This is a genomic window from Halomonas cupida (assembly GCF_900142755.1).
Taxonomy (GTDB): Bacteria; Pseudomonadota; Gammaproteobacteria; order Pseudomonadales; family Halomonadaceae; genus Halomonas; species Halomonas cupida.
Genome location: NZ_FRCA01000010.1, coordinates 111,207 through 224,061 on the forward strand (window position 1 = coordinate 111,207; position 112,855 = coordinate 224,061).

A 112,855-nucleotide genomic window follows, 5' to 3' on the forward strand; every position below is an offset into this window, starting at 1 on the left:
TTCAACTGGTGCTTCGAGGGGCCGCCCGGTGTGAAGTTGCGCTCCAGCATGCGCTGGCCGTGTTGCTCAAGAATGCAGGAGGCCGCGAAGCCACCAAGCATGGCCTCGCGAACCCGAGCCGGATCGGCACCACCGACTTCGGCCAGGGTCATGGCTTCAGACACGGCAGCGATGGTTGTCGCCACGGTCAACTGGTTGACTAGCTTGGCCAGGGCGCCAGTACCGGCCGGGCCGATATGCACCGGGCGCCCCATGGCCGCGAGAATCGGAGTGGCGCGCTCAAAGGCATCCTCTGTGCCGCCTGCCATGATCGACAGGCTCCCTTCGATGGCCCCTTTCTCGCCGCCGGAGACCGGAGCATCGAGCCATTGCAGTCCCCTGGCCTGACTGCGTGCGGCCAGGTCGATGGCTTCGTTGCGACCGATTGACGACATGACGATCAGCAGTGCACCGGGCTTCATGGCGTGTACAGCACCCTGGCAGCCCTGAGCGGGTTGATGGAAATCGCCGAACAGGATCTCCTCGCAGACTGGCCCGCTGCTCAACATCACCACGACGGCATCTCTGTCGCGGACCGCATCGGCAGGGGAGGACATGACCTGAACCCCGGCCTTGGTCAGTGCCTGATAACGGGTTTCGCTGCGATTCCATGCCGCCGTGTCGAAGCCAGCGGCGGCCAGGTTACAGGCCATGGGCTGGCCCATGATGCCGGTGCCGAGCACCGCGATTCGTGGCTTGTTGGACATGATATTCCCGTGACGTTATGGAGCGGACCGCCGTTACCAGGCCCTGTCCGCTCGATGCTGATGTCCTGTTGGTTGAGTTCGGGACCTCAGGTAGCTGCGGGCCCGATGATGTGCTTGACCTCAAGATAGCCGGACAGGCCCCAGGGGCCCAGCTCACGTCCGATGCCACTGATGCCGAAGCCGCCCCAACTGGCCTCGGGCATGACGACCTGCTCGCTGTTGTACCAGATACTGCCGGCGCGTAGCTGGCGTGCCACACGACGGGCACGTTCCGGGTCGCCGGAGATGACCGTGGCGGCAAGGCCGAAGTCGCTGTCGTTGGCCAGTTGGATGGCGTCCTGCTCCGAGCCGACAGAGCGCGCGCAGAGCACCGGACCGAAGATTTCCTCACGCCACAGGCTGCTATCAGTGGGCACGTCACGGAACAGGGTCGGAGCGACGAATTCGCCCTGCTCGGGGAGCTGACGATGGCTCGCGTCACGCACGGCTGAGAGCCCTTCCTGTCGGGCGATCTGCAGATAGCGTTCGACACTCTGGCGCTGGCGGGCGCTGGTCATTGGTCCCATGTCGGTATCCTCGGCCAGCGGATCTCCGAGATGCAGGGCATCAATGCGCTGAGCCAGAGCGTTGTAGAGAGCCTCGGCCAACGACTGGTCGACAATCAGGCGTGAAGTTGCCGAGCAGATCTGCCCGGAATTGAAGTAGATACCGGCCATGACCCAATCGGCGGCCTGCTCGACATCGGCATCGTCGAGTACGAGGATCGGCGACTTGCCGCCCAGCTCCAGGGACACGCCTCGCACACCATCGGCTGCGGCATGCATGACACGCTCGCCAACCGCATTGCTGCCGGTGAAGGATAACTTATCCACACCCGGATGCGCCGACAGTGGGGCGCCGATACCTTCGCCATCGCCGTGGACCAGGTTCAACACACCGGCGGGAAGCTGGATGGCTTCGGCAATTTCGGCCACGGCGTTTTCCGGAAGCGGGGTGACTTCGGAGGGCTTGAACACGATGGTGCAACCTGCCGCCAGTGCTGGAGCGATCTTCCAGGCGCTGGTGACCAGAGGGAAATTCCAGGGGGTGATCAGACCGACCACGCCTGCCGGGTCCTCGTAGCAGCGGGCTTCGATACCGTCCATGGAATGCTCCACCAGGCGCCCCTGGCGCTGCTCCAGGGCACGCGCCTGTTCCGCGTAGTAGCGGTAGCAGGCGATGGCATCGTCAAGGTCAATGGCGGTCTCGGCCAGGGCCTTGCCGTTATTGGTGGCCGATAGCGTCATCAACTCCTCGCGACGTTCGGCAAGGGTATCGGCGAAAGCATCGAGCCAGGCGGCACGGCGCGCTCCGCCGAGTGCCTGCCACTCGGGCAGGGCCTGGCGGGCGGCGGTGACGGCGGCATCAACGTCAGCAGGGTGACCGGCGGTGAGCTCGGCAAGCTGTTGCTGACGGTAGGGGTCCATTACCGCAAGGCGACGCTGGCCACGGCTTTCGATCCACTGGTTGTTGATGAACTGATGGGTCAGTTGGCGCACGAAACAGGCTCCAGTCATGAAGGCAAGATAGGGGATTGGCGAAGCGTTTCCGCAAGCGGGCGCAAATCCTTCAGGTAGTCCTGATGCACCCGGCTTTCGTCAATGCGGTCGAGGTCGATATCGACGATCAGTGTTGCCGGGTCGACACCCAGCAGGCCCAGTACTTCGCCATCCGGACCGACCACCAGGCTGTTGCCGCAGTAATGCAACTGGTCCTCGACACCGGCACGATTGATGCAGGCGACAAAACACTGGTTGTCCAGCGCGCGGGCACGAATCTGAAGTTGCTGGCGCTCTGCATTGGGCACCATGTTGGCGGTGGGGGACAGGATCACCTCGGCACCGCGTTGGGCCAGGGCTCGGGCGACCTCGGGAAACTCATTGTCATAGCAGATCATCAGGCCGAGACGACCGAGCCGGGTATCGACGACGCACAACTGATCGCCCGGAGTGAAGTACTGATGCTCACGATCCCAGAGCTGGCGCTTGTGGTAGGTGGCGATGCGCTGTCCCTGATCGTTGAACAGTACGGCACTGTTGGTCAGGCGGCCATCGTTGTGGCGCTCGGCCAGCCCGACCAGCAGATGCAGGCCGAATCTTTCTGAAAGCTGGCCGAGCTGCCCCGACAGGGGACCCTCGACGGGGTCGCTGAGCGTTTCGAGCTGGTCGAAGATGTTGTAGCCGGTCAGGGCCATTTCCGGCAGTGCGACCAGATCGACACCTGCTGCAGCGGCCTGCTGACAGAGCTTCTCCAGAGCCGCGAGGTTAGTGTCGGGTTCGCCGCGGACAGGGTCGGTCTGGGCAACAAGTAAACGCATGATGGATTCCTCAGACCCGGGAGACCGGGTGACGAGCCTGTGGGACAAGACGGGTGCCCAACCAGTAGACGCCACCGGTGATCAGGAACACCGGCAGGGAGGCACCGAAGGGCAATGGTGCCACCAGTGTCCACCAGGCGGCCAGGGCGGCGCCCAGCACATAGGCGCCGAGAGCAATGGCCGCAGTGGGACGACCCAACTGGTGGCGGGAGGTCAGCAGTTCGGCACTGTAGCCTTCACGGCCGACCAGATAGTAGTCGACGATCATCACCGAAAAGGCCGGGATGAACAATGCCCCGATCAGCAGCAGGAAGTTCTGGAACTGGTCGAGAATGCCCGGAATCAGCGCGCCGAATACCGTGACCACACCGATCACCAATGCCGGCTTCCAGAACGCCATACCGGGTGACACGTTCATGCATGACAGGGTGGCGCTGTAGACTGCCATGACGTTGGTGGTCATTACCGAGAAGAAGATCACCAGAGCCGCCGGGAGGCCGAAGCCGAACCCGGATAACAGTCGGGTCGGATCATAGGTCTGCTGCATGCCGTTGAGCACTGACAGGCCCGATACGGCGGCCCCCAATCCCATGGCGATCATTGCTGCGAGTACATAACCGCTGTAGGTGCCCCAGATGGCAATGGCGCCGCTACGGCAATTGCGGTTGTAGTCAGCGGAAGAGGATATCCATGAGAAGGCGGTGGCGATGACAATATCGAAGGCGATACCCAGGGTAATGCCATGGCGCGACTCCGTCGGCATGTCCAGCAGAGCGGAGACGTCATAGTGCCGGTTGAGCTGATACAGCACCAGGGCGGCGAGCCCGACCATGGCCAGTGCCGCCCAGCGTTCGACACGCTCGATGCCGAGGTGGCCGCGCAGCACGATCAGTACCACCACGGTCTCGCAGAGAATGGTCATCAACGGCAGATTGGAGTAGCCCGTCGTCGCCTCGATGGCGTAGTCCAGACTCATTCCCGCCAGCAGTGCCTGAATCCAGCTCCAGGCGATCAGCACCGCCATGTTGACCAGCGAGATCAGTCGGCTGCCCAGTGGCCCATAGGCACGACGGGTCAGTGCCATGGAAGGCAGACCTGTACGCTGGCCCATCAGGCCCACCAGCAGCAGCGGAATGGCGCCGATCAGTGAGCCTGTCAGCACGGCGCCCATGGCGGTGGTGAAGGCCAGATCGGGTACCAGCAGCATGCCGGTGAGGATGGTGGTGACTACCACATTGGCGCCGAGCCACAAGGTCACGGTGCCGAAGGCACCGAGACTCCGATGCTGGTGCTCATCGAGGGTATCCTGTCCGAGCAGGCGCTTGAGAAGATTCATGATGAGTGTCCGTTGGCTTGTTGTTGGTATTGGAGCTCGTGGTGGAGCTTGAGGCCGCGACAGGGAACTGCAAGCACACCGGCCCCGGGAGGAGGGGCCGGTGGTGGACGCCGTCAGGCCACGGCAGCTTGCCAGGCGGCGGCATCGACTTCGATCAACATCGGGCCGTTGCTGGGCCGGTTATCCAGCGCACGCTGCAGGCCCGCGGGGTCGCCGACACGGGTGGCGCTGCAGCCGAAGCCGGCGGCCAGCATCTGGAAGTCCGGCGCCTGGATGTCAACGCCAAGTCGGGTAACACCGGCGTTGTCCATGAAGCGGCGGATTTCCTCATAGCCCTGGTTGTGCCACAGCAGAATCACCAGCGGCAGACGCTCTTCCACCGCGCAGGCCAGTTCGGTCAGGGTGAACATCACGCCACCATCACCGACCAGGGCCACCACCGGCAGGTCGGGGCGGCCCAGACAGGCGCCCATGGCGGCAGGCAAGCCGTAGCCCAGGGTGCCGTAGCCGGAGGCAGAGTTGAAGTAGCGGCGAGTCTCGGAGCGGCTGACCAGATGATTGCCAGCGTAGACCGTGGCGCAGGAATCACCGACCAGTACAGCCTCGGGCAGGGCATTGTCCAGGGTCTCGAACAGCGGCACATAGGGGGCGAGGGCCGGGTCATTGACCAGGTCCAGTGCCTCCAGAGCGGCACGGGTGCGCTCGGCGCCATGGCGTTTACTCGCCTGTTTGCCCAGCCGCTCGGCCAGTGCAGACAGGGTCAGCCCCGCATCGGCGACCATGGCCAGGTCGGCAGAATGGTTGCGCGCCAGTTGCTCGGCATCAAGGTCGACACGAATCAGGCGGCCACCGATCTCGAAGCCGTCATCAAACACCACGTCATAGTCGGTTTCGCCGATCTCGGTGCCGATCGCCAGTACCACGTCAGCGTCGAGGGCCATCTCGCGAACCGGCGGGAAGGAAGCATTGGGGCCGAGATCCAGCGGGTGGTTACGGCCCAGTACGCCCTTGGCGTTGACCGTCACGACTGTCGGCGCGTCCAGCGCTTCAACCAATTGGCGCGCGGCTTCGGGTGCATCGGCACAGCCTCCGCCAAGCAGCACCAGGGGACGTTCGGCTTCCTTCAGCCAGCGGCAGGCCTGATCGAGACTGGCGCTATCCGGTGCCGGTCGGGCGATTCGAGTGCGTTGCCAATGGCGTGGCGTCTCGACCGGGGCATTGAAAAGATCAATCGGGATTTCGATATGCACCGGCCCCGGACGTGCACCTTCGAAGATGGCGAAAGCGCGCGCCATGACTTCAGGCAGGCGATCGGCATCCAGCAGGGTATGGCTGAAGCGACTGACACCGGCCATCAGCTGCTGCTGGCTTGGCAATTCGTGTAGACGCCCCTGGCCAAGGCCAAGGGTATCCCGGCGATTGACGCTGGAGATCACCAGCATCGGTACCGAATCGGCCAGCGCCTGCCCCATGGCAGTGGCGATATTGGTCATGCCGGGGCCAGTGATGATGAAGCACACACCGGGCTTACCGGTGGTGCGAGCGTAGCCATCGGCCATGAAACCGGCACCCTGTTCGTGGCGCGGCGTCACATGGCGCATGTTGGCATCGCCACCTTCGAGGCCACGATACAGCTCGACGGTGTGTACGCCGGGAATCCCGAACACGGTGTCCACGCCGTAGGTGTCACGAAGCAGGCGAATCAACAGTTCAGCGCAGGTCATGAGGGGGTTCCTTGTTTCAGAGACGAATGCTTCAGAGACGAATGCTCCAGAGAAGAGTGTTCCAGGAGCGAGTGTTCCAGGCGAGAGTGTTTCAAGGGCGAATGCTGCGGAGGTGAGTCGTGGGCCAATGCAGGGTCCGCCACCAGACTCCAGGGATTGTGGCCGGAGCTCGCCACGCCAGAGAAGGGAGAGGTGCCGCTCATGTAGGGAATTCCTCTGTCACAAGAGCTCAGCAGCTGAGCGTTGCGTTATCCGATAAGGATGCGACTGGGAGGCCAGCCGCATCCGTTGCATCAGCCCACCAGCCAGTGGGCCATCACCACAATGATCGGCAGAGTGATCGCAGTCCGTAGCAGGAAGATGACCACCAGTTCCCAAAGCTTGAGCGGAATCTTCGATTTCAACAGCAGCGCACCGATTTCCGACATGTAGATCAACTGGGTCAGCGACAGGCAGGAAATCACGAAGCGCGTCAGCTCGCTATCGATATCCTTGGCCAGCACCGCAGGCAGGAACATATCGGCGAATCCGACCAGCGTGGCGGGGGCAGCCTTGGCGGCTTCCGGAATGCCCATCCACTCCAGGACTGGCACCATCGGCATCGACAGCCAGTCGAAGATCGGCGTGTGCTCGACCAGTACCAGTGCCACGGTACCGATGGCAATCACGATCGGCAGCAGGCCGAAGAAGATGTCGGCAACGTTGAACAGTGCCGAACGGACCAGCTTGGCGGGCCCCGGAGCTGTCCTGGCACGCGCCACGGCCATGCCGAGGCTGTAGCGCAGCAGGTTCTGCCCGCTGGTGTTTTCTTCGTGGATCTGGCAGCCCACCGGCTCGTAATAGGTGTTGGCCTTGCGTGACAGAGGAGGCAGGCGCGGCACGATAACGGCAGCGATCAGGCCAGCCACGACTACGGTCAGATAGAAGGGTACGAACAGATGATTGATCTGGGTGAAGCTGGTGACCAGCAGCGCAAAGGCGATCGATACGATGGAGAAGTTGGTGGCGATGGCAGCGGCTTCACGACCATTGTAGAAGCCCTGCTCGTATTGCTGTGTCGTGATCAGCACGCCCACGGTGCCGGAGCCCATCCATGATGCGGTAGCGTCGATGGCGCTGCGCCCCGGTAGGCCGAAGATCAGGCGAAAGGGCGTACGCACGAGGCTGCCGATGAACTCCATGAAACCGAAGTCGACGAGAAACGGCAGCAGAATGGCGGCGAAGAAGAAGAAGGTCAGCAATACCGGGGCGAGGTCATTGAGCATGACGCCGCCGGTGTAGGCCGAGTTGATCATCTCCGGCCCCATCTGGAAAAAGGTCAGCATGCCGAACAGCGCGCCCAGCACACGGGTCACCAGCCACAACGGCGAGACCTTGAAGAGTTCCTGCATGGCCTTGTGCTGGGCCCAGCCAGGATTGGTCAACGAGACCAGCAGACTGATGATGGCGGATAGACAGAGAACGGCCACGGCAATGGCCGGAAGTGCTTCACCCAGGGTGGCCTTGAGCCAGTCGGCGGCCATGCCCATGCCGATGTTGACCGATTCCCCGGTGGAAAATGGCACCAGAAACAGCAGGATACCGATCACCGACGGGATGGCGAACTTGAGTATCCCAGGCAAATTGACCGGCGCCGGATCATTGGCGAGTCTGTCAGCAGAGTGCAGTTGTGAAGACATAAGTGTCACTCGTTGGTCTTGTAATATCAGTGCGCCGCCAGGGTCCTGTACAAGAAGCTCTGTACGAAGCTGGACTGGGCGGCGCCCGTTTGACGCAGTGTCGAGCGATCAGCTGCGGTGTTTGACGCCCGGCAGGACACACAGCATCTCGTACAGCAGTGTGGCGCCCATCAGAGCGGTATTGCCGCTGGGGTCATAGGGAGGAGCGACCTCGACGAGATCACCGCCGACAATATTCAGGCCCTGAGCACCACGGACGATCTCCAGGCCCTGCTGAGCGGTGAGACCACCCATCTCGACGGTGCCGGTGCCAGGCGCGACTGACGGATCCAGGCCGTCGATATCGAAGGAGATGTATACCGGACCATCGCCCATTTGCTCACGCACCTCTGCCATCAGCGGTGCGAGGGACTTGTGCCAGCATTCCTCGGCCTGAACCACACGGAAGCCTTGATCACGGCACCAGTCGAAGTCTTCCGCCGCATAGCCGGTGCCCCGCAAACCGATCTGTACCACACGCTTGCTGTCGAGCAGACCCTCTTCCTGGGCGCGGCGGAACGGACAGCCGTGGGCAACTTCCTCACCGAACATGTGCTCGTTGACGTCGGCATGGGCGTCGATATGGATCAGGCCGACGGGGCCGTGCTTTCTGGCGATAGCGCGCAGGATCGGCCAGGTCAGAGTGTGGTCGCCGCCAAGTGTCAGCGGCACACAGTTATGGGAAAGAACCTCATCATAGAAGTTGCTGATGATGTCGAGATTCTTCGGCAGGTTGAAGGTATTGATCGGCACGTCACCGATATCTGCCACCTGCAGGCTGTCGAAGGGCGCCGCGCGGGTGGCCATGTTGTAGGGGCGCAGCATGCGGGACTCATCGCGAATCTGACGCGGGCCGAGGCGAGTGCCGGGACGGTTGGAGGTACCGATATCCATGGGAATGCCGATGAAGGCGGCATCGAGGCCCTGGGCCGTTTCCTGAGTCGGCAGACGCATCATGGTCGCCGGACCACCGGAACGCGGCATGGTGTTGCCACCGAGGGGCTGATTGAATTCGCTCATGAGGGCTTCCTTATCTTGTCTGCGGAGGCGGTTTGCGTCACAGAGGTTCTTGAATAGCCAGGGCTTGAATAACCTGGGCTTGAATAACAAGTCGAATAGCAACGATGACCAGTACCAAGCAGCTGGCGTGCCAATGCTCTACATCATGCGACCAAGGTCTATAGCGTCAACATAAGAAAGGGGGCTGAAGCTCAGCCAGGAGCAGAATTTACAACGAGGAGACTAACGAAAAACCACTCCGTGATTCATTTATTGATCGTTATCGCTCCAGCAGTGATACAATTATGGATCAATGATCCACATTTGAATCACAGCCCTGAGCGGGGTTTGTGGAAACCGCCTTGAGCGGGGTTTGTGGAAATAGCCCTGAGCGGGGTTTGTGGAAACCGCCTTGAGCGATTCTCGCGGAAACCGCCCTGAGCGGCGGGGAAACAGACTGAGCGGTATATACAGCATGAGCGACTTCGACAGCCAGATTCTGCGCACCATCATCGAAACGGCCCATGATCACTTCTTTATCGTGGAGTCCGACGGCCGCATCCGCGATGTCAGCCCCGGCTCGGCGGCGGTCTACGGCATATCCTGCGAAGAACTGTGTTCGTCCACGGTCCAGCAGCTCGAGGCGTCGGGGGTGCTGAAGCCCTCGGTCAGCCTTGAGGTATTGCGTACCGGTCAGCCGGCGCAACTCGAACAGCAGACCAGCACGGGGCGACGTGTCGTGGCTCAGGCCTACCCGGTATTCGAGGGAGGCGAGTTGGTGGCGGTGGTCAGTCGCTCCATGGACATGACGGATCTGCAGCTGCTGCAACAGGAATATGCGCTGCTGCAGCAGCGCTTCAGCGATCACCTCCAGCGCCGTTTGGGCCTGGAGGATGAGGTGGCCATGATCGAGGCCGAGGTCGGTGAGCTGGAGGTCAAGAGCCGGGTCATGCGCGAGATTGCCTTGCTGTTGAAACGTGTGGCGCCAACCGACGCCACGGTGTTGATGCAGGGAGAATCCGGTGTCGGCAAGACCGCTTTTGCTCATCTGGTGCATCGCTGGAGTTCGCGACGCAGCGGCCCCTTCCTCGACGTCAATTGTGCGGCCATTCCCGAAGGTCTGTTCGAATCCGAGATGTTCGGCTATTGCCAGGGAGCCTTCTCCGGTGCGGCGCCCGGGGGACGGGTTGGACTGATCGAGCAGGCCGCGGGAGGCACCCTGTTCCTCGATGAGATCGGCGAGTTGCCGTTGGGAGTGCAGACCAAACTGCTCAAGGCCATTCAGGATGGCAGTATCACTCGGCTCGGCGACTCACGGTCAAGGCGCGTGGATTTCCGGTTGGTGGTCGCGACCAATCAGGATCTGGCCGAGCGGGTAGAACAGGGGCTGTTTCGCCTCGACCTCTATTACCGCCTTAATGTCATTCCCGTTACTCTGCCGCCGCTGCGTGAACGCCGCGAGGACATTCCTGCTCTGGTCGAGCGTCAGTTGGCCAGACTCAATGAACGTTATGGGCGTGACAAGATCCTGTCCCGAGATGTCTGGCAATTGCTGATGGGCTGGGATTGGCCGGGTAATGTGCGAGAACTCGAGAATGTTCTCGAGCGGGCCTGGCTGGCCAGTGAGGATGTCATCGATGCTCAAGTCCTTGCACCTTCCGGCAGTGATGTCCAGAGCCACGCTTTCATCCCGGGAGCCGGGGCATCCGAGCCTTCGGCGCCCGTGGCTCAAAGTCTGGAGGAAGGCGAAGGGCTCAAGGCGGTGCTGGCCCGAGTGGAGAGAGACATTCTCGCCCGGCTGTGTAGTGAGCTGTCTTCGACCTATGCCATCGCCGAACGCCTGTCCATCAGCCAACCCAGCGTGGTGCGCAAACTCAAGCAGCATGGGTTGAGGGTGGGGGACTCGCTGTGAGCAACGAGCAACGAGCAACGAGCTACGAGCTACGAGCACGCTACGCTCGAGCTGAACCCCCGAACCCCCGAACCCTGAAGAAATGGACGGAATTTCCGGTTTGGCACTGATCTGCTCGAAGCTCGTGTCTCGGAGCTGGAATGGCACTGATCTGCTCGAAGCTCGAAGCCCGTGTCTCGGAGCTGGAATGGCACTGATCTGCTCGTAGCTCGAAATTCGTGTCTCGGAGCTGGGTTTGTCTGCGATCCATGGGGCGACACTGGACTGCTCGTGGCTCGTGGCTCGTGGCTCGTGGCTCGTGGCTCGTGGCTCGTGGCTCGTAGCGGCCTGCTTCATGCGTGCCAATTGCGTCTTCCCATCTTGCGCATCGACCAGAGGGAGTGATAGCTTTGAAAGACAATTTATCATGATAAATTGTCTTTCATGATTCACTGGTCGTGAAGGTTTTGGCGATGCCCCGGATGGTCGGGGTGTCTGTTCCATTTCGGTGTCCGGTACCGCAAGCCGCAGGCAAGTCGCGATACGGGACCCTTGCGTTATCAACAAGGACAATCACATGAATACGCGAGACCAGGCGCTGACGCAGCGCAAGAAGTGGTACCGCACAGTACCCGACCCCATGGTGCTGATCTTTCTGATTCTGCTGGCAACCTATGCGTTGACCTTCCTGATTCCTGCGGGGGAATACGAGCGGGTGGTGGAGGATGGCCGCACCCGTGTGGTGGCGGATTCCTTTCATTACCTTTCCGACGTTGCGCCGATATCGCCCTTCGATATCTTCGTGGCGATTCCCCGGGGGCTGAATGAGGCCTCGCTCTATCTGTTCATCGTATTCATTGCCGGTGGGCTGTTTCATATCCTGCAGAAGACCGGCGCGCTGGAGAATGCCATCGGCGTTGCCGTGCATCGTGCGGGAGTCGAGCGTCGCAACGTCATCATTACGGTGGGTACCTTCATCTATGGTTTCTTCGGGGTTGCCGTTGGCTTCGAAAACAATATTGCACTGGTGCCGATTGCCGTACTGATTGCCAGTGCCATTGGTTGTTCGAGTCTGGTGGGGACCACCATGGCCGTGGGTGGCATCGGAGTAGGCTTTGCGCTGTCTCCGATCAATCCCTATACCGTTGGTGTCGCTCAGGGGATTGCCGAGCTGCCGACCTTCTCGGGCGCCTGGTTGCGCACTCTGCTGGTGCTGGCTGCGCTGGGTCTGCTGTCGTTCTATATCTGTCGTTTCGTGACGCGCATGGATTTCGATGAGCCGGATGATGCCAGGGCGATGAGCAAGTCGTTGGCGGAATACCGTATGTCGAAGCGTGACAAGTGGACGCTGGGCGTATTTGTTGGTGGCCTGGCGCTCATGCTGGTCGGTGTTTTCACCCAGGGCTGGTACATCAACGAAATTGCCGGGATGTTCCTGTTGATTGCCATTGTCATCGGTATCGTCAATGGCCTTTCCGCCAACGAGATCGTCAAGCAGATGATGGAAGGTGCCTCGAGTGTAACGGCCGGTGCGCTGGTCATTGGTCTGGCCGCTTCCATCCAGGTGATTCTCAAGGACGCCCAGATCATCGACACCATCGTCCATGGTCTCAGCGGACTGATTCAGGGGATTCCCGCTTCGCTGTCGGCGATCATGGCCAGTGTCGTGCAGGGTGTGATCAACCTGTTCGTACCCTCTGGCTCCGGGCAGGCACTGGTCACCATGCCGATTCTGATTCCGGTGGCGGATCTGGTGGGCATGAGCCGCCAACTGATGATCACTGCCTTCCAGGTCGGTGACGGTCTGACCAACCTGATCGTACCGACTTCCGGGGGAACCCTCGCCATGCTGGCGCTGGGGCGTGTTTCCTACGAGAAGTGGCTGAAGGCGATCCTGCCATTCATGGTGCTGGTATACGTCCTGTGCTGGGCGGCTCTGATACTCGGGCACATGGTGGGGTACTGAGTCCATGACACTGTCGTTGCTGCATGTCGATGCTCGTACCGGGACAGTGGCTGCGCTGACGGCCACCGGTGGAGTGGCGGTCGGTGGCTATGTGCATCATGCCTGGCGGGGGATCGGCGGCTGTGCGACTCAGGGGTTGTCGACCAACCCCTGGTACCCCAGCGAGCTGCGCTCACTGCTCAAGCAGGGCAGTGAGGCGACGGCAGCGCTGCATGAAGTGATCTCTCGGGATGCAGGAGCCCCGCGTCGTCAGTGTCTGGTCATGGACTCACATGGCCGAGCAGCCGTGCATAGTGGCGCGGACAATCTTCCCTGTGTGGCCTCTCGGCTGGCGACTGGCATCGCGGTGGCCGGCAATCTGCTGGCGGGGGAACAGGTGGTGGATGCGCTGTTCGAGTGTTTTGTCCGCGATAACTGTGAGAACTCATCGGCCGTATTGGCCGGGACTGCTGAGCCAGCCTGGCGGCCGGGCCATGAATCCCATCTGCTGGAAAGCCTGGTGAACTGCCTGGCAGAGGCACTGGGGGCTGGTGGCGATGTGCGTGGCACGAGGTCGGCGGCGCTGCGCATCGAGTCGTTCTCGGCGGCACCGCTTGACCTGCGTGTGGACTGGTCCGACGGCGATCTGCTGGATCAACTGCGGTCGCTGGTCAATCAGGTGCGCGCGCCGGGTTTCGCGGAATTTCTGGCTTCCCTGCCCAATCAATAGCAGCCGTGCTGTAGGCACGGCTGGCCCGACCCGCTCCTGTCGATGCATGGGGCGGGTGATGGGCAATACCCTCTCATCTGGAGACCATCATCATGACATCAACCTCATCTGATCTGGGCCACACGCTTCTGCAACGCCTCGATGAGGCGGCCCGCTGTTCCGAACCGGGGCCGGGGGTCACAAGATTGTTCTGCTCGCCACAACACCGCGAGGTGTTGGAGGTGATTGCCGACTGGATGCGCATTGCCGGATTGACTCCGGAACTGGATGCTGCCGGCAATCTGGTGGGGCGCAGTGACCGGGCTCTCGCCGGTGAGCCGACCTTGATCATGGGGTCGCATCAGGACACGGTCGTGGAAGGCGGCAAATATGATGGCATGCTGGGTGTGGCATTGCCGATCCTGGCCCTGGAGCAGTTGCGCCGCGAAGGGCATGAGTTGCCTTATGGAGTGGAAGTGGTGGCCTTCGGTGATGAGGAAGGTACGCGCTTCCAGTCGACGCTGATCGGTAGTCGTGCGCTGGCTGGAAACTTTGATCATGACTGCCTGGCAGCTACTGATGCCCAGGGAGTGACCGTGAAGGAGGCCATCGAGGCTTTCGGCGGTGACCCTTCTGCCATTGCGTCATTGGCGCGTTCGAGAGACCGTGTACTGGGCTATGTCGAGGTGCATATCGAGCAGGGCCCCGTGCTCGAGAAACGCAACCATGCGCTGGGCGTGGTGACCGCACTGACCGGCATTGAACGCCATCGTGTTCAGGTTTCCGGCAAGGCCGGGCATGCCGGAACCACTCCGATGGAAGGCCGCAGGGATGCGCTGGTCGGCGCAGCGGAGATGATTCTCGAGGCCAATCGCGTGCTGCATGCCACCGAAGACTTCGTGGGAGTGGTGGGCAAGCTCGATGTGCGGCCCAATGCCGTCAATGTGATTCCTTCCGAGGTCAATTTCACTCTCGAGCTACGCTCGCCCAGCGCGGAGGTGCGGGCCCGTGGCCGGGAGACGATACTCGAAGCCCTTGCTGCCATTGCCGGTCGCTACGAACTCGAACTGCACACCGAGCAGACCTATTCAGCGGAGGCGGTGGATTGCGCGCCCTGGCTGATCAATGCCCTGCAGCAAGCCTGTGAACGGACCGGCGAAGCCGCGGAACCGCTGTTCAGCGGTGCTGGCCATGATGGCCTGGCCATGTGTGAGCTGACCGATATCGGCATGTTGTTCGTGCGCTGCCGCGATGGGCTCAGCCATCATCCCGATGAAGCCATCACCGCCGCTGATGGTGATGCCGCCACTCGGGTATTGATGCAGTTTCTGTCGGATCTTGAGGTCCCAGGCTTTCGATAGCGGTAACTGGCCCTGATATCAGCGATCGCTACTCTCATGGAGGAAGCCGCGCTTCATCTGGGCCTCGTTGTCGTTCATGATGGCCTGGGCATCGATAAGGTGCTCGCGCATCAGTTCGCGGGCACGTTCGGCATCCCCATCCTCGATGGCATCGAGTAGCCAGCCGTGGTACCGGCAACCGCTGGGGCCGATGTGGTGGTCGCCTGGCTCGTAGAGCCGCCGGTAGACGGTAAGGTCCGACAGCACCTGAGCGGTGAAACGGATGATGAAGGCCAGCAGAGCATTACCGCCGGAGAGTGCTGCCAGCTCCTCGTGAAAATTCAGCGAATCGATATGTTGCTGGCGTTCGGTCTCCAGATCCAGAGCCGACTCCGCGTAGCTGTGTAGACTCTCGCGCAGGCGGGCGAGGTCTTCTGTCGCCACATTGCCCGCCAATGACGCGACCAGCTCCGGCTCCAGTGCCAGTCGAATCTGGTAGATATCGCGTATCGAGATGTCCTTGAAGTACAGGTAGTGGCTCAACAGTGCTATGGCACGTGATTCGCTCATCTCCCGCACGAACACGCCTCCGCCCGGGCCGGTACGCGTTTCCACCAGCCCCTGGGCTTCGAGCACACGAGTGCTCTCCCTCACCGTACCCTTGGACACGCCCAGGGTCGCCATCAACTCACTCTCGCTGGGTAGTCGGTCACCGGGCGTCAGTTGGCGGTCCACGATCCAGCCCTTGATGGTCTCTGCTACCTGATAGGGACGTCTGCGCGACGATGTTCCTGCCATATCCTCAACGCTCAATGAAGTCTGAAGGCACAGGGTACCAGATCGCCTTTGTGTGGTTGCTGAATACATGATCATGCTGCTTCGAGCACAAATGTAACTTCAGGTAACAATGTGTAATATATTCGCTAATTTTCTTGTAAGATATATGCCACATAAAGAGTAGGTTAGTCGCCAGGGAACTTGGCGCAGTATGCGTCGGCAATGGATTGTTGGTCTGCTGACGTTCTGGAGTGACGTTGATGTCCTTTCGTACCCGCTTGATGCTGGTCATGTTGCTGTTGACTACGAGTGTGCAGTTGGTAGTGGGCTGGGAAGTGCTGAGCACACTCAGGGCCAGTACCCTGCATACCGCGGAACAGGAGCTGAGTGTCAGCCTGACGGTGGCCAGGCATTTACTGGACAGTCGCGCTGACCAGAGACGTGATCGGGTGGAACGTATCGCGAGCTCGCTTGACATTCCTGGCACCCTGACCCCGGAAGACGCCGACCGTCTGCTGGATCAAGCGATGGAGCGCAGTGGGGCAGATATTGCCGCGTTGCGGAATGCAGATGGCCGAATTCTGGCCAGCCGACATCTACCACTGTCCATGATCGGCGAGGTGTCGTCGTTGGGACGCGATCATGATGAATCACTGGGTGGTGTTAAGCTCGTTGCCAGTGGTGGTCGCTTCCATCAGTTGGCTGTTGGCAGACTCAACAGCAACGAGCCAGCTCATTCTCTGGTTCTCGGTTTTCTGCTGAGTCCCGCGCTGTTCGATGAGATTTCACGACTGACGGGGAAACAGGCCAGCATCCGGTCGTCGTTGGGTAGTCTGGACGAGTTACAGCCAACCGCGGCCGATGAGCCCTGGCTGGAGAAAAGTAACATCGTTGAAGAGGGGACCAATGGGACCATTGAGGTGGTGGCCCGGCAGTCCTTCGAGGAGCTGTTTGCCCCTTTTCGTGCCTTGCGCCGCCACTTGCTGGAGACTTTCGCTGCCACCTTTCTCGTTACGGTTGTGGTTGCCATATTGATTGCGCGCAGTGCCAGTCTGCCGGTGTGGAGCCTGGTGGGGGCCGCAAGGAGTGTCGGGCGAGGACAACGTCTGGACGCCGAGAGCCTACCGAAGAAAGGCGAAGCAGGCTTGCTGTCGCGCACCCTGATTCAACTGCAGGATGATATTGCCCAACGGGAGATCGAGCTGCATCGGCAGTCCCGTCTGGATCAATTGACCGGACTCGGTAACCGGGGCCAGGCCAATGAAGACGTTGAAGCGGCCATTGCCACCGGGACTCCCTTTACGCTGGTGCGTCTGACCGTCAACCATATGCGGCGCATAAACGATACCTTCGGCCATGAGCTGGGGGACCAGGTATTGCGGACACTTGCAGAACGGTTGCTGGCACTGCCCACTGCCAAGCGTGGTGCCTATCGCCTGAGTGGTGATGAATTCCTGTTACTGCTGGATGTGCCACGTGTCGCTCCATTATGGATTGCCGACACCTATCGTCGACTGACGCGGCCTATTCTATTGGCAGGGTCACCACTGAGCATCCAGTGTGCGCTGGGCGAAGTTCGCTTTCCCGAGCATGGCCGTGAGGCAAATCTGCTGCTGAGACGCGCCGAGATCGCACTCGAACATGCGCGCGCCGAACGCTCCATTCATCGCTGTTATCTGCACGGCCAGGACGAGCATCACCTGCGGCGTCTGACGTTGGTGCGAGACCTGCAGCACGCCACCGGGCGGGCCGAGTTGCAGCTCTGCTTTCAACCTCAGGTAGATGCTGTTTCAGGGCGAGTGACCGGCGTAGAGGCACTGATGCGCTGGGGGCACCCTGCGCTGGGTAACATCTCTCCGGATGAGTTCATTGGTCTGGCCGAGGGATCCGGCAATGTGCAGGGTCTTACCAACTGGCTGATCAACAGTGCCTGTCAGCAACTGTCTCAATGGCTGGAGCAGGGGCTGGATCTGCGCATGGGGATCAATGTGTCAGCCATGGATCTGGAGGAGCCCGGCCTGGTGGCACGGGTTCGCGCGGTGATGACACGTTACGGTATCGAAGGGCGACGTCTGTGTGTCGAGGTTACCGAAAGTGCCATCATGCAGTCTCCGGAACGCTCGGTTCGCACCCTCCAGGCACTGCAGAACATGGGGGTGGAGCTGGCCATTGACGACTTCGGCACCGGCTATTCGTCGCTGGCACAACTCAAGCGACTGCCGGTACATGAACTGAAGATCGACAAGTCCTTCATGCACGACCTCACGCCACAGTCGGAAGCCGCAGTCATCGTATCCTCGACCATTGAACTGGCACGTAGCCTCGAATTACGGGTGGTGGCCGAAGGGGTTGAAAGTGTAGGGGTAGCGAGGTTTCTGCAGGAGGCTGGGTGCACGACGCTGCAGGGGTACATCTACAGCAAGCCGCTGGTTGCCGAAGCGATGGGCGAGTGGCTGCATGAACATGCCGCCCGCCATCAACATGGAGCTGAGCCCGGCGAAGACCCTGCCGGGCACACCCCCGATGCCTGTTAGGCAATACCGCCATTGGCACGCAGGATCTGACCATTGATCCATTCGGATTCCGGGCACACCAGAAAGGCGATGATTCCGGCGATATCCCGTGGTTCTCCTAGTCGCTCCAGGGGCGCCATCATCGCGAAGCTCTCGATCTGCTCGGCGGTCTTGCCACTGCGGAACAGCTCGGTATCCACTGGGCCCGGCGCCACGGCATTGACGGTGATGCGGCGGCCCCGCAGCTCTTTGGCGAAGACTCGAGTGAAGGACTCCACGGCTGCCTTGGTGGCATTGTAGATAGCGTAGCCGGGGAGATTGAGGGCCAGTGCCGAGCTGGAAACATTGATGATGCGTCCACCATCCTCGAGACGTGATGCTGCTTCGCGCAGGGTATTGAAGGTGCCCTGGGTGTTGGTGTCGAAGTGCTGGCGGTAGAGTTCGTCACTGACTTCGGCCAATGGCATGGTGGTCAGGACACCGGCATTGTTGATCAGTACATCAACACGACCAAACTGTTCCATGGCGACATCAAACAGGCGGGCCACGTCAGTGCTGCTGGCCACATCCGCCTGTTGTGCGATGGCCTGCCCGCCCTGAGCTTCGATTTCCTCGGCCAGTGATTCGGCCCGCTCGGCACTGCTGGCGTAGTTGATGATGACGGCGAAGCCATCATTGGCAAGGCGTCGACAGATATCGGCGCCGATTCCACGGGAACCGCCGGTAACGATAGCGACACGCGGCTGTTCGGGGGTCGGGGATGACATGAGGCGCTCCTCGAGAGGGTAAGGGTATTTACCCTCGTCGGTTCGCCTGGGTTATGCAAGAACGAATATGCAAGAACGAATATGCGGGAACGACCATGAAGGAGCGGAGTTGGGAGAACGACCGACGTATCGCGACAGCCGGTCGTTCATGGCCGGAGGCATGCCGCTAGCGAATATGCAGTGGCTCGTCTGCCTGACCGCGCACGCCGGGCAGGATATCCTTCAGCTCGAGGACAAAGGTGGCGCCATGCAGACGTCCGTCGTCGAGGTTATCGAGCCCTTCGGTCGCAGTGGTGATCAGCAGCACGTCAAGGTTCGGCCCGCCGAAAGCCGGGCATGAAGGCTGGCTGGCATTGACCTTGATATGGCCAACCTCCTTGCCCTCCGGCGACAGCCGCGCTACGCGTCCTGCTCCCCAGAGTGCCAGCCACATATAGCCCTCTGCGTCGATCACGGCGCCATCCGGACTGCCGATGTCGTCGCTGAAATCTGCCCAGACTTCGGGGAGAGACAGCTGCTCTGGCTGCGTATCGGCATCGAATGGCTGACCGTCTTCGCGGAGTGGAAAGCCCTGGTCATCAAGTGTCCAGCGCATTACCTGCTGGGTGGACGTATCGGCAAACCAGGCATGACGCCCATCCGCCGAGAAACAGATCGCGTTGGGAATGCTGATCTGACGACGCAGAATGAAGACCTTGCCTTCATGGAAGCGATAGAGCGTGCCCGCCTGTGGCTGCGCTGCCTTGCCCATGGTCGAGAACCACAGGCCACCATGGCGGTCGAGCCGTGCATCGTTACTGCGGGTCAGGTCGTTGCTGGCCTCGACCTCGCGCCATGGCGAGACACCGCCATGGGCATGCTCCATCACCATCAGGCCGAACTCAGTGACCAGCAGGTCGTCGCCATCGGACAGTGGGGCGGCGAAGGAGGTCAATTGCGCCAGGTCGATCACCTGGTGCTCGTGGTCGTCCAGGCGGTGGCGATGCAACTGGCGGCCGAGGATATCCAGCCAGCGAAACTCGCCACGAGCGGCGTCCCAACTGGGGCCTTCGCCCAGCTCGCAGCGCGTGTCATGGAGCACCCGAGCCTCGCCCAGGCAAGGTGAGGGTGGCTGATGATTGGTCATATAGAGTCCTCTTTTGAGCTACGAGCTACGAGCTACGAGCTACGAGCTACGAGTCGTTCAGTGGTTTTCCATGTTCACCGCCTGACACCTGATTCGTAAGATGCTGGTAACTCCGAATCGGTTATGGCCCGTGTACCATCAGTTCTGCGTTGAACAGCTCGCTGCTCGCCGCTCGAAACTCGTGGCTTCTTTACCATTCCGCTACGGAGCCATCTTCATGCTGCCACACCGGGTTGCGCCAGCGGTGACCGACCTTGGCACGCTCCTCGACGAACTCCTCGTTGATCTCGACACCAAGGCCCGGGCCTTCGGGGATCGCGCAGAAGCCATCTTCAATGGCCAGTGCCGACTTGTCGACCAGATAGTCGAGTACGTCGTTGTCCTTGTTGTAGTGGATACCCATGCTCTGTTCCTGAATGAAGGCGTTGTGACACACCGCGTCCAGTTGCAGTGAAGCGGCCAGCGTCAGCGGGCCCAGCGGGCAGTGTGGTGCCAGGGCTACATCATAGGCTGAGGCAAGGGTGGCGATCTTGAGCCCTTCGCTGATACCACCGCAGTGGGACAGATCCGGCTGAACGATGTCGACCATGTTATCGGCCAGCAGGTCACGGAAGGCGAAGCGTGTATGCAGGCGCTCGCCAGTGGCGATGGGAGTGGCGAGATCCTGAGCGATGCTCTTGAGCATTGGCAGGTGCTCGGGTGCCACGGGCTCCTCGATGAACATCAGATGGAAGGGCTCGAGCTCACGCATCAGAGTCTTGGCCATGGGGCGATGTACGCGGCCATGAAAGTCCACGGCAATGCCGACGTCGGGACCGACGGCATCACGAGCCTCGGCGATACGGGCCACGGCTTCGTCGACCTTGCGATGGGTATCGACGATCTGCATCTCGGGGGTGCCATTCATCTTGAAGGCGGTGAAGCCCTGGTCGACCAGCGCTCTGGCGCCAGTACCAACATCGGAGGGGCGGTCGCCACCGGTCCAGGCGTACATACGCATGCGATCACGTACCTTGCCGCCGAGCAACTGGTGCACGGGGACACCCAACTCACGCCCCTTGAGATCCCATAGCGCCTGGTCGATACCGGCGATGGCTGACATCAGAATCGGGCCGCCGCGATAGAACCCGGCGCGATACATCACATTCCACAGGTGCTCAATATTGCGCGGGTCTTCGCCGACCAGGTAATCGGACAACTCGTGCACCGCGGCCTCGACGGTGGCTGCACGGCCTTCAATGACGGGCTCGCCCCAGCCGTAGACGCCCTCGTCGGTCTCGATCTTGAGAAACAGCCAGCGCGGGGGAACCTGCCATGTCTTGAGCTTGGTGATCTTCATCGGTGATCCTCGGTATCGGCAGCGCTGGTGGCATTCAGCGCCTGGGTTGAATGATGCTGGAGGGAAGAGCGGTAGTGGTGACCTGATCCATGGCGAGGTCCTGAGCGGTGCGCTGAAGCAGTTGCTGAGTGGCCTCGCGTGCGTCGTCGGGCTGGCGCAGGCGGATGGCATCGAGCAGACGTTGGTGACAGTCGAGGCTCTCGTCGAGATCCAGCGCCTGGTCATGGGATCGCTGGATCAACGCCATGATGGCCGGGCGCAGGAGCATGCCCATTTGACTCCAGACCAGGTTGTGGCTGGAGCGATAGATGGCCTCATGAAAGGCCACATCATATTCACTGTGGGCGAGGCGTTCACCGCGCCGTCCAGCGCTGCTCTGCATGCCACGAAAAGCTGCCTCGATACGTGCCAGGTCAGCGCCTGTGGCCTGGGTCGCGGCGAGTTCGCTGATATAGGGCTCGGCGGCCAGGCGGAAGGCGAAGACTTCATGAATCAGACGAGGGTGAGGCTCGCTTAGCCTTGCCATCCAGCGACTCATCGGTGGCGCCAGCAGATGCCAGTCACCGATGTCACGAATCACGCTACCCCGCCCCGCAGTACGTTCGATCAGTCCAGCAGAGCTGAGTTCGCTCAGCGCGTTGCGGACGCGGTTGCGGCTGATCGAGAAGTGCTGACACAGATCCAGCTCACGGGGGAAGACCTCGCCTGCCTGCCAGTGACCGGAAAGGATTGCCTGAGCCAGGCAATCTGCCAATTCACCGGCACTATCGCCCACCTGTTGCTGGGGTAGGCGGGATAGTGGGCCTGTCGTGGATGCTGATGCCATGTAACTGGGTGCTCAACGTCTGCTGAATAATTGTCGGATAATAGTTTATAAATGTCTGACATTTGTCGCAACTAGACGAAGGTAATGTTGCGAGCCACGAGCCACGAGCCACGAGCCACGAGCCACGAGCCACGAGCCACGAGCCACGAGCCACGAGCTGGCCCATGTGGGTCGGCTATTCGTGTTCCCGACACGAACACGCACTTCCCACGTCCATGTGGGTCGGCTATTCGTGTTCCCGACACGAACACGCACTTCCCACGTCCATGTGGGTCGTAAGTAGGTCCTGATCCCGATGCTTGTCTGTGATCCGTGGGGCGGCACTGGACAGCTCGCGACTCGGCGCTCGTTGCTTGGGCACCTAACCGATCTCATTGGATGGCGCTGGGTAGCTCGTGGCCTGAAGCTCGAAGCTCGTGGCTGTCCATTTCGCCCAACCAATTTCGAGCTCGGGGTGACGGCTGCACAGGCTCAGTGTTGCCTCTGGGGTCTGGCTCGACCAGCAGTGGATTTCCCCCAGGGGAGCGAGGCTGGTCAGGCGCATCGCCAATACCTGACTGGGTTGCTGGCCTTCCAGCCAGGCCAGCTTGAACAGCGATTCGTACAGGGTCCAGGCACGGTAGAAAGCGGCCTGGGGATCCGGCGCCTCAAGAATGGTGGAGCGTATATCGGTATCCGGCAGCATCTCGACCAGTGCGGTCAGGCGCTGTCGATGACGGGGAAGTGGGACTTCGAGGTCCAGTCCGACAGGGCCGTTGGCCAGGCCTGCGACCACCAGGCCACGACGGTGGCTCATGATCGGGTAATGACCCGCCGGCAACGCCGGGTGAGATACCGGCCCGTTGCCGCGAGCTGACCAGGCGCTGACCGGACAGTCGAGTCCCTGGTCCGCAGCCAGTTGGCTGAGTAGTTCGCGGCCGCGCTGCGACGCACACTGCCCATCCTGGCAACTGCTTTCCCCCGCCAGTGAGAGACGGGGGGGCATGACCATCAACGCTGCCTCAGGGCAGGGTGACGACCTGGCCACGCAGGGCGACACCGGCCATCAGGGCACCGGCGTGACATTCGTACTCGGTGCTGGATTCGAATGGCTGTTGCTCGTAGAAGCTCTCGATGTTGATGACAGCATTGGCGCCTTCTTCTCTGGCACGATCCTGGAGGGCAATCAACGCTGACAGCATCACCCAGCGGCAGGCTTCTTCATCGGTCTTGTTGAAGGCATTGGTCTTGCGGTTGGTGACCACGGGGCCGTGGTCCTCGATCACTTCGCCGGCGTCGGTGGGACTGAACACGAAGCGGATATTCGAGTTGAGCCGTTCCTGACCCTCGGGTGAGTCGATGACATCCTGAATCGGCAGGTAATACGGTGTGTCACGAGCCAACACCTGGGAGGAGGCCATGGCAATACTGCCGATGACCAGGGCGGTGGATAACCATCTTGCTGCTTTCATGGTGGCATTCCCTTGGGTGAAAGATGCTGGTGTCCGGGTGATGGAGGCGGGAGCGTCATCTCTTGCTGCCGATCTCCATCGGTCGATACATGGTTTTCCCTGTGGCTGCCGGTCTCAGGACCAGCGCCGGAAGATCAGCGACGTATTGATGCCGCCGAAGGCGAAATTGTTGCTCATTACATGGTCGCAATCGATGGGTTGCATCTCATGGCGAAGATAGTCGAGTTCAGCACATTTCGGGTCAGGTGTATCGAGATTGATGGTCGGATGAAACCAGCCTTCACGCATCATCTCGATGGCCACCCAGGCCTCCAGAGCGCCACAGGCACCAAGGGTGTGTCCAGTATAACTCTTCAGCGAACTGATCGGCTTGCGATTGCCGAAAACCGCCGCCGTGGCATGGGATTCGGCGATATCGCCGCGATCGGTGGCGGTACCATGGGCGCTGATATAACCGACCTGCTCGGCGGACAGGTTGGCGTCGGCAAGGGCATCGCGGATGGCGCGTTCCATCATGGTGGCATCCGGCTGGGTTACGTGGCGGCCATCGCTGTTGGTGCCGTAACCGACGACCTCGGCATGGATGTGCGCACCACGGGCCAGAGCGTGTTCCAGATCTTCCAGGATCAGTGTCGCCGCGCCTTCGCCAATCACCAGACCGTCGCGCTGACTGTCGAAGGGCCGGGGGGTGGTGTCGGGGGCGTCATTGCGGGTGCTGGTGGCGAACAGGGTGTCGAATACCGCCGCTTCCGATGCCGAAAGCTCTTCGCAGCCACCGGCGATCATGGCGGTCTGACGGCCGAAGCGAATGGCTTCGTAGGCATAGCCGATTCCCTGGCTGCCCGAGGTGCAGGCGCTGGAGGTCGTGTGGATACGACCACGGACGCCGAGAAAGACCCCGATATTGACCGGTGCGGTATGCGCCATCATCCGAATATAGGAGTTGGCATTGAGCCCATCGGTCGATTTGTGGATCAACATGTTGCCGAAATCGGCCATGGCGTCCGGCTCTCCGGCCGAGGCACCGTAGGAGATTCCCAGAGCACCGCTGCTGACCAGATCATCCCCCAGCAACCCGGCGTCTTCCAGCGCCAGCTCGGAGGCACGAGTCGCCATGCGAGCACCGCGCCCCATGCTGCGCAGCGCCTTGCGGTGATAATGCGCTGGCAGGTCGAATTCCTCGACCGGTCCGCCCAGGCGCGTATTGAGGCCTTCGTAGATGCCCCACTGCGGGATATGCCGGATGCCACTGGCACCCCGAGCAAGGTTGTCGTGAATCGTCGACCAGTCATTGCCGATCGGCGAAAAGCCTGCCATGCCGGTGATCACCACGCGGCGACCCAGACCGTCCTGGCGAGTTGCGCTTCTGGTCATCAGCACAGTCCCCATTCATCAGCATAGGCCCCATTCATCAGCACCCACCATGTATACATCAACACATGCCCCCATTGACGGCAATGACCTGGCGAGTCACATACCCGGCGTCTGCCGAACACAGGAAACTCACTGCAGCGGCCACTTCCTCGCTGGTGCCGGTACGTTGCATGGGGATCATCTTCAGCGCTTCCTCACTGGCCAGACCTTCGGTCATGTCAGTATCTATCAGCCCGGGAGCTACGGCATTGACCGTAATACGGCGTTTGGCCAGTTCGATGGCCAGTGCCTTGACGGCGCCAATCAGGCCAGCCTTGGCGGCACTGTAGTTGACCTGGCCACGGTTACCCATTAAGCCGGAAACCGAGGACATCACCACGATCCGTCCGGGTTTGCGGCGCCGAACCATCGGCATGGTGAGGGGTTTGACTACATTGTAGAAACCATTGAGTCCGGTGTTGATGACGCCGTCCCAGTCGCTGTCCGAGAGGGCCGGAAAGGCGCCATCAGCGGTGATGCCCGCATTGCAGACCACACCGTAATAGGCGCCATGTTCCTCGATGTCCTGTTCGATGCTGGCACGGGCGGCATCGCGATCGGTGACATCGAAGCTCAGGATCCGCACCTGCCGACCCAGGGATCGGATCTGTTCGGCAACCGCTTCGGCAGCTTCGCGGCGCTGTCGGCAGTGCAGCACGATATCGAACCCGTCGTGGGCCAGGCGCAAGGCAATGGCGCGGCCGATGCCGCGGCTGGAGCCGGTCACGAGTATAGTGTTGCTCATTACTGTGAACCTCCAGGCTGATCTTTATTGAGCTGGCCTTCACCCAGCATGGCATCAAGCATGGTATCTGAATCGGGTTGAAAGACGTTGAGAGTTGCACTGGCAACGGATTGGCCGTGTTCGTCGAGGATCTGGCCACGGAAGGCACCGAGGCCGTTATCGGCCATGTAGTCCAGTTCGATCCTGACGTGGTAGCGGCAGTCGAAGGAAAAATGACCGACGTCGCAGGTATAGCGTCGAGTGCCAAGCAGAAAGCCCAGATGGGGCTTGTTGCCGCCGCTGCGTGCAACATGTCCTGACCAGGCGGCGATGGCCTGGGCCATCCACTCCAGCCCTGTCCAACCTGGAATTCCCGAATCGTCGGCAAAGAGGTCATCTCGGCTCGGACAGATACTGGCGCACAGGTGCTCCTCTCCGATCTCGCGGACATCATCGAGTAGGCACATCCCTGCCTGATGAGGTACCAACTGCTCGATGGGGGGGAGCGTCGGCATGGGGGAAAGTCTCTGAGTTGTGTTCATTCGGCTTTCTCCAGCAGCAGGGCGATATTATTGCCGCCGAAGGCAAAGGCATTGGTCAGGGTACGGCGCACATCCCGCGTCTCTCCTTGACTGTAGCGCAGGCTCGGCAACTCCGGGTCAGGCGGGTCAAGGTGAGGAGGCAGAAGACCATGGGTCATGGCCAGCCAGCAGAAGGCGGCTTCCAGAGCGCCGCAGGCGCCCAGGGTATGGCCGGTCAGGCTCTTGGTTGAACTGCAGGTAACCCCATCGACAAACAGTTCGGCAACGGCGCGGGCCTCCATGCTGTCGTTCTGGCGCGTGGCGGTGCCGTGCAGGTTGAGATAGTCGATCTCGTTAGGCGTTACATCCGCCATCCTCAGGGCTGCAGCCATGGCCTCACGGGCACCACTGCCGTCGGGACGAGGGGCCGAGATGTGATGGGCATCGCTGGTCTCGCCATAGCCCTTCAACTGGATGCCATCGCTTTCGCCGGTGACCAGAAAGAGTGCGGCCCCTTCGCCGAGATTGATGCCATTGCGCTCTGCCGAGAACGGACGGCAGGGTTCGGAACTCACCGCCTCCAGTGAGCTGAAGCCATTGACGGTCAGGCGACAGAGGCTATCGGCACCGCCTGCGATCACCGCATCGCACAGCCCGGCCTGGATCAGGCGAGAAGCACTGGCCAGCGCCCGTGCACTGGAAGTGCAGGCCGTGGAAAGGGTATAGGCTGGCCCATCGACGCCACACCAGTACGCCACGAACTCGGCGGCGGCACCGATCTCATGGCGGCAATAGTGGAAATCCGAAGGCCAGTCGCCGGTAGACATGCGCTGCTGGAGTGCGATTTCTGTCTCACTGATGCCGGAAGTGCTGGTGCCCATGACCACGCCGATACGTGCTCCGGGGTTGGCGTCCCGCCAGTGTTTCAGGGTCGGCTCGAGGCGCTGCAGAGCGGCGGCGAGCAGACGGTTGTTGCGTGAGCGGTGCTCGGCAGGCCAGGTACTGTCGTCCGGCAGCGGAGTGTCGACGATACCCAGCGCCAGGCGATGCCCCGGCCGCCAGGTCTCGTTGTCATGCAGGCCTCGCTGGCCGGCAAAGAGGCGCTGGGCAATGCTGTTCAGGTCGTCCCCCAACGGACAGACCAGCGCCGGGGGATGCAGCCGACAGCCGGAGCGGGCTGTGATGGCGCGAGCTGTGATCGAGTTGCGGGGCATGTTCCGTTGTCTTTCTGAGTTTTCTGTATCTTGTGCGTGCTTCGATGTCATGCGGATAGAGTACTGCCTCGGAGGCCCTGCTGTCGCAGCTTCCTGTGCAGTACTGCCGTTTGACTTTGTCTTCAGCGATGGTGACAGCTTCCGGTGCTGCCTATCGGGGCAGCGTTTCATTGCCGGGCGACAATGGCGCTGCATCCATGGCACAGCGCTCGGCGAGCGTTTTGATGCGACGGCGGCTCACCGCAACATAGGGGTTGCTCTTGTCCCAAGCATAGCCGGCCAGTACCGAGGCAATCATCTCACGTAGACGAGGTTCCTGACGCTGGTGGAAGATGATGGTCTGCAGGCTGCCATCGTACCAGGCATCAACAAAGTCTCGAAAGGTCGCGATACCCTCGCGTAGAGGAGCCTCGAACTCACTGGCCCAGTCGATGGTGTTTCCCTCCAGTTGCCGCTCGACCAGGGGGGCGGCGCGGACGGCTGAGTCGAGAGCGATGGTCACGCCAGAGGAGAAGACCGGATCAAGGAACTCGCCAGCATTCCCGAGGATGGCAAAGCCGGGACCGTGCAGGCTTTCGATGTCGGCGGAATAGCCTGCCAGACGCTGGATGTCACGTGTCGGCACGGCATTCTCCAGCAGTCGAGCGAAGCGTGGCTCCTGACGCAGTAGCGTCCATAGTCTGGAGCTGTCGTCATCGGCGACACCATCCAACTGTTGCGGATCTCCCACTACACCGATCGAGGCACGACCATTGCTGAATGGAATCAACCAGTACCAGATGCCCTGATGTTCGGGATGAACGCCGATCAGGATCTTTTCGCGATCATGGTCGGCGGCGCTGATGTGGTCCTCGACATGGGTAAACAGGGCGGCTCTTGGTGGCAGGGTGGACGGCCTGTCGAGCTGCTCGAGACGCGCCAGAACCCGCCCATAGCCGCTGGCATCAAGGACGAAACGTGCCTGGAGAGTACTCTGTTCGCCCTGTTGGTTGATGATTTCCAGGCTCGGTGTCTGAGAGTCGGCGTTGAAACCGGTCACTGTCATGCCGAAATCGACTCGGGCGCCATGGGCCATGGCACCATTGATCAGACGCTGATCGAAGTCGGCACGCTCGACCTGCCAGGTGGTGCCGGGGCCAGCGGTGTACTTGTCGCGGAAATCGATGGCCGCATAGCGCTCGCCATGGCAGAAGGCGGCGCCATTCTTGTGTTGATAGCCGGCATCGACCACCGACTCCATCAGGCCGCAGGCTGCCAGATGAGGCATACACTGGGGCAACAGGCTCTCGCCGATCGAAAAACGCGGGAAATGGCCGCGTTCCAGCACTCTGACCTGATGACCACGGCCAGCCAGCCAGGCCGCTGCGGCGGCACCCGATGGGCCGGCGCCGATGATCGCAATGTCAGTCTGTTCAATGGGTTTCATGAGAGCGTGTCTCCGAGTGATGACGAGCGTGGTGCCTGGTGTCTGTCCCGCTGTCCGGTTGTACACCGCGTGCCACAGGCACGAGGCACCAGGTGGCAACCAACCCGATCAGGCAGGTTGTACCAAGGAAATGCAGGGCGGGGGTTGCGCTGAAGGCAAGCAGGCCGAAGGCAAGCAGGCTGGAGGCGCATGACAGACTGATGGCCAGCCAGGTGCTGCTGTCGGAGGGATGCTCAGTGCTGAAGATACCGGCATCCATGCCGATGCCCAGTACCAGCAGCAGTCCCAGCAGATGGAACAGGGTCAGTCCGGTGTGGGTGGCGGCCAGCACACCCAGCGTCAGGGCCACGGCACCCACCGGGGGCAATAGCGCACGCCAGGCGCGACGGCGGTAGCGCCAGGTGAGCCCGGCGATGACCAACAGCAGTGCAAGCAGCAACCATTGGCTGATCTCTCTGCTCAGGGTCGACAGCTGTATCGACAGGGCATTGACCCTGTCTCGATAGAGAATGTCCGGGGCGCCTGCCAGCTCCTCGAGTCTGGCGACGGCACTGCTGTCGACATCGCCCAGCAGCACCAGTGCGGCTGGCCTTTCCGTGCCATCGAGTACCAGTGGGCGGCCGGTCTCACCTGCGCCCGTATTCAGCCACTCATTGATGGTCAGTTCGGGGACATCGTCCAGACGCTGGGTCAGGCGTTCTGCCAGTACCGGATCGAGACCGACCTGATCGAGCAGTTGGGGTAGAACCTCGTCATAGCGCTGACGCACCAGCTCCAGGTTGTCCTGTTGAGTGGCCCGGGATGGCACTGCCTGAGCGATATGCTGCCAGGCGGAAAGGTGGCCATCGGCGGAGAGACTGGTGAGCAATGGGTCAATGGCTTCGAGGCGTTGCAGCAGTGCTTCTTCGTTGTCGGCGGTGACCAGCAGATAGCGGAAGCTGGCAGGCTGCTGCATCAGCTTCTGAACATGTTGTTGCTCTGCGACCAGTTCGGCGGGCGACGGGTTGAGTTGGCGCAGGTCGTGACTCAGTGTCGTTTTCATCAGCGCCACCAGGGTGGCGGTGGACAGTATCAGACTGGTGACCAGTACGACGGCAAGGCCAGGGCGAGTCAGTCTCCAGCGATTGAGTCCGTCGGCGATGCGTGAAGTGGCCGGGTGTGGCTGCACCGGCAGCAGCGGCAACCACAGGCGCACGGTCAGCCAGGCACCGACCAGACCCAGTGCCGTGAAGGTGGCCATCTGCCGCAGTCCGGGCATAGGTGTGGCCAGTTGTACCAGGTAGGCACATAAACTGGTCAGCAGGCCGAGAAACAGGCTGGGCCACAGTCGTGACAGGGGGCGTTGTGGGTGTAGTTGCCGGTAGCATTGCAGGTGCAGGGCGTAGTCCACCGAAATCCCGATGAGGCTGGCGCCGAAGGCCAGGGTGATCAGGTTGAGTGAAGCAAACAGCGCCCAGCTGACAGCAGTGGCCAGCAGCAGGCCGCAGAAGACTGGCAGCAGCAGCGCTGCCATTACGCCGGGGCGGCGGAACACCAGCGCCAACAGCAGCAGTATGCCGAGCAGCGAGCCGAGGCCGATGGTACTGATCTCGCTACGTGCCTGCTGCGCACCGGCAGCCGCATGGAAGACGACACCTGCCCGCAATACGGTCAGCTGAGGGTGGGCCTGCTCGAACTCGTCGAGGGTTTCCATCAGTCGGGTCTGGAGCTGGAGCTGGTAGGGATCGCCATCCAGAGTGGCACTGACCACTCGCCAGAGGCCTTCAGCGGAGTCGATGGTCGGGCCGCCATCCTGCCAGCTTACCGGCCCGGAGAGGCGCTCGTTCAGCCACTGATCGAGCAGGCCAAAGGGATCGCGTTGGATGTCCGCATCCATGCCGGGTGTGAACAACCGCGTCAACCCCTGCTTGAGCCAGGTGTCTGCATCGGCCTGTTGCAATGGCTGGCTGAGCAGCCGGTAACGATGCTCGGCGAGTACCTTGTCCGGGCGTGGCGGGGTTTCCGTGTCGAGTGATGACACGCTGCCGCTGTCCTTGAGTTGCTGACGCAGTAGCTCTGCCGCCTGAGCGGAATCGTCACCCTTGAGCAGAATCAGCAGCCGCTTCTCGTAGGTATCGCCGAGACTGTGGTCAGCACGCTGGAGAATAGGCTGCTCATCGGACTCCGGCAGCAGCGCCGTGATCCGAGTATCCAAAGGGGCGCCCTGCCATACCTGATGAGTGACGAACAGGGCACACAGCAGCAACAGAACCGCCCAGATCAGGGCTGGCAGTCTTGTCGAGCGAGATCCCTGCGTCACTCGTTGTCCTCTTGCGTTGTCGCCGTCTTCGGCAGAGAAGAGCAGGCCACGGGTTCCAGCACCAGAGCCAGACGGTCTCCACTGGTGAACTGGATGTCCATCTGGTCGAGGCGCACGCCGCCCTCGAGCGCGATATTGTCGAGGTGTTCGGCGACCATGCTGTCACGTGGCTTCAGGGTCGTGTGCCAGGCGTCCATGCTGCCCTCGAGCGCAATATCGAAGTGTTGCTCCAGCTTGCTCCAGTCACCTTCGAGCAGACCACTGAGGATCGGCAGCAATGCGCGCATGCCGGTCGACAGGTCAGGATTGTCGGCAGACAGCAGTACGCGGTCCTCTATCGGCTTCAGGGTTTGCCACACCAATCCTTCCGGGAGGCGATGGAAGTACCCACTGCTGGTGACTTCGCTTTCCAGCTCAGCGATCCAGCGTTGCTGCTCGAAGCTGACACAGGCCGGCGCCTGTCTGGCGAGCTGAGTAGCAAGACGCTCGGCGTCGAGGTCATCGGCAGCCTGGGTTTCAGAAGCCCGGTTTTCAGAAGCATGAGTTTCAGAAACCTGGTTTTCAGAAGACTGAGCTTCAAGAGCAACGCCAGGCGTGATGCCCAGCAGCATCAGGCTGATGAACAGTAGCGTAGAAAGAGGCTTGTTCATGACCCTATTCGAGATCCTGTTCAAGACTGTGCCTCCTGCCAGGCGACGAGGTGCTTGATCAGCACCGGTGGTGATGCCAGACACATCTCGTGGTTGGCCATGTCGACCGCCACCTGTATGGTCCAGGCGCGAGTTAGACGCTTACCGCTGTCGGCACAGCGGATGGTGTAGTCCACCTTGAGACGGTGCTCCCATTCGCTGAGGCGCGCCTCGATACGAATGCGCTGGGCAAACAGAGCCGGTGCAGCGTAACGGATACGCATGTCGATCACCGGCCATGCATACCCGGAAGCCTTCATCTGCGGGTAGTTGTAGCCGATCTCATCGAGCAGTCGACAACGAGCCAGCTCCAGGTAGCGCACGTAATGGCCATGCCAGACGACCTCCATCATGTCGACGTCATGAAAGGGAATCTCGAGTTCCGTCACAGCGCAGGGTAATGGGCGATCATCCGGCGTCATAGAGGCTCCAGTGCCGCTGGTGAATCAGGCGGCAGAGGTGGTTGAGGTCACGGTCCAGGGCGCGGTCTTCTTCCAGCGCGGCGACCTGCTGACGAACCTGGTCGACGAAGTCACTGAGACGCTGTGGTGTCGGTGTGGCGCTCTGCAACTGGCTACGCAACTCGACGCCCTGGCAGGCGGCATGCAGAGTGGCTGCGGCCACCTGTTCGACCAGTGTCAGTACACGTAGTGCATCGCGGGCGGCGATGGTGCCCATGCTTACCTTGTCCTGGTTGTGGCATTCGGTGGAACGCGAGAACACGCTGGCGGGCATGGTCAACTTCAGCGCTTCTGCCGTCCAGGCCGATGCACCGATCTGCACAGCCTTGTAGCCATGATTCAGCGGCAGGCGGGCGGCACTGGCGCCGCTCAGGTTGCTCGGCAGACCGTGGTTGTAGCGGCTGTCGACCAGCAGGGCCAGTTGACGGTCGAGGAGGTCGGCGAGGTTGGCTGCAGCCTGCTTCATGCTGTCCATCACGAAGGCCACATGACCGCCATAGAAGTGTCCGCCATGCATGACCTTGCCGGCTTCGACATCGATCAGTGGATTGTCGTTGGCGCTGTTGAGCTCATTGGTCAAAAACTCACGCCACCAGGGCAGAGCATCCTCGACTACACCAATGACATGAGGCGCACAGCGTGTTGAATAGCGGTCCTGCAGGCGCGGAGAGTTGCGAGGTGTACTGGGAGCGTGCAGGTCGTCTCGCAGCCGGGCTGCGATGCGTTGCTGGCCCGGATGGGGCTTGGCGGCGAACAGTTCGGCATCGAAATGATAGGGGTTGCCGTCCAGAGCCTGGACCGACAGTGCGGTAATGCGGGTCGCTAGGCGAGCAAGATACTCGCAGCGTGAGAAGGCCAGGGCGGCGAGCGCAGTCATCACCGCAGTACCGTTCATCAACGCCAGACCTTCCTTGGGCTTGAGGCGATAGGGCGTCATGCCGCGCTCGGCCAGTGCCTCGCTGGCCAAACGATGGTGCCCATTGTCGATCACCTCCCGCTCACCACACAGCACTGCCGCCAGATAGGAAAGCGGTGTCAGGTCACCGCTGGCGCCGACCGAGCCTTCTTCGGGGATCACCGGCAGTACATCATGTTCGAGCAGCCAGACCAGTCGTTCAAGGAGCTCGAAACTGACCCCGGAAACACCTCGACACAGCGACACCAGTCGGACCAGCACCACGGCACGACTGGCTTCGACGGTCAGCGCCTGGCCCATGCCGCAACCGTGAAAGGTGAACAGCTGGTGTGGCAACAGGTCGATGTCCTCGGCGGCGACGGCCCGGGTGCAGGCATCGCCGTACCCGGTCGTGACGCCATAGACCACACCCTCCTCTTCGAGCAGGCGTTCCAGGAACTGCTGGCCGGCATCTATCCGGGCACGAAACCCCGGCTCCGCGGACAGCATGACCGGACGACGCTGTTCGGCAACGGCGAGAACCTCCTCGAGACCAATCGGCTGCCCATCAAGAATGATCGGCTGCCCTTGGCGCAGGGGAGCGGATGGGGCAGAAGTCTGGGTCATGTCAGTTTGCCTCGGGTACGTGCCAGAAAGGGTAGAAATTGAACCATTGCAGCGGGTAGCGCTGCACCTGGTCTGCCAGCAGGTCCGCATGCCGCTGCATGGCCTGGGCGATCCAGTTTCCGCGTTCGGCGCGAGCCAGTGACGAGGTGTCGTCGAACTTCTCGAAGGCGACCGTGAAGCCTTGGTGTTCGCGGACGCAGGACAGGGTATAGATCGGACAACGCAGCAGTGTAGCGAGCATGAATGGGCCTTCCGGGAAAGCGGCCTCGGCGCCCAGAAACTTCAGCAGGCGATAACGTTGTTCGCTGGGGGCAATGCGGTCGGCGGCGATGACCACGAACCCGCCGTCGCGAATACGCTGGTCGAGCTGTTGAGCACTGGCGGGTGACAGCTCACTGACATCCATGATGTCCGGTTGCCTGCGGCCGGTGGCTCGTTCGAGTAGCTCATTGAACTTGCGGGCATTGCGGGTGTGCATCAGCACGGTCAATTGCAGGTTGGCATGCTGTTCGCTGAACGCATTGACCACATCCAGGTTGCCATGGTGGGAAACCAGTACCAGGCCGCCCCGACCGTTGGCGAAGGTCTGCCTGAAATTGTCGACCCCGGTACCGTTGAGTGCCTCGGGAGCGTGTTTGCCGTTCCAGGCCGCGACCTTGTCCATCAGTGCCTGGCCGAAGCTGAAGAAGTGGCGCAGGCTGCGCAGTCGCCAGGCAATGGGGCGACGCCTCAGCGCTGGATCCAGGCGAGCGAGAAAGTCACGGGACGCCTGACGGGCTAGACCATGGGAGAGGTAGTACCACAGGATCACCGGTCCGAGCACGAGTCGAAATGGCCATTCACCAAGGCGGCGTAGGTGCACCATCAGCAGCATCCCGGTCAGGGTGCCTCGCTCGCCGATCGAAGCCCAGTGCTGACGACTCATCTTGACCTCCCGCTACGCAGCAGGAGGCGTGGCAGGCGTCGGAGCATGCCGAAGAACAGCCGGGTGTGCATCCAACTGATCTGGATATTGTCGCGCCATGGGGCGTAGTGACTGACACCATTCCGTGGATAATGAACGCGAACCGGCAGATTGGTGACCTGACCTCCGTTCCAGTACCAGCGCACCAGCACTTCGGTATCGAAGGTCATGCGATCGCCGATTGGCTGGTGGCGTAACAGTTCGTTGGTGGCCTTCACAGGGTAGAGCCGCACGCCACACATGGAGTCACGGATAGCCAGTGACAGGGTGTTGATCCACACCCAGACATGGGTGGCATAGCGGCCGTAGAGACGAATCCTGGGCACGCTGTCATCGTAGCGGGCGTAGCCGATGGCCAGGCGCTCCGGCACTTCGTGCATGGCGGCCAGGAAAGCCGGAAGGTCGTCTGGTTGATGTTGACCATCGGCATCGACCTGCAGGGCGTGGGTATAGCCGAGGCGAGCGGCCTCACTGAGACCGGTGCGAACAGCGGCACCCTTGCCGCGATTGAGGCTGTGGCGAACCAGGTGATGGCCTGCGCTGGCCAGGCGACCCAGCTCATCCCGACATTCGGTGCCACTACCATCATCGATCAGCAGCACCGGCAGGCCGAGGGCTTCCAGGTGCTTGCAGACGTCAGCAATGGTGGTGGGGTGGTCATAGACCGGAACAATGGCACAGGGGCGTAATTCAGCCATTCAATCTCTCCGCGGCCAGTCTGATGCGGCCTGCGGCGTGACGCCCCTGGGGGGAGTCATAACTGAAGCCGATGCTGTCGGCCTTGCGCGTCAGGCTCAGCACCAGGCGTTGCCCAGGCCGCACTACCTTCTGGAACTTGAGTCTTTCGACACCGCGGAACTCCACGGGTTCGTTGAAGCTGCGACGGGCATGCTCCACGGCCCATTGCACCAGCACAACGCCGGGGACCAAGGGGAAATCCGTGAAGTGTCCCTCGAGGTAGCACAGGCGTTCGGGAACCTCGAGAGTGATGCAGCATTGACCTTCGCCATTGGTGCTTTCACCCAGCCATCTGGCACTACGCTCATTGTCGAGGTCGGCAAACAAGCGCTGGATCTCAGCCCGGTCCAGCTTGCCCTGGCGATTGGTCGGAATCCGCTCGACGAAACGCCAATAGCGAGGGATAGCCACGGCTTCCAGCAGTGTCGATAGTTGTTCGCGCATCTGGCGGATCAACTGACGGCGCACTTCGTGGTCCCAGGGCGCCTGGTCCCCGGGCAGGGCAACGACGACTCCGATCCGGCCATCACGTCGATCGAGATCACAGCAGTGGGCTGCTTCCACCTGAGACAGTTGGGTCAGGTGTCCTTCGATGGCGGTCAGCGAGATGCGCTTGCCGGCGACCTTGGCAACACGGTCCGCGCGCCCCAACAGGCGGAAACCTTCGGTGCAGGTTTCGATACGATCCTGCTGCGGCCACCAGCGGCCTGGCGGTTGATATTCGCGGGGCAGAAAGGGCGAACGCAGTTCCAGCAGACCGTCTGTCTCACGCGTCTCGACTCCGGGCATCGGCTGCCAGGCCGCACTCTGGCTCTGGCGGCGCCAGGCAATGCCACCGGTTTCGGTGCTGCCATAGATTTCGATCACTGGAGCCTGGAACAGTTGCTCGCAACGTCTGGCGTCAGCCCGCGACAGAGGTGCCCCCGAGGACAGTACCTGCCAGGGAGCCGAGCTCTGCCAGTCGATATGTTCGGGAAGTCGCGACAATTGTGGTGGAGATGACACCAGCAAGGGCTGACGGTTGGTCGCCCTGGCTTCGCCGAGCCTCGCCGCCATGGGTTCCGGGTAGCGGCTGTCTGCGCCGCAGAACGGAATACCATGGCACAGTGGGCGGAGGATGCCGGTGAGCAGGCCGTAGATATGCTGATGACTGACCTGAGAAATGACCGCATGGTGCTCCATTGGCCACAGCTCGGCGTGACAGTTCAACTCATTGGCCAACTGTTCGAAGCTCTTGGCATGCATCGCAGGCTCGCCAGTGGAGCCGGAGGTATAGAGCACCACGGCTTCGGTCTGGGCATCGATGGCCAGAGGTGGCGGCGGTGTGGATGCTGCTGGCGGAGGCGCGCCCTGGATTCGACCGTCGACCTGCTGCGTCAGGTGGGTCATGGTCTCATCGCGATCATCACTGGCCAGCACCGCACTGCGACCCGTTTCCCACAGGGCCAGCAGTGCGGCAGTGAAGGCGGCGGGGTCGGGTTCGAACAGTAACCAGCGGCCCTTCGGTTGCTCTTCCAGCCAGACTCGCCAGGCATCAACACGCGGCAGCAGCTCTGATGCCTGGCACCAGGCGTCGGGCATGGAGGTATCATTGTCCGGCTCGGCGCGCCAGGGCGCATGGATCAGAGAGGTGTAGCTCACAGATGACTCCGCAGCCGGCGGCGACAGCACCATTCACCGGCAAACATCAGGCCCATCAGTACGTAGCTGATGACGCCGTTGTAAAGCGACCATGTGGACAGGTCTGCATAACAGGCCGTCCAGGCGGCAATGCTGCCGTTGGTCACGAAAAACAGGCACCAGACCTGCGTCACCCGGCGCGTGTAGCGTACACCGGAAGCCGGTAGGTCGGGCTCACGCAGGCGTGCCAGACGCTCGATAACGGGAGGACCGCGCCACAGACTGGTGGCAAAGACCGCCAGCATGACGGCATTGACCGCCACCGGATAGCCACGCATGCCCAACTCGGCATCGACCACCAACCCCACCAGCAACAGTGTGATGGCCGCACTGATGGCCAGACTCCGTGCCTGGGGTAGACGCCAGGCAATCAGGCCACAGCCCACCAGCAACAGAGGCCATGGCCCCAGCGTGTCCATCAGGGCCCAGGCGGCAAGAGGCCAGGCCATGGCCGCGATTGCCAGCAGGATTCCGCTTGCTCGCACCTTGCTGATATCAGTCACGGGTTCATCAGCCACGCATTCATCAGTCATGCATCAGGGTTTCGACCGCCACGACCACATCATTGATGGTGCGTACCGACTTGAAGGCTTCAGGGTCGATGCGGCGGCCGGTGAACTGCTTGAGCTCAACGACGAGGTCGACGGCATCGATACTGTCGATGTCGAGGTCTTCGTACAGTCTTGCCTCGGGGGTGACTTCGTCGGCCGAGACTTCGAACAGCTCCACCAGGGTGCGTTGCACGTGAGCCAGGATCTGCTCACGGGAGCTGTTGTCGGAGGTTTCAGTTGACACGTCGTTCCTCCACCAGTGCTTGCAGTGCGGCGAGGCTCTCAAAGTGGCGACGGGTATCCTCGGCTTCTGCATCGAGTTTGATCCCGTAGCGCTTCTGCAGCGCCAGCCCGAGCTCAAGAGCATCGATCGAGTCGAGCCCCAGTCCTTCTCCGAACAGGGGCGCCTGGTCGTCGATATCCTCGGGAGTGATATCTTCCAGCTCAAGAGTCTCGATGATCATGCACTTCAGATCATGCGATAGCTGTTGTGTTTCGCTCATTGTACAAGCGCTCCAGTTCTTCATTGAAATAGTCACTCAGCTCACGGGTCAACTGGCGAGCCTGCTGGGCCCGTGGCAGAGAGGATGATGCTGTGGTCGGGAGCTCATCCAGAATATGTAGACTCATCATCACCCTGCTTTCCGGGATATGGTACCAGGGGTCCCCTTTTGTCAGGGTGGTGGGAGTACAGTCGATCAATACCGGAGTAATCGGTGCTTCGGTACGCAGGGCGATATTGGCTGCGCCACGGCGGAACTTGATGGGTCTACCGGGTGTGGTTCTCGTGCCTTCGGGAAACAGGATCAACGATTCACCACGGGCCAGGCTAGCCTGGGCCGCGTCGAGCACGGCTTCCGGGTCGCGGTTGGTGATGTAGCCGGCGACACGGATAGGACCCCGCGTGAAGGGATTGCTGGCCAGCTTGCCCTTGACGATGCAGGCGGCGTTGGGAGTATGCGCGAGCAGGAAGACCACGTCGATCAGTGATGGATGGTTGGCCAGTACCAGTTGGCCGGGGCGCTGCAGGCATTCGACGTTGGTCAGCCGGTAGTCGAGAACACCCAGGCCTTTCATGATGGCGATGAAGACCTGGAACAGGCGCTGAATCAGGTGGCGGGCGACGTGCTGGCGGCGGTCACGATTGCGGATGCCGAGATGCAACAGCGGCGATATCAACAGGCCTATGGCCAGCCCGCCGATACCGAAGATGGCGAAGGATAATGCGGTACCGGCGCCGCGTCGCCACTGGTCCAGTTTCACAACTGCTCCAGACGCCATTGTTGCTGACGTCCTGCCAATGTTGTTGTGCTGCCGCTCAGCCAACGAATGACATCGAAGGGATGCGGTGCCCCCTCGCTACCATCGGTGTTGCTGTTCATCAGGCAGGGGCCCTGGTTCAGGGTCAACCGCATGGCGATGGCACAGGGAAAGCCAGGGTGAGTGGTGTGGCCGACATAGTCTTCCGGCAACTCACCTTCGCTGAATGCGACAACCACGCTTGACTGCCCCTGGGCAAGATAGCCGGCGGCCTCCCAGAACATGGCCTCCAGCTCATTGCCGCTGGCGCTCAATGCCTGGAGAGGCCGATGATGGTCATTGGCAATCGAGTGAACCCCGAGGGTAGCGTTATGCACCGACATGGAGAACCGTGTAGGTGAGGGGGGCTCCTGATTGACCAGACCCTTGAGCATGTCCAGGGTACGGCTGGCATCGCCATGACGAGACGCATGGATCAAGGGGTAGCGAGCATCGGGGTCCAGTCGAGCGAGCAGGTCACAGACCGCTCTGCCGGAGGTGTCCAGCCGACGGCGCAGCATCGCCGGCAACGACTGTCCCGGTTTGTCGGTAGTCAGCAACTGGGGATGCTGTAGACGATCGATACTGTCAGGACACCATCCGAGCCAGTCACCTAGGCGTATCTGTTGCATGCGGGAGGCCAGAGTGAAAAGGCAGAATTTTATCCTGTAACACTATAGTGTCCAAGCGCAAACAAGCGTGAAGGTGCTGGCTGATTGAGGTAACTGGCTTGCTTGTTATGTGAAATTGGCGATATCCGGCTAGCGCCACGCGCTGGCTCTGGCGGCATCGAGCCCGACATTGGAGAGGTGGGACAAGGTCAGTATCAGCCCGGCAGGTTCTTGTCCTGGGCCGCCAGCGGCCACAGGGCAGTGCCACCGACGGTCCACAGGCCCGGGATGAACTGTTGGGTTTTTACGTCGATAGTGCGGTGGGGCCACCACATGGCTGCCGGTGGTGGCCTCCGAGTGACTGGCCTACAGCAGATACTTGAAGCGCAGTCTGGCGCCATAGCGGTCTGCATCGTCGAGGTTGTCGACTTCATCGTGCTCGATGGTGCTGTAGTAGGCCCCCAGGTAGATGCCGAGGTCCTTGATGTCGAGCACATCGGCGAAGTGGTACGACGTGTAGAGCGTATCGATGGAATACTTGCCCGGCAGACTGATGACATCATCGTCATTGCTGCCTGGTTTGACGTCGTCAATCTCGTTGCCGGCATGAATATAGCCGACCCCGAAGCCTTTCCAGAGCGCATTCAGCCCCAGCGTCAGGTTGTCTTCCTCGTAGGCATCGAGCCATGACAGGTTGGCGTTCAGGCTCCAGTCACCCGAATCCCAGGATAGCCGAGTACCGTAGCCGGTCCGGTCACTGATGTCGGCACCACGTTCATCGACGATGGCGTCATCCACCAGGTTGGTCTCCATGCCTGCCGCCAGTGTCCAGGAGCCTGGTGTCCACGCCACTACCGGGCGCACGATAAACGAGCTCTTGGCGTCATCATCCGGGTTGACGGTGTAGCCGTGATAGGTGGATGAGTCGAAAAGATCCGTACGGTCACCAAACAGTGTGGAGACTTCAGCATGCCAGTCTCCAGTGCTGTGGCTGACCATCACCTGGCCTGAATCCCCGCCGCGGCCACGGCCTTCCTTTGCCTGGTAGACATAACCCTGGCCATCTCGGTAGAGCCCATCGGATGTGTCGCCGCTGAAGCCGACGAAAACATCCTGGCCCAGCGGAAACAGGTCGTAGGCTTCGAAGCGGCCTACCTTGAGCTGTGTCCCTCCGCGGTTGCCGATGGCCAGCCAGGCATCATCAACACCCATGCCGCCGTCTGTCTGAACCAGTGGCTGAACCTTGAAACGCGCATAATTTCCGCTATCGGTGCTGCGCTCGCCACTGACATCCAGCAGTATTCGGCCAGTCTGGTTGAATTCATCACCATCATCGATTTCATCCTCGAAGAAGATGGGGCCTCTTCCGGAGTGGGTATTCTGAGCGTTGATATCGAGCTCGACATCGCCACCGAACGTCAGGCGATTATGGCCATTCTCATAGGTAAAATCTGCCGATGCCGGCAGGCTGAACATGGCGGCGACGGAGCCGATGAATGCGATCTGGAAATTGGAGTTGTTGTTCACTCTTGTGACTTCCCTTTATTGTTGCCTCCGTGGATTGTCGGCTGTCCTGTCACCGCAATCCCTCGATGGTCGGTCTTGATCTAAACGGGTCATACGACGGATGTGTATCTGTGTCTTCGCTCATACATCACAACGCAGTACTGCCTGTTCCAGAGCGTTGATCTTGTCTTCCCGGGAGCTTCCGCTCGGCTTGAACTCCTGAGCAACATAGCCATCGAACCCGGTATCCAGGATCGCTTGCATGATGGCTGGGTAATACAGTTCCTGGTTGGTATCCAGTTCATGTCGCCCGGGAACGCCGGCAGTATGGTAGTGGCCAAAATACTGGTGATTGTCGCGAATGGTTCGAATGACATCTCCTTCGCTGATCTGCATGTGATAGATGTCGTAAAGCAGTTTGAAATTGGGAGAACTCAACCGCTGACACAGCTCGATTCCCCAACTGGAGTTGTCGCACAGGTAGTCAGGGTGATCGATCTTGCTGTTGAGCAGCTCCATATGCAGCGTGACGCCTTTCTGCTCCGCGTGGGCGAGAATCCTCTTCAATCCCTGCTCGGCATTGAGCAACCCCTGTTCCTCCGACAGGCTGCGCTGGTTTCCACTGAAGCAGATCAGGTTGCGATACCCGGCATCACTCACCATGTCGATGTGGCGGAGGTAGCTCTCCACCAGATCGGCGTGAAAGCGACTATCACTCCAGCCATCCTCCAGATTGGGCTCTGCGCCGTTGCACATGGAAGAGTCGATGCCGTGGCGCTTCAAGGTGGGCCATTCGTCGGGGCCAACCAGGTCAATGGCTGAAAAACCGGTGCTCAATACGAGCTGGCATAATTCATCAAGGCTGAGAAAGTCGTAGGTCCAACGTGCCACCGAGTGGTTGATGTTCCCTTTGAGACCTCGTGCATCCTGACTGCTCACATGGGCGCTTGCGGTTGAAGAGAACACGTTGGGTATGGCAACCGCGGCAGTGCTGGCGAGGCCAGTATAAAGCAGCGTCCTTCGGCTGATGGAGTGATCACCCATGACCAGTCTCCTTCATGAGCATATAGAATAAATTCATCTAATCAGGCCTCCTCATTGTGATGTGGTGAAGCATGGATCTACTGGGTCCATTGTTTGTTGTGGTGCAGCAATAAGTGATTACCATTAAACTGGTGTAACCGGTTACATTGGTATAGGGAATTTGTTGAACATATGCAATGAGGCTGCTAACAAGTCAGTGCCATGACAAGAGGTCAGGGGCTATCATGTTGTAGCGGAAACCCTCTCAACCATGGCGTTCAAGGAAACAGTCGAAGCGAGGGGGAAGGAAGGGATATCTTTGGTATATTAGACTTAAGTTTATTCCTGGTGATGCTATTGGTGTTGGGTGACAAAGAGCGCTGGTGTGAGCGTTCAGGTGAGTCGCTAGCGCAGATCCTGCGACCAACGTTGCTGCTCGCCCTGAAAGCAGCAACGTTTATCACGGTGAAGAGTCGAGTCCCGGGGAGGGGGATTACCTGGGGCCTTGAAGCGCTCTGAGCTGCTGGATATCGGAGTGGAGTTCATCCTCGGCCTCCTGCAGCTCCTCGCGTTGCTCGGCGATGTCATCCGGGTCGCCTTCCCGCAGAGCCTCGTCGAGGTCCTGTCGGCGGTCACGAACTTCTTCCCGGCTTTCTTCCACAGCTTCCTCTGCATCAGCAATCAAGCTCTCGTCAGTGCAGTGGGCGCGGATATTGGAAAGGGCGCGTTGGAGCCCCTCGATGCGATGTTCATTACCGTACTTCTCGGCGGACTGCAGTTCATGCAGCACCTCTTCTTCCCGAGCGCTGCATAACGGGTTGGTGTCATCGGCGAGCGCGCCGGACGCATAGGCGGCGCAGAAGCAGAGTGGCAGGAGATATCCAGGTCGTTTCATTGTGCGAGCTCCGTTCGCGTATTGGGCTGTTCCGAGTGCCATACTATCGACATTATGCCGCTATATGGATTTCGGTTGCATTATTGATCGGGGCAGTTCGGCAAGGAAAGGGAGGTCGGAGTATGACACCAGGAGGAGATACCTACTCGGCAACTGCTGACCTGCAGGAGACGCTGGAGTCAGTGCTGCAGATTCTGCAGCAGCATCTGGCGGATGAGTTGGTGGCAGCCTGGTTGCATGGTTCGGCATTTTCAAGTGGATTACAGCCCGACAGTGATGTGGATATCCTCGCCGTGACTGAGCAGCCCATGAGTGCAGCGGTGCGGGCCGAGATAATCGAGGCGTTGATGCGGCATTCAGGATATCCGGGGGATGGTAGTGGCTTGAGGCCATTGGAGGTGATGGTATTCAGGTGTAGTGACCTGGTAGAGCTGCAGTATCCGGCTCGCAGTGAGCTTGTGTATGGCGAATGGCTGCGAGAGACGTTCGAGGCAGGCGAAGTTCCCGAGGCAGAATCCGACCCCGAACTGACGCTGGTGCTGGCTCAGGCTCGCCGGCAGTCCTTGCCTCTGCTGGGTCCCGAGCTCTCGGAGTTGCTGCCGCCGATCTCGGAAGCGGAGGTGTGGCGTGCCACCGGTGACCTGCTGCCGGGGCTGCTTGCCGGCTTCGAGGGGGATGAGCGCAATGTCCTGCTGACACTTGCCCGGATGTGGAGGACGCTGGAGGTAGGTGATTTTGTTCCAAAGGACGTGGCCGCACGCTGGGCGCAGGTGCGTGTTGCTGCCGAGCACGGAGAGCTACTGGAATATGCACGTCAGGCGTACCTGGGAGCTATCCAGGACAGCTGGAAGGAGAGGACGCAGAAAGCGTTGTCGACGGCATGCCTGCTTGCCGATCGTGTCGAAGGCGTTCTATCACGGGAGAGGGGAAAATGACCCGAGTATCAACACACTTGATGTTCCAGGGAAATGCTGGTGAGGCGCTGGCGGCATACCGTCGAATCTTCTCCGACCTCATTGCTCAGGACATTGAATACTACAGCGAAGGAGAAGCCGGAAAGCCGGGGATGGTAAAGCAGGCAAGGATCTCGTTCTGCGGTCATGAGTTGATAGTGATCGACAGTCCGATCCCGCATGATTTTGATTTCACTCCCTCGATGTCCCTGTTTGTCGACTTCGAGACCTCCGATGTATTGGAAGATGCCTTCTCCAACCTGGCCAGCGGAGGGAAGGTGATGATGCCGTTGGATGACTATGGATTCAGCCGAAGGTTCGGCTGGGTCGTCGACTGCTTCGGCGTTTCATGGCAGCTCAATCTTCCTGTCTGATGTGTCAGGTGGAGAGGGTTTATTAACCTCGCTATTGATCTCTATATTCCGGTGGCGGTCATATGCGATGAACGCGGTGTTCTTTCGCGAACCAGTTCGAGTCCTCAACAGTCGGGGGCCAGCTCACCGGAGGCTGGGAGAGTTTCCTGTGTCAGGGGCTGAAAGTTGCCGCAGACTTTCCGTCTCATCAGCTGGTTGTGCTGCCGGGAGGGTCGAAGTATCGGGTCGGTGTTGTCCCCAGGGCGCGGCGAAACATGGCGATGAAGGCACTCTGGCTTCGGTAGCCAAGCTCCAGCGCCACGGTGCTGGCCGACTGTCCCAACGCCAGCCGGCGCACGGCTTCGACCAGCCGTGCCTGCTGGCGCCACCGACCGAAGGTCAGTCCGGTTTCCGCCAGAAAGTGGTTGGCCAGTGTGCGAGATGTTGCACCTACGATACTGCCCCATTGCGCCAGCGTTTCGGTACGACTGGGATCCTCGAGAATTGCCCGGCATATGGTTATCAAGCGGGGGTCGTTGGGCATGGGGGCATGGAGGGGCACGAACTCCATGTTATGCAACTCGTGCACGATAAGCTGCATGATCAGGCCGTCTCGACCGTTGATATTGTATTCCAGCGGTATGTCCATCGAGGCCAGGATCAAGGCGCGCAGTAGATTGGATACAGACACCACCTGACAGGAACGCAGCCCCGTCTCGACAGTGGGCGCGATATAGAGTGTGCGCATGGTGACGGCGCTGAGCATGTTAATGGCATGCTCGGTGCCCGGCGACACCCAGACGGCACGCCCTGTCGGCACCACCCAGGTGTTGTTGTCTGTTGTGATCTCCATCACACCTGAGGCCGCAAAGATCAGTTGAGCTCTGGTATGCGCATGGGGCTCGATACGGTAGCCAGCAGGAAAATCTTTCGCCATGGCCGCGATCGGGCGGTTCAGCTGCTGGTAATCGGCGGAGTCAGTGCTTTTCAAGTTTTTCCGTTTCGCGACATAACTGTTCATCCAAGCGTGATACAGAATGATCGGTGCTGTCTACCCTTGTTCGAACGCGGCGATTGATTGCTCTGCTGCGGACCGGACACGAGGGAGGCCCATGCATCATTCTTGCCGTGTTATCGGCTTCATCAATACCGCCCACTTTCTCGATCACATGTTCATGCTGCTGTACCCCACGGCGGTGCTGGCAATGACCGAGGTGTTCCAGCGTTCCTATGGTGAGATGCTGGCTCTGGCAACGGGAGGGTTCGTGGCCTTCGGGTTGGGGGCATTGCCGTCCGGCTGGTTGGGCGACCGGTGGAGTCGCCGCCGTATGCTGATTGTCTTCCATATAGGGATTGGTGCCTCCGCTGTCCTTGTTGGCTTGAGCACCTCGGTATGGATGTTGGCGACAGGCTTGACGATGATTGGCGTATTCGCCTCGATCTACCATCCCGTCGGCACGGGGCTGCTGGTTTCTCATGCGGAGCGCATTGGACGTGCTGTTGGGTGGAATGGTGTATTCGGCAATCTTGGCGTGGCGTTTGCCCCACTGATCACCGGCGGCCTGGTTCAGGTCTTCGGGTGGCGGGCAGCCTTTCTCGTACCTGGCGTGTTGGTGATCCTCTGCGGCCTGTTGTTCGCGACTATCGTTTCGGAGGAGCAGGCCGCCAGGCCCGGGCCGGGGCGAGGCCGGGCAGCAGCGCGTAGCATTCCGTCTGGAATCCTCCTGCGTGCTCTGATTGGTCTTGCCGTGATAACGATTGCCGGAGGGCTGTTGTTCAACGCTTTCACCATAGCGCTGCCCAAGGTGCTGGATGAGCGTCTGGCCTTTCTTCAAGGAAATGCTGTCTGGGTGGGGCTGATGGTGAGTGCCATCTTCAGTATCGGGGCCATGGCTCAGCTGTTGACCGGGCGAGCACTCGACCGGATGCCCATCAAATACTGTCTGTGGCCACTGGTGCTTGAGGTTCCGCTACTGGGTTGCATGGCTTGGGGGCACGATGGAGTGATGCTGTTGGCCGCGGCGGGTTTGACGTTCCTGATCTTCGCCAATGTCACGATCAACGACACCATCGTGGCGCGGTACTCAACGGAGGAGTGGCGCTCTCGTGTATACGGAGCGCGCTATGTGCTGAGTTTCGGTATGAGCGGTATCGCAGTACCACTGGTGGCCTGGTCGCACACTACGGGAGAAGGATTTGTCACGCTGTTTCTCGTACTGGCCGGGGCATCACTTATGGTGCCGCTGGGTACGCTCATCTTCCCCTGTAGACCTCAGGAGATCTGGTCGAGTGATTCGGTTGAGCCGCCCGAGTCAATGACCAGAGTAGGGTGATGGTTGAGTGTCAGGTTTGACCGTAATGCCTGTCGTAGAGGTTTACGGCTGGAAATATGTCAGAGGGACGTTGATGCGTGACAGGAGAGGGACACAATGAAAAACGGCCACTGCGATGATTTGCTAAGTGGCCGTTTTTTCTATGATTTCTGGTCGGAGTAGCAGGATTCGAACCTACGACCTCTGCCTCCCGAAGGCTATTAGCCTAGAAAAGTTGGGATATGTTCGGCTTTGCTCGTATAGGTTTGTATAAGGTAAAACAGTGGGTTATGTGCCGTTCTGCTATTCCGCTTGTTGCTCGCTACATCCCCTCTTATCCTACGCATGGAACCTATACGGAACCTAGGATGGGGCATGTCGAAAACCACTGAGAAACTCACCACGCGCGCTCTGGAGCGACTCTCCCGCGAGCTCCCCAATGGGGATGAAGTATGGGACTCCGAGCTGTCTGGTTACCACATACGTGCTGGGCAGCGTGGCCTCGCATTGCGCCTATCCTACTACAACTCGAAGAGGCAACGCAGGGTGCTCACGTTGGGTCGATATGGTGAGTTGACCGCTGCCCAGGCCCGCGAGATCGCGCGTGATGCTGTGGCGCTCATCGCTCGAGGGGAAGATCCTCGCTCTATGCAGGAAAGGGAAGTCGCACACGCGGAGCATCAAAGGCAGCAGACGCTCCGGGCATACCTGGAGCAGGACTATGCCGATCATCAGCGACGGCGCAAGGATGGTAAGTCGACGCTTCGTAGAATCGAGGGGGCTTTTTCAGAGTGGATGGACCGACCCATGTCCAACCTGTCTCGCAGTGATGTCGAGCAATGGCAGTCGAATGCGGAAACTGCTCCGGCGGATGACGATGACGACTTCAAGCCCCCGTCCTTCGCGACGTTGAAGCGCTCGTATGGGGCTCTTCAGACTCTGCTCAATCATGCTGCGCAACGTGGCGTAATTCCTGAGAATCCGATCAAGGGTGTTCGCCTGCACAAGCCAGCGCTGACCAGCGAAGATCTCGAATCTGATGAAGGGCGTCGATATCTTGAGGCTTCCGAAGTCGATGCATTTTTTGCTGGCCTTGATGCTTACCAGGAAGAGAAACGATCACAACGGCGCAAAAGTCGAGTCCATGGGAAGGGGTATCTTCCAGACTTGGATGCTGTGACATATGTGGATCATGCGGTTCCTTGGCTGCAGACGATGTATTACACCGGGTTCCGGCCTGGAGATCTGTTTGGGCTACGGTGGTCGCATCTCAATCTGGAAGTGGGCACGATCCGTAAAATTATCGAGAAGACTGCCCATCAGAAGCCTGAGCCTCAAACATTCCCGATATCGGATGCCGCTACATTGGTGCTCAAGACTTGGTGGGAACAGAAGGGGAAGCCGGGTGATGGGTTTGTTTTCCCTTCACCCGTCACTGGGCGTCGAATGGCCAGCACTGCTATGCGAGTTCCCTGGGATCGAGTCTGTAAGTTGGGTGGGATGTCCGCTGGTCTTGTGCTCTATACCCTACGGCATAACTTTGCGAGTCAGTTGGTTATGGCTGGAGTCGACCTGTTGACTGTCAGTAAGTTAATGGGGCACTCCGACATCCAGACCACTATCAAGTACTACGCTCATCTCCAGCCCGATCATAAGCGCAATGCTGTGCAGCTGTTCGCTCGGATCGGGCAGGGAACAAGGCTCCGTGAGTCCGGTCAGGCCAGTCTTGAGCGCACCGACGCCTCTGCAGTGCTCGAATAGCTCTCGCTGGCTTCCAACCAGGCATACACGTCAGATAGTCGATATCTCACCAAGTGGCCTCGTTTGATGAATCGAGGCCCGGGACGACCCAGCAAAGTGCCAGTGGACCTCGCCTTGCGGGCAGTGGCTGGCATCGCTGGAATCAGTCTCGGAAACACCACCGTATCTGGCAACTCCACCATGGAAGGATCAACACCTGCTCTCACCCTGGAAAGGGCGTCAGACAATGCCTGATCGAGTTCCTGTTGGCTTTTCTCTGTGCTCATGATGCCTCCTTGTTTCTCGCTTTCCAGCGGTTGAAACGGTTACGAATGATTCGAAAGGTCTGCTCTGCCTGCCGGTTATGGTCGAGCTCTGCCCGGCTCTGGATCTTGCAGGCTGCGACAAGCCAGTCGCGGGCATCTTGCTCGTTGTGTGTACCGTCGGGCAGTTGCTGCTCTGTGAGGTCAAACTTGTGGCGCCGGCGACGATCGAGATAAAGCTGGAAGACCGGATCTCGACACAGCATGGCGGCAGCTCGAGCCATGCCCCTCCCTTTCACCGTTTGCTCTTGATTCATCATGCTGCCACCTCAGTCCCGTCCGGCCAGGTGATTGAATGCTGCCGCTGCCACTCGTGGAACCTGGCCATTACCAAGGGCTTTAATTCGGTCCACCCGATGGGCCACCCCATCAGCCACTCGACCCACGCTGGGTTCAACTGGCCACCCTCCAAATGCATGATCTTGTGATCGAGGCGGTCGTTGATCCGGCTCCGTCCGTCCTTTCGCAGCAAGGCTCCCGCACTGGATCCCTTGCTGGCACTGGCTGTGGGTGTTGGCCATAGCTTCACTGCACTGCTCAACCCCCAGCCTGCATTCTTGCTGGCTCCTGGCTTGTTGTGGTTCCCGTAAACTGTTGGTGTGGGCCACAATCCAGATTCGCTTGCGGCGATGTGGGGCACCCACGTCGCTTGCTCCCAGCACTCCCCATTCCGCATCGAACCCCAGTTCGGCCAGGTCGCCGAGAACACGGCCGAGCCCTCGAGAAGTGAGAGCTGGGCTGTTTTCCACGAGGACGAGTGATGGTCGTACCTCGCCAATGATCCGCCGCATTTCCTCCCAGAGTCCGGAACGCTCACCCTCCAAACCATCGCCGGTCCCAGCAACGGATATGTCCTGACACGGGAATCCGCCCGATACCACGTCAACAAGGCCTCTCCATGGCGCTCCGTCAAAACTGCACACGTCAGACCAAATCGGGAAAGCTGGCAGGGCTCCATCATTCTGTCGCTGCGCCAGAACTTGTGCTGCGTAGGCATCACGTTCAACGGCGCAGACTGTTCGCCACCCCATGAGGTGGCCACCGAGAATTCCGCCACCAGCGCCCGCGAAAAGAGCCAGCTCATTCACCCTTTACCTCCCTCGGCCATCATTCGCCGATCCAGGTAAGTCCTTGCCATGCTCAGTGGCAGGACCTTGATAGCTCGGTGATGCTTCAGCATCTCCGTCCAGATCTCCTCGGCGAACTCGTTAATTTCCTTCTCGAGCAACTCGGCGTCGTGCTTGGCGAGACTGGTTTCGGGTGCGGCCTTGAACGCTTCATACGCCCGCTTGGTGTCAGCAGGCAGAACACCCGGAACACCGGTGTATGCCGCCAGCTCGCTTGCCGATCTTTTCAACCGCTTCACATGAGCCGCCAGTGCATCACGCTCCGCTCGCAGCTCACTGCACTGACGCCATAGTTCCGCAATGGTCTGACGTGCCCGTGCTGACAGTTGTGATCTCCCTCCCACGGGGTATTCGTCAAGCTGCTGGGTTACCTCGAGGCGTTGACGGTTGCTCGGTTCCGGCGCGAACTGGTCATCACATGCTGTAGTCGTCATGGTCACACCCGCTTGTTCAGCGCGTTGTACATTGCCTGGCGCAGCGATTCGGCGGCCAGCATGTGCTCGATCTGGCTCGCTGCCGACTTGAGGACCGCAATCTGGATCAATTCATCGTCCATCTTGAGTCTCGCGGTCCTGATCACTTCCTCCACCGCTTCGGTAATCTCGCCCGCTGTCGGTTTCGCGTTATTCATGGTGTTGCTGTCTCTCTGCTCTTTGGGCGGTGGCGTGCGAAGGGGAGGCCGGTATCTATCGGACATGGCGGCGCTTCTCCTCGATGATCTGCTGGCACTCAATGCATGTGGTCGCCCAGGGTGCTGCCTTGCGACGTGCGACGGGGATCTCACCGCCGCACTCTTCACACTCATCATTGGCAGCCGTGGTGTCCGGTATGCGACAGGTGGCCATGGCACTTTCCATGCGGCGTTCCATCAGTTCGGTGGCGATGTCGGCGATATCAGCCATTGGCGAGTTCCTTCTCAGGGATAGCGGGGTGATAGGCGATGCGATAGCCACGGCTCCACAGGCGGAACCAGAGCAGCCAGGCAACAGCAGAGCTCACCGGGCGGCCGGCACGGCGCGAGGCAAAGCGCTGCATGGCCATGCCCTGGCTGGTGGCAGTGCTGTAGGGGTCGGCTCGACCCAGCGGGTCGAGCACCATGTAGAGGCGGTCACTCATGGATGCGCTCCTGGATAGCCTGGCTATCCCGGTACTCGCAGCGATGTTCCTCGAGGGCGCTGCGCAACGCTTCCTCGCTGTCGAAGGCAACAACCATGGCGAAACGGTGGCGCACCTGGCCGCTTTCCTCGTTCAAGATGGCCAACTCGCCAGCATCCTGCAGGACGCCGCGCGGGACGGTGTGGCTGGTGTGATGTTGTGTGTGCATGTCGTTCTCCTTGCTCAGATGGGGAAATACTCTTCTGGCTCCACGGGAGCCGGTTCGAGGAAGATCCCGCGCTGGGCGAGAGCTTCACGGGCAATAGGGCTATGCCGGGCTTTCCGGAACGTCTCGGCGCGGGCATAGCGGGCTTCGAGGTCGATTTCGTCGGCTTTTTCGTTCTCGATGCGCAGCCAGTCGGCCAACCTTTCGGCCTGCTCCCGGAGGATTTCCGGCGGCGGCGTGCGCGGAGTGATATCGACCTGCGTACAGTTAGTGACACAAGTCCAAGGGGCCCCGGCTTCGCCGGGTCCCGAGGTGCCCTCCGCACGTGCCATGCGGGAGCGAATCTCCCAGCGGTACACGCGCGTGAGGTATTCGGAGACGGAACCACGGCCAGAATTGACCACCAGACCAACCGTCGCCTTGATGCCTTCGCCATAGCGGCCGCGCATCTTGATATCGCTGGAGGCCTCACCAGTGGCATGGCTGAACTCGGGGCGACTGGTATCCATACGCTGGACTGTCCAGGGTTTGACGGGACGTTGGTTCCGGGGCAGGTTCGGGCCGCCCATCAGGCGCAGGAACAGATCCCACTGGCCGGCATTGGCGACCTTGCGGATAGCATGGAATCGTTCGGACGCTGATAGGTCAGGCCGGGTGGCGGCCTCCCAGTCAGCAACATGATCGTCCTGCTGCTCATTGAGGCGACGGATCTCGCGCCACACCGTGACGCTCGGCAGGCCGAAGAACTGGAACTGGCGGATGCCCCACACCGCCGCCCAGGCCTCGATGCGAGGGGCGCTGTCATTCATGTCACGGCCGTAGTTGTCCGCGTCCATGAACTGTTCGCCATTGATGTTTTTGCTGATGTACTTGGCGACGTAACCGGCGGCCGTGCCTTTCGTGTAGTCAATGCGCTTGGCATCGAAGCGGGCATTGGTCTTGCCCCAGCGGTCGAACAGCTCTTCGGGGTCCGCTTCCTCGGCATACTCGCGAAGAGTTGCGGTAACGGTGGCCTCTGCCTCGGGCTTCATCCAGACCAGCATGTGCCAGTGCGGTGTGCCGTCGTGGTGGGGCTCAACGACGCGGATGCCATAGACGCCCACTTCCTCACGGGCGAGCCGTGCGCGGACCTTTGCCCATAGCTGCTGCAGGTGCTGTTGGGCCTCACGCGGCGTGGCGCCGTTGTACTTCGGGTTCCTGTGGCAGCTCCGGGCAATGACCGGGTGGAAGCGACTGGGCGTTGTCACGGTGTAGAACATGCCTACGTGACCAAGCCGGCGCGCCTCGACTTCTGTGTCGCGGATCCGGAGCATCAGCTCTGCGCGACGATGGTCCGGGTTGGCGAGACCCAGCTCGGCCAATTCGGCCAGGGTGTAGGTCTGACCTTCCTGATTGATGGCTTCGAGGGTTTCGAGCAGGGCGCGGTTACGCACCTTCTGCTGGCGGCGACGCTCGATGGTCATGTCGCTGCAGTAGATGCCAGCACGCTTGTGCACGCGGTGGGCTTCGCGCTGGACCTGCTCGAGGCGTCGACCCGCGAGACGGCGCAACTTGCGACGCCACCAGTTGGAACAGGTAAGGCGAGCCAGCTGTATATCGGCTGGCCCGTTCACTGGCGGCGGCGTGATGCCATGCAGGCGAGCACGAACTCTGGCCTTGTTGAGGGCCATTTCATTGGCCACCGCGAGCGACATCTTGGGCGCGGGCTGCCACTTGAACACAGCCATCAGGGGGATGCCGCCCGGAGGTGGAGTCAGGGGATTGCGGGCCTCGGCGATAAGGCGTGCCATGGCGCGGTGCTGGGCAGACAAGGAGTTGCCGGAGATCCGCTTCAGCTTCATCGGAGGCGGCAGCAAACCCAGACGCTGGCGGCGATTGTGCTCGGCAATGCCACTGATCAGCCGGTTGCGCTCATCGTCGATGGCGCGAGCCTGAGCCTCGGCGTGATTGACCAGGGCATCGTCATCGTGGGTACAGTTGAAAGCACCGATGCTGAGGCGTTCTTCTACGCTGGCCAGCCACGCGCAACCATCGTGCAGCCCCTGGATGGTTGTCGGGGCGCGCTGCACCAGAGCGTGGAAGCCCTGCTCGAGATCCTTCGCGATCGTCTGGAATCGGCGATATGTCTGTGTGGGTTCAACCAGATCACTGGCTTTGCGACGAAGCCAGCGATTGCCGGCGGCATTGCCATGACGGTTTGCCACATAGATGAATCCGGCAGCAAGGTCCTCGGCCAGGGTGGGCAACGGCCCCCAGAAGTTTTCCTGGCGCCAGAGGTGGCACTCGCGGTTGCCGAACTGCAGGGATTGCTCCACCGCCTTCATGCCACGCCTCGCTCGATCATGGAGATCCAATGCAGGGCCCCTTCAGTGTTGCCCTCGGCCAGTGCCTCACGGGCATGGCTGGCAAGGTCGCGACTCGGGTGCTTACGCTCGCCATCCATTCGCTCGCGAAGGCGAGAGGCATACTGGCTCATGCGATGGATAGCGGCGCGAATGGCGTCCCGACGGGGCTTGGGCATATCCTCGATGGCCTGCCGGATATCGCGATCAGCTTGAGGAATAGCGGCGCTGGCCAGCAGGGTGCGACGCTCACCGGGGGCCATGTCTCTCCAGAGTTCGGCGAGATCCTGATCGGCACATCGCTTATGCAACTCGGCGCGCAGTGCGCCCCAATCACCACGGTCAGGCTGGACGAGCGGCAGCGCTTTCGGAGTGGGCAACTGATGTACTGAAGCTGGCATGCAGCACCTCCTGACGGCGTGGATGGGGTAGTGAAATCGGGAAGGGGTTACTGACGGGAAAGAAGCAACAGGCGGCCGCTATCCTTGTTTCCGGCTACCAGACCCTTACCCTTGAGCAGTTCACGCAGGTCACGAACCGTCAGAAAGACGCGGTACCCATCGCTTCTGTTGAGGACCAGAGTGCTGGTAGTGGTGACACTGATATCGATGCTGTCCAGGCTGGTGATGGTCTCTACTGCAGCCATTTCTCGCATAGCCGTGTTTTCTGCACTGCGCTCCGTCATGTCATGGTTGATCATCAGGTGCTCGATGCACCCATCGAGTGCCACGTCGCGAGACTCGCCACGCAGCTTCCACAACTGCTCTCCGGCGATGCTGTTTGGGTCAAGTTGCAGGGGGCGGGCAGCAGTAATAGGCACGACTGTGCTCATAGGGTTTCTCCTGTAGAAGGGCTGTCAGGTGATCTGAGGCTGTAGTTGATCCAGCAGCACACGGCGGCTGCGAGGCTCGAGAGGAATATCCACCTCGGGATTGGGGTTGCGACTGGGGCAGGTGGTCAGCACTACCTCGACCTGCAACTTTCCAGCCCAACCGCATTCGGGGTTGGTGCACTGGGCATACACATCGGTGAGCACCGGCACCAGTCGTCGGCTTGAGCGGGTATAGGTGCGCGACTGGCAATGCGGGCAGATAATCCTCACCGGCTACCTCCTTGATTGTTGATGGGGTATAGCGCTCGCCCTCTTCCGGTGAGTCCGATCGTTCCCTTGCGTAGTCGGCGGCGCATCAGCCATTCGGCAGCCTGGTCAAGTGACTCAAGGCCCTGCTGATCGCGCACAGCTTCCAGGTGGCTTTCCAGCTCCGCATCCAGAGCAAGATGTAGCTCTTTGGGCATGGGGTGCTCCTTGAGGACCTTTTTTGTGTCTGCCTTCACTGGGCACGCTGAGCGACATTGGGGGTGATGATGTCGCTGACACCGAGTGTTTCGAGTGCCTCCTTGAGCACGAGCTGCCGTAGCAGCGTGGCTTTCGAGATACCGGTGTAATCGACGAGAGCGTCGATGACCTTGGCTTCGTACTCATCAAGGTTGATAGCGGCATAGCGCTGACGGATGCGACGGGTGTCCTGATGCATGGCGGCTTTCCTTTTGCGGGTCAGGAGGCAACTTCGGTGTCGCGGCGATAGCTTTCGAGGCCGCGCAGAAATACGAGGCGGAGCATGGCACTACAAGATCTGCTTTCTCGTTCCGCCAACGACTCAAGTTCAGAACGCTCATTCGGCAGAAGGCGCGCAGCGACAGGCTTTGTGACTCCGCGCGGGCTCCGGGTGGGGGAAGACGCAACAGCGGGCATGGGGTAAGCTCCATTGTGTAACGCTAGTAGACGTTCAGGAGCATATGCCCCTTTATGGGGATTGGTCAACTTTATGGCGATTGATAATGCCTATTGAATCGGCGAATAGTCACGAAAAGTTAGCTATCACTGACCAGATCATGCAGAGGATGCGTGAGGTTCTGGAGGTTGACTCTGACTACAAGCTGGCAAAAATTTTTGGAAAATCCACCAGTGCTCTGAGCAATTGGCGCAAACGTGGCTCCATACCTATCGATGAGTGTATTTCACTTTCTGTGACCCATGGCGTGAGCCTTGACTGGCTGATTCTCGGTAAGGGACCACGTGAGTCAGGAAACGCACCAACCGGGTCTCAGGGCTTGTCGATCAGCGCATCTCCCAGCGAGGGGCTATGTGCTATCTCGATGTACGACATTGAGGCAGCGGCTGGGGATGGCCGCTCGCTTGAACAAGAGAACATTGAGTCCACCCTGTATTTCGAAGGAGAACAGCTGGCTGCCCAGGGGCTAGACCCCGCCCATATTGTTGGCGTGAAAGTGCGTGGCGACAGCATGGAGTCGACACTGGCTGACGGTGACTGGGTGCTGGTGGATCGCAGTGATCGCCCGGATCGCCCGGAGGGAGTCTTTCTACTGCTGGTGGATGGCGAACGGCGTATCAAGCGGGTACAGCGGGTTGCCGGTGGGGCTTGGGTGTTGATCAGCGACAATAGCCATTACCAGCCGGAGATGATCCCCCCGGACAAGATGATGGCCGTCGAGCTGCTCGGGCGGTGTGTGGTGAAGATCGGTAGTATTTCGTGATATTGATCAGGGCGACATAGATCGCCCGATTAAAACAGAGACTCTCAATAGAGAGCATAACTACGCAAGGGAACATTCTGATGAATGACAACGTGCTATTGATGGTGTTTGTCGCTGTCTTTGCTGGTGTGTGGTGGTTCGTTTCAAAAAGACTAGCCAAGATGGGAAAAGGCGCGTTTCTTCGGCACTTTTTGGGAGGTGTGCTAGGACTTTTTTCTGGATTGGTAGCCTTGTCACTTGCATTCGGATTATCTGGCGAGACATCGGTAACTGGTCAGGACGATAAAGGCAACCAGTCAGTAGATTCAGCCTCATCAACACATCAAGATTTATCGAATCACTATGAAGTGATATCCGATCAAGTTAATGCTCCATTCAAACGAACAGTTGAGGTTGTCCTCCACGAACGTGTGAGCGAAGATCAGCTTGAAGAGATTGGAAGGTCGATCAAGGCAATGGATGACGAAGAGGTTGAACGAACCTTCATTGGCTACCGCTTGGACAGCCAGCCATCAGACAGCGCCTATTGGGGAACCACTCATTACAATCCCACTCTCAACGTCGTGATCCTTGGACTTACTCCTGACGAGTACAAGGCTCTTCAGGATTTTGATGTAGCAGGAGAGTACCAAGAAATAATGGGGTCGTGGTTCATCGGTAGAGGATTCCCCCACCTTCTTGTTGCTTACAAGGTAGATGGTGAATCGTTCATTGATGAGGTCTATGCAGACCTTAGCACCAGCTCATCCAGTATGGTTGAATCGAGAACTGATGATGGAAACATCAGGCTTGAGAAGCCTAATAATGAATTTGGTGAATATTTTGTAATTGACTCCCAAGGCAATCTCCAGTTTTGGAGCAAGAACGGAAACTATTTTACCGCTTCTCCAAAGGCTGATTCTGAGCAGGCTTCTTCGTAGGAAACTGGAATGCGAGTCGACTATCTTGGCCCGGCATTTCCGGGCCTTACCAATCCGTGTGTCTCAACACTGGGCTTCCGTGAGATTCCGCCAGAGTGCTTTCTGGTCGAGGTCTCCGATGAGGCGGGTATCGGTGGCGAGATTCAGGAAGGCGACCTGATGTTGGTGGATGAACGTCGACCTATTCAGCATGGGGACTTGGCCGTGATGGACGTTGAGGGACAATTGCGATTGTTCCGCAGCCATCGTATTGGTGGGAACTTTCGACTGATTCCTGCCGGTGGCGGACAAGGTATGTTTGCCAAACCGAGCGATGTGCGTGGAGTGGTAGTTCATCATAGATCAATACCTAAAGAACTTGGGGAGTGGCAGGTATGAGTGCTTGGGATGGAGACCGTCTGAATAGAAAGCCTATTGCTGACTTTTTAACCACATTTCTAGATGGTGATGATGATGCAAAGGTAATGAATATAGATGCGCCTTGGGGGTTCGGAAAGACGTATTTTGTTAGTGAATGGCATGAAGGTTTTTTAGAAAGTCGGGGGACGATTTATTTTAACGCTTGGAAAGTTGACTATTCTGGCGAGCCATTTTTTGACTTGGTTTCAGCTATTAGAGACCAATTGGTTAACCAATCTCCTGTGTCAGAAAAAATCAATGAAGCAGCTGCAGGATTTATAAGAAAATCTGCTCAAGTAGCTGTTAAGGCAGGGCCAGAAGTAGGGAAACTGCTACTTAAGGGACTGATAAAAAAAGCACTGGCAACCGACCTCGATGAAGTTTCTGATAAGATAACAGATGCCGGTTATTCTGCTGCAGAATCTGCTGTTACTAAACTACTTGATAATAGTTCTAAAGCATCAGAGGTAGTTGATGAATTCAAGTCTGATCTTTCTGGTTTAATTAGTGCGGTATCAGAAGAAAAATATAACAAATGTGGCGAGAGAGCACCAATATACATCTTTATTGATGAGCTTGATCGTTGCCGTCCAACGTACGCTATTGAACTTCTTGAGAGAGTAAAACATCTCTTCGATGTCGATGGATGCAAGTTCGTGATTGCTACTGATACCAATCAACTCGCTCATTCCATTCGAGCTGTATATGGTAGTGGGTTTGATTCGCATCGGTACTTAAAAAGGTTCTTCGATGTCACTTATCAGCTTAAAAATGATGACATTGAAGGCTGGTCAAAAATGTCTTTGGGAAATATTGATGCTTCAAACTTAATTAAATTGAATTTTGAGTTGAGGAATAAGTCGCACAATAGCGCCATGTGGCCGGCGAATGAAAATGGTGTTGTGGCTCCACATAAATATTGTGTTTTTTCGGTAGGTGGTGATCTTGAGCCGCATCATTCTGAATTTATTGCTATTTGCAAAACTTTTTCTCTGTCTCTAAGGGATGTTCAAAAGATTATGCTGCATTTTAGAGGTTCAATGGCCACTGCTAGAAGTTCGAGAGTACACTTTTTCTTTCTGTTTTACTTGTCAGTGTTGCGTTATCAGGACTTTGGGCTGTTCTCGCGAATGAGAAATGAATGGAGTCAAGATTTACATGATGAGATTAATGCCAGGTTCCCTCCTTTTTATTTTTATTTTATTACTAAGAATATGTCCGTCCATGAAATAGCCAAGATTTATGTCGAAGCACTGACTATTTCTTTGGGTGATTTGAAAAGTAGATATAATAATATGGATAGTAGTGATCTTGGTTTTGTCTATTCTGTATATGAAAACGTTGTTTACGGTGAAGGGCTGGCTACTTATTTCGATGCTGCAGATATGGCAAGTGACTTGCGATGAACTGTGCACCTTACATGTGGCTTAGAATCTCTAAATCGCGCCTATTCAAAGCCGCTTCTGCTATTTTTATATTATAAAATATTTGTCCGGAGGTGGCTAATATCGCAACGTTGGAAAGATAGCTTAATTTTGATAAATAGTGCGGCGTACTAGTAATTCCAATAGATCGCACTTTCTGTAATATTCTAAATGGAAAGGAGTTTACGAATCCTAGCTAGCTCTAGTCGAGTTAAACTTCACTTCCATGGTTAGCTCCGTGGTGTAGGCACTTTCATTAAGTGTATGAACCACTTCAGTGATCAACCACGGCGTGGCGTCGATCTGTGGTTTCCACCCGATCAGCCACACCGGGGTCTCTGGATAGAGGTCTGGCCGTCCTTCGGCCAGCTCCAGACTGAATTCAGCACCACCTCGCTGGAGCCGTTGCCACTCGGCGCTGGCCGCCACTAGGGCATCATTCTCGCTGGCGTAGGTCGGGCGCAGGCTTTTCAGATTCTCGGTTTCCCCGGCGATCACTATCTTGCGCTCGGCGCCGGCCGTGTCGTTCCAGAATGCCTTTACGCCGGTATACGCATCGCGGTCTGTAACGGAATAGCGATGTGTGTCACCAACCTGACGATAGAGCTGGATCGGCGGGATCTCTGTGCCGCCGGCGGTGGTGGCCTGCCCAGCTGCGATGAACAGCAGATTTCCTGCCTTGACCGTGGCCACCGCATCATAGCGCTCGGCCAGACGGGTCAGGAAATGTAGGTCGCTTTCATCGGTCTGGTCAATGTGCCGCACGCGGATTCCAGCCAGGCCCTCGGATACCTTGGGTTCAAGGTCGTGCCGTTCGGCGATGGTGGTAATGATGTCGCGCACGGTGATCTTGTCCCAGCTCTGCGAACGCTTGCCGGGGAGATCCTTTCGCATGTCAGCAGAGCGAGCGCGAATGGTGAGAGTGTCCGGGGCACCAGAGTGCTCTACCTCGTCGACGATGTAGGTGCCACGGTCGATGAGGCCGTCACCTTTCCAACCGAGCGCGAGCCGCAGTTCGGCACCTCGAGTGGGTAGGTCGAGACGTCCATCGTGATCCTCGAGCACGATATCGAGTTGGTCCGCTTCGAGACCGCGGTTGTCAGTCAGCCGGAGAGACTGCAGCCTGGCGCCAAGTTCAGGACTGATCCGCTGACCGGCCAGTGATATGTCGTAACTGGGCACTCTGGCCGGGCGACCTTGCTGCTGGAGAAACCATGCCGTCATGCCAGCGCTCCTGTCAGCGCCCGGGCGGTCAGGTTGCCGAGTCGGCCGAGGGCATTGCCACTGTCCTCATCGATACGCTGGAGAGAGAGGTCGAACTCGATTTTCTGCGCACTACCGTCGCGCATGTGGTGGCTTTTCCCCTCGTTCATGCCTTCGATGATGAACAGGCCGTAGTAGCTGCCATTGCCCTCGATAAGTGGCCAGGCAGCGCCCTGGTTGGCCATCTCTCTCAGGTAGTCCAGATTCTGTTGGCCACCAGTGAAGTGAGGCAGCAAGGTGCCAGTGAGCGTAATGGTGTCTTCTGCAGGTCCGAGGAACTGCCGGGCGGGCCGTCGCCCGACTCGGCTTTGCGGTGCATGGCGCCATGAGGTCCGGCGCTGGAGTTCCCGGTAGCTGGCGGTGTCCAGCGCGAACACGAACAAGCCATAGGCCATCATCATTGGAGCGTCTCCTACTCGGTGTCGTGGAAGGCACTGCGCCGACGAGCGGACTGCTCGCGAGCGGCACGCTTGAGGGCGTGCTGAACTTCGGCGGCGACATAGCGGGCCAGAGCCTGCTCGTCCATACCTGGAGCGGGATGGACATTGATATCTCCAACAGTGATCGTCACATTCCCGCTGCCGACAGAGGACAATGGCGGCCGATGATCAATGGGGACGTCAGCAAACGTGGCAGTGTCCAGCACTCCGGCAGTTGCAGCCGTGGTGCCCAACGCTCCGAGGGCGATCCCTGCACCCGCCTGGGTGATGCGCTTCGCGAAGGCAGCAATCTCATCGAGCGGTCCGCGCTCGCTACGCTGCACCCCTTGCTGATAGCCATCCATGGTGTGGCCACCCAGCTCAGCGAACACACGCGAGGGGGAGTGGATCCCCAGCTTGTCCTTGAACCAGCCAACCACTGCGTCGGCCGTGTTGCCGATGGCATCGCGCAGTGTCTGCCAACTGGCGTCGATGCCGTTGATCAACCCTTCCAGAAGGTTGCCACCGAACTCGGCGAACACCCGCGAAGGTGAGTTGATACCGAGCTTTTCCTTGAACCAACTGACGACACTCCCGGCCATGTTGGTGATGGTATCGCCCAGTCGACCCAGCCCGCCTGTAATACCACCGATCATGCCGTCAATGATGGCGCCACCCAGAGAAGTGAATCCGGCCGGAACATCGATGCCAAGCTGCTGCAGCGCGGCAGTGATCCCTCGCCAGATCAGGCCGGCGGGGGACCAGTCGAGAATCAGGCGAGAGACACCTGCAATGCCGCCTTCAAATGCCGCCTTGATGCTCTCCCAGGCGGCACCGAGGATGTTCTGAATGCCCTGCCAGAGGGCCATGAATTTGGGGCCGAGAGTCTCCCAATTTGTCCAGATATACAGTGCAGCAGCCGCGATCAGGCCAGCTATTGCCAGAATGGGATTTGCCATGGCGGCGGCGCCCAGCATGCGCAGTGCGCCAATGACTATGGGGATGGCACGGGTGGCAATACTCTTGAGTACCTTGCCGAGACCACCGCCCTTGATGCCCATCATCTCCAACCCGTAGCGGGTCAATACTATTGGGCCGAGCAATGAGCCCAGCGCGAGGGTCAAAGCACCGCCGGCGGCGACGAGACCGACAACACCAGCCACTGCCGTAGCGATCTGTGCCGTCAGCTCGGGGTTTTCGTTCATCCATGCACCAATGGAACGAATCACCTCTGTCACCATCTGAACCAGCCCACGCAGGGGCCCTTCATTGGTCTCGGTGAGTGTGATGCCGATTTCTGCCCAGGCGCTGCCCAGTCCCTTGAGGTCACCCTTGATATTGTCACTCATGGTGGCGGCCATACGGGCATTCTCGCCGTAGTTCTCGCCCAATGACGCGATGAGTTCATCGAGCTTGCCACTGCTCATGCCATTGACCAGTTCGGCCATACCGGACCCGGCTTCGGCGCCGAAGATCTTCTGCAGAATGGCTTTTCTCTCGACATTGCCGAGATCAGCTGTGGCCGCGTTGATGTCGCGCAGAATATCCGGCATGGCACGCATATTTCCGTTGGCATCGGCGACCTGTAAGCCGATTGCAGCCATTGCGTCCGCACCTTCTTTGGCGGGTGCGGTAAGCCGATTCATCATCGCACGCATCGCGGTACCAGCTTGGCTTCCCTGGATACCGATGTTCCCCATCAGGCCAGCCATGGCAGCAGCCTGTTCCATGGTCAGTTCGAGATCTTCCGCGCCACCAAGGTATTTCATTGTCTCGCCGAGCATTTCAAGGTCGACGTTGGCACGACTGGCAGAGCCCGAGAGGATATCGGCCACACGCCCCATGGATCCTTCCGCTTCCATATCAATCTTGAAGGTACCGGCAATGTTGGAAGCGATATCGGCTGCTCGGCCGAGTTCAGTGTTGTTGGCCAGCGCAAGGCTGAGTACATCACCCATTGATGCCTTGATTGCCTCTGCCGACATGCCGGCGCGCAGCAGAAACTCCTGACCAGCGCCGACTTCGGTAGCGCTGAATGCAGTGGAAGCACCCAGCTCCCGCGACTGCGCCTTCAGTGCCTGGAAGCGGGGATCGTTCTTCTCGAATCGGCCAACCGCCTGAACAGCACTCATCTGTGCGCCGTAGTCGATACCTGGTGCCAACATCCGGGCACCGGCATACAGTGCGGCACCGCCTGTGGCCAATCCGCCGGCACCAGCACCCTGCATGCGCCCTGCTCGGCCCATACCTCGATGGAACTGCCGGGAGGCATCGGCAGCGAGACGTTGTTTTCGGGCGATCTCTCCCAGGTGCCGCTGTTGCTGCTGCATCTCCTGGTTGGCTTGCTGGATACGTCGCTGTAACTCTCGCTGCTGGTCACTGAACTTGCCTGTCACACCATCAACACGAGTCATGTTGGTACGCAGCTGCTGGAGCTGCCGTTGCTCGCTCTCGTACTGTTGGCTGAGGCGGCGTGCCTGGCGGATGGCTTCATCCCGCTTGCGCGTCAGTGCGCTGGTATCGCCCTCAGCATTCTTGAGCTGCCGCGATAGATCACGGATCTCCTGCTGCTGCTCCTCGAGGGCACGGCTGGATGTTTCGGCCTGCCGTTTGAGGTTGCGGAAACCACGGAGATCCTTCTGGGCGCGCTCGAGGTGGCGCAGCTGGTCGCGGCTGGCCTTGAGCGCTTCGGCAGTTTTACTGCTGCCCTGGGAGATTTTCTTCAGCGGGCGGGTGGCCCGATCCACCGTATCCAGAATGACTTGCAGACTGAGTTTGTTGGCCATCTGGATTCCTTGCTGTGGCGAGGTGGATCAGGTCGGGGTCACTTTCGGGGTTTGCGGGATGGGTTGGGCTCGTAGCGAAGGCGGGCTCGCTCTCGCCACCCCATGAGCTCTGCGAGGCTCATGTCGTCCATTTCCGGAGGGCCCCAGTGGAACACCATGGCCAGATCGGCCATGGCGTCATCCACGTACTCCGGAAGGGCTACTCGTTGGCCTCGCGCGTCTTCTTCGGTACCAAAAAACCGACGAGAGTCCCTCCCAGTTGCACCAGATCAGCGGGATCAAGCTCGCGAATCTCCGCTTCCGTGAGGGCCGGTTCGGTGATTCGGGGCAGTACCGTTGTCAGCGCACTGACCTGCATCTGCAGCAGGTCGGTCAGGGAGACATTGCGCAGCGCGCCGGACTTCGGCTTGCGCACCTGGATCTCCTTGATCACGGTCTTGCCGCGGGTAATCGGCTCGTCGAGTTCGACGGACTCGATGGTGGCCTTGGGCTTCTGCTCAGTAGCGGTGTTGTCTTCCACGGTCATTCTCCTGATGGTTCAGCTTTCCCCTGGTGGGGAGTGATCGGGGTGGTGAATCAGAGGCCCAGTGCCTGGCGGCGCTCGGCGAGGCGGTCGGTACCATTGACGCGGAACACATAGCCCGGCAGGTCGATCTCGATCTTTTCCTGACCGTTGATGGTCAGCTTGTAGTAGCTGCAGGTGGTGGTGACGGTTTTCTGGTTGTTGTCACCCTTGCTGGCCTCACCCATGGCGATGGTCTTGTGACGACCGCGCACGACAATCTCGACAGGGATGACCTGGCCATCCTCATCGGATTCATACGAGCCCACGAAACGCAGCATCGCGGCATCATGGATGGGAGAACCGAAGGTGTCGTAGACCTCGGCGAGCATGCCACCAGCAGTCCACTCGAACTCGATCATCTCCTGACCGAGATCGACCTCGACCGGTCCATCCATGCCACCGCCTTCGTACTCGGACATACGGCGCGACAGCTCGGGCAGGGTGAGTGTCGGGATCTTGCCCTGCCAGTTGTGGCCGTCACCGAACAGGTTGAAGTCTTTCAGGATGTGAGGAAGTGCCATCGTTCAGTCTCCTTGGGGCTCAGGCGGCGGCGACGCGGTCGGCAAAGTCCAGCAGATAGCGATCGGTGATGCGCTGCTGGAACATCAGGTTTTCGAGGGGTGGCACCGGGGTGTAGTCGTAGTCGATATAGAGCTTGCCGGCCTTCAGCACCTCGGGGCTGTTGAGTTCCGGATCGAACCAGGCGACACCGCCGAGGATGTAGCCACGACGGGTGAGCTCACGGAACTTGGCGTTGATGCCTTCGACGATGTCCTTGACCAGTGACGGGTGCATCGGCAAGTCGACCGCCCAGAGGTGTGCCTCGGCGATGGTGTCGGCCAGCACCTGCGCGGTGCGGGTGTAGTTCTCGAAAGCGAACAGTGGATCGATAGTGCAGGTGCGAGAGCCCCAGAAGCGGAATCCACCGCGGTTGATCAGGGTGGTGACTTCGTGGCTGTTCAGGTAACCCGCATCGGTGGCCGGATCCTGCAGATCCCAGAACACGTCGGCAGAGATTCCGGTGACACCATTGACCGGCTGGTTGGACAAGGTCTTGTGCCAGCCAATCTCGTTGTCCAGCTTCGCACGCATGCCGAGGGCGCGAGCCACAGCAGACAGGTTGCGCGTGCTGCTGGTGGCCGTGTCCCAACCGGTGAAGTCCGGCCAGATCACCATGACTTCGCGAGCCCCGAAGTTCTCGCGGTACATGGCAGCTTCTTCCTTGGTCGAACTGTCACCGGCACTGGCGTAGACAAAGGCGCGCAGCTTCTGGGCAATGCCGATCAGCTCGCTGACCACATCGGCATCATCCAGCTCAGGCACACCGAGGATGCGAGGTTTGACCCCGAATCGTTGCTCGGCCGCGAGCAACGCCTGCATGCCGGTTTTCTTGCCGCTGGCATCGGTACCGCCAATGACATTGGTCTTGGTGTCATCGGCATTGGCGCCATCCGCGACGCGCACCACGATCACCATGGCTTTTGTCTGATCCGCGATGGCGTCCAACGCACGGGCCAGCGTACCTTCGTTACCGGCTTTGCCAGCGGCGCCACGCGGGTCGGTGATGAGGACCGGAGTATCAAGGGGAAACAGCTCGTCCTCACCACCAGTAAGGCTGGAGAAGGAGGCAGCCGTCACCACACCAGCTCCAGTAGATCCGCTGGTGACCATCGCCGTGACCAGAGCACGGGCTTCCGGCGCGGCATTGATGGCATCCGCTACTTCACTTGCGGTACTGATCACTAACCCTTCGACATCGGTAGCAAGGCTGACGCTGATGTCATATCCAGCAACAGTGATATCGAGTTCGGACGAGGCGGTACCAGGGTCGTTGTAACGCACGCGAATGTTATTGCCACTGGTGCCGGCTTCCGCTGCGGTGTAAGTGATACTGGTGTTTGATGCGGCGTTGGACAGTGTCATGGACGCTGACACGCCTGGCGCTGAGTTCGGGGCTGTCGCCACCATGCCGATCACCGAAGTGGATACGGTGCGGATCGGTCGGGTACCTTCGTTGATCTCGACGACGCGGACGCCGTGATGGTAATCGCTCATGAATTTTGGCTCCTGCAGGGCGTAGAACTGGCGATAGCATGCGTGGGGACATGCTTGCCCATTCGGCGACAGGGGGGCGAGCGATGGCGGTTGTAGATCGGCGATTTACAACGGGTGGCAGGAGTTGAATCAAAACAGCCCGCCGGATGGCGGGCTGGGAGGAGAGCAGGATGGGTTACCAGGTAATGGCTTCGATGGCATTCCGGTCTTCGGTCGCCAACGCTGCGTCGATGGCATTCTTGAGAGTCCAGCTTTTATTCAACAGCGCTCTGTAATGGCCCAAAGCGGAGTCCGTCAAGGCGATCATCTCGGCGGGCTTCATCGGGTACTGGATGTTAGACATTGCGCGAAACTCCTGAGTAGCGTCAGTGACACCTGCCGCTTGGAGATCCCGTGCTTCAATGGCCAGCCCGAGCAGGTTCTGTCGATCTGCAGTGAGTATCTGCACCACATCGTCTTTTCCATTGGGCATGGTGCAGGGCATGCCCTTCGCCAGTTCGGCCTCCAAGTCAGCCTCGACCTCGGCGCGCTTGGCCATGGCGAGCTCTTCCAGTGGCACGGGATCTTCTGGAACCCAGACGGGGTGCCCGTTCTCATCACCACTACGCCGATGCCCTGCCGGAGGCTGGCCAATGCTGTAGACCTGCCATTCCTCATCGGTAACCGCGACAGCATCTTCCGGCCAGGAGCCGGCGACCCGATAGGCTTCCTGCAGTTCGTCGGGATAGAAGGTGTTTGTGCTTGAGCTGTAATGCATGATGGTGTCCTCAGTTGCCGATGGCGATCCAGTCAGCGACATGCCCACCGCTGGCATGCAGACGCGAAGTGAACCCGGAGGCTGAGTGACCAAAAGCACTGTAATAGTTCGCCTGAGTGCCTCGGTGGGTGATAAGTACCGAACGCACATTCCTGGGGAAACGGATCGGGAAAGTGACATCAACGTCCTGGATGCTACCTTTATCGATCACCCCCCATTGTAGAATCAGGCCACCAGGCAGGATCTGGTACCCATTATTGGCCAACGACTGATTACCACCGGTGAAGAACCTGGTGATGTCAACGTCCGATACAAGCGACCAGGGAATATCGCCGACATTGATGCGGCCAGTGGCCATGTCTACTGAAAACCGAGTTACACCGTTTCCGTCTTTTAACCTGAATATGGCGCCTTTTGTTCGGACAGCCTGGAACTCGACCTGAGAGAGGTCGTTGTTACCTGAACCAAAGTAGGCTCGCCTGTTTCCATTGTTGTCATAGATCGGTTTGTCGGCACGAAACTCAAGCGAAAGTGTGCGATCACTGCCAAGATTTCCGCCTCCAGTAAGGTGATCTCCGGTCTTTATAGCTCGACTATCGGGGACATACTCCGACCATGAGGTCCAGTTACCAGATGAATTTCGCGCTCGCTGTAGAAGTCGGCCTGTTGTGTAGCCCAGTAACAACTGCGTAGCTGCGCTGCTGGCTCCCTCATCGGCCCAACAGACATGTAGAAGTATCGATCCAGACCCGATGCCGGAAGGAACATTCAGCGTGCTGCCTTCAATGCGGTAGAGACCCGTTTCATCGATGTAGTTGATGTTGCCAACAGTGAAGGGTCGCCCCGTGCCGGTTACTGCCAGGGCGCGAGCCCATTCGTGGTATTCACCACCGGTGCGGCTCCGGAAGAACAGCCGGTTGGAGAATTGCGGATATCGACTGAGGAACAGTTGCATCCCGGTATGGCCGATCTGGCGGTGTAGCAAGGTACCGGAATCTGCTTCCGTCATATGTCCGTTGGGACGTCCACCAACAACATCATGGGCATAGTAGATTCCGGATGGCACCTCGAGGGCATTGAATGAGGTCTTCCCCCAACCACCAGTCATCGGATCCGTGTAGCTAGAAAACGCGGTGCCCCAGCCATATTGTCCCGGCTGGGTATATCGGTCATCGTGATCACCGCTTGTGCGGTGATTGTTCATTGCCGCTGCTGCAAGCAATGTTGTGGTACTGCTGCTGGTACGACTGGAGGTCGTGTCGATAAAATGAGTGTGAGTCCAGCCACTCGCGTCGTTTTTGGTGCCACCGTTGAGTGAACTAGGTCTACCCATCCTGATCGTGCGATCAGCGGTGAGGTCTCCACCACCAGTGAGGCCATCGCCTGCCGTGATAGTGGTCGAGCTCGAGGCGGCCTGCTGCCAGGGCGAGAAGGTGCCGTTGTAGGATGAACGATACCAGAGCTGGCCGTTGTTCGTGCGAGCGACACCAATCTGGTGACGCACGGTGCTATCCCATGACCATTGAATCAGACCATCACCGCTGGACTGGCCTGCCCATGCATTGGCAGTGGATCCGTGGAGGCGATAGAACCCATTCGCCGGAATGCTGTTGCAGTCATCAACGGCTGGAGATCTGGTGCTACCCAGCCCGAAAAAGCCTTCATCGCTGACGATCCTCACCAGCAGACCGATAGTGTTGTCTGTCGGGGTGGTCATCATGCCAGTGGTGGCCGTCTCGCTGAGGCCAAGGTTGTCGCGGGCTTGAGACTTGTTGACGAGATCCGCCAGGTTCTGCTGCCGACGCAAGTAGCGGGCATCATTGGCCACCTGAGCCCGGCCTGGTGTCAGGGCTCGTGTCAGATTGCTACCCGCATTGGCCTCATCCTGTGAGGCGATCTGGATAACACCCGAGCGACTGTCTGTTGCTGTGCGACCCGCCAGAGTTTTCGGGGTGATGGCCTTGTTGGTTACGTTACCGGCGTTAACCTCAGCCTGATCCGCGAAGCGCACCACTCCGGCGACGGACTCACTGGCGGGTGGATTGCTGAAACTGATGTCTCCAAAAGTCAGGCTGGACGCATCGAGGTCAGCGAGGATGACGTCGATGGTGAGCAGCAGGGTCGAAGGGCTTGCCTTCTCTATGATCGGGTCAGTCTGTGCATAGACGGCGAACAGGGTGCCGTGCTCCGTGATCAACCCGAACTCCCGGACGGTGTAGGTATCGCTACCCTCATCCTTCGCGGTCACACTGATGGTGTCATCCGCGACGACTTCTCCCGCGATGCTGGAGACACGCTTTACCTCGCTCTGCAACGCGGCTTGTGAGGGATCCGGAGTATATCCGGCGGCGCCCAGTGCAATGTGGGTGATGGTAACGGGAGCGGTTCCGGTGTTCTCGGCATTCGTGATCTCGGCACGGCCGGCATCGGTGATGGTGATCTTCAGTGCCATGTCATTCCTCGGTCTGAATACGGCGATAGATGACGGGACGAGCCGCGCCGTAGAGGCCGATGCCTCCCTCGGCGGAAACGCCAGCGATCAAGGTGAAGTGGCTGCGAACTGGCTTTACTCGAGTGACTTCCTGGACGATGTCTTCCTGCAGCTCAGCGCTGTTGGTCTCACCGCGCACGGTGAGCACCAGTTCAAAGGTGTGTGGTATGCCGCGAGGGATGGTTTGCCACCATTCCCGGATGGCCACTCCGGCGCCGAACGATTCGACCACCCGGCGAACGGACTGGACCGTGCCTCGGCGACGATGGATCTCGGCAGCCTGCCGGATGCGTTCGCGCTTGATGGCTTCGCTCCAGTAGGGCTTCCATGCATCCAGTCCCATGGTCCATGCCAGCCAGGGGAGCAGCTCCACCGGACAGGTATCTGGATTCCATAGGGGACGCAGTGAGGTGGGGACATCCGAGATACGTGCCATGGTGTCGGCCATGGCACGTTCATGGCCCGTGGCATTCGGTGGCAGCAGACTGCGATCACTCATCGACACCCCCATTGGTCAACGCAATGGCGGTGCAGTGGCTGGCCTGTTGGTCATTCACGACGATGGTGCTGATGGGGCTGGCCAGTTCGACTCGCTGGACGCCGCTGCGATGCAGAGCGGCATAGATGCCCGAAAGGGTGACATCGCGTCCCAGCCGGTGCTGCTCGGTCGCATACGCCTCTGCGACTTTCTCCGCCTCTTCCATCACGACCTGGCTGTCAGGCCCAGGCTGAAAGTAGATGGTGGCATCGATGGTGTAGGGAAGAATCTCGGCGGCCTGCACCGTGACGTGATCCGTCAGTGGACGGACCTCCTCAGCGTTCACGGCAGCCTCGACAGCATCCAGCAATGGCTGGTCTGCGGTGCCATCCCCCTCTCGAGCAAGGACTGTCACTACGACGTCGCCGGGAGTGGGGCTGGTAGCACTGGCATCGAGTACACCACCATCGGCAGACAATGCGTGGTATCGGTACGCACCTTCTGGACCTGCAGTGCTCAACCCCTGCAGTGACAACAGGATGCGGCGGCGGAAGTCGGGGTCCTTCTCGAAACTCGGTGGCACTGGGGGGACAGCCGCCGGATCACCGGGCGAGATCTGCAACCGGTCGACATTGAACAGAGCGCCGAGGTTGTCGAGGTCATTCTTTTCGGCATAGGCGAGCATCACCGCTCTCGCCGCCTCATTGACTCGCTGTCGCACAAGCATCTCTCGATAGGCACTGACCTCCAGGATCTTGAACGCCGGGTCTGACTCAGCGGGCACATCGAACTCGGGGAAGCGTGCCTCGAGGTCCTCCAACAGTTGAGCCAGGATGTCTTCATAGTCGATCTGCTCGACTACGTCCGGAGAGGGAAGTTGTGACAGGTCGATTGGGCTGCTCATAGCGGAATCTCTAGCGTCACCGGATCACCGACCAATGTCTGACCTTCAATCTCCAGCGTAACGGCGCCGTGCTGTTCCGTGCTGACCTGCTGTCGAACGGCGGTGACGCGGATCCGCGGTTCCCATCGAATGATGGCCATGACGGTGGCCGCATAGGCCTGCAGCAGGGTGGTGCCATTGAGCGGGGCATCGATCAGCTCGGGCAGCAGAGACCCATAGTCTCGACGCATGACACGCGAGCCGATGGGCGTGGTGAGGATGTCACTCACGCTTTGTCGAATGTGCTCGAGGCCATCCAGTTCCTTCCCGGTGGTGGCGTTCATTCCGGCCATGGGTCAGCCCCCTGCATGGACATTGCTGCTGCCGGTTGCGACAGAAGACCCGCAATTGACGGGATCTCCGATACGACCGAGCTGTTTGCCGTTGACGAACACACTGCCCGACCCGGATGCCAGAGCACCGCCGTGACAGGTGGGCTGGTCGTTGCAATGAGTGGCCCAGCCATCACCCTGCCGGTGAGCGGCCTTGCCGTTGACGTAGACGTTGCTACTGCCGCCTGTGCTGTTGCGTGGCGGGAAACTGCCATGTCCGGTACAGGTGTCGCCCTTGCGTGTAATCGCTGGCATGGGTGTCCTCAGTTCAGGTCGATGCGTGAGCCATTCAGCCGAATGCCGCCGGCGTCCATCTCCAGGGTGCTGCCGTTGGTGGAAAGCAGAATGCGAGAGCGGTCCATGGTGATGCTGCTCGGCCCGGTGACGGCATGCAGCCGATTGGCTGCGTGGTCGTATTCGAAGCTGGCACCATCCGGCATAACGGCATGGAAGAGGTCGGGGCTGTTACTGGGCGCCGGGTGTTGAGTCCGGAATAGCCCTGTCAGCACTACGGCGGCGGCAAGATCTCCACCGGGAGACAGCACAATGACCTGCTCGTCCACTGTCGGCGGGCACCAGGTTCGCGTTGTCCCTGCCCGGCCTTCCTGCCAGATCAGCCATGTCGTGAGCAGTTCGCCGATCTTTACCCGTACTCGGGCAGCGTCATGGTCCACCTCGGTGATGGTGCCAAAGCGGATCAGGTTGTTGATCAGGCGGAGAAGTTCGGCGGTGTTGTTCATGCGAGGATGTTCCCCCGCCGTTCGCTGAGCACTCCAGCGATGGACGTTGTAAAAGGCCGATCTACAACGTGAGGTGGTCGATGACCATATCCCGGATGAAGCGCTGGTCCTCCTCGCTATATCCGAGTAGCTCGCGCTGGGGGTAGTCGTAGGATGGTCCACCAGACTGAACGCGAGCCCGTAATCCCTTCTGGTGAACCTGGGCGATGCGTGCCACCCGCCCCATGAAGCTGACCTCGGCACTATTGGGGGCTGCCCTGGTTCGCATGTACTTGGCCTGGCGGATCTTCATGAACATCGGCTGCCGACGGACAAAGCCAGCCTGGCTTCTTGGCTTGCGAGGTTCGTAGGCGCTGCCGTCGGGGTTTTGCTGGTCTGCGATTCGCTCACGCTGGCGGCGGCGCAATGCTGTGGCAATGGTGCGGGCCAGCTTGCGGCGTTCCTTCGGCGTCAGCTTTTCCAGCAGCGGCGCAACCCACTCTTCCAGACTCTGCAGGTCATCCATTCGGGGAGTCCCACTCACTGGCCAGCTGGTGGTCGGTATCGCCGGGGGACTTCACATAGAGCGCCCAGTGCTTTGCGGGACAAGCATCGATCGGGAATTCGGGCATGCGGTGCTCGCTCTCGATTCTGCCCTCATCACAGTTGACCCTGGCCACCACGCGCTCGGTGAGGGTGACTTCAATGGCGAGATCCCATCGATCATTGGCCAGTAGCTCGGCATCAAAGCGCACGGCCTCATCGGGATCTAGATCTGGCTGATAGTGGGAGAGCCACTGCAGCAACGGGATCATCACCACGTCAATTGAGCCGCCCAGGTCTGTGATCATGATGCGCGCCGGTACCCGATACTGGTGCGTCAGGTGTTGGCCCCGAGAGAACTGGATGGCACCGCGCTCGATGAACGTCAGCAGGCGCTCTGGTCCCTGGCGCAAGGCGGGAATGCTGGCAAGCAGGTGCTCACGTAGCGACTGCAGCTTGATCATGGGTGCTTCTCCAGTGCGTTGATGAGGCCGTTATGCCGTGTGGCACAGCGCTGATACTGGCTGGCCCAGGCAGACATGGTCAGCGCAACATCACCGCCGGTGCCGTCAGTCAGTGGTGGCAGTGCCGACGGGCAGGGGGTCAGCAGTGTCTGCTGTATCGGGGATGGTGCCGGCGGCGGCGTGGTTGAGCAGGCGGATAGCATCAGGCTCAAGGCACACACGACGGTAGACAGGTTTCTCGACCTCACGAATGATTCCTCGATCAATGACACGTTCGCTGGCCTGCAGCTCGGCCAGCCGTTCCTCCACACGGCGCGCGATATTCGACTCTCGTTCCATGGCGGCAGCGATGGCTGCTTCGGCGGCCTGCATGGCCGTGAGGCGCTGACTGTCCTCGAGCCAGCCGCGCGAATACCAGCCCACCGCGACACTGACGATCAGCAGTCCTGTGCCGATGGCGAGCTGCACGCGGGTCATGCGGCTGCGGCCTCGTGATCAGAGACACAAACACGGCTGATGAGCACCCGCCCAACCGCTCCAACAAGGGCGTCGAGATGTTCGTGATAGGCAGCAAGGTCGCGTGAGTTGGTAATGAAGAACAGCTCGACGATCACTCCGCCTGCACGGATGAATGCGAGACGTGAGTGCTGGCCATCGCCTTCGCCCTTGTCGCCTCGATTACTGATGTTCAAGGTGTCAGCGATGGCGGTGCAGAGTTGATCGCCGAACTCGTCATCCGATGGCGCGGACAGCGTTTCGGTACCGGTGGCACTGGATGACTCAGCAGCATTGCAGTGGAACTCGACAGCGATGTCGTGGCGTTTGGCCATCTCGCATGCCTGACGGAGAGGCAGGTTGATGCCAGGTTTACCGTCCCGGGCCAGCACTATCCGGTCAGCCAGGAACTCATAAAGCCGGTCGCGGAAGTCCAGCACGATATCCGCTTCATTCAGACCGTTGCCTACGGCTCCGGGGTCGGTCATGGAATGTCCCGCACTGATGAACAGTGAGCGGGTCTGCAAGGCGACAGGGATAGGCATGGATAATGTCATGGTCAGTGCCTCCGGATCAGATGCAGAGAGCGCAGCAGGTGGGCAAGGTTGCCGCCATGGCGCAGCAGCAGGATGGCGAGGGCTCCCATTGAAGCTGCTACGGCAGCTGTCACGGGGCTAGGTAGTGCGACAAAGGGGAGCTTCACAATCACGATGACGCTGATGCAGGACATCAACCATGCGAGCCAGGCAATCCCTGGCCGATACCGGCTACCTCGTCGCTGATAGGTGATGAGTCGCAGCAGGATGATGACGGCTGCAACAACAGCAATATCCGTGAACGTCATTTCTTTCCTCCCAGCCAGGATCTCAGATCAAGCGTTCTGACGCTTTCAATGGCTCTCAGCCCAGCTGTCACCGCAATGGTGGCGCCAACGAATGCCGAGGCAGCGCTATGTTCGAGATATGAACCGAGGATGGCGGGTCCTCCGAGATATCCGATGACGAAGGAAATCAGCAGATAGACGAGGCGTACCCATAGCGACAGCCCTTTGGCACTCACAGAGAACAGCAGTGCGCCACAGAAGGCTCCAATGACAGCGTTGGCATCGATACCGGGGATCTGGGAAATAACAGCGGCTGTCAGGCCTGCAGTACCAGCTGCGATTACATTGGGGTCTGTCATGGTGTTCCTCTGCGTTATGTCCACAGCTGTACGGTGTCAATCCGACGGGTGGTCGGCTCGGTCTCGGGCAGCAGAATGAGTGTGCCCTCGGGCAGTACTGGCCCGAGCTCGGCAAGGCCCGGATTGAGCCGCAGTGCTCGCTCGGTCACCTCGGCAGTACTGCCGAAGGTGCGATAGCAGATCTGGTCGAGGGTCTCGCCTTGATTCGCTCGCACGGTGCGCACTAGATCAGCTCCACGACGGTATGGTTGCGGTCCTGGATCTCCGCGACAGCCCAGCGAGCATCTCGTCGGTAGTCATCAGCAGCCAGATCCGCTACTTCCCCACGCTCGTCGCCAGAGTTGGTCGCCGACACTTCGCGGTACCGCTCCAGTAGTGATGCATGCGCAGTGGCGTAGACGGCGCGTCGATACAGCAATGGATAGATGCCGGGTGCCTGCCAGTTCGGGGGTGTCGCGTCCTCGATGGTGGCGGCGCCGTTCTCCTGTTGCTCGGCTTGCCATGTCCGGAGCTGGCGGTTGATGTCCGCCATGGCCACGCGCAATGCATACTCGACACGCTCATTGGTGATCGCGTCGATGATGCGCTCGGCCTTTCGAAAGTCGGCCGGCTCTATCTGAGGCCAGAAGCCGTTATTGTCGAGCGGGGTGGCCGGAGTCGGCTCCGAGTTGTAACCAGCAGCGATGAGTGACATGGCAGCCTCTGTAGGAAGGGGGTGGGCCGGGATCTACGATGTGGGACCGTGGTCCGATCTCCCCCGGCGCCCCCTTGGGGTCGGCGTGCGACTCGGTTGAGTGGTCAGGCGTTGGCCTGGCCTCCTGCGTTCTGTTGCTTGGCCTGGCGCTCCAGATTCTCGATGTCCTTCTTCACGCCGACCTTGTCGTTGAGCTCAAGAGCACGACGAAGATGCTTGAGCGCTTCGTCGATGCTATTGCCCTTGTCGCGGTAGGCGTAACCGAGCGCCTTGTGCAGCTTGGCTCGCACCTGGTCGTGCATATCGGCGTCGCGTGTCAGCGCCTCGGCGGTTACCAGGTGCATGACCAGATGAGCCGCTTCCTCGCTGTTGTCACTGCCGCCAGCTTCGCCCTTGCTGGCCTGCAATTGCTTGAGGGCTTCCTCGGCGACCTGTTCCGCCACCAGCGAGGCGGTGTCGCGTTCGAAGCGATCAGGGGTGTCGAGACCATGCTTGATGGCGTATTCGGCGATAGTCAGTGCACCGGCGATATCTCCGACATCCAGACGCCAGAGCATGACGGTCACCAGAACATCGTCCTGAGCGCCGGCACCTGCCGATAGCACACCATCGACATAGGGGGCGAACTGAGGCAGCAACTCACGTTTGCGGGCAACCTTGGCCTCGACGGACTTGATGCCCTTGAGGGCTTGGCGAGCCTCCCAAAGAGCGGCGGCAAACAACTCGTACTGCTGGCCGGTCTGAGGCAGGCCGGGTGCAGCGTCACCCGCCGCGTTCGCGGCGGTGACGCGCTGATAATGCTTTCGGGCAGGGCTGTGCATGATTGGCTCCTTACGCTGACCAGTCGCCGAATACGATGTTCTCGACCAGGCAGCCAGCCCCAAAATCCTCGACAACGTAGGCGTCATTGGAGCTTTCGTAGTTCTCCACTCGCTTACGCTCAGGCTTTTCCTTGATGTAGCGACGGCGGCTGCCGCGCTGCCAGTAGATGGAAAGGTTTTCCGGCATGGTGATGAATAGCGAACCGTCGGGGAAGAAGGGCACCCGAGCCGCTTGCAGACCGCCCATGCGCTTCTGACTGATGACCATGTCGAGGGCGCGACTTTCGGTCGGGGTGCCAGCGTGCTCCTGCAGCATGGGGAAGTACTTGTCGGCGAGTATCTTGCGACCACAAATGACGCGCAGATCGGTGGACTCCTGGTGCCATGGGTCGATCATCTCGTTGACCACATCAAACACGAGAGCATCGAGGTTGGCGTAGTCGCCGCCGGGGCCGACGCGAACTTCGCCCACGTTGGTGCCTTCTGCCAGCACCCGAGCCTCGGCCCGCTCGCGGTAGTGCTGGAGCCAGCCCTTGTTGACGTCCTGCAGCAGCGGGTTGGCGATACGGTCGGTTTCGGCAGCCGCTGTCTCTCCGTTGAAGCCGATCATGATGCGGTCGAGCGCCTGTTGCCGAATGATGGCGTTCCGCACCCGGGTCTGGAAGTCGGCAAATTTGGCCCAGACATCCAACTTGCTCCAACGTAGGAAAGTGTCGTATTCGGTCGAGAAGCACTCGTAGCCCTGCGAATCCATCGTAGTGAGGTCGCGCGGCTGACGATCGTTCTGGTCGACATTCGTACGGCCAGCGATGGGACCACTGATGCCCAGGCCGATCTTTTCACCCTTCAGATCATCTACGCCGATGATATTGATCAGGCCGAGGAAAGCGCTTGATTCCTGGATCTTGCTTTCCAGGGTCTGTTGCACGCTGGGTTCGACGGAGAAGCTCTCGGCAGCGCTGGGCACCCCGGAAAGGTGAGCAACGCGATCGAGCAGCTTGTTGTAGGCGATACGGGTATCGTTGCGCATTGGCGGCGGTCCTTATTAGCAGTCAGTCAGTACGGCGTCACCACCGCCGGTGGCGGCTCCGCGATTCGGGGTGTCCGGGGTGTTGTCGAGCTTGGTGTAGAGCTCGTCTAGCTTGGCTTGGGTGGCTTCGTGCGCTTCCTTGAGCTCCGTGAAGGCTTCGGCACTCGGGCGGCGTTCGAGCTCGTCGGCCATGTCCTGATGTCGCTGGACGAACAGCTCGAGCGTCTCTTCCAACTCCTTGCGGAAAGCCTCGAAGCCCTTGCCCGTTTTGGCGTCATGGCGCTTGAACATGGTCTTGACCCGCTCCGCGAGCGTGGGGCCGGTGTCTTCCTGCTCGACTTGCGAGAAGTCGAATTCGATCTCGATAGCTTCACTGAAGACGTTCTCGGGGTGCTGCTTCTTCGCCGCGAGAGGTGAATCCTTGCCTGCCTGGCGTGAGAACTTGAGCATCTCGGTGCCCAGGCTGGCCGGGGAGTCGGTGACGGCGAGCCCTTCGAGGTAGGCTTCGCCGGTGTCGGCAAAGCTCGGGTTGATCTCGATGCTCGTATAGACCTTCTGGCGCTTGCCGTTGATCTCCTTGAGCTGGTCGGTCGGATCAATGTCGGCGAACAAACCGAGCTTTCCATCCTCGACTTCCTCGGCCTTCACAGCCTTGACGTCACCCAGGGCAGGGAAGGGCCCGTCGGCAAACAGGCCGCGCATGTGCTCCATCCACACTCGGGCACCGTATTTCTTCGGGTTGTAATTGGCCGCCATCTGTTCGATCTGATCGCGTGAGATCTCTCGGCCATCTGTAGTTGCGCCTTCGGTGGCGACTCGGAACCAGGGCATGTGACTTCCTCGACTGGGTACGGGGCAAATGTTGCCGTCAGGTTCCGCGTGCCCGTCGAATGACTCAACAAACCGGCGTTGTAAATCCGCGATCTACAACAACAGCCTGATTGGTTGGAAGGGACTCGAGGGTAGGCTGGCGGCATGACTACGATGCCTCCTGACCTCAACGAATCCCCGCGGCTGACGGCCCGCCATCTCTACTGGCAGGGCTGGCGAGTGGCGCGCATTGCCGAGCACATTGGCGAGAAACCCGCCACGGTTCACAGCTGGAAGTCACGCGACAACTGGGAAGCGGCCGCGCCCATCGAACGTGTCGAGCAGACGCTCGAGGCGCGGCTGGTTCAGTTGATCGCCAAACCCGACAAGGAGGGGAAGGATTACAAGGAGATCGACCTGCTCGGTCGGCAGCTCGAGCGGCTAGCTCGGGTGAGGAAGTACAGCGAGAGCGGACGTGAATCGGATCTCAACCCGAACATTGAGGCCCGGAACGATGCACCCCGGAAGCGGAAGCAACGGCGAAACTACCTCGATGAGGAACAGGTCGAGGCGCTGAAAGCAGCATTTCTGGATTCGCTCTTCGACTATCAGGTCGAGTGGCACGATGCCGGGCAAAAACACCGTATTCGCAACATCCTGAAATCACGCCAGATCGGGGCTACCTGGTATTTCGCGCGTGAAGCCATCGTTGACGCCTTAGAGACAGGGCGAAACAAGATTTTCCTGAGTGCCTCGAAGGCCCAGGCGCACATCTTCAAGAACTACATCATCCAGTTCGTCAAGGAAGTCACCGACGTTGAACTCAAGGGCGATCCCTTGGTGCTCGACAACGGTGCCGAGCTGCATTTTCTCGGTACCAACAGCAAGACCGCTCAGGGGTATCACGGTGACGTCTACCTCGACGAGTACTTCTGGATCCATCGCTTTGCCGAGTTCCGCAAGGTCACCAGCGGCATGGCCATGCACAAGAAGTGGCGCCAGACGTACTTCAGCACGCCATCCAGCCTGGGACATGAGGCTTATCCGTTCTGGTCGGGTGAGATGTTCAACAAGCGCCGGGCGAAGAAGGACCGGGCCGAGTTCGACGTTTCCCACACAGCGCTGGCGAGAGGTCTGGTGTGTCCGGATGGCCAGTGGCGGCAGATCGTCACCGTCGAGGACGCCATTGCCGGTGGCTGTGACCTGTTCGACCTCGAGCAGCTGCGCCTCGAGTACAGCGACGAGGAATTCGCCAATCTGCTCATGTGCCAGTTCGTCGACGACAGTCAATCGGCGTTTCCCCTGGCGCTGGTACATCCCTGCATGGTCGACAGCTGGGAAGTCTGGAGCGACTACAGGCCTTTCGCACCACGCCCAGCTGGCGATGCTGGTGTCTGGATCGGCTACGACCCCACAGGCACCGGCGAGGATGGCGATGGTGCCGGGCTCGTCGTGGTGCTGCCGGCGCGTACTGCTGACGAAAAGCACCGGATCATCGAGCGACACCGACTCAAGGGAGAGGACTACGAGGCTCAGGCCGATTTTATCAAGGGCTTCCGAGACCGGTACCGCATCGAGCACATCGGCATTGATGTTACCGGGTTGGGCGAAGCGGTCGCCGAGCACGTCGAGAAGTGGTTCCCGACGCTTACTCGGTTCAGGTACGACCCAGCCGTCAAGGGCCGCCTGGTGATGCAGGCACAACAGATCATGCGTAAAGGCCGCCTCGAGTTCGATGCAGGTTGGATGGATCTCGCACAGAGCTTCATGGCCATCAAGAAGGAACTCACCGCCAGCGGCCGCCAGTACACCTACACCTCGGGCCGCAGCAAGGCGACCGGTCACGCTGACCTCGCCTGGGCCACCATGCACGCCCTCAGTCACGAACCTATCGACGGGCCCGCCCAGGGCACCGGCCAATCCGTAGTGGAGTTTTCCGAATGAGCGAGACAGCCGCCAAACCCCGTATCCGTGTGCCATCCGGGTACCGCCACCAGCCGGCACCGAGTACGCCAAAGGCCGAAGCCTTCACCTTCGGCGATGCCGAGCCGGTGACCTCGATGCGAGACATCTTCTATGAAGGGCTGCTGCTCACTCCGGATGAGTGGTACGAGCCACCGATCCCGCTGGAGATCCTCGCCAAGAGCTATCGTGCGACGGCGCACCATGGATCGGCGCTGCAGGTAAAGCGCAATATCCTGCTGCGCACCTTCAAGCCGCACCCGTTGCTGGGCCGCCAGTCGTTCAGCGGCTTGGCACTCGACTATCTGGTATTCGGCAACGGCTACCTTGAGGAGGTGCGCGGCAGGTTGGGCAAGTTGCTGCCATTCCGTCACCTGCGTGCCAAGTACATGCGTCGTGGAGGACCCAATGCCGACCGGTACTGGTGGGTGCCGAACTACATCGACCGCACCGAGCTGCCCAAGGGGAGGGTGGTTCACCTGCTCGAGCCCGACGTCGACCAGGCCATCTATGGCGTACCTGACTACATCGGCAGTCTGCAGAGTGCATGGCTCAACGAGAATGCCACACTATTTCGCCGCCGGTACTTCCTCAACGGCAGCCACGCCGGGTTTGTGATGTACGTGAGTGACCCGGCCAGTAACCAGGATGACATCGATGCCATGCGGACAGCCCTGAAGGATTCGAAAGGGGTGGGCAACTTCCGCAACCTGTTCTTCTACAGCCCTGGAGGGAAAAAAGATGGTGTCCAGATCATCCCCATCTCGGAGGTCGCGGCGAAGGATGACTTCTGGAACATCAAGAACATCACCCGCGACGACCAACTCGCCGGGCACAGGATCCCGCCACAGTTGATGGGCATCATCCCGCAGAACACCGGGGGCTTTGGTGATGTCGAGAAGGCAGCCAGAGTGTTCGTGGCCAATGAGCTCGAGCCGCTGCAGGAAGCCCTCAAGGAGGTCAACGAGATCGTCGGGGAAGAGATTATCCAGTTCCGTTCGTACTCGCTGGATGGCGGCGAAGGTAGTCCACTGGATCCATCCCGGTAGTCATCCATCCCAGCACTACAGCCGCCCACCTCGGGCGGCTTTTTCATGCGCACTCAGTAACAGGGGCCCTCCTGCCTACGACCCCCGGCCACAGGCCTTGGCGCGCAATCGTCACCCCGCCCCGCCCGCGCTCTAAACTTGCCGGTTTTTATGCACTCATGCAGGAGGGGCGAGGCTGCGCCGTTGCTGGGCTTCGGGAAGGACGGCAGTGTGGAAGTGCTTATGCGAATTTATGCACAATTCTGCACTTCTATGCATAGACGATCTTTTCCTTTGGCGTACTAATTGGTAACTTCAAGATAGAAGGGGGTGGATCGATTGGCGCCCGAATCAATTAGGCGCCGTCAATGCCTGACAACGGATTTTAATATTTACTTCTTTTCATTTTTAGTTTTATCTTTTTTCTTAGCTCTAGTTTTTTTGCTTGTCGGCTTGTTTTTGAAACACACTTTTTCTCCGCGCATTATTTTCTTAACTTCTTCTTTCGACGGAACCTGTATTCCTAGCTGCGCTTTCTCCGGAGCATCTTTGCAGTTTTCTACCAAGGATTCTCCACGCCATCTTTTTGAAAGATATATTATTCCTTCAAAGTTCTTTGGATTGGTCTTTTGTGCCTCTATTATTATAAAAAACCCTCTTCTTTCAATGTTCTCCAAGAATCCACTGAAGCATTCTTTTAGCAAAACCTCATCAAGATCGTCATACTTGATGCCCTGCGCTAGGAACTCAAAATAATTTAGAATAAATACAGTCCCATTAATAGCATCTTTAAGCTCTTGTCCAAGCTTTAGTTTTTTAAATTCTGGCTTGTCCGGGTTGTCTCTCCACTCGGCAAGCTCTTTGGCAATATGCCTGCCATTTTTAAATAAGTGTGAGCTTTTCTTTAAGTTGTCTTGGTATACGGTGCTGATCCTAGTATTTAGAACAATATTTAGGGTATGGCTTCTCCTACTGCTTGCAGCAGTAGTCATGACTTGAATCCACCACCCCATTCCTATTAGAGTTGCAGTGACTAGGATTGATAACGCTATCTGATACTTTGGGATGTATCTTAGCACTAGATAGCCAGTTACTATTATGAAAAATATGATAGAACTGAACAGTGGTAAAAGTTTTCTTGTGTCTGGGTATACTTTTGATACGACAAGGTAAATAGATAGGCTTATTAGACCAGATATTGATGCTGCTATTCCAAGCTCAAAGAGCTGAAAGGAAGAGAGTTCGATAGCATTGAAGTCTACTCCTAACATCCTTGCGATGATTAGAAGTATTCCGCTGGCTGAGAAAAAACCTAAGAAGAATGTAAGGATGTTTTTTTTAGGTATTTTCTTGTTCTCTGGTTGAGAGAGTGATGGTGTGCTCATATCCCTGCCAAGCCTTTTTATTTATACAAATAAAAAGCCTCCCAGTCAGGAGGCTTAATGATGAATTTATTTGGTTCCCAAGCTTTCGCTGGCTTGCTTAACCTTCACCATAACCAATCAAGAGTTCAAAATTAGTAGTGTGCTTCATCATAAGCCCTCCTTACCTTTAATTATCTAATCTCTACGCTTCTAACTCTAAATCTAGCAAACGTTAAGATAGATACAAATTAATTTTATCTATCACGCTTATTAAAAATGGGTTTAACATTATACAGCACCCTTTTTTCGCCGTCAATGCTAACCTAGTTTTTCGCCCCCAGCGTGCTGCCTTGACGCCGCTGGTAAAGGGAATATTGAACTGACTGATGAAAAATGCAATGGCTTTTCGTGCCTTCTAGCGTGTGAATTTTCTATGTCAACGAGTAGTTTATTGTTTTTGCTTAATTTTTACGCTTTGCTGGAACAGCCTTCCTGAATGAGATAGGTGGTGCGAGTTGTGTCGTTGAGGAGGTCTGCACGTGCCCACCCTTGGGCGTAGCACAGCACACACTCTTGTGCCACGAACCGATTGCGTAGGGATGGGGTGCTATCCTCAGGTTATGTGTGGACGCTACAACATCAATGACATGCCCAGTCTCGACGAGCTCAGGATAATCCTGCCGTTGCTGGAAGAGATCTTCACACCTGCCCGGCGCTTCAATGTCGCTCCGGGCACGAGCATCCCTGCGGTCTTTCTACCAGATCCAGAAGCGCCGCCCCAGCTGGATCTGCTCTGGTGGGGCTACAGACCTGAGTGGGCCGGAGATAACGCGCCTCAGCCTATCAATGCCAAAGCCGAGACAGTGGCCACCAGTCGATATTTTAAGGGGGCGTTCTCGCGGCATAGGTGCCTTGTACCCGCCAATGGCTGGTACGAGTGGATTACAACGGATCATGGCAAACAGCCACACTACATCACCCGTACAGACAATCGCCAACTCTGGTTCGCCGGCATATGGGCTCGCCGGGCTGACGACAAACTTGGCTGCGCGATCATCACTGAGCCGGCTCGTGGTCCTGCTCGAGACGTTCATGATCGCATGCCGCTGTGCCTAACTGACGACAGCTTGTCGCTGTGGCTGGATCCCGATCTGAGCGACAGGGAGACAATCCGCAGGGTAGTGAAGCACGTAGAGGCTGATGTCTTAACTCACTGGCCTGTAAGTCAGCGCATCGGCAATGTAAAAAATGATGATGCCAGCCTTATCGAGCCTGTTTCGCCATGATAGAACGCATCGCTATCGACTTGCGCGAAGTGCCAGACTTCCTCCAGTTCTCCCAGTTGAAGGCATTCGAAGGCACCGTGAATTACAACGTTTGCCCGCATGACCATGTACCCGCGATCTACAATGTTGGCTCGCATGGCCCGCGATGGGAGCGATTTAGGTGGGGCTATCAACCACATGATGTCCATGGCGGTGCAATCCCGGTCAATGTCCCAGCAGAGCGAGTGGTGATAGACGAGTTCTACAGAGGAGCGCTTGCCGAACGCCGCTGCGCTGTTCCTATCGTGGGCTGGCATGAGTGGGAGCTGGTTCCTGGAGGCACTCAGCCATATTTCTTCACTCGCTCCGATGGACATCTGCTCCTTCTTGCTGGTGTACATGTGCAGAACACCTCCGGTCAGATGACGCTGGCCATCATCACCGAGCCACCCCGGAGTCGCACGGAACGTCCGTGTGGTCGGGTTCCTTTGCTGATCGCTGAAGATAGCTTGGATGCGTGGTTGGATCCGGAGCTTGTTGAACGCCAAGATATTCGCAAGGCCATTTCTCGTGTAGATCTCAGCCAAGTTACGAATTGGAAGGTCAGCAAGGAAATCCTGATGACCAGAGCGGGTGACCAGAGCTTGATAGAACGAGTGGATTAGATGCTGACGCTCGGATCCTCGAGCATGGAACTAGCGCTCAGTGGAACCTATACGGAACCTACTTCATGGCGCAACGAAAAACGGCCACCGCGATGACTCGCTAAGTGGCCGTTTTTTCTGATGTTTCTGGTCGGAGTAGCAGGATTCGAACCTACGACCTCTGCCTCCCGAAGGCAGCGCTCTACCAAGCTGAGCTATACTCCGACGCTGCTGAGGCCTTGCCTCAACGGATGCGTAGTATACGGATTTCCCGTTCCAATGCAACCCCTTGGAGGCCGCCGAGGTTGCTTCAGGTCTTGCGTTCCACCGCCAGTCTTGCCAGTTCCGCCATGCTGTCTCGGTACGGAGAGGGTGGCAGGTGTTCGAGTTCGGCAAGGGCGCGAGCCGACATCTCTTCCGCCTTCTCGCGGGTATAGTCGAGGGAGCCGGTGGCGTCGATGATCGCCAGCACTTCGTCGAGGTGATCCAGGCCGCCCTTGCGAATGGCGCGGCGAATCAGTTTGGCCTGCTCCGGTGTGCCGACGGCCATGGCCTGAATCAGCGGCAGGGTCGGCTTGCCCTCGGCCAGGTCGTCACCGACATTCTTGCCCATGGCCTGGGCATCGCCCTGGTAGTCGAGCAGGTCATCGACCAATTGGAAGGCAAGACCAAGATATCGGCCATAGGCCGCCATGGCCTGTTCCTGTTCCGGCGTTGCCTCGGCGAGAATGGCGCCGGTGTGAGAGGCGGCCTCGAACAGCATCGCCGTCTTGCCCTGAATGGTCTCGAAGTAGGCTGCCTCGTCGGTGTCCGGGTTGCCGACATTGGTCAACTGCTGAACCTCGCCTTCGGCAATGGTGCAGGTCGCTGCCGAGAGGATCTCCATAACCCGCATCGAGCCGATCTCGACCATCATCTGGAAGGAACGTGAATAGAGGAAGTCGCCGACCAGTACCGAGGGAGCGTTGCCCCAGGCATCATTGGCCGTCGCCTTGCCGCGGCGCATGTGTGACTCGTCCACCACGTCGTCATGCAGCAGCGTCGAGGTGTGCATGAACTCGATCAGCGTGGCGAGTGTGATGTGCCTGTCGCCCGAATAGTCGAGTGCGCGGGCCGCCAGCAGCACCAATAAAGGACGCAAGCGTTTGCCACCGCTTTCGATGATGTATTGGCCAATGGTCTCGACCAATGGAATGCGTGAGGCCAGTTGGTCGAGGATGGTGCGATTGACGGCGGCGAAGTCGTCGGCGACCACGGCGTGGATCGGCGAGGGTGCGGCGGATTTGGGCGACGTGGCGTTGACTGACATGAAGGCGGCTTCAACTGGTGGATGGGGCCGGAGGCCTTGGTAAATGCGACTTGAAGCGGCAGCAATGATGTCCAGATGACTCTGCTGCGAGGCGCTTCCGGCGACATTTCCTGTGAGAAGCGGCAGGAAACTGACCGGCGGCGGATATCGCGATCTGCCACGCCCTGTTCGTTGCCGGGGCACAAGCCAACACTTCTCGGATTGTCGGTCATGCTATGGGCCGCCCGTGAGAGCGTCAAGACAGACACAACCTGAATACAGCAGCGACCGCATGCAAGCAGGCGAAAGTGGCGTTTTCCCAGGAAGGTAGACTTGTACCGACGTTGACGGATGGTTATAATGCGCGGCCCACTCATCCATGCTCCCTGTCAGATGGTGCCAAAAGGGGCGCCACTCGAAGCAGGTCGATCAAGAGCCAACCCCGATGAGTATCTGGAGAGTAAAGCATGTACGCAGTTATCAAGAGCGGTGGTAAGCAGTACCGCGTTCAGGAAGGTCAGACTCTCAAGCTCGAGAAGCTGGAAATCCCCACTGGCGACACTGTCGAATTCGACGAAGTGCTGCTGGTCGGTAATGGCGACGACGTGACCGTTGGTGCTCCGCTGGTCGGTGGTGCCAAGGTCTCTGCCGAGATCGTGGCTCACGGCCGTGGTGACAAGGTCACCATCATCAAGTTCCGTCGCCGCAAGCATCACATGAAGCGTCAGGGCCACCGTCAGTGGTTCACTGAAGTCAAGATCACCGGAATTTCTGCCTGATTAACGCCTTGCCCATGGGCAAGCAGCGTTGCGGATTATTCCCTTAAACGAGCGAGGACTTTGCAATGGCTCACAAGAAGGCAGCCGGTTCCACACGAAATGGTCGCGATTCCGAAAGCAAACGCCTTGGCGTCAAGCTGTTCGGTGGTCAGGCCGTGATCCCGGGTAACATCATCGTGCGTCAGCGCGGTACGAAGTTCCACGCGGGTACCGGTGTGGGTATCGGTAAGGATCACACTCTGTTCGCACTGAGCGAAGGTGTGGTCAAGTTCGAGACCAAGGGTCCGAAAAACCGCAAGTTCGTCAGCGTCGTCTCTGCCTGAGACCGCTCGAACATCATGGATCGCCGTACTGCCCTGCGTGGGGAGTGAGGTGGTTCCGGAAGGCCCCGCCAAGCGCGGGGCCTTCTTGTATCATGGTGGGCATGGTCCGCCAGGAGAATGACTGATGCAGTTCGTCGACGAGGCTTCGATTATCGTCGAGGCCGGCAACGGAGGTAATGGTTGCCTCAGCTTCCGACGCGAGAAGTACGTGCCCAAGGGTGGTCCCGATGGTGGCGATGGCGGCCATGGGGGCTGTGTCTATCTGATCGGTGATGATGCCCTCAACACCCTGATCGACTTCAAGTACCAGCGTTTCTACAAGGCGCAGAACGGTAAGCCTGGTCAGGGTCGCCAGATGAGCGGCAAGGCCGGTGAGGACCTGCACGTCAAGGTGCCGGTCGGCACCACGGTGATCGATGAGGACACCCTTGAGGTCATCGCCGATGTGACCGAAATCGGTCAGGTGGTGCAGGTAGCGCAGGGCGGGCGGCGTGGGTTGGGTAATATCCACTTCAAGTCGTCGACCAACCGCGCACCACGCCGGACCACTCCCGGTACCGAAGGTGAGCGTCGCAACCTGCGCCTGGAAATGAAGGTAATGGCCGATGTCGGTCTGCTGGGCATGCCCAATGCCGGCAAGTCGACCCTGATTCGCTCAGTGTCGGCAGCCAAGCCCAAGGTCGCCAACTACCCCTTCACCACTCTGGTGCCGAATCTTGGTGTGGTGAAGTTGGGCATGCACGAGCACTTCGTGATGGCCGATGTGCCGGGGTTGATTGAGGGCGCTTCCGATGGAGCAGGCCTCGGGCTGCGTTTCCTCAAGCACCTGACGCGTACTCGTCTGTTGTTCCACGTCGTTGATGTGGCGCCGTTCGATGAGTCGGATCCGGTTGAAGCGGCAGAAGCCATCATTCGTGAGCTGGGGCAATTCTCACCGACGCTGGCCGAGCGTCCGCGCTGGTTGGTGCTCAACAAGTTGGACCTGCTGCCCGAGGATGAGCGCGATAGCGTGGCGCAGCAGATCATCGAGCGTCTGAACTGGACTGGCCCGGTGTTCCGTATCTCGGCGATCTCCAATGACGGTACCGATGGTCTGGTACAGGCTGCCCATCGCTGGCTGACCGAGCAGCGCACCCTCGAGAACGAGGATGAGGAAGCCATGGAGCGCGAGCAGGAAATGCGTCGCCGCATGGAAGACGAATCCATCGCGCGCACCGAAGAGCGTCTCGGGCGCAGACGGCGTCGTACCGATGATGAGGATGACGACGACGATTTCGACGATGATGATTACGATGTCGAGATCGAATACGCCCCTTGATCCCGAGGGGTGGGTCCCGATTCATGGCGGCAATGGGTTCGTGGGTTCAAGAGTCAGCTGATTCGAGGAAAGGATGCACAGCGTAGAGCGGGTTCCCGGGCGTGATGCCCTGTCCGGCGCGCGCCGGGTGGTGGTGAAGATTGGTAGTGCGCTGCTGACCAATGATGGTCGGGGGCTCGATGACGACGCCATTGGCGGCTGGGTCGACCAGATTGCGGCGTTGCGCAAGGCCGGTGTCGAGGTGGTGCTGGTATCTTCCGGTGCCGTGGCTGCCGGTATGGTGCGCCTGGGCTGGTCGGCTCGACCGACATCGGTGCACGAGTTGCAGGCTGCCGCCGCAGTGGGGCAGAACGTGCTCACCGAGACCTACGAGAATCACTTCGCGCGCCATGATCTGCTGACCGCGCAGATTCTGCTGACCCACGATGATCTATCCAACCGCAAGCGTTACCTCAATGCCCGCTCGGCGTTGAGCACCCTGGTCGGCCTTGGGGTGGTGCCGGTGGTCAACGAGAACGACACCGTCGTCACCGACGAGATCCGCTTTGGTGACAACGATACCCTCGGGGCGTTGGTGGCCAATCTGCTCGAGGCTGAAGTGTTGGTGATCCTCACCGACCAGGAAGGCCTCTTCGATGCGGATCCGCGCCATAACGCTGCGGCTAGTCTGATCTCCGAGGGGCGTGCCGACGATCCGAGTCTGGCGGCTGTGGCTGGCGGAGGTGGAAGTCTCGGGCGTGGCGGGATGGCGACCAAGGTTCGCGCGGCGAGACTGGCGGCGCGCTCGGGAGCTGTCACCGTGATTGCCAGTGGTCGCCAGCCGTCGGTGCTGGAGCGCCTGGTCGGTGGTGAGGCGCTGGGCACTCTGTTGACTCCGGATCGGGCGCCGATCGCAGCACGCAAGCGCTGGTTGGCGGGACAGTTGCAGGTGCGTGGCACGCTGACTCTGGACTCCGGTGCGGTGCGTGTCCTGCGTGGTAGTGGTTCCAGCCTGTTGCCGGTAGGGGTGCGCAAGGCGGAAGGTGATTTCGTGCGTGGTGACATGGTGCTGTGTGTCGACGAGCAGGGCGAACGTATCGCCAAGGGGCTGGTCAACTATGGTGCCGATGATGCGCGCAGGATTCTCGGTCAGGCCAGTGGGCGCATTGCCGATATCCTCGGCTACATGGAAGCGCCGGAACTGATTCACCGCGACAACCTGGTGGTGCTTTCCTGAGAGTACCTTTCTGAGTCTGATTCGCTGATGCCATGCTTCTATAGCACCAGGTGGTCAGGCGTGATAGGATACGCCATCCTCTCAGACACGGCCCGTGAACGATTGGCTGCCACGGCAGCGATCGGCCAGATGGCCAAACCGACGGGAGTTTTTTATTCCCTGTTGGATCAACACGTTATCAAGTCATCGCCAAGCGGTGACGACAACTTTCTCCAAGGAGACAGTCAGTGGCTAACAGTAAGCAAGCCCGCAAGCGCGCCCGTCAGGCAGAAAACCGTCGTGTCCTGAAGGCGAGCCAGCGCAGCATGGTTCGTACTTACATCAAGCGCGTCATCACGGCGATCAATGGTGGCGACCACGCTCAGGCGATGGACGCGTTCAAGGCGGCTCAGCCGGTCATCGACCGCATCGCTGACAAGGACGTGCTGTCCAAGAAGAAGGCCGCTCGTCTGAAGAGCCGTCTGAACAAGCGTATCAAGGCGCTGGCTGCTTAAGCCGGTCGGGGCATCGTCGGAGGCATCACCTGCATACGCAGGAGGCGCCGTCCAGACACACCCCAGCGCTTTTGATGTCGGTGACAGGATTTTCTGTTCGGCATCTGCGAAAAAACCGGCCCAGGCCGGTTTTTTTTATGCATGGTTTTCATGCGTGGTTTTTCCTACGTATTGTTTGTCTGCGATGGCCTGCCCTTCGAGGGGTATGTCGTCGTTAACCGCGGTTCCGCTGCAGTAAGGAAGGAATGTCGTGAGTGACGAGCGTCAACCACCAACGCCGGAGCAGGATCGCCAGCGAGCAGTAGAAGAGGGCGAGGGCACGCCGGTCGGTAGTGTGGCCGCAACCCCACCGCGCCGCGGCTTGATGCGGTCGGGCATGGTCGTCAGTGCCATGACCATGCTGTCGCGAGTGCTGGGGCTGGTGCGCGATGTGGTGATCGCTACGCTGCTGGGCGCGGGCGCAGGGGCCGATGCCTTCTTTGTGGCCTTCAAGATCCCCAATTTCATGCGGCGACTGTTTGCCGAGGGTGCCTTCAACCAGGCGTTCGTACCGGTGCTGTCTGAGTACTCGACGACGCGCAGTCGTGAGGAAGTACGCGAACTGCTCAACGCCGTATCCGGTAGCCTGACCATGGTGCTGGCATTGATTACCGCGCTGGCGATGCTGGCCGCACCCTGGTTGACCTGGTTGTTCGCACCGGGTTTCTCGCGTGACCCGGCGAAGCTGGCGATGACCGCTGACATGTTGCGCCTGACCTTTCCGTATCTGCTGTTGATCTCATTGACGGCCTTCAGTGGCAGTGTGCTCAATACCTGGAACCGCTTTGCGATTCCGGCCTTCACACCGGTGCTGCTCAATCTGTCATTGATTGGTGCGGCAGTGCTGCTGACGCCGGTGATGGATGAGCCGGCCATGGCTCTGGCCTGGGGGGTATTGATCGCGGGTGCGGCTCAGCTGTTGTTTCAGGTACCGTTCCTCGCGCAGTTGGGCTTGATGCCGCGCCCCTGGCCGAACTTCGCCCATGAAGGGGTTCGGCGTATTCTGCGCTTGATGACCCCGGCGCTGTTCGGCGTCTCGGTGTCACAGATCAATCTGCTGCTGGATACGGTGCTGGCGTCACTGCTGACCGCAGGCAGTGTGTCCTGGTTGTATTACTCGGATCGCCTGGTGGAACTGCCTCTGGGTGTGTTCGGCGTTGCTATCGGCACCGTGATTCTGCCGGCACTGTCGCGGCGGCATGCCGAGCAGTCCGGTGAGCATTTCAGTCAGATGCTCGACTGGGCGCTGCGCGCGGTGTTGCTGCTGGGGCTGCCGGCGGCATTGGCGTTGGCGCTGTTGGCGGAGCCACTGCTGGTCACGCTGTTCCATTATGGCGCCATGACCGATCACGATATCGTAATGGCGGCGATGAGCCTGCGCGCCTACGCGCTGGGCCTGGTGGCCTTCATGTTGATCAAGGTTCTGGCGCCGGGCTTCTTCGCCCGCCAGGACACCAAGACGCCGGTCAAGGTCGGGATCATCGCCATGGTGGCCAACATGGTGTTCAACCTGATTCTGATCTGGCCGCTGGCCCACGCAGGGCTGGCGCTGGCCACGGCGCTGTCGGCATTTCTCAATGCCGGGCTGCTGGCCTGGCTGCTGCGTCGTCAGGGTGTGCTGAGTTTCCAGCCGGGCTGGGGGCGCTTTGCCTTCCAGTTGGGCGGCGGTTGTGTGGTCATGGGCATGGCACTGTGGCTGTTGTCGCCGGAGTGGCACCAGTGGCTTGATTGGGACCTGTTGCATCGCGGCCTGTGGATGGGCGCTCTGGTGGTCGGTGGGGCTGTGGTGTATTTCGCCTGGCTGGCGCTGACCGGGGTGCGGGTACGGCAGTTCCGGCTCAAGGGTTAGGGAGGCTCCGAATAAATGCCTGCGCAAATGAATCACTGCGTTGCGCGGTGCTATCAATCCTCACATATCACCTTATATGCTGTGGTTGATGCGCTCCGTGCGCCTTGTGCTTCATCCGCTCGACGATTTATACCGTGTTTCCCCGCCCGGCGGGCGAAGTCCAGGTTACGCGGCTGTCAAGCCATCCCTGGTTCGTTATAATCGGTTCCCTTTACGTTCAATGTGACTGGACTCATGGAAGTCATCCGCGGCTTGCACAATCTGCGCGAAGCGCATCGTGGCACGGTAGCCACCATCGGTAATTTCGATGGGGTGCACCGTGGCCATCAGGCGATTCTCGAGCAATGTCAGCAGCAGGCAAAGCGCCTTGATCTGCCGGTGACCGTGGTGGTCTTCGAACCTCAGCCACGTGAGTACTTTGCGGCTGAGCAGGCGCCCCCCCGCTTGACCCGGCTGAGTGAGAAGGTTGCCCTGCTGGCCGAGTGTGGCGTAGATCGGGTGCTGTGCCTGCCGTTCAACGAGACGCTGCGGCAACTGACGGCCGTGGAATTCGTCCAGCAGGTACTGGTGAACGGCCTGGGCGTCAGGCATCTGGTGGTGGGAGATGACTTCCGGTTCGGTTGTGATCGTCGAGGTGATTTCGCGCTGCTGACCCAACTGGGTCAGGGGTGCGGGTTTGTGGTCGAGAACACCCACACCTTCTGCCTGGACGATGAGCGGGTATCCAGCACCCGCATCAGAACCCTGCTGGCCTGTGGCAATTTTGCCGGGGTGGAGCGGCTGCTGGGACGTCCCTACAGTATCCGTGGCCGGGTGGTTCGCGATCAGCAGCGCGGTCGCACCATCGGCGTACCGACCGCCAACCTGCCGCTGGTAACAGGCTCGCTGGCATTGCGTGGCGTGTATGCGGTGATTGTCGAGTACGCAGGAGGGCGCCATCCGGCGGTGGCCAATATTGGCTGGCGTCCTACCGTCGGCAGTGTCCGGCCGGTACTGGAAGCCCACCTGCTGGATTTTGATGCCGACCTCTATGGCCAGCGCCTGACGGTCGTGCCCTGTGCCAGGCTGCGGGGTGAAATTGCCTTCGACAGCTTCGAGGCACTGAAGACACAGATATACAACGATATCCGCCAGACGCGAGAGTATTTTTCCCGGTGGGATGTTGCCCTCCGCGATGTCGAGGGCTGCTCTCCGATGGCAATGCCCGCTGTTGGCTCTCCGGAGACCGGTGCTGATTCCCGAGAGCAACATGATTCCCGAGACCAGCATGATTCTCGAGACCAGTATGATTCTCGAGAACAACAGCGACTGAGCGGGGACACCGCACAAGCGGGCTGCCTCTATCCTCTGGCATCGGCGCCTCGCGCGCGCGAGGCCGTGACACATGACTCCTCGGCGGACAATTCCGCTGACTATGACGGCTGACACCCAGGACTATGAGCGACTACAAACACACTCTGAATCTGCCAGAAACCGATTTCCCCATGCGCGGCATGCTGCCCAAACGTGAGCCGGAGCGTGTCGCCCAGTGGCAGAAGCTGGATGTCTATCAGCGCCTGCGCGAGACCCGCGAGGGCCGTGATGTCTTTCTGCTGCATGATGGCCCTCCCTACGCCAACGGCAGCATTCATATCGGTCACGCCGTCAACAAGATTCTCAAGGACATCATCGTCAAGTCGAAGAACCTGGCAGGCTTCGATGCGCCTTATGTTCCCGGTTGGGACTGTCATGGTCTCCCCATCGAGCACAAGGTCGAGACTACCCATGGTAAGCACCTCGAGCCGGGCAAGGCGCGGGAGCTTTGCCGTGAGTACGCTGCCGAGCAGGTTCAGGGACAGCTCAAGGATTTCGTGCGTCTGGGCGTGATCGGTGACTGGGACAACCCCTACCGCACCATGGAATATGCCAACGAGGCTGGTGAGATCCGGGCGCTGGCGGACATGGTCGAGGGCGGCTTCGTGTTCAAGGGGCTCAAGCCGGTCAACTGGTGTTTCGACTGTGGATCGGCACTGGCCGAGGCCGAGGTCGAGTACGCCGACAAGCAGTCCGATGCCATCGATGTGGCCTTCCCCTGCGCCGATGAGGACAGGCTGGCGGCGGCCTTCGGCCTCGATGGCCTGGCGAAGCCAGCTGCGGTGGTGATCTGGACCACGACGCCCTGGACCATTCCGGCCAACCAGGCGCTCAACGTCCATCCCGAGTTTACCTACGCGCTGGTGGATACTGGTGAGCGCCTGCTGCTGCTGGCCGAGGACCTGGTCGAAAGCTGTCTCGAGCGTTTCGGGCTCGAGGGCGAGGTGATTGCCACTACCCGTGGTCAGCAGCTCGAGCTGATCAACTTCCGCCACCCACTCTACGACCGTCTGGCACCGATCTATCTGGCCGACTACGTGGAAAGTGAGGTAGGCAGCACTGGTATTGTGCACTCTGCGCCGGTGCATGGTGTCGACGACTTCGATTCCTGCCGGCGTTATGGCATGGACTTCGATCAGTTCATCAGTATCGTCAAGAGTGATGGCGTCTACGTTGACGACCTGCCGCTGTTCGGTGGCCAGTTGATCTGGAAGGCCAACCCGAAGATCGTCGCGGCGCTGAGTGAGGCCGGGGCACTGATGGCACACAAGACCATCACCCACAGCTATATGCATTGCTGGCGCCACAAATCGCCGGTGATCTACCGTGCTACCGCCCAGTGGTTCGTGGGCATGGACATTGCCGGCAAGGACGGTCGTACTCTGCGCGAGAGTGCGCTGGAGGGTGTCGAATCCACCCAGTTCGTCCCCACCTGGGGCAAGGCGCGCCTGCACAGCATGATCGCCAATCGTCCTGACTGGTGTATCTCTCGCCAGCGCAACTGGGGCGTACCGATCCCGTTCTTCCTGCACAAGGAAAGCGGTGAACTGCATCCGCGTACTGTTGAGCTGATGGAAGAGGTCGCCAAGCGCGTCGAGGCTGAAGGTATCGATGCCTGGTTCCGCCTCGAACCCAGCGAACTGCTGGGCGCTGAAGCCGCGCAGTACGACAAGGTCACCGATACCCTGGACGTGTGGTTCGATTCCGGCACGACACACCGCCATGTACTGCGTGGCTCGCACCCCATGGGGCACCTGAGCGGCCCGCGTGCCGACCTGTACCTCGAGGGCTCCGATCAGCACCGTGGCTGGTTCCATTCCTCGCTGTTGACTGGTAGCGCCATTGATGGACACCCGCCGTACCGCGGTCTGCTGACCCATGGTTTCACTGTCGATGCCAAGGGCCGCAAGATGTCCAAGTCGATGGGCAACGTGGTCGCGCCCCAGGAAGTCATGGACAAGATGGGCGCCGATATCCTGCGTCTGTGGGTGGCCTCCACCGATTATTCCGGTGAGATGGCGGTATCCGACGAGATCCTCAAGCGCACGGCGGACGTCTATCGCCGTATTCGCAATACTGCGCGTTTCCTGCTGGCCAACCTCAACGGTTTCGAGCCGTCACGCGATGCGCTGGCTTTCGATGACATGCTGGCACTGGATCAGTGGGTGGTCGATCGGGCTGCACAGCTGCAGCAGCGTATCGAGACGGCCTACGATGAGTACCGCTTCCTCGATGTCTATCAGCAGGTGCATGGTTTCTGCGCTCGTGAGCTGGGTGGCTTCTACCTGGATGTAATCAAGGACCGCCAGTACACCACCCAGAGCGATTCCGTGGCACGCCGTAGTTGCCAGACCGCGCTCTACCAGGTGGTCCAGGCGCTGGTTCGTTGGGTAGCGCCAATCCTGTCGTTCACCGCCGAGGAAATCTTCGAGAATATCCCCGGTGAGAAGGGGCTGGCAGAAGGCAGCAGTGTCCTGCTGGAGAGCTACTATGAGGGGCTTTCGACGCTGGCCGCTGACGCAGAGATGGGACGTGACTTCTGGGAGCAGGTGCTGACCGTCAAGCAGGCCGTCAACAAGTGCCTCGAGGACGCGCGCAACCAGAAGACCATCAAGGGCAGTCTCGCCGCCGAGGTCACTCTGTATGTGGATGAGCCATTACAGACGCTGTTGTCACGTCTGGGTGATGAACTGCGCTTCGTGATGTTGACCAGCGAGGTGCGTCTGGCGCCGTTGGCTGACGCAGGTGATGCGGTGGCGACTGATCTCGAGGGCCTCAAGGTCGCGGTGGCGGGCAGTGAGCACGCCAAGTGTGAACGTTGCTGGCATCATCGCCCCGAGGTGGGGTCGCTGGCCGATCATCCTGACCTGTGTTCGCGCTGCGTGAGCAACCTGCCGGAAGGCGCTGGAGAGACCCGTTACTATGCCTGAGGCCGAAGCTCATATGTCTGCTCAAGTACAGCCGATGCGCAAGCCACTGTTGTGGTGGCTGCTGGCCATTGTCTGGATCATCCTCGATCTGGCTACCAAGGCGCTGGCCAGCAGCAGTCTGACCTACGCCACGCCAGTGGAAGTGCTGCCGTTCTTCAACCTGACGTTATTGCACAATACCGGTGCGGCCTTCAGCTTCCTGGCGGACCATCCCGGCTGGCAGCGTTGGTTCTTCGCCGCCATTGCGGTAGCGGCCACCATTGGTCTGAGTATCTGGATGACTCGTCTCAAGCGTGACGAGAAAGTCCTTGGTGCCTGCCTGGCGCTGATCATCGGTGGGGCGCTCGGCAATCTCTACGATCGTCTGGTGCACGGTTATGTGGTCGACTTCCTGTCGTTTCATGCCGCCGGCTGGTATTACCCGGCATTCAACGTCGCGGATATCGGCATCACGGTCGGTGCCATCGGCCTGATCTGGGAATCCATCTTCGCTGAGCGCCGTCGTGCGCGGCGTGGCTGAACCTCGGTTCTCCCTGCCATACATGGCAGTACTGCCCTGCATGGTCTTGCTGTCCTGCAGGGTTCTACTGCCCTGGTTATCTGTTGTCTTGATTCGGGTGAGAGCACGGCTCTCACCCTGCGCATTTTCTGGAGAACTCCATGAGCGAATACCGCATCGATGAGGGCATGGAAGTCACCCTGCATTTCACTCTCAAGCTGGAAGACGGCACCGTGGTCGACTCGACCCAGGACAAGGCGCCGGCCACCTTTCAGGTGGGAGACGGCAACCTGCCGCCTGGTTTCGAGCATCCGCTCAAGGGGCTGACCGATGGAGACAGTGGCGTGTTCGAGGTGACCCCGGAGCATGCCTTTGGTCAGCACAATCCGCAGAACGTCCAGCGCATGAAGCGCGATGTGTTCAAGGATGAGGCGCCGGAGATCGGCACGGTGATGTCCTTTGCCGATGCCAACGGCGATGAGTTGCCTGGCGTGATCAGCGAGATCGACGACGATATGGTCGAGGTGGACTTCAATCACCCGCTGGCGGGGCGTACCCTGACCTTTGAGGTCGAGGTGCTGGACGTCAAGCCAGCCACGACCCACTGAGATGACTCCGGAATGACAGGGGGATATGACCAGATGGCTCCGTCATCTGTACAATGAACCCCGTTACAGTGGGTTTCGGTATCACGGAGGCGCCGATACGGGCGCCAAGGCAAGCAGATCATGCAAATCAAGTTGGCCAATCCGCGCGGTTTCTGCGCTGGTGTTGACCGCGCCATCGAGATCGTCAATCGTGCCCTCGATGTCTTCGGGCCGCCGATCTATGTGCGCCATGAAGTGGTACACAACCGCTTCGTGGTTGATTCACTACGCGAGCGTGGCGCGATCTTCGTCGAGGAACTGCACGAGGTTCCCGATGACGTCATCGTGATCTTCTCCGCCCACGGGGTATCGCGTGCCGTCCAGTTGGAAGCCGAGCAACGCGGCCTCAAGGTATTCGATGCCACCTGTCCTCTGGTGACCAAGGTGCATATGGAAGTGCTGCGCTACGCGCGCCGTGGTCACGAGTGCATCCTGATCGGTCACGAGGGGCACCCCGAGGTGGAAGGCACCATGGGGCGCTATGACACTGCCCACGGCGGGCAGATCTATCTGGTCGAGGATGAGGAGGATGTGGCGCGGCTGCAGGTCAAGGACCCGTCGCGGCTGGCTTTTGTCACCCAGACTACCTTGTCCATGGATGACACCGCCAGGGTGATCGATGCGTTGCGCTCGACCTTCCCGGAGATCCAGGGACCGCGTAAGGATGATATCTGCTATGCCACCCAGAACCGCCAGGATGCGGTGCGTGAGTTGGCGGCAGGTTGTGAGCTGGTGCTGGTGGTCGGCAGTCCCAACAGTTCCAACTCGAATCGTCTGCGCGAGCTTTCCGAGCGTGTCGGCACGCCAGCCTATCTGATCGACAATGCCGAGCAGATCGATCCAGCCTGGTTGAAGGGGGTTGAGGCTATCGGCGTCACGGCCGGAGCCAGCGCGCCCGAAGTGCTGGTGCGCGGGGTGATCGAGCGCCTTCAGGCGCTGGGAGCCAAGGTGCCGGAAGAGCTGGCCGGGCGTGAGGAAACCATTACCTTCTCGATGCCACGCGAGCTGCGTGAGCGACTGATTGCCACCGAGAGCGCCACCGACTGATCCTCCCTTCCCGCTGACCATCTCCGCTTCCCTTGAAGCGGCGATGTCGTTTATGCGTCTTCGCCGATTCTCGGTGACAGCTTTGCTGCACCGCCTGCTGTTGCCTCCAGGTCGGGATTTCCTGCCACATACTGTGCATACAGAATGTGTTGCAGGAGCAGAGCGATGGGGCAAGGGATGGCCCGAGGTGGTCGCAGCAAGCGAATGTCCGGCGGGCAGGTCGGAGAGGGTGGTTTCACGCTGATCGAACTGATGGTCTGCGTGGTGATCGTGGCGGTACTCGCCACCCTGGCCTACCCCCGTTACACCCAGCACCTCGCCGGGGCGAGGGTGGTCGAGGCGCGTTCCCGCCTGATCGCCATGGCTGCTGGGCTCGAGCGTTGTTACTCACGCTATCTGCGCTATGACGCATCACCGTGTCAGCTTCCGGCTGAGCATGATGAGCTGGAAGGCTATCGTCTCGCCCGGGAGGTCGCTGAAAGTCGTTATCTGCTGACCGCCGAGGCCCTCGACAGAGGCATGGTGCCAAGCGGCTGCGAGACCCTGCGTCTGGACCAGACAGGTAAGCGAGTCCCCGATGAGTGCTGGTAGGCATTCGGCAGGTTTCAGCCTGATCGAAGCTCTGGTGGCGCTGGTCGTGCTGGCCATCGGTTTGCTGGGTATTGCCGGGATCCAGCTCAAGGGGCTGCAGAGCGCTGACCTGGCAGTACAGCGCGGGATCGCCAACATCGCTGCCCAGGATGCTCGTGAACGCCTGTGGGCAGCGCTGGTCAGCGACACCGGTGCTCATTGCCCCAAGGCTGCGGTCGTCAACCACAGCGACTGGCAGCAACGCTGGCAACTCCTGCTCCCTGAACTGGCGACTGATCCGGTTGAGCCCCTCGGCGATTGCCGATTCCACATTGAAGTGCGTTGGCAGGACCCACGTACTGCTGATCATCTCACGCGGCTTGATTACCGCTTGCGCCTGCCGCAGGAGGTGCCCTGATGGGGTGGGGGCAGAGCGTGGCGGGCCGAAACCGCCAGACTGGACTGAGCCTGGTGGAGCTGCTGCTGGCCATGTTGATCGGCAGTGTGGTGTTGCTGGCGGCAACCGAGGTTCTGCGTCATGTCCATCAGTTGGACCAACGGACTCGACAGCTTGCCGAACGTCAGGCAGCGGTTGTCTATGCCCTTGATGTCATGGCGGCCAGGCTACGTAGCGGAGTGGCTGACGAGACTTCCTTCGAACTGCGCGACAGTGGTACCGCAGGCACTTGCACCCTCTACGATCGTGACGGCCGTCAGCCCCTGATCGATGGTCTGGCCAGCTCGGGAAACTGTGAGGACGAGAGGCCGGTCGAGTCTCTGGGTGAAGGTATCTATCGTCTGCAGCTGACGTTGCCTGATTTCCCGGCACCACTGCGTATGGGGGTCGTGGACCGCCGATACTGGTCCAGTGGAGGTACGCCTTGAGCCATCGGCCGAAGCGGCAATCCGGCGCCACACTGTTGGTGGTGCTCAGTCTGTTGGCGATTACCTCAGTCATGGCTCTAGGTGCGCTGCAGTCGGCGTTGGTGGATGAGCGACTGGCGGGTAACCTGGTGGCGATGAGCCGGGCTCAACTGGCCGCAGAATGGGGCGCCGCACAGCAACTGGGTCGTATGACGAGGCATGATTCCACGAGTCATGGCGCTGCGGACAGCTTGACCTGTCGTGATATCAGGATCAAGGAGCTCGATGAGTCCGATAGTGGACTTCAAGCAGAGAACGTCCGGCTTTCCTCAGAGCCGCGGGTCGGTTATCTCCAGGGTGACTGCGACTCTCATGGCGAGGTGGGGTATTGGGTGATGGGCTGGGTGAGCAATGGTGAGGCTGTGGTCGCCAGACATCTGGTGCTGTTGGTGCCGGAACTGACGCTCGACTCAACCCCGGACTCGGCTTCCGACCCAGTTCCTGATTCCAATTCAAGTGCGGCCTCGACGACAACGCCTTCGATGCTGTGGATCGATGGAGGTTTCGTCGATTGATGGGGGCGTTGTGAAAGCGGCGCTCTCAATCCAGGCTCGTGTTCCGGGAACAGGAGGACGGCCTGGCAGGCTGTTCGCGCACTCGGCCAAAGTTGCTCAGTATCAGTTCTCTTCCCGAATCGTCCTCGGCGCAGATCACGAAGGTGCCGTTGTGGCCGCTGGCACGCCCATTGGGCTGGAAACGCACCGGCCGTCCATCGCCGCGGAAACTCAGGTGCTCACTCCGGCTGCCGGGAAAGTGTCGTAGTATCTCGGAAGACCCGTCCTCGCGAAGGATCAGGGGGGCGCTCCAGTCATCGGTGCAGTGCTTGCCATCCCGGCTGGGGCAGAGGATGACGGTAAGCTGTGTCATGATGGCCGTTGAGCGGGCCAGTGTCAGGGCCTGGCGTAGTTGTCGGGTATCACTGGAGATATCCTGCTCCAGTGCGGTCTTTCGCCAGGACGGAATGACCAGGGCGGTCAGCACGGCGACAATGACCACCACGACCAGCACCTCCAACAGTGTGGTGCCGTGTTGCTGCCGGCAGCGAGGGCCTTCCGTGAGTGCCTGCCTCGGCGACGTTGACGGTGGGTACGGAACGGATGGTGAGCATGGGACAATAGGCATCAGTCTTCCGATCGGTTGAGACGTCCAGTCTGGAGCTGCGTTGACTGATGCAGTATCGGCATTCGAGGACAGAAATTGAGTCAGTTTGTAATCATTGGTGGTGGCGTCATCGGTCTGATGACGACACTGCAATTGGCCGATGCTGGCCACGAGGTCACGGTTGTCGAGCGCGGTGAGTGTGGACGAGAGTCGTCCTGGGCGGGTGGCGGTATCGTTTCGCCGCTCTATCCCTGGCGCTACAGCACACCGGTATCACGCCTCGCGTCCTGGTCAGAGGGAGCCTATCCCGAGCTGGCCTTCCGGCTGCTCGAGGAAACCGGGATCGATCCGGAATATCGCCAGAAGGGACTGCTCTACCTGCGTGTCGATGACGAGGCCCGTGCGCTGGAGTGGGCGCGAGCAGTGGGCAAGCCACTGTCACGCGTAGGTCCTGAGGAGATCTATTCCAGAGAGCCACAGGCCTGCCCGGGTGTCGAAGAGGCGTTGTGGATGCCGACGCTCGGCAGCATTCGCAACCCCCGCTTGATGCAGGCGTTACGGGCACGGCTCGAGGCGATGCCGTCGGTATCGATTGTCGAGCATTGTGAGGTCAAGGGGCTGGTTGGCGACCGGCAGCGTGTCAGCTCGGTCGAGACGTCTCGCGGCAATCTCGCCGCGGATCAGGTGGTGATCTGTGGTGGTGCCTGGAGCGCTCGGCTGCTTGAGTTGGCCGGATTGCAACTGCCGGTGCGTCCGGTCAAGGGTCAGATGCTGTTGTTCAAGGCGAGACCTGGTCTGGTGAACCGAGTGGTGTTGATGGATGGGCGCTATGTGATTCCTCGTGCCGATGGCCGAGTGCTGGCGGGGTCGACGCTGGAAGAAGCCGGTTTCGACAAGCAGACCGACGACCAGGCGCGTGAGTCGTTGAAGGCCAGTGCCTGTGCGATCATCCCGGCGTTGGCCGACTACGAGATCGAGCATCACTGGGCAGGGCTGAGGCCCGGGTCACCGGATGGCGTCCCTTTCATTGGTCGAGCGCCGGGCTGGGACAACCTGTTCGTCAATGCAGGACATTACCGCAATGGTCTGGTGTTGGCGCCGGCCTCCACGCATCTTCTGGTCGATCTGCTGCTGGAGCGCTCGCCGATCATCGACCCCGAGCCTTATGCGCTCGAGGGCCGAGTCGGGCACACGGCCTGAACCATCAATCGTCGTCGGAACTGGATTGCTCGGCGAGGAACTTGTCCCGGTGGTCGCCGCAGCAGAACCACTCGCCTCGGGCGCGCATGGCCTCCTGTTCCGGGACATGCACCTTGCACCAGCTGCAGCGTACCATGCTGCCGCCGTCACGGGAGTCGATCTGCTCCCGGTCATGCTCCAGCTTCCACTCGCGATACATGCGGTAGAGCTTGAGTCCGGCGTACAGTACTACCGCAAAAATGATCAGGCGGATAATCAAGAGGTTCATCCTTACTCCATGGGGCGTGATGCCGCCCATTCGCCCATCGTCATGAGGGAAGCATGCTTGTTTATGCTTCCCTTTGCCAGTGAGCAGTCCTTGCGGGACAATGAGGGCTGTTCCTTCCGATTCTCGAGAGATTTCTCTGCCCATGCAAGACCTGACCCTGGTGATGGCGCAACTCGACCCACTGGTTGGCGACATCCCCGGTAATGCCGACCGGGCTATCGAAACGGTACGTGAGGCCCACCTCGAACACGGCGCCGATGTTGTGGTGTTGCCGGAACTCTTTCTGACCGGATACCCACCTGAAGACCTGTTGCTGCGTGCATCGATGGAAACGCGTCTGCGTGATGCGCGTGCGCGCATGGCGGCGAAGGTCGTCAAGGACGTGATGGTGGTGGTTGGTTATCCGGGGCGCCGTGAAGGGCAGCTCTACAATATGGCTGGCGTGCTCTACAACGGTGAGTGGATCGCCGAGTACGCCAAGCAGGCACTGCCCAACTATCTGGTGTTTGACGAACAACGCTACTTCTCGCCCGGTACGCAGCCGCTGGTGGTTGAACACAAGGGCGCGCGGTTGGGCATCCTGATCTGTGAGGATGTGTGGAAGGAAGAGCCGGTACGTCAGGCACGTGATGCCGGTGCCGACATTCTGGTCACGCTCAACGCCTCACCGTACCACCAGAACAAGCCTTCCGAGCGCCTGCGCCTGCTCGAGGAGCGCGCGCGTGATGTGGCGTTGCCGATCGTCTACGTCAATCAGATTGGCGGTCAGGATGAACTGGTCTTCGATGGTGGCTCCTGCTGTGTCGATGCACATGGCAAGCTGGCCGTGCAGGCGCCTCACTGGGATATCTGGCTGCGCCCGGTGCAGTTCATCCAGGAGCAGGGCAAATGGGTACCCCGCGAGGGTGAGGTCGATCTCGACGTCAGCCCGGAAGAAGACCTCTACAGCGCCCTGGTGACGGGGTTGCGTGACTACGTCAACAAGAGCGGCTTCCAGGGCGTGGTGCTGGGGTTGTCCGGTGGGATCGACTCGGCTCTGTCACTGGCCATTGCCGTGGACGCCCTGGGGCCACAACGTGTGCATGCGGTGATGATGCCCTATCACTATACGGCGGATATCTCGAGGGAAGACGCCGCCGAGCAGGCGAAGTTGCTGGGCGTCAACTATGAGGTGTTGCCCATCGCACCGATGGTGGAGTCGTTCATGGAGACGCTGGCGGCGAGCTTTGCTGGCACCGAGCGCGATACCACCGAGGAAAACCTCCAGTCGCGCTGTCGTGGCGTGCTGTTGATGGCGCTGTCGAACAAGAAGGGCCTGATGGTGCTGACCACCGGCAACAAGAGCGAGATGGCGGTGGGCTACGCCACGCTCTATGGCGACATGGTTGGTGGCTACAATGCGATCAAGGATGTCTACAAGACCTGGGTGTATCGTCTCGCGAGCTGGCGCAATACTGAATCACTGGTGATTCCCCAGCGAGTCATCGATCGCCCTCCCTCCGCCGAGCTGGCGCCGGATCAGCAGGACAGTGACTCGCTGCCGGACTACGATACTCTGGATGCCATTCTGGTGCGTTATATCGAGGGCGACATGAGCGCCGAGGCCATCATTGCGGCAGGTTTCTCTGCCGAGGATGTCTATCGCGTGGTCAAACTGGTGGACCGCTGTGAGTACAAGCGCCGCCAGGCACCGGTTGGAGTTCGAGTGACCCAGCGTGGCTTTGGCCGTGATCGCCGTTATCCGATCGTCAATGGCTGGCAGCCCGGCGATTGATCGATGGCAGTGAGCTGACTGCGACGAGTAAAACAATACCCCCCAGTAGGCGTTGACCTACTGGGGGGTATTTTATTCGTTGGCGTGCGCCAGCAGCCAACGCTTGCCGTCTGCTGTCAGGCGCTGAGTGAACCGTCGACGTACTTCGGCTCGAAACGGCGACCGTCAAGGCGATCATTGTCTGGATCGTTCTCGATCAGCACACGCAGGGTCTCGTTGGCGCGGTCATCCATACCGAGCCCCATATAGCCTTCCACCATCACCGCCAGTGCTTCGCGGGTGGCAGCGGACTGCGGGTAGTTCTCGATGATCCAGCGACCCCGCTCGACAGCAGCGAGGTAGGCCTTCTTGCGCAGGTAGAAGTCGGCGACGTGCAGCTCGTGCTCGGCCAGCAGGTTACGCAGATAGACGATGCGCTGACGAGCATCCGGAGCGTATTGGCTGTTGGGATAGCGATTGATCAGGTCAGTGAAGTCGGAATAGGCATCACGAGTCGCACCGAGGTCACGCTGGGAAATGTCGATGACCTTGAGCGCCTCGAGGCTGAAGCGACCAGCCTGCCAGGCGGCGAGGCCGCGCATGTAATAGGCGTAATCGACCTGCGCATGGTTGGGGTGCAGGCGAATGAAGCGGCTGGCAGCGGCACGGGCGGATTCCCAGTCGTCAATCTGATAATAGGTGTAGATCAGTTCGAGCTGAGCCTGTTCCGCATAATCACCGAAGGGGAAGCGCGTATCAATGGCTTCGAGACGGTTCTGGGCGGTGGTGTAGCTGCCTTCCTCAAGCGCTTCGCGACCCTGCTCGTACAGCTGACGTTCGGCTATTCCGTCATAACGCTCTTCATCGGTGTCGTTGCTGGCACAGCCGACGAGAGTGACGCCCATCAGCACCAGGGCGCCCAGGCGAGCAGCGGGAGAAGTGATAACGCGCATCGTGTTCCTCGTTTCAAACAACCCGGGTCGGCCGTGGTAGAATCGGCCGCGATCCGCCCACTATAAAGCACCTTGCGAGGAAACGCAGTCCTCAGGACTTTCTGAAGACGAGTTTTGCATCCTGGTGCACCATTACAGGGGAGCTTTCCTCCGCATCATGTCTCAGCACCTCGAAGTTCAACAGCAGGTCCCCAATGAAATGGCGGGGGCTCGTCTCGACCAGGCGGCGGCCGAATTGCTGGCCGACTATTCCCGTGAGCGGCTCAAGGGCTGGATCAAGGATGGCTCACTGACGATTGATGGTAGGCGTGCGCGGCCGAAGGACAAGGTTCACGGCGGGGAGCTGCTGCAGTTGCGCGCCGAAATCGAGGATGACACGCGTTTCCAGGCCGAAGACATCCCCCTCGATATCGTTCATGAAGACGAGCATGTACTGGTCATCAACAAACCGCCGGGCCTGGTGGTGCACCCTGCCGCGGGCAATCCCGACGGTACGCTGCTCAATGCCCTGCTGCACCACGTCGCAGATGCGGCGACGCTGCCGCGAGGAGGCATTGTCCACCGTCTCGACAAGGACACCAGTGGTCTGATGGTGGTGGCAAAGACGTTGGTGGCACATGCCGACCTGGTCGCTCAACTGCAGGCACGGACAGTGTCGCGGGAGTATGATTCGGTGGTGGTGGGACGCATGACGGCGGGGGGGACTGTCGATGCGCCGATCGGTCGTCATCCCAAGGATCGCAAGCGTCAGGCGGTTACCGTGTCCGGCAAGCCGGCGATCACCCACTACCGCGTAGTGGAGCGCTTTCGGGCTCATACCCATGTGCGCTGCAAGCTGGAAACCGGCAGGACCCACCAGATCCGCGTGCACATGGCTCACCAGCGCTTTCCGCTGATTGGCGACCCGGTCTATGGTGGGCGTCTCAAGGTGCCGGCAGGTTCCAGCGATGTGCTCAAGGAGATCCTGCGCGAGTTCCCGCGTCAGGCTCTGCATGCACGCCGCCTGGCTTTCATCCATCCTGCTACAGGGGAACAGGTCAGCTTCCATTCCGCATTGCCGGATGACCTGTTGATGCTGATGGACTATCTACGTGAAGACGTGGAGACCATGCGATGAGCGATGCGCCCGAACTACGTCCAACGCTGATTCAGCCCGACTGGCCGGCACCAGCCTCGGTGGGGGCCTTCGTCACCACCAGGGAGACCGGACCCAGTCAGGGCGACTTTGCGGCCTTCAATCCTGCATCTCATGTGGGAGACAAGCCGGAGCATGTGGATCTCTGTCGACGCCTGCTCAGCAAGGAAGTTGGCGATGAGCGCCCATTGCTGTGGCTGGACCAGGTACATGGTGCCTCGGTGCAACAGGAGTGGAGCGAGGCGGTGCCTCAGGCTGATGCCTCGATGGCGACCAGCAATGATTACGCCTGCGTGGTGTTGACCGCGGACTGTCTACCGGTGTTCTTCTGTGACAGCACCGGTCAGCGTGTCGCGGTGGCCCATGCCGGCTGGCGTGGCCTGGCCGGTGGTGTACTCGAGGCCACCGTGGCCGCCATGGGTGTGCCCCCCGAGTCGCTGCTGGCCTGGTTGGGGCCGGCCATCTCCAACGCCCAGTTCGAGGTCGGGCCGGAAGTGCGTGAAGCCTTCTGTGGCGTACACCCTGAAGCGGCCAGTGCCTTCGATCCCAGCCCTTACCGCCTTGGCCACCATATGGCTGACCTCTACAAGCTGGCGCGCCTGCGCCTGGAGCGGCTGGGCCTGTCGCATATCAGTGGCGGCCATTTCTGTACCGTGTGTGAGTCTCGCTTCTATTCCTGGCGCCGTGACGATGGAGCGACGGGTCGAATGGCCAGTGTCATCTGGTTGCGCTAGTGCCATCTGCCGTGTGGGCCTGGCTGCGTATCATCCGGCGAGATTGATCGGCAAGAGTGTTCAGATCGACGACACCGCTACCCGGCATTCCGGATAGCGGTGTCGTTTCATGAGTTCAGCCATTCAACGTGCGAATGGTGGAAGGTCGAATCAGGCTGGGCGATGTGGTGTGGCCGCCAGTTCGAGATGAATTCCCTCTCGATTCAACGCGCGGGCCACTGCTGGGCGAGCCAGAGTGGTTTGAGTGCGCGATGCCCATGCCGGATAGTCTTTGGCCATGGGGAGGTTGATCCTTTCCCCCCAGGCGTAGAGCACCAGCAGGAAAGGGTCGACCAGAGTGAAGCCGGGAGCCGGTGAACTATCCTGAGCGGCAAGCCGTTCTTCAATACTCAGGAAACTATCGAGAATCAGGGCCTTGCCGTTGGCCTGGATCATGGCATGCACCTGTGGATCGGAGACAAAACGTTCCGGACGCCAGAGTGCGCCGAAGGCCATGCCGTGTACCCAACCCGCCAACCAGGCGAGCCACTCGTGGCACCTTGCCTCCGCCAGGGCGTCATCGGGCAGCAGGCCCGCTTCCGGATGGCGGCGGGCCAGATAAGTGAGAATCACGGGTAACTCCGTAAGTGGCTGCCGCTCACCCGGAATCATCAATACCGGTACTCGCCCCTTGGGATTGAGTGCCAGATAGCTCGCCTCCCAGGTGCTGGTTACCAGCTGCAGGTCGAATGCCTGTCCCAGTTCCTCCAGTACGATGTGCACCGCCAGGGAGCAGGCCGCAGGAGAATAATAGAGCCGATAAGTCATGGAAACTCCTCGTGGATGGATATGGCGCAGCTTATGAGGAGGCCTGATGGGCGACAAACGATGCTTTCTCTGAACTGGCTATTAGTGATACTAATGACCACATGACACGACTTCCCTCGTTGCAGACGCTGCAGGCTTTTGAGGCCAGTGCACGGCTGCACAGTTTCACTCGCGCCGCTGAAGAGCTGTCGCTGACGCAAGGTGCGGTAAGCCAGCACGTACGGACCCTGGAAGGGCGCCTGGGTACACAGCTGTTCCATCGAGAACATCTCGGCGTCGTGCCTACTGAGGAAGCGCTTCACCTCGCACTCCAGGTACGTCAAGGCCTGGGAGTACTGGAGCGTGCCTTTCGGGTCGAGCCAGAAGTTGTGGCGCTTTCCTCTACCGTACAGCTTCGGCTGAGCACTCTTCCCAGCGTGGCCCGCCGCTGGCTGATGCCTCGATTACCGGACTTTCGGCGTCGACATCCAGACATCGAAGTTCTGGTGGAGGGGAGCACCGGTCTCGCTCGACTGGATCATCGTGATGGTGTGGATGTTGCACTGCGGTATGGGCCGGGAAACTGGCCTGGCTTGTGTTGTGTCAAGCTTGCCGAGGAGGCCATCTTCCCCGTGGCGAGTCCTGAGTACCTCTGTGGCAGATCCCTTGGCGATGAGGACCTGGATACTTGCACCCTATTGCGTCATCCGACCCAACCCTGGGAGCTCTGGCTCCAGGCTGCCGGGTTGTTCGGTGGCGAGCCGACGGTAGGACCACTGTTCGATGACTATGATGCCTATCTGGAGGCAGCGGTGGATGGCCAGGGGCTTGCCCTGGCGCGCCGTGCTCTGGTGCGCCAGGAACTGGAGGATGGACGGTTGGTGCGGGTTTCGGAGAGTGAAACCCGGGATGTGCATGCCTACTATCTGGCCTGGCGGCCGGGTGTTGCCAAGACGGCTTCCATTGAGGCGTTGTGTCTCTGGTTGCGCGCGGCATTCACTCAGCCGGGGCAACAGAATCTGCCGACAGAACCCTCCGACTAACGGTCGAAACAGGCAGGTTGGCCCTTGAAAGCCTGCATGCCCACCGCCATATCTTCTGTCAAGCAACATTGACAGGGTCAAGCGCTGCGTCCTATCGCGGCGCCATCCCGAAGGAGATAGCAATGCGTTTCGACAAGTTCACTGCCCGATTGCAGAACGCTGTGGCAGATGCGCAGTCCCTGGCGGTAGGTCATGGGCACAATCAGCTCGAGCCGGTGCACTTGATGCTGGCGCTGCTGGATTCCCGCGATACGGGTGTCAAGGCTCTGGTCCAGAAGGCCGGTGGCGATGCCAATCGTCTGCGTGACACCCTGGTGGGACAGATTGAGGACCTGCCTAAGGTCGGTCAATTCGATGGCGAAGTTCAGCCGTCACGAGAATTGATCAAACTGTTCAACCTCACCGATGCCGAAGCCCAGAAGCGTGGCGATCAGTACATCGCCAGTGAGCTGGTCCTGCTCGCGGCGATCGGCATGAAGCATCCTGTGTCCCGTGCCCTGAGTGAGGCTGGGCTGACCCGCAAGACGCTGGAGACCACCATCGATAGCGTGCGCGGAGGACAGAGCATCGATGATGCCAATGCCGAGGACAAGCGCGAGGCATTGGAAAAGTACACCATGGATCTGACCCAGCGTGCCGCTGATGGCAAGCTCGACCCGGTGATCGGGCGTGATGACGAGATCCGGCGCACCATTCAGGTGCTGCAGCGTCGCACCAAGAACAATCCGGTGTTGATCGGCGAGCCCGGTGTCGGCAAGACGGCCATTGTCGAGGGGCTCGCCAGCCGTATCATCAATGGTGAGGTGCCGGAAGGGCTCAAGGATAAGCGCGTCCTGTCACTGGACATGGGCTCTCTGCTGGCTGGTGCCAAGTTCCGCGGTGAGTTCGAGGAGCGCCTCAAGTCGGTGCTCAATGAACTGTCTCAGGAAGAGGGACGGGTAATCCTGTTCATCGACGAGTTGCACACCATGGTTGGCGCCGGCAAGGCAGAAGGGGCCATGGATGCGGGCAACATGCTCAAGCCTGCGCTGGCGCGTGGCGAATTGCACTGTGTCGGCGCAACGACGTTGAATGAGTATCGCCAGTATATCGAGAAGGATGCAGCTCTGGAGCGCCGCTTCCAGAAGGTGGTGGTCGATGAGCCCAGTGAAGAGGACACCGTGGCCATTCTGCGTGGCCTCAAGGAGCGCTATGAGGTGCACCATGGTGTTGATATCACCGATGGCGCCATCATCGCCGCGGCCAAACTCTCGACCCGCTACATCACCGATCGCCAGTTGCCGGACAAGGCCATTGATCTGATTGATGAGGCCTCGTCGCGCATCCGTATGGAGCTGGACTCCAAGCCGGAAGAAATGGATCGCCTCGATCGTCGTCTGATTCAGCTCAAGATGGAGCGCGAGCACCTCAAGAAGGAAACCGATGAGGCCTCACGCAAACGCCTGGAAACTCTGGAAGAGCAGATCAGCGATCTGGAACGTGAGTATGCCGACCTGGACGAGATATGGAAGGCGGAGAAGGCCAGTATCCAGGGGGCCGCTCAGTTCAAGGATGAGTTGGACCGCGCGCGCATCGACCTGGAACAGGCGCGTCGCCAGGGCGACCTCGGGCGTATGTCCGAGCTGCAGTATGGCGTGATCCCGGAGTTGGAACGCAAGATTGCCGAGAGCACCGAGGCCGAAGCGGAAACCTCGACAGAGCCCCATCGCCTGTTGCGTTCCAACGTCACTGAGGAGGAGATCGCAGAGGTTGTATCGCGCTGGACCGGGATTCCGGTGGCGAAGATGCTGGAAGGAGAGCGTGACAAACTGCTGCGGATGGAAGAGGCGCTGCATGAGCGAGTCATCGGACAGGATGAGGCGGTCAATGCGGTGGCCAACGCAGTACGCCGTTCGCGAGCCGGTCTGGCCGATCCCAATCGTCCCAACGGCTCTTTCCTGTTCCTCGGTCCAACTGGCGTTGGCAAGACCGAACTCTGCAAGTCGCTGGCCAACTTCCTGTTCGATACCGAGGAAGCCATGGTGCGTATCGACATGTCGGAATTCATGGAGAAGCACTCCGTGGCCCGGCTGATCGGTGCACCTCCCGGCTATGTCGGATATGAGGAGGGTGGCTATCTGACCGAGGCAGTGCGCCGCAAGCCCTATTCCGTGCTGTTGCTCGATGAGGTAGAGAAGGCGCATCCGGATGTCTTCAATATCCTGCTGCAGGTACTGGAAGACGGTCGCTTGACGGATGGGCAGGGGCGTACGGTGGATTTCCGCAACACCGTGATCGTCATGACCTCGAATCTCGGTTCGGACATCATCCAGCAGTATGGTGGCGACCAGGCGGACTACGAGTCGATGAAGCAGACCGTCATGGAAGTTGTCGGAACGCATTTTCGACCGGAGTTGATCAACCGCATCGATGAGGTCGTGGTGTTCCATGCCCTGGGGCAGGAGCAGATCCAGGCCATCGCCGCCATCCAGATCGAGCGTCTACGCGCGCGTCTGGCCGAGCACGACCTGGGGCTCAAGCTGACCGATGAGGCCATGGCGCAACTGGCCGTGGTGGGCTTTGATCCGGTCTATGGCGCACGTCCCTTGAAGCGCGCCATCCAGAGCCGGCTGGAAAATCCGCTGGCCCAGGACCTGCTGTCCGGCAAGTTCAAGGCTGGCGATACCATCATGGTAGATGCCGATGACAGCCGACTGGTGATCAAGCACTGAGCGACTGCTCTACGCGGTAGTGGGTAGTTGATGGTGGGTAGATGATGGTTGGTACTTGATAATTGGGGTATGCCAGTGAAATGAGCGCCCCCCGGAAGTGTCCGGGGGGCGCTCTGTCTATTGCCTCCGCTGGCGTAAAGCCTGACGCCAACAGAGCGGCCTGCGAGATTGGCCGCACCCGCTATACTGGAGGCTACAGGTTGTGTCCTGTACCCCCCTTGCCCGCAGGGTTCCCCAACCCTGCGGGCTTTTTACTGCTCGTCCAGATGAGTTTTTTCAGGCTTGGGCGCGGGCGCCGGAGAGGTGGACTCTACGCAGTTTGACGTTGTCGCCGACCAGATGCTTCTGCAATTCCTCGAGCGAGACATTGCGCGTCTCGGGCATCAGGAAGAGTACGAAGATCAGTTGCAGCAACATCATGACGGCGAAGAAGGCGAACACCGGGCCACCGCTGAAGGTACCCAGTACCCAGGGCATGACCAGGGTGATCAGCGCCGCGAAGACCCAGTGGATGGAGCTGCCGAAGGACTGGCCGCGAGCACGCACATGGTTGGGGAATACCTCGGCAATGAATACCCAGATTACCGCGCCCTGACTGATGGCGTGGGAGGCAATGAACAGCGCCAGCAGCAGCGGCACCTCGATGCCGCCCAGCGCATCGGTGAAGAAAGCTCGTGAGATCAGCACCAGTGACAGCAGATAGCCTGCCGAGCCGATGAACAGCAACGTGCGTCGTCCGAACCGGTCTATCAACGACATGCCGATCATGGTGAACACCAGGTTGACCAGACCGATACCGGCGGTGGACAGCAGGGCCACCTGGCTGCCGAGTTGGGCGGCTTCCAGCACCCGTGGCGCGTAGTAGATGATGAAGTTGATCCCCGACAGTTGATTGAAGAAGGCGACCAGAAAGGCGAGCAGGATCGGCAGTCGATAGCGGCGAGAAAAGAAGCGTGCATTGGCGGAACGTTCCTCGTTCTCGGCGGTACGCATGGTGGCGATTTCTGCATCGACATCGACGTTCGGGTTGATCATGCGCAGCACTCGGCTGGCTTCTTCGACATCATTGCGCTTGAGAATCAGCCAGCGTGGGCTGCGTGGTACCCGGGTGATCATCACGGTGTAGATCAGAGCCGGAATGGCCTCGATACCCAGCATCCAGCGCCAGGCAATGCCGCTCTCCATCAGGCTGCCGATGAGGTAGTTGGAGACGAACGCCATGAGGATGCCGAAAACGATATTGAACTGGTACAGGGCGACCAGCACACCGCGATAGCGAGGCGGAGCGATCTCGGAAATGTAGATCGGAGCGGCAACCGAGGAGACACCCACGCCAATGCCGCCGATCAGGCGGAAGAAGGCAAAGGTCCAGGGGTCGGTGGCCACGGCTGAGCCGATGGCAGATACCAGATACAGAATGCCGATCAGCAGCAGGGTGGTACGTCGACCGAGGTGGTCGGTGGGCCAGTTGCCGAAGATGGCGCCGAGCACGGTGCCCCACAGTGCCATCGACATGACCAGCAGGCCGTGGTGCAGGTCACTGAGACCCCAGAGTGTCTGAATGGGCTTGTCGGCCCCGGAAATCACCGCAGTATCAAAGCCGAACAGAAAACCGGCCAGCGCCACGGTGATGGACCATTGCACGATGCGTGACATGGATCTTTCCTCACTGCTGCTTGTTGCTGTTGTGGGTCGGGGTGGAGTCTTTCTGATCAAGTGAATCGATTCACTTATCCGGCGACTGATTTCGAAGCAGGGCCGAAAGAATTATCAGAGGGACGTTCTTCGATAAGGCCAGTCAGGTGAATCGTGTCACTTGCGGTATTACAGCAGTTGGATGGACAGGATGCGACTTTTCCGACTTAGACATTGGTCGAGTTTCAGGGGGAGGCATGAGTGGGTTCGTGTTCCTGAGG

The 112,855-nt window shown here is 59.7% G+C and carries 119 protein-coding genes and 1 tRNA gene (1 of these 120 running past the window's edge); 38 read left to right on the forward strand and 82 right to left on the reverse strand.

The window, feature by feature from the left end:
• The 7 genes from BUE38_RS17045 to speB all read right to left on the reverse strand — a co-directional run.
• Positions 1-746, reverse strand: the 5' portion of a protein-coding gene (locus tag BUE38_RS17045) for an NAD(P)-dependent oxidoreductase (protein WP_073436437.1). It extends 169 nt beyond the left edge of the window; 746 of the gene's 915 nt are visible here — the first part of the coding sequence; it begins with the start codon at positions 744-746; the stop codon falls past the left edge of the window.
• A gap of 86 nt (positions 747-832) precedes the next feature.
• Positions 833-2,284, reverse strand: coding sequence for an aldehyde dehydrogenase family protein (locus BUE38_RS17050; RefSeq protein ID WP_084542007.1), 1,452 nt, complete (start codon positions 2,282-2,284; stop codon positions 833-835).
• Positions 2,285-2,298: 14 nt separating this feature from the next.
• Positions 2,299-3,102, reverse strand: coding sequence for a carbon-nitrogen hydrolase family protein (locus tag BUE38_RS17055; RefSeq protein WP_073436439.1), 804 nt, complete (start codon positions 3,100-3,102; stop codon positions 2,299-2,301).
• A gap of 10 nt (positions 3,103-3,112) precedes the next feature.
• Positions 3,113-4,438: a purine-cytosine permease family protein gene (locus BUE38_RS17060; protein WP_073436440.1), complete on the reverse strand. Its 1,326-nt coding sequence runs from the start codon at positions 4,436-4,438 to the stop codon at positions 3,113-3,115.
• Between the two features lie 113 nt (positions 4,439-4,551).
• A complete protein-coding gene (locus BUE38_RS17065; protein WP_073436441.1) occupies positions 4,552-6,162 on the reverse strand; it encodes a 5-guanidino-2-oxopentanoate decarboxylase in 1,611 nt (536 codons plus the stop codon).
• Positions 6,163-6,455: 293 nt separating this feature from the next.
• Positions 6,456-7,841 carry a YjiH family protein gene (locus BUE38_RS17070; protein ID WP_073436442.1) on the reverse strand — a complete coding sequence of 462 codons (1,386 nt, stop codon included), beginning with the start codon at positions 7,839-7,841 and terminating at the stop codon, positions 6,456-6,458.
• A 108-nt stretch (positions 7,842-7,949) separates the two neighbouring features.
• The gene (gene speB / locus BUE38_RS17075) at positions 7,950-8,900 is read right to left on the reverse strand and encodes an agmatinase (protein ID WP_073436443.1); all 951 of its coding nucleotides are present in this window, start codon (positions 8,898-8,900) and stop codon (positions 7,950-7,952) included.
• Between the two features lie 454 nt (positions 8,901-9,354).
• Between speB and BUE38_RS17080 the strand changes: the two genes are divergently transcribed.
• The 4 genes from BUE38_RS17080 (at position 9,355) to BUE38_RS17095 (ending at position 14,785) form a co-directional block, all read left to right on the forward strand.
• A complete protein-coding gene (locus tag BUE38_RS17080; RefSeq protein WP_073436444.1) occupies positions 9,355-10,791 on the forward strand; it encodes a sigma-54 interaction domain-containing protein in 1,437 nt (478 codons plus the stop codon).
• Between the two features lie 556 nt (positions 10,792-11,347).
• A complete protein-coding gene (locus BUE38_RS17085; RefSeq protein WP_073436445.1) occupies positions 11,348-12,736 on the forward strand; it encodes a YfcC family protein in 1,389 nt (462 codons plus the stop codon).
• Between the two features lie 4 nt (positions 12,737-12,740).
• Positions 12,741-13,445 (forward strand): DUF1028 domain-containing protein, encoded by a 705-nt coding sequence (locus BUE38_RS17090; RefSeq protein WP_073436446.1) that lies wholly within the window; start codon positions 12,741-12,743, stop codon positions 13,443-13,445.
• A 92-nt stretch (positions 13,446-13,537) separates the two neighbouring features.
• Positions 13,538-14,785 carry an allantoate amidohydrolase gene (locus BUE38_RS17095; protein ID WP_073436447.1) on the forward strand — a complete coding sequence of 416 codons (1,248 nt, stop codon included), beginning with the start codon at positions 13,538-13,540 and terminating at the stop codon, positions 14,783-14,785.
• Between the two features lie 18 nt (positions 14,786-14,803).
• Here BUE38_RS17095 and BUE38_RS17100 read toward each other — a convergent pair whose 3' ends face one another.
• On the reverse strand, positions 14,804-15,562 hold the full coding sequence (locus BUE38_RS17100; RefSeq protein WP_073436448.1) for a FadR/GntR family transcriptional regulator: 759 nt from the start codon (positions 15,560-15,562) through the stop codon (positions 14,804-14,806).
• 239 nt (positions 15,563-15,801) lie between these two features.
• Here BUE38_RS17100 and BUE38_RS17105 point away from each other — a divergent pair, with 239 nt between their 5' ends.
• Positions 15,802-18,075, forward strand: a complete 2,274-nt coding sequence (locus BUE38_RS17105) for a putative bifunctional diguanylate cyclase/phosphodiesterase (protein ID WP_073436449.1) — start codon at positions 15,802-15,804, stop codon at positions 18,073-18,075.
• Here BUE38_RS17105 and BUE38_RS17110 read toward each other — a convergent pair.
• The 26 genes from BUE38_RS17110 to BUE38_RS17235 form a co-directional block, all read right to left on the reverse strand.
• A complete protein-coding gene (locus BUE38_RS17110) occupies positions 18,072-18,821 on the reverse strand; it encodes an SDR family oxidoreductase (protein ID WP_073436450.1) in 750 nt (249 codons plus the stop codon). The two genes, BUE38_RS17105 and BUE38_RS17110, sit on opposite strands and share 4 nt — an antisense overlap.
• A gap of 166 nt (positions 18,822-18,987) precedes the next feature.
• The gene (locus tag BUE38_RS17115) at positions 18,988-19,947 is read right to left on the reverse strand and encodes an SMP-30/gluconolactonase/LRE family protein (RefSeq protein ID WP_073436451.1); all 960 of its coding nucleotides are present in this window, start codon (positions 19,945-19,947) and stop codon (positions 18,988-18,990) included.
• 190 nt (positions 19,948-20,137) lie between these two features.
• Entirely contained in the window at positions 20,138-21,286 is a 1,149-nt protein-coding gene (gene dgoD, locus BUE38_RS17120) for a galactonate dehydratase (protein ID WP_073436452.1), read from the reverse strand.
• Positions 21,287-21,320: 34 nt separating this feature from the next.
• Positions 21,321-22,112: a FadR/GntR family transcriptional regulator gene (locus BUE38_RS17125; protein WP_073436453.1), complete on the reverse strand. Its 792-nt coding sequence runs from the start codon at positions 22,110-22,112 to the stop codon at positions 21,321-21,323.
• Between the two features lie 361 nt (positions 22,113-22,473).
• Positions 22,474-23,103, reverse strand: coding sequence for a 4'-phosphopantetheinyl transferase family protein (locus BUE38_RS17130; protein WP_174788051.1), 630 nt, complete (start codon positions 23,101-23,103; stop codon positions 22,474-22,476).
• Positions 23,104-23,113: 10 nt separating this feature from the next.
• Positions 23,114-23,563 (reverse strand): excinuclease ATPase subunit, encoded by a 450-nt coding sequence (locus BUE38_RS17135; RefSeq protein ID WP_073436455.1) that lies wholly within the window; start codon positions 23,561-23,563, stop codon positions 23,114-23,116.
• A 114-nt stretch (positions 23,564-23,677) separates the two neighbouring features.
• Positions 23,678-24,937 carry a beta-ketoacyl-ACP synthase gene (locus BUE38_RS17140; protein ID WP_073436561.1) on the reverse strand — a complete coding sequence of 420 codons (1,260 nt, stop codon included), beginning with the start codon at positions 24,935-24,937 and terminating at the stop codon, positions 23,678-23,680.
• Between the two features lie 58 nt (positions 24,938-24,995).
• On the reverse strand, positions 24,996-25,721 hold the full coding sequence (gene fabG, locus BUE38_RS17145) for a 3-oxoacyl-ACP reductase FabG (protein WP_073436456.1): 726 nt from the start codon (positions 25,719-25,721) through the stop codon (positions 24,996-24,998).
• Positions 25,721-26,242 carry a hotdog family protein gene (locus BUE38_RS17150; RefSeq protein ID WP_073436457.1) on the reverse strand — a complete coding sequence of 174 codons (522 nt, stop codon included), beginning with the start codon at positions 26,240-26,242 and terminating at the stop codon, positions 25,721-25,723. The genes fabG and BUE38_RS17150 overlap by 1 nt, the downstream gene beginning before the upstream one ends.
• Positions 26,239-27,435, reverse strand: coding sequence for a beta-ketoacyl-ACP synthase (locus BUE38_RS17155; RefSeq protein ID WP_073436458.1), 1,197 nt, complete (start codon positions 27,433-27,435; stop codon positions 26,239-26,241). Before BUE38_RS17155 ends, BUE38_RS17150 begins: the two co-directional genes overlap by 4 nt.
• Positions 27,436-27,586: 151 nt before the next feature.
• The gene (locus BUE38_RS17160) at positions 27,587-28,861 is read right to left on the reverse strand and encodes an NAD(P)/FAD-dependent oxidoreductase (protein ID WP_073436459.1); all 1,275 of its coding nucleotides are present in this window, start codon (positions 28,859-28,861) and stop codon (positions 27,587-27,589) included.
• Positions 28,848-31,160: an MMPL family transporter gene (locus tag BUE38_RS17165; protein WP_073436460.1), complete on the reverse strand. Its 2,313-nt coding sequence runs from the start codon at positions 31,158-31,160 to the stop codon at positions 28,848-28,850. The genes BUE38_RS17160 and BUE38_RS17165 overlap by 14 nt, the downstream gene beginning before the upstream one ends.
• Complete coding sequence (locus tag BUE38_RS17170) at positions 31,157-31,810, reverse strand: LolA-related protein (RefSeq protein ID WP_073436461.1); 654 nt, start codon at positions 31,808-31,810, stop codon at positions 31,157-31,159. The genes BUE38_RS17165 and BUE38_RS17170 overlap by 4 nt, the downstream gene beginning before the upstream one ends.
• 20 nt (positions 31,811-31,830) lie before the next feature.
• Entirely contained in the window at positions 31,831-32,271 is a 441-nt protein-coding gene (locus BUE38_RS17175) for an acyl-CoA thioesterase (RefSeq protein WP_073436462.1), read from the reverse strand.
• Positions 32,258-33,832, reverse strand: a complete 1,575-nt coding sequence (locus BUE38_RS17180) for an HAL/PAL/TAL family ammonia-lyase (protein WP_073436463.1) — start codon at positions 33,830-33,832, stop codon at positions 32,258-32,260. Before BUE38_RS17180 ends, BUE38_RS17175 begins: the two co-directional genes overlap by 14 nt.
• A gap of 1 nt (position 33,833) precedes the next feature.
• A complete protein-coding gene (locus tag BUE38_RS17185) occupies positions 33,834-34,757 on the reverse strand; it encodes an LpxL/LpxP family acyltransferase (protein ID WP_073436464.1) in 924 nt (307 codons plus the stop codon).
• Positions 34,754-35,494, reverse strand: coding sequence for a glycosyltransferase family 2 protein (locus BUE38_RS17190; protein WP_073436465.1), 741 nt, complete (start codon positions 35,492-35,494; stop codon positions 34,754-34,756). Before BUE38_RS17190 ends, BUE38_RS17185 begins: the two co-directional genes overlap by 4 nt.
• Positions 35,487-37,175: an ApeI family dehydratase gene (locus BUE38_RS17195; protein ID WP_073436466.1), complete on the reverse strand. Its 1,689-nt coding sequence runs from the start codon at positions 37,173-37,175 to the stop codon at positions 35,487-35,489. Before BUE38_RS17195 ends, BUE38_RS17190 begins: the two co-directional genes overlap by 8 nt.
• Positions 37,172-37,747: a COG4648 family protein gene (locus BUE38_RS17200; protein WP_234987079.1), complete on the reverse strand. Its 576-nt coding sequence runs from the start codon at positions 37,745-37,747 to the stop codon at positions 37,172-37,174. The genes BUE38_RS17195 and BUE38_RS17200 overlap by 4 nt, the downstream gene beginning before the upstream one ends.
• The gene (locus BUE38_RS17205) at positions 37,740-38,009 is read right to left on the reverse strand and encodes an acyl carrier protein (protein ID WP_073436467.1); all 270 of its coding nucleotides are present in this window, start codon (positions 38,007-38,009) and stop codon (positions 37,740-37,742) included. The genes BUE38_RS17200 and BUE38_RS17205 overlap by 8 nt, the downstream gene beginning before the upstream one ends.
• Complete coding sequence (locus tag BUE38_RS17210; RefSeq protein ID WP_073436468.1) at positions 37,999-38,268, reverse strand: phosphopantetheine-binding protein; 270 nt, start codon at positions 38,266-38,268, stop codon at positions 37,999-38,001. Before BUE38_RS17210 ends, BUE38_RS17205 begins: the two co-directional genes overlap by 11 nt.
• Complete coding sequence (locus tag BUE38_RS17215) at positions 38,240-39,028, reverse strand: lysophospholipid acyltransferase family protein (protein WP_084542009.1); 789 nt, start codon at positions 39,026-39,028, stop codon at positions 38,240-38,242. The genes BUE38_RS17210 and BUE38_RS17215 overlap by 29 nt, the downstream gene beginning before the upstream one ends.
• On the reverse strand, positions 39,025-39,696 hold the full coding sequence (locus tag BUE38_RS17220; protein ID WP_073436470.1) for a beta-ketoacyl synthase chain length factor: 672 nt from the start codon (positions 39,694-39,696) through the stop codon (positions 39,025-39,027). The genes BUE38_RS17215 and BUE38_RS17220 overlap by 4 nt, the downstream gene beginning before the upstream one ends.
• A gap of 345 nt (positions 39,697-40,041) precedes the next feature.
• On the reverse strand, positions 40,042-41,202 hold the full coding sequence (locus tag BUE38_RS17225) for a carbohydrate porin (RefSeq protein ID WP_073436471.1): 1,161 nt from the start codon (positions 41,200-41,202) through the stop codon (positions 40,042-40,044).
• 120 nt (positions 41,203-41,322) lie between these two features.
• The gene (locus BUE38_RS17230) at positions 41,323-42,225 is read right to left on the reverse strand and encodes a hydroxypyruvate isomerase family protein (protein WP_073436472.1); all 903 of its coding nucleotides are present in this window, start codon (positions 42,223-42,225) and stop codon (positions 41,323-41,325) included.
• A gap of 472 nt (positions 42,226-42,697) precedes the next feature.
• Positions 42,698-43,099 (reverse strand): DUF1090 domain-containing protein, encoded by a 402-nt coding sequence (locus BUE38_RS17235; RefSeq protein WP_073436473.1) that lies wholly within the window; start codon positions 43,097-43,099, stop codon positions 42,698-42,700.
• Between the two features lie 122 nt (positions 43,100-43,221).
• On the opposite strand from BUE38_RS17235, the gene BUE38_RS17240 reads away from it, so the two are divergent.
• Complete coding sequence (locus tag BUE38_RS17240) at positions 43,222-44,034, forward strand: aminoglycoside adenylyltransferase family protein (protein WP_073436474.1); 813 nt, start codon at positions 43,222-43,224, stop codon at positions 44,032-44,034.
• Complete coding sequence (locus tag BUE38_RS17245; protein ID WP_073436475.1) at positions 44,031-44,426, forward strand: VOC family protein; 396 nt, start codon at positions 44,031-44,033, stop codon at positions 44,424-44,426. Before BUE38_RS17240 ends, BUE38_RS17245 begins: the two co-directional genes overlap by 4 nt.
• Before the next feature lie 187 nt (positions 44,427-44,613).
• On the opposite strand, the gene BUE38_RS17250 is transcribed toward BUE38_RS17245, so the two are convergent.
• Entirely contained in the window at positions 44,614-45,396 is a 783-nt protein-coding gene (locus BUE38_RS17250) for an AraC family transcriptional regulator (RefSeq protein ID WP_200802205.1), read from the reverse strand.
• A 121-nt stretch (positions 45,397-45,517) separates the two neighbouring features.
• Between BUE38_RS17250 and BUE38_RS17255 the strand changes: the two genes are divergently transcribed.
• Entirely contained in the window at positions 45,518-46,738 is a 1,221-nt protein-coding gene (locus tag BUE38_RS17255) for an MFS transporter (RefSeq protein ID WP_073436477.1), read from the forward strand.
• A gap of 354 nt (positions 46,739-47,092) precedes the next feature.
• Positions 47,093-48,478 carry a site-specific integrase gene (locus BUE38_RS17260; RefSeq protein WP_073436478.1) on the forward strand — a complete coding sequence of 462 codons (1,386 nt, stop codon included), beginning with the start codon at positions 47,093-47,095 and terminating at the stop codon, positions 48,476-48,478.
• Positions 48,479-48,740: 262 nt separating this feature from the next.
• Here BUE38_RS17260 and BUE38_RS17270 read toward each other — a convergent pair whose 3' ends face one another.
• From BUE38_RS17270 to BUE38_RS17330, 13 genes are read right to left on the reverse strand one after another with little or no spacing between them, the layout of a single operon-like run.
• Complete coding sequence (locus BUE38_RS17270; RefSeq protein WP_084542011.1) at positions 48,741-49,040, reverse strand: hypothetical protein; 300 nt, start codon at positions 49,038-49,040, stop codon at positions 48,741-48,743.
• Between the two features lie 9 nt (positions 49,041-49,049).
• Positions 49,050-49,868: a DNA cytosine methyltransferase gene (locus tag BUE38_RS23535; protein WP_073436480.1), complete on the reverse strand. Its 819-nt coding sequence runs from the start codon at positions 49,866-49,868 to the stop codon at positions 49,050-49,052.
• Positions 49,865-50,341: a hypothetical protein gene (locus BUE38_RS17280; protein WP_073436481.1), complete on the reverse strand. Its 477-nt coding sequence runs from the start codon at positions 50,339-50,341 to the stop codon at positions 49,865-49,867. The genes BUE38_RS23535 and BUE38_RS17280 overlap by 4 nt, the downstream gene beginning before the upstream one ends.
• 2 nt (positions 50,342-50,343) lie before the next feature.
• Positions 50,344-50,538, reverse strand: coding sequence for a hypothetical protein (locus BUE38_RS17285; RefSeq protein WP_143166378.1), 195 nt, complete (start codon positions 50,536-50,538; stop codon positions 50,344-50,346).
• Between the two features lie 55 nt (positions 50,539-50,593).
• Positions 50,594-50,809, reverse strand: coding sequence for a TraR/DksA family transcriptional regulator (locus BUE38_RS17290; protein WP_073436483.1), 216 nt, complete (start codon positions 50,807-50,809; stop codon positions 50,594-50,596).
• Positions 50,802-51,023 (reverse strand): hypothetical protein, encoded by a 222-nt coding sequence (locus BUE38_RS17295; protein WP_073436484.1) that lies wholly within the window; start codon positions 51,021-51,023, stop codon positions 50,802-50,804. The genes BUE38_RS17290 and BUE38_RS17295 overlap by 8 nt, the downstream gene beginning before the upstream one ends.
• Positions 51,016-51,231, reverse strand: a complete 216-nt coding sequence (locus tag BUE38_RS17300) for a hypothetical protein (RefSeq protein WP_073436485.1) — start codon at positions 51,229-51,231, stop codon at positions 51,016-51,018. The genes BUE38_RS17295 and BUE38_RS17300 overlap by 8 nt, the downstream gene beginning before the upstream one ends.
• A gap of 14 nt (positions 51,232-51,245) precedes the next feature.
• The gene (locus tag BUE38_RS17305; protein ID WP_073436486.1) at positions 51,246-53,552 is read right to left on the reverse strand and encodes a replication endonuclease; all 2,307 of its coding nucleotides are present in this window, start codon (positions 53,550-53,552) and stop codon (positions 51,246-51,248) included.
• Positions 53,549-53,971 carry a hypothetical protein gene (locus BUE38_RS17310; protein ID WP_073436487.1) on the reverse strand — a complete coding sequence of 141 codons (423 nt, stop codon included), beginning with the start codon at positions 53,969-53,971 and terminating at the stop codon, positions 53,549-53,551. The genes BUE38_RS17305 and BUE38_RS17310 overlap by 4 nt, the downstream gene beginning before the upstream one ends.
• A gap of 47 nt (positions 53,972-54,018) precedes the next feature.
• Complete coding sequence (locus BUE38_RS17315; RefSeq protein ID WP_073436488.1) at positions 54,019-54,402, reverse strand: hypothetical protein; 384 nt, start codon at positions 54,400-54,402, stop codon at positions 54,019-54,021.
• Positions 54,403-54,426: 24 nt separating this feature from the next.
• Positions 54,427-54,672, reverse strand: coding sequence for an ogr/Delta-like zinc finger family protein (locus tag BUE38_RS17320; protein WP_073436489.1), 246 nt, complete (start codon positions 54,670-54,672; stop codon positions 54,427-54,429).
• The gene (locus BUE38_RS17325) at positions 54,669-54,866 is read right to left on the reverse strand and encodes a hypothetical protein (protein ID WP_073436490.1); all 198 of its coding nucleotides are present in this window, start codon (positions 54,864-54,866) and stop codon (positions 54,669-54,671) included. The genes BUE38_RS17320 and BUE38_RS17325 overlap by 4 nt, the downstream gene beginning before the upstream one ends.
• Before the next feature lie 35 nt (positions 54,867-54,901).
• On the reverse strand, positions 54,902-55,105 hold the full coding sequence (locus BUE38_RS17330; RefSeq protein ID WP_073436491.1) for a hypothetical protein: 204 nt from the start codon (positions 55,103-55,105) through the stop codon (positions 54,902-54,904).
• Positions 55,106-55,472: 367 nt separating this feature from the next.
• Between BUE38_RS17330 and BUE38_RS17340 the strand changes: the two genes are divergently transcribed.
• The 4 genes from BUE38_RS17340 to BUE38_RS17355 all read left to right on the forward strand — a co-directional run bounded on the left by BUE38_RS17340 (position 55,473) and on the right by BUE38_RS17355 (position 58,851).
• Positions 55,473-56,126 (forward strand): LexA family transcriptional regulator, encoded by a 654-nt coding sequence (locus tag BUE38_RS17340; protein ID WP_255320820.1) that lies wholly within the window; start codon positions 55,473-55,475, stop codon positions 56,124-56,126.
• Positions 56,127-56,206: 80 nt separating this feature from the next.
• Positions 56,207-57,046: an ECF transporter S component family protein gene (locus BUE38_RS17345; protein ID WP_073436494.1), complete on the forward strand. Its 840-nt coding sequence runs from the start codon at positions 56,207-56,209 to the stop codon at positions 57,044-57,046.
• Between the two features lie 9 nt (positions 57,047-57,055).
• Positions 57,056-57,424: a S24 family peptidase gene (locus BUE38_RS17350; RefSeq protein WP_073436495.1), complete on the forward strand. Its 369-nt coding sequence runs from the start codon at positions 57,056-57,058 to the stop codon at positions 57,422-57,424.
• The gene (locus BUE38_RS17355; protein WP_073436496.1) at positions 57,421-58,851 is read left to right on the forward strand and encodes a KAP family P-loop NTPase fold protein; all 1,431 of its coding nucleotides are present in this window, start codon (positions 57,421-57,423) and stop codon (positions 58,849-58,851) included. The genes BUE38_RS17350 and BUE38_RS17355 overlap by 4 nt, the downstream gene beginning before the upstream one ends.
• Before the next feature lie 210 nt (positions 58,852-59,061).
• Here BUE38_RS17355 and BUE38_RS17360 read toward each other — a convergent pair whose 3' ends face one another.
• The 26 genes from BUE38_RS17360 to BUE38_RS17480 form a co-directional block, all read right to left on the reverse strand.
• Entirely contained in the window at positions 59,062-60,093 is a 1,032-nt protein-coding gene (locus tag BUE38_RS17360) for a phage late control D family protein (RefSeq protein WP_073436497.1), read from the reverse strand.
• Positions 60,090-60,533 carry a phage tail protein gene (locus tag BUE38_RS17365; protein ID WP_073436498.1) on the reverse strand — a complete coding sequence of 148 codons (444 nt, stop codon included), beginning with the start codon at positions 60,531-60,533 and terminating at the stop codon, positions 60,090-60,092. Before BUE38_RS17365 ends, BUE38_RS17360 begins: the two co-directional genes overlap by 4 nt.
• Before the next feature lie 11 nt (positions 60,534-60,544).
• On the reverse strand, positions 60,545-63,337 hold the full coding sequence (locus tag BUE38_RS17370) for a phage tail tape measure protein (RefSeq protein ID WP_073436499.1): 2,793 nt from the start codon (positions 63,335-63,337) through the stop codon (positions 60,545-60,547).
• Positions 63,338-63,375: 38 nt separating this feature from the next.
• Positions 63,376-63,510 carry a GpE family phage tail protein gene (locus BUE38_RS23375; RefSeq protein WP_073436500.1) on the reverse strand — a complete coding sequence of 45 codons (135 nt, stop codon included), beginning with the start codon at positions 63,508-63,510 and terminating at the stop codon, positions 63,376-63,378.
• A 26-nt stretch (positions 63,511-63,536) separates the two neighbouring features.
• Entirely contained in the window at positions 63,537-63,857 is a 321-nt protein-coding gene (locus BUE38_RS17380; RefSeq protein ID WP_234987081.1) for a phage tail assembly protein, read from the reverse strand.
• A gap of 56 nt (positions 63,858-63,913) precedes the next feature.
• Entirely contained in the window at positions 63,914-64,423 is a 510-nt protein-coding gene (locus BUE38_RS17385; RefSeq protein WP_073436502.1) for a phage major tail tube protein, read from the reverse strand.
• A gap of 19 nt (positions 64,424-64,442) precedes the next feature.
• Complete coding sequence (locus tag BUE38_RS17390) at positions 64,443-65,957, reverse strand: phage tail sheath protein (RefSeq protein WP_307725407.1); 1,515 nt, start codon at positions 65,955-65,957, stop codon at positions 64,443-64,445.
• Positions 65,958-66,132: 175 nt separating this feature from the next.
• Positions 66,133-66,714 carry a DUF4376 domain-containing protein gene (locus BUE38_RS17395; protein ID WP_073436503.1) on the reverse strand — a complete coding sequence of 194 codons (582 nt, stop codon included), beginning with the start codon at positions 66,712-66,714 and terminating at the stop codon, positions 66,133-66,135.
• Positions 66,715-66,724: 10 nt separating this feature from the next.
• Positions 66,725-69,166 carry a gp53-like domain-containing protein gene (locus BUE38_RS17400; RefSeq protein ID WP_073436504.1) on the reverse strand — a complete coding sequence of 814 codons (2,442 nt, stop codon included), beginning with the start codon at positions 69,164-69,166 and terminating at the stop codon, positions 66,725-66,727.
• Position 69,167: 1 nt separating this feature from the next.
• A complete protein-coding gene (locus BUE38_RS17405) occupies positions 69,168-69,704 on the reverse strand; it encodes a phage tail protein I (protein WP_073436505.1) in 537 nt (178 codons plus the stop codon).
• Positions 69,697-70,587, reverse strand: coding sequence for a baseplate assembly protein (locus BUE38_RS17410; protein ID WP_073436506.1), 891 nt, complete (start codon positions 70,585-70,587; stop codon positions 69,697-69,699). The genes BUE38_RS17405 and BUE38_RS17410 overlap by 8 nt, the downstream gene beginning before the upstream one ends.
• A complete protein-coding gene (locus BUE38_RS17415; RefSeq protein WP_073436507.1) occupies positions 70,584-70,919 on the reverse strand; it encodes a GPW/gp25 family protein in 336 nt (111 codons plus the stop codon). The genes BUE38_RS17410 and BUE38_RS17415 overlap by 4 nt, the downstream gene beginning before the upstream one ends.
• Positions 70,920-70,922: 3 nt before the next feature.
• Entirely contained in the window at positions 70,923-71,213 is a 291-nt protein-coding gene (locus BUE38_RS17420; RefSeq protein ID WP_073436508.1) for a PAAR domain-containing protein, read from the reverse strand.
• Positions 71,214-71,221: 8 nt separating this feature from the next.
• The gene (locus BUE38_RS17425) at positions 71,222-71,698 is read right to left on the reverse strand and encodes a phage baseplate assembly protein V (RefSeq protein WP_073436509.1); all 477 of its coding nucleotides are present in this window, start codon (positions 71,696-71,698) and stop codon (positions 71,222-71,224) included.
• A 61-nt stretch (positions 71,699-71,759) separates the two neighbouring features.
• Positions 71,760-72,203 carry a phage virion morphogenesis protein gene (locus BUE38_RS17430; RefSeq protein WP_073436510.1) on the reverse strand — a complete coding sequence of 148 codons (444 nt, stop codon included), beginning with the start codon at positions 72,201-72,203 and terminating at the stop codon, positions 71,760-71,762.
• Positions 72,196-72,684 (reverse strand): phage tail protein, encoded by a 489-nt coding sequence (locus tag BUE38_RS17435; protein ID WP_073436511.1) that lies wholly within the window; start codon positions 72,682-72,684, stop codon positions 72,196-72,198. Before BUE38_RS17435 ends, BUE38_RS17430 begins: the two co-directional genes overlap by 8 nt.
• On the reverse strand, positions 72,681-72,887 hold the full coding sequence (lysC, locus tag BUE38_RS23570) for an Rz1-like lysis system protein LysC (protein WP_443093378.1): 207 nt from the start codon (positions 72,885-72,887) through the stop codon (positions 72,681-72,683). Before lysC ends, BUE38_RS17435 begins: the two co-directional genes overlap by 4 nt.
• On the reverse strand, positions 72,790-73,161 hold the full coding sequence (locus tag BUE38_RS22245) for a hypothetical protein (protein ID WP_084542013.1): 372 nt from the start codon (positions 73,159-73,161) through the stop codon (positions 72,790-72,792). Before BUE38_RS22245 ends, lysC begins: the two co-directional genes overlap by 98 nt.
• Complete coding sequence (locus tag BUE38_RS17445) at positions 73,158-73,736, reverse strand: N-acetylmuramoyl-L-alanine amidase (protein WP_084542014.1); 579 nt, start codon at positions 73,734-73,736, stop codon at positions 73,158-73,160. Before BUE38_RS17445 ends, BUE38_RS22245 begins: the two co-directional genes overlap by 4 nt.
• A 2-nt stretch (positions 73,737-73,738) precedes the next feature.
• Positions 73,739-74,023, reverse strand: coding sequence for a phage holin family protein (locus tag BUE38_RS17450; RefSeq protein WP_073436512.1), 285 nt, complete (start codon positions 74,021-74,023; stop codon positions 73,739-73,741).
• Positions 74,020-74,361, reverse strand: a complete 342-nt coding sequence (locus BUE38_RS17455) for a putative holin (RefSeq protein ID WP_073436513.1) — start codon at positions 74,359-74,361, stop codon at positions 74,020-74,022. The genes BUE38_RS17450 and BUE38_RS17455 overlap by 4 nt, the downstream gene beginning before the upstream one ends.
• 14 nt (positions 74,362-74,375) lie before the next feature.
• Complete coding sequence (locus BUE38_RS17460; protein ID WP_073436514.1) at positions 74,376-74,585, reverse strand: tail protein X; 210 nt, start codon at positions 74,583-74,585, stop codon at positions 74,376-74,378.
• A complete protein-coding gene (locus tag BUE38_RS17465; RefSeq protein WP_073436515.1) occupies positions 74,585-75,055 on the reverse strand; it encodes a head completion/stabilization protein in 471 nt (156 codons plus the stop codon). The genes BUE38_RS17460 and BUE38_RS17465 overlap by 1 nt, the downstream gene beginning before the upstream one ends.
• 104 nt (positions 75,056-75,159) lie before the next feature.
• On the reverse strand, positions 75,160-75,876 hold the full coding sequence (gpM, locus tag BUE38_RS17470; RefSeq protein WP_073436516.1) for a phage terminase small subunit: 717 nt from the start codon (positions 75,874-75,876) through the stop codon (positions 75,160-75,162).
• A 10-nt stretch (positions 75,877-75,886) separates the two neighbouring features.
• Entirely contained in the window at positions 75,887-76,906 is a 1,020-nt protein-coding gene (locus BUE38_RS17475; protein ID WP_073436517.1) for a phage major capsid protein, P2 family, read from the reverse strand.
• Between the two features lie 15 nt (positions 76,907-76,921).
• Positions 76,922-77,737: a GPO family capsid scaffolding protein gene (locus BUE38_RS17480; RefSeq protein ID WP_073436518.1), complete on the reverse strand. Its 816-nt coding sequence runs from the start codon at positions 77,735-77,737 to the stop codon at positions 76,922-76,924.
• A 144-nt stretch (positions 77,738-77,881) separates the two neighbouring features.
• On the opposite strand from BUE38_RS17480, the gene BUE38_RS17485 reads away from it, so the two are divergent.
• Both BUE38_RS17485 and BUE38_RS17490 read left to right on the forward strand, forming a co-directional pair.
• Positions 77,882-79,660 (forward strand): terminase large subunit domain-containing protein, encoded by a 1,779-nt coding sequence (locus BUE38_RS17485; RefSeq protein WP_073436519.1) that lies wholly within the window; start codon positions 77,882-77,884, stop codon positions 79,658-79,660.
• Positions 79,657-80,727: a phage portal protein gene (locus tag BUE38_RS17490; RefSeq protein WP_084542015.1), complete on the forward strand. Its 1,071-nt coding sequence runs from the start codon at positions 79,657-79,659 to the stop codon at positions 80,725-80,727. The genes BUE38_RS17485 and BUE38_RS17490 overlap by 4 nt, the downstream gene beginning before the upstream one ends.
• A 371-nt stretch (positions 80,728-81,098) precedes the next feature.
• On the opposite strand, the gene BUE38_RS22250 is transcribed toward BUE38_RS17490, so the two are convergent.
• The gene (locus BUE38_RS22250) at positions 81,099-82,091 is read right to left on the reverse strand and encodes a DUF4760 domain-containing protein (RefSeq protein WP_084542016.1); all 993 of its coding nucleotides are present in this window, start codon (positions 82,089-82,091) and stop codon (positions 81,099-81,101) included.
• 599 nt (positions 82,092-82,690) lie between these two features.
• Between BUE38_RS22250 and BUE38_RS17500 the strand changes: the two genes are divergently transcribed.
• Positions 82,691-83,356, forward strand: a complete 666-nt coding sequence (locus BUE38_RS17500; protein WP_073436521.1) for an SOS response-associated peptidase — start codon at positions 82,691-82,693, stop codon at positions 83,354-83,356.
• Positions 83,353-84,000: an SOS response-associated peptidase gene (locus tag BUE38_RS17505; protein WP_073436522.1), complete on the forward strand. Its 648-nt coding sequence runs from the start codon at positions 83,353-83,355 to the stop codon at positions 83,998-84,000. Before BUE38_RS17500 ends, BUE38_RS17505 begins: the two co-directional genes overlap by 4 nt.
• A gap of 127 nt (positions 84,001-84,127) precedes the next feature.
• Here BUE38_RS17505 and BUE38_RS17510 read toward each other — a convergent pair.
• A tRNA-Pro gene (locus BUE38_RS17510) sits at positions 84,128-84,204 on the reverse strand.
• An 85-nt stretch (positions 84,205-84,289) separates the two neighbouring features.
• The gene (gene ispB / locus BUE38_RS17515; protein WP_073436523.1) at positions 84,290-85,288 is read right to left on the reverse strand and encodes an octaprenyl diphosphate synthase; all 999 of its coding nucleotides are present in this window, start codon (positions 85,286-85,288) and stop codon (positions 84,290-84,292) included.
• Positions 85,289-85,734: 446 nt separating this feature from the next.
• Here ispB and rplU point away from each other — a divergent pair, with 446 nt between their 5' ends.
• The 15 genes from rplU (at position 85,735) to BUE38_RS17590 (ending at position 99,770) form a co-directional block, all read left to right on the forward strand.
• Positions 85,735-86,046 carry a 50S ribosomal protein L21 gene (gene rplU, locus BUE38_RS17520; RefSeq protein WP_073436524.1) on the forward strand — a complete coding sequence of 104 codons (312 nt, stop codon included), beginning with the start codon at positions 85,735-85,737 and terminating at the stop codon, positions 86,044-86,046.
• A 65-nt stretch (positions 86,047-86,111) separates the two neighbouring features.
• A complete protein-coding gene (rpmA, locus tag BUE38_RS17525; RefSeq protein ID WP_073436525.1) occupies positions 86,112-86,369 on the forward strand; it encodes a 50S ribosomal protein L27 in 258 nt (85 codons plus the stop codon).
• 124 nt (positions 86,370-86,493) lie between these two features.
• Positions 86,494-87,687 carry an Obg family GTPase CgtA gene (gene cgtA / locus BUE38_RS17530; protein ID WP_073436526.1) on the forward strand — a complete coding sequence of 398 codons (1,194 nt, stop codon included), beginning with the start codon at positions 86,494-86,496 and terminating at the stop codon, positions 87,685-87,687.
• Between the two features lie 73 nt (positions 87,688-87,760).
• Entirely contained in the window at positions 87,761-88,903 is a 1,143-nt protein-coding gene (gene proB / locus BUE38_RS17535; protein ID WP_073436527.1) for a glutamate 5-kinase, read from the forward strand.
• 227 nt (positions 88,904-89,130) lie between these two features.
• Positions 89,131-89,397 (forward strand): 30S ribosomal protein S20, encoded by a 267-nt coding sequence (rpsT, locus tag BUE38_RS17540; RefSeq protein WP_073436528.1) that lies wholly within the window; start codon positions 89,131-89,133, stop codon positions 89,395-89,397.
• A 364-nt stretch (positions 89,398-89,761) separates the two neighbouring features.
• Complete coding sequence (gene murJ / locus BUE38_RS17545) at positions 89,762-91,285, forward strand: murein biosynthesis integral membrane protein MurJ (protein ID WP_073436567.1); 1,524 nt, start codon at positions 89,762-89,764, stop codon at positions 91,283-91,285.
• A gap of 234 nt (positions 91,286-91,519) precedes the next feature.
• The gene (ribF, locus tag BUE38_RS17550; protein ID WP_084542017.1) at positions 91,520-92,710 is read left to right on the forward strand and encodes a bifunctional riboflavin kinase/FAD synthetase; all 1,191 of its coding nucleotides are present in this window, start codon (positions 91,520-91,522) and stop codon (positions 92,708-92,710) included.
• Positions 92,711-92,721: 11 nt separating this feature from the next.
• Complete coding sequence (gene ileS / locus BUE38_RS17555; RefSeq protein WP_073436529.1) at positions 92,722-95,568, forward strand: isoleucine--tRNA ligase; 2,847 nt, start codon at positions 92,722-92,724, stop codon at positions 95,566-95,568.
• Entirely contained in the window at positions 95,561-96,088 is a 528-nt protein-coding gene (gene lspA / locus BUE38_RS17560) for a signal peptidase II (protein ID WP_073436530.1), read from the forward strand. The genes ileS and lspA overlap by 8 nt, the downstream gene beginning before the upstream one ends.
• 140 nt (positions 96,089-96,228) lie before the next feature.
• Complete coding sequence (fkpB, locus tag BUE38_RS17565) at positions 96,229-96,675, forward strand: FKBP-type peptidyl-prolyl cis-trans isomerase (RefSeq protein ID WP_073436531.1); 447 nt, start codon at positions 96,229-96,231, stop codon at positions 96,673-96,675.
• Positions 96,676-96,795: 120 nt separating this feature from the next.
• On the forward strand, positions 96,796-97,761 hold the full coding sequence (gene ispH / locus BUE38_RS17570; protein ID WP_073436532.1) for a 4-hydroxy-3-methylbut-2-enyl diphosphate reductase: 966 nt from the start codon (positions 96,796-96,798) through the stop codon (positions 97,759-97,761).
• Positions 97,762-97,926: 165 nt separating this feature from the next.
• A complete protein-coding gene (locus BUE38_RS17575; RefSeq protein WP_073436533.1) occupies positions 97,927-98,352 on the forward strand; it encodes a type IV pilin protein in 426 nt (141 codons plus the stop codon).
• The gene (gene pilV / locus BUE38_RS17580; protein ID WP_073436534.1) at positions 98,339-98,749 is read left to right on the forward strand and encodes a type IV pilus modification protein PilV; all 411 of its coding nucleotides are present in this window, start codon (positions 98,339-98,341) and stop codon (positions 98,747-98,749) included. Before BUE38_RS17575 ends, pilV begins: the two co-directional genes overlap by 14 nt.
• Entirely contained in the window at positions 98,749-99,216 is a 468-nt protein-coding gene (locus BUE38_RS17585) for a prepilin-type N-terminal cleavage/methylation domain-containing protein (RefSeq protein ID WP_073436535.1), read from the forward strand. Before pilV ends, BUE38_RS17585 begins: the two co-directional genes overlap by 1 nt.
• Positions 99,213-99,770, forward strand: coding sequence for a hypothetical protein (locus tag BUE38_RS17590; protein WP_073436536.1), 558 nt, complete (start codon positions 99,213-99,215; stop codon positions 99,768-99,770). The genes BUE38_RS17585 and BUE38_RS17590 overlap by 4 nt, the downstream gene beginning before the upstream one ends.
• A gap of 25 nt (positions 99,771-99,795) precedes the next feature.
• Here the strand turns inward: BUE38_RS17590 and BUE38_RS17595 are convergent, their stop codons facing one another.
• The gene (locus BUE38_RS17595) at positions 99,796-100,377 is read right to left on the reverse strand and encodes a GspH/FimT family protein (RefSeq protein ID WP_084542019.1); all 582 of its coding nucleotides are present in this window, start codon (positions 100,375-100,377) and stop codon (positions 99,796-99,798) included.
• Positions 100,378-100,452: 75 nt separating this feature from the next.
• Between BUE38_RS17595 and thiO the strand changes: the two genes are divergently transcribed.
• On the forward strand, positions 100,453-101,556 hold the full coding sequence (thiO, locus tag BUE38_RS17600; protein ID WP_073436537.1) for a glycine oxidase ThiO: 1,104 nt from the start codon (positions 100,453-100,455) through the stop codon (positions 101,554-101,556).
• A gap of 4 nt (positions 101,557-101,560) precedes the next feature.
• Here thiO and BUE38_RS17605 read toward each other — a convergent pair whose 3' ends face one another.
• Complete coding sequence (locus tag BUE38_RS17605; protein ID WP_073436538.1) at positions 101,561-101,824, reverse strand: PP0621 family protein; 264 nt, start codon at positions 101,822-101,824, stop codon at positions 101,561-101,563.
• Between the two features lie 142 nt (positions 101,825-101,966).
• Here BUE38_RS17605 and BUE38_RS17610 point away from each other — a divergent pair, with 142 nt between their 5' ends.
• Positions 101,967-103,598: an NAD+ synthase gene (locus BUE38_RS17610; protein WP_073436539.1), complete on the forward strand. Its 1,632-nt coding sequence runs from the start codon at positions 101,967-101,969 to the stop codon at positions 103,596-103,598.
• A gap of 116 nt (positions 103,599-103,714) precedes the next feature.
• Here the strand turns inward: BUE38_RS17610 and BUE38_RS17615 are convergent, their stop codons facing one another.
• A complete protein-coding gene (locus BUE38_RS17615; protein WP_073436540.1) occupies positions 103,715-104,530 on the reverse strand; it encodes an outer membrane protein assembly factor BamD in 816 nt (271 codons plus the stop codon).
• 157 nt (positions 104,531-104,687) lie between these two features.
• Between BUE38_RS17615 and rluD the strand changes: the two genes are divergently transcribed.
• Together rluD and pgeF are read left to right on the forward strand one after the other, a co-directional pair.
• Positions 104,688-105,647, forward strand: a complete 960-nt coding sequence (gene rluD / locus BUE38_RS17620; RefSeq protein WP_073436541.1) for a 23S rRNA pseudouridine(1911/1915/1917) synthase RluD — start codon at positions 104,688-104,690, stop codon at positions 105,645-105,647.
• Positions 105,644-106,399 (forward strand): peptidoglycan editing factor PgeF, encoded by a 756-nt coding sequence (gene pgeF / locus BUE38_RS17625; protein ID WP_073436542.1) that lies wholly within the window; start codon positions 105,644-105,646, stop codon positions 106,397-106,399. The genes rluD and pgeF overlap by 4 nt, the downstream gene beginning before the upstream one ends.
• Before the next feature lie 150 nt (positions 106,400-106,549).
• Here pgeF and BUE38_RS17630 read toward each other — a convergent pair whose 3' ends face one another.
• A complete protein-coding gene (locus tag BUE38_RS17630; RefSeq protein WP_073436543.1) occupies positions 106,550-107,206 on the reverse strand; it encodes a glutathione S-transferase family protein in 657 nt (218 codons plus the stop codon).
• Positions 107,207-107,307: 101 nt separating this feature from the next.
• Between BUE38_RS17630 and BUE38_RS17635 the strand changes: the two genes are divergently transcribed.
• A complete protein-coding gene (locus BUE38_RS17635) occupies positions 107,308-108,228 on the forward strand; it encodes a LysR substrate-binding domain-containing protein (protein ID WP_073436544.1) in 921 nt (306 codons plus the stop codon).
• 122 nt (positions 108,229-108,350) lie between these two features.
• Positions 108,351-110,939: an ATP-dependent chaperone ClpB gene (gene clpB, locus BUE38_RS17640; RefSeq protein WP_073436545.1), complete on the forward strand. Its 2,589-nt coding sequence runs from the start codon at positions 108,351-108,353 to the stop codon at positions 110,937-110,939.
• A gap of 276 nt (positions 110,940-111,215) precedes the next feature.
• Here the strand turns inward: clpB and BUE38_RS17645 are convergent, their stop codons facing one another.
• The gene (locus BUE38_RS17645; RefSeq protein WP_255320819.1) at positions 111,216-112,655 is read right to left on the reverse strand and encodes a sugar porter family MFS transporter; all 1,440 of its coding nucleotides are present in this window, start codon (positions 112,653-112,655) and stop codon (positions 111,216-111,218) included.
• Positions 112,656-112,855: the final 200 nt, after the last annotated feature.

Bases quoted from the DNA above. Each gene is read 5' to 3' on its own strand.
- BUE38_RS17415 (WP_073436507.1), bottom strand. From the start codon at position 70,919: ATGGCCGGAATGAACGCCACCACCGGGAAGGAACTGGATGGCCTCGAG.
- BUE38_RS17285 (WP_143166378.1), bottom strand. From the start codon at position 50,538: ATGAATAACGCGAAACCGACAGCGGGCGAGATTACCGAAGCGGTGGAG.
- BUE38_RS17490 (WP_084542015.1), top strand. From the start codon at position 79,657: ATGAGCGAGACAGCCGCCAAACCCCGTATCCGTGTGCCATCCGGGTAC.
- BUE38_RS17395 (WP_073436503.1), bottom strand. From the start codon at position 66,714: ATGCATTACAGCTCAAGCACAAACACCTTCTATCCCGACGAACTGCAG.
- ispB (WP_073436523.1), bottom strand. From the start codon at position 85,288: ATGTCAGTCAACGCCACGTCGCCCAAATCCGCCGCACCCTCGCCGATC.
- lysC (WP_443093378.1), bottom strand. From the start codon at position 72,887: ATGCTATCCGCCTGCTCAACCACGCCGCCGCCGGCACCATCCCCGATA.
- BUE38_RS22250 (WP_084542016.1), bottom strand. From the start codon at position 82,091: ATGAGCACACCATCACTCTCTCAACCAGAGAACAAGAAAATACCTAAA.
- ribF (WP_084542017.1), top strand. From the start codon at position 91,520: ATGGAAGTCATCCGCGGCTTGCACAATCTGCGCGAAGCGCATCGTGGC.
- BUE38_RS17365 (WP_073436498.1), bottom strand. From the start codon at position 60,533: ATGATGATGGCCTATGGCTTGTTCGTGTTCGCGCTGGACACCGCCAGC.
- BUE38_RS17585 (WP_073436535.1), top strand. From the start codon at position 98,749: ATGGGGTGGGGGCAGAGCGTGGCGGGCCGAAACCGCCAGACTGGACTG.
- BUE38_RS17455 (WP_073436513.1), bottom strand. From the start codon at position 74,361: ATGACAGACCCCAATGTAATCGCAGCTGGTACTGCAGGCCTGACAGCC.
- clpB (WP_073436545.1), top strand. From the start codon at position 108,351: ATGCGTTTCGACAAGTTCACTGCCCGATTGCAGAACGCTGTGGCAGAT.
- BUE38_RS17410 (WP_073436506.1), bottom strand. From the start codon at position 70,587: ATGAGCAGCCCAATCGACCTGTCACAACTTCCCTCTCCGGACGTAGTC.
- BUE38_RS17420 (WP_073436508.1), bottom strand. From the start codon at position 71,213: ATGCCAGCGATTACACGCAAGGGCGACACCTGTACCGGACATGGCAGT.
- BUE38_RS17430 (WP_073436510.1), bottom strand. From the start codon at position 72,203: ATGGATGACCTGCAGAGTCTGGAAGAGTGGGTTGCGCCGCTGCTGGAA.
- BUE38_RS17230 (WP_073436472.1), bottom strand. From the start codon at position 42,225: ATGGGTGATCACTCCATCAGCCGAAGGACGCTGCTTTATACTGGCCTC.
- BUE38_RS17355 (WP_073436496.1), top strand. From the start codon at position 57,421: ATGAGTGCTTGGGATGGAGACCGTCTGAATAGAAAGCCTATTGCTGAC.
- BUE38_RS17140 (WP_073436561.1), bottom strand. From the start codon at position 24,937: ATGACCAGAAGCGCAACTCGCCAGGACGGTCTGGGTCGCCGCGTGGTG.
- BUE38_RS17150 (WP_073436457.1), bottom strand. From the start codon at position 26,242: ATGAACACAACTCAGAGACTTTCCCCCATGCCGACGCTCCCCCCCATC.
- BUE38_RS17435 (WP_073436511.1), bottom strand. From the start codon at position 72,684: ATGATCAAGCTGCAGTCGCTACGTGAGCACCTGCTTGCCAGCATTCCC.
- BUE38_RS17160 (WP_073436459.1), bottom strand. From the start codon at position 28,861: ATGAAACCCATTGAACAGACTGACATTGCGATCATCGGCGCCGGCCCA.
- BUE38_RS17155 (WP_073436458.1), bottom strand. From the start codon at position 27,435: ATGCCCCGCAACTCGATCACAGCTCGCGCCATCACAGCCCGCTCCGGC.
- BUE38_RS17315 (WP_073436488.1), bottom strand. From the start codon at position 54,402: ATGAGCACAGTCGTGCCTATTACTGCTGCCCGCCCCCTGCAACTTGAC.
- BUE38_RS17300 (WP_073436485.1), bottom strand. From the start codon at position 51,231: ATGCACACACAACATCACACCAGCCACACCGTCCCGCGCGGCGTCCTG.
- BUE38_RS17090 (WP_073436446.1), top strand. From the start codon at position 12,741: ATGACACTGTCGTTGCTGCATGTCGATGCTCGTACCGGGACAGTGGCT.
- BUE38_RS17135 (WP_073436455.1), bottom strand. From the start codon at position 23,563: ATGAAAGCAGCAAGATGGTTATCCACCGCCCTGGTCATCGGCAGTATT.
- BUE38_RS17445 (WP_084542014.1), bottom strand. From the start codon at position 73,736: ATGACATTATCCATGCCTATCCCTGTCGCCTTGCAGACCCGCTCACTG.
- BUE38_RS23375 (WP_073436500.1), bottom strand. From the start codon at position 63,510: ATGGCCGATCTGGCCATGGTGTTCCACTGGGGCCCTCCGGAAATGGAC.
- rplU (WP_073436524.1), top strand. From the start codon at position 85,735: ATGTACGCAGTTATCAAGAGCGGTGGTAAGCAGTACCGCGTTCAGGAA.
- BUE38_RS17370 (WP_073436499.1), bottom strand. From the start codon at position 63,337: ATGGCCAACAAACTCAGTCTGCAAGTCATTCTGGATACGGTGGATCGG.
- BUE38_RS17080 (WP_073436444.1), top strand. From the start codon at position 9,355: ATGAGCGACTTCGACAGCCAGATTCTGCGCACCATCATCGAAACGGCC.
- BUE38_RS17500 (WP_073436521.1), top strand. From the start codon at position 82,691: ATGTGTGGACGCTACAACATCAATGACATGCCCAGTCTCGACGAGCTC.
- BUE38_RS17290 (WP_073436483.1), bottom strand. From the start codon at position 50,809: ATGGCTGATATCGCCGACATCGCCACCGAACTGATGGAACGCCGCATG.
- BUE38_RS17575 (WP_073436533.1), top strand. From the start codon at position 97,927: ATGGGGCAAGGGATGGCCCGAGGTGGTCGCAGCAAGCGAATGTCCGGC.
- BUE38_RS17610 (WP_073436539.1), top strand. From the start codon at position 101,967: ATGCAAGACCTGACCCTGGTGATGGCGCAACTCGACCCACTGGTTGGC.
- fkpB (WP_073436531.1), top strand. From the start codon at position 96,229: ATGAGCGAATACCGCATCGATGAGGGCATGGAAGTCACCCTGCATTTC.
- BUE38_RS17595 (WP_084542019.1), bottom strand. From the start codon at position 100,377: ATGCCTATTGTCCCATGCTCACCATCCGTTCCGTACCCACCGTCAACG.
- BUE38_RS17170 (WP_073436461.1), bottom strand. From the start codon at position 31,810: ATGAACAAGCCTCTTTCTACGCTACTGTTCATCAGCCTGATGCTGCTG.
- BUE38_RS17480 (WP_073436518.1), bottom strand. From the start codon at position 77,737: ATGCCCTGGTTCCGAGTCGCCACCGAAGGCGCAACTACAGATGGCCGA.
- BUE38_RS17305 (WP_073436486.1), bottom strand. From the start codon at position 53,552: ATGAAGGCGGTGGAGCAATCCCTGCAGTTCGGCAACCGCGAGTGCCAC.
- BUE38_RS17070 (WP_073436442.1), bottom strand. From the start codon at position 7,841: ATGTCTTCACAACTGCACTCTGCTGACAGACTCGCCAATGATCCGGCG.
- pgeF (WP_073436542.1), top strand. From the start codon at position 105,644: ATGAGCGATGCGCCCGAACTACGTCCAACGCTGATTCAGCCCGACTGG.
- BUE38_RS17325 (WP_073436490.1), bottom strand. From the start codon at position 54,866: ATGCCCAAAGAGCTACATCTTGCTCTGGATGCGGAGCTGGAAAGCCAC.
- BUE38_RS17505 (WP_073436522.1), top strand. From the start codon at position 83,353: ATGATAGAACGCATCGCTATCGACTTGCGCGAAGTGCCAGACTTCCTC.
- speB (WP_073436443.1), bottom strand. From the start codon at position 8,900: ATGAGCGAATTCAATCAGCCCCTCGGTGGCAACACCATGCCGCGTTCC.
- BUE38_RS17295 (WP_073436484.1), bottom strand. From the start codon at position 51,023: ATGAGTGACCGCCTCTACATGGTGCTCGACCCGCTGGGTCGAGCCGAC.
- BUE38_RS17390 (WP_307725407.1), bottom strand. From the start codon at position 65,957: ATGAGCGATTACCATCACGGCGTCCGCGTCGTCGAGATCAACGAAGGT.
- BUE38_RS17475 (WP_073436517.1), bottom strand. From the start codon at position 76,906: ATGCGCAACGATACCCGTATCGCCTACAACAAGCTGCTCGATCGCGTT.
- BUE38_RS17200 (WP_234987079.1), bottom strand. From the start codon at position 37,747: ATGACTGATGAATGCGTGGCTGATGAACCCGTGACTGATATCAGCAAG.
- cgtA (WP_073436526.1), top strand. From the start codon at position 86,494: ATGCAGTTCGTCGACGAGGCTTCGATTATCGTCGAGGCCGGCAACGGA.
- BUE38_RS17210 (WP_073436468.1), bottom strand. From the start codon at position 38,268: ATGAGCGAAACACAACAGCTATCGCATGATCTGAAGTGCATGATCATC.
- ispH (WP_073436532.1), top strand. From the start codon at position 96,796: ATGCAAATCAAGTTGGCCAATCCGCGCGGTTTCTGCGCTGGTGTTGAC.
- rluD (WP_073436541.1), top strand. From the start codon at position 104,688: ATGTCTCAGCACCTCGAAGTTCAACAGCAGGTCCCCAATGAAATGGCG.
- BUE38_RS17310 (WP_073436487.1), bottom strand. From the start codon at position 53,971: ATGCCAGCTTCAGTACATCAGTTGCCCACTCCGAAAGCGCTGCCGCTC.
- BUE38_RS17360 (WP_073436497.1), bottom strand. From the start codon at position 60,093: ATGACGGCATGGTTTCTCCAGCAGCAAGGTCGCCCGGCCAGAGTGCCC.
- BUE38_RS17635 (WP_073436544.1), top strand. From the start codon at position 107,308: ATGACACGACTTCCCTCGTTGCAGACGCTGCAGGCTTTTGAGGCCAGT.
- BUE38_RS17485 (WP_073436519.1), top strand. From the start codon at position 77,882: ATGACTACGATGCCTCCTGACCTCAACGAATCCCCGCGGCTGACGGCC.
- BUE38_RS17130 (WP_174788051.1), bottom strand. From the start codon at position 23,103: ATGGTCATGCCCCCCCGTCTCTCACTGGCGGGGGAAAGCAGTTGCCAG.
- lspA (WP_073436530.1), top strand. From the start codon at position 95,561: ATGCCTGAGGCCGAAGCTCATATGTCTGCTCAAGTACAGCCGATGCGC.
- BUE38_RS17115 (WP_073436451.1), bottom strand. From the start codon at position 19,947: ATGACCAATCATCAGCCACCCTCACCTTGCCTGGGCGAGGCTCGGGTG.
- proB (WP_073436527.1), top strand. From the start codon at position 87,761: ATGCACAGCGTAGAGCGGGTTCCCGGGCGTGATGCCCTGTCCGGCGCG.
- BUE38_RS17260 (WP_073436478.1), top strand. From the start codon at position 47,093: ATGTCGAAAACCACTGAGAAACTCACCACGCGCGCTCTGGAGCGACTC.
- BUE38_RS17350 (WP_073436495.1), top strand. From the start codon at position 57,056: ATGCGAGTCGACTATCTTGGCCCGGCATTTCCGGGCCTTACCAATCCG.
- BUE38_RS17180 (WP_073436463.1), bottom strand. From the start codon at position 33,832: ATGACCCAGACTTCTGCCCCATCCGCTCCCCTGCGCCAAGGGCAGCCG.
- BUE38_RS17615 (WP_073436540.1), bottom strand. From the start codon at position 104,530: ATGCGCGTTATCACTTCTCCCGCTGCTCGCCTGGGCGCCCTGGTGCTG.
- BUE38_RS17400 (WP_073436504.1), bottom strand. From the start codon at position 69,166: ATGGCACTGAAGATCACCATCACCGATGCCGGCCGTGCCGAGATCACG.
- BUE38_RS17125 (WP_073436453.1), bottom strand. From the start codon at position 22,112: ATGGCATCAGCATCCACGACAGGCCCACTATCCCGCCTACCCCAGCAA.
- BUE38_RS17630 (WP_073436543.1), bottom strand. From the start codon at position 107,206: ATGACTTATCGGCTCTATTATTCTCCTGCGGCCTGCTCCCTGGCGGTG.
- BUE38_RS17330 (WP_073436491.1), bottom strand. From the start codon at position 55,105: ATGCATCAGGACACCCGTCGCATCCGTCAGCGCTATGCCGCTATCAAC.
- BUE38_RS17175 (WP_073436462.1), bottom strand. From the start codon at position 32,271: ATGACGCCGGATGATCGCCCATTACCCTGCGCTGTGACGGAACTCGAG.
- BUE38_RS17240 (WP_073436474.1), top strand. From the start codon at position 43,222: ATGACACCAGGAGGAGATACCTACTCGGCAACTGCTGACCTGCAGGAG.
- BUE38_RS17095 (WP_073436447.1), top strand. From the start codon at position 13,538: ATGACATCAACCTCATCTGATCTGGGCCACACGCTTCTGCAACGCCTC.
- BUE38_RS17255 (WP_073436477.1), top strand. From the start codon at position 45,518: ATGCATCATTCTTGCCGTGTTATCGGCTTCATCAATACCGCCCACTTT.
- murJ (WP_073436567.1), top strand. From the start codon at position 89,762: ATGCGGTCGGGCATGGTCGTCAGTGCCATGACCATGCTGTCGCGAGTG.
- BUE38_RS17105 (WP_073436449.1), top strand. From the start codon at position 15,802: ATGTCCTTTCGTACCCGCTTGATGCTGGTCATGTTGCTGTTGACTACG.
- BUE38_RS17340 (WP_255320820.1), top strand. From the start codon at position 55,473: ATGCGTGAGGTTCTGGAGGTTGACTCTGACTACAAGCTGGCAAAAATT.
- BUE38_RS17425 (WP_073436509.1), bottom strand. From the start codon at position 71,698: ATGAACAACACCGCCGAACTTCTCCGCCTGATCAACAACCTGATCCGC.
- BUE38_RS17060 (WP_073436440.1), bottom strand. From the start codon at position 4,438: ATGAATCTTCTCAAGCGCCTGCTCGGACAGGATACCCTCGATGAGCAC.
- BUE38_RS17270 (WP_084542011.1), bottom strand. From the start codon at position 49,040: ATGATGAATCAAGAGCAAACGGTGAAAGGGAGGGGCATGGCTCGAGCT.
- BUE38_RS17110 (WP_073436450.1), bottom strand. From the start codon at position 18,821: ATGTCATCCCCGACCCCCGAACAGCCGCGTGTCGCTATCGTTACCGGC.
- BUE38_RS17055 (WP_073436439.1), bottom strand. From the start codon at position 3,102: ATGCGTTTACTTGTTGCCCAGACCGACCCTGTCCGCGGCGAACCCGAC.
- BUE38_RS17385 (WP_073436502.1), bottom strand. From the start codon at position 64,423: ATGGCACTTCCTCACATCCTGAAAGACTTCAACCTGTTCGGTGACGGC.
- BUE38_RS17280 (WP_073436481.1), bottom strand. From the start codon at position 50,341: ATGACGACTACAGCATGTGATGACCAGTTCGCGCCGGAACCGAGCAAC.
- BUE38_RS17405 (WP_073436505.1), bottom strand. From the start codon at position 69,704: ATGAGTGATCGCAGTCTGCTGCCACCGAATGCCACGGGCCATGAACGT.
- BUE38_RS22245 (WP_084542013.1), bottom strand. From the start codon at position 73,161: ATGACCCGCGTGCAGCTCGCCATCGGCACAGGACTGCTGATCGTCAGT.
- BUE38_RS17465 (WP_073436515.1), bottom strand. From the start codon at position 75,055: ATGTCACTCATCGCTGCTGGTTACAACTCGGAGCCGACTCCGGCCACC.
- BUE38_RS17450 (WP_073436512.1), bottom strand. From the start codon at position 74,023: ATGACGTTCACGGATATTGCTGTTGTTGCAGCCGTCATCATCCTGCTG.
- fabG (WP_073436456.1), bottom strand. From the start codon at position 25,721: ATGAGCAACACTATACTCGTGACCGGCTCCAGCCGCGGCATCGGCCGC.
- BUE38_RS17190 (WP_073436465.1), bottom strand. From the start codon at position 35,494: ATGGCTGAATTACGCCCCTGTGCCATTGTTCCGGTCTATGACCACCCC.
- dgoD (WP_073436452.1), bottom strand. From the start codon at position 21,286: ATGAAGATCACCAAGCTCAAGACATGGCAGGTTCCCCCGCGCTGGCTG.
- rpmA (WP_073436525.1), top strand. From the start codon at position 86,112: ATGGCTCACAAGAAGGCAGCCGGTTCCACACGAAATGGTCGCGATTCC.
- BUE38_RS17605 (WP_073436538.1), bottom strand. From the start codon at position 101,824: ATGAACCTCTTGATTATCCGCCTGATCATTTTTGCGGTAGTACTGTAC.
- gpM (WP_073436516.1), bottom strand. From the start codon at position 75,876: ATGCACAGCCCTGCCCGAAAGCATTATCAGCGCGTCACCGCCGCGAAC.
- BUE38_RS17185 (WP_073436464.1), bottom strand. From the start codon at position 34,757: ATGAGTCGTCAGCACTGGGCTTCGATCGGCGAGCGAGGCACCCTGACC.
- pilV (WP_073436534.1), top strand. From the start codon at position 98,339: ATGAGTGCTGGTAGGCATTCGGCAGGTTTCAGCCTGATCGAAGCTCTG.
- BUE38_RS17245 (WP_073436475.1), top strand. From the start codon at position 44,031: ATGACCCGAGTATCAACACACTTGATGTTCCAGGGAAATGCTGGTGAG.
- ileS (WP_073436529.1), top strand. From the start codon at position 92,722: ATGAGCGACTACAAACACACTCTGAATCTGCCAGAAACCGATTTCCCC.
- BUE38_RS17345 (WP_073436494.1), top strand. From the start codon at position 56,207: ATGAATGACAACGTGCTATTGATGGTGTTTGTCGCTGTCTTTGCTGGT.
- BUE38_RS17100 (WP_073436448.1), bottom strand. From the start codon at position 15,562: ATGGCAGGAACATCGTCGCGCAGACGTCCCTATCAGGTAGCAGAGACC.
- BUE38_RS17085 (WP_073436445.1), top strand. From the start codon at position 11,348: ATGAATACGCGAGACCAGGCGCTGACGCAGCGCAAGAAGTGGTACCGC.
- BUE38_RS17235 (WP_073436473.1), bottom strand. From the start codon at position 43,099: ATGAAACGACCTGGATATCTCCTGCCACTCTGCTTCTGCGCCGCCTAT.
- BUE38_RS17065 (WP_073436441.1), bottom strand. From the start codon at position 6,162: ATGACCTGCGCTGAACTGTTGATTCGCCTGCTTCGTGACACCTACGGC.
- BUE38_RS17220 (WP_073436470.1), bottom strand. From the start codon at position 39,696: ATGCAACAGATACGCCTAGGTGACTGGCTCGGATGGTGTCCTGACAGT.